This window comes from Mesorhizobium subarcticum (assembly GCF_055456085.1).
The window spans coordinates 1,077,297-1,186,883 of the sequence record NZ_CM144237.1 but is presented as its reverse complement, the minus strand read 5'-3'; the positions used below and the strand labels follow the sequence as shown (position 1 = coordinate 1,186,883).

The 109,587-nt window shown below is 63.1% G+C and carries 118 protein-coding genes and 1 tRNA gene (2 of these 119 running past the window's edge); 49 read left to right on the top strand and 70 right to left on the bottom strand.

The genetic code is table 11. The annotated features are described in order from the left end of the window. Positions 1–207, bottom strand: the start of a protein-coding gene (bchE, locus tag ACZYHG_RS05560; protein WP_464612900.1) for a magnesium-protoporphyrin IX monomethyl ester anaerobic oxidative cyclase. It extends 1,359 nt beyond the left edge of the window; only the first 207 of its 1,566 coding nucleotides appear in the window; it begins with the start codon at positions 205–207; its stop codon lies off the left edge, out of view. 107 nt (positions 208–314) lie between these two features. Beyond that, positions 315–791, bottom strand: a complete 477-nt coding sequence (locus ACZYHG_RS05555; protein WP_464612899.1) for an Lrp/AsnC family transcriptional regulator — start codon at positions 789–791, stop codon at positions 315–317. A 137-nt stretch (positions 792–928) separates the two neighbouring features. On the opposite strand from ACZYHG_RS05555, the gene phhA reads away from it, so the two are divergent. Further along, positions 929–1,765, top strand: a complete 837-nt coding sequence (gene phhA / locus ACZYHG_RS05550; RefSeq protein ID WP_464612898.1) for a phenylalanine 4-monooxygenase — start codon at positions 929–931, stop codon at positions 1,763–1,765. A 53-nt stretch (positions 1,766–1,818) separates the two neighbouring features. On the opposite strand, the gene ACZYHG_RS05545 is transcribed toward phhA, so the two are convergent. Then, positions 1,819–2,319, bottom strand: a complete 501-nt coding sequence (locus ACZYHG_RS05545) for a MarR family winged helix-turn-helix transcriptional regulator (protein WP_464612897.1) — start codon at positions 2,317–2,319, stop codon at positions 1,819–1,821. Positions 2,320–2,414: 95 nt separating this feature from the next. Here ACZYHG_RS05545 and ACZYHG_RS05540 point away from each other — a divergent pair, with 95 nt between their 5' ends. Further along, positions 2,415–2,582, top strand: a complete 168-nt coding sequence (locus tag ACZYHG_RS05540) for a hypothetical protein (RefSeq protein WP_202596400.1) — start codon at positions 2,415–2,417, stop codon at positions 2,580–2,582. Between the two features lie 72 nt (positions 2,583–2,654). Here ACZYHG_RS05540 and ACZYHG_RS05535 read toward each other — a convergent pair whose 3' ends face one another. The 3 genes from ACZYHG_RS05535 to ACZYHG_RS05525 all read right to left on the bottom strand — a co-directional run bounded on the left by ACZYHG_RS05535 (position 2,655) and on the right by ACZYHG_RS05525 (position 5,267). Further along, complete coding sequence (locus ACZYHG_RS05535; RefSeq protein ID WP_464612896.1) at positions 2,655–4,094, bottom strand: GMC oxidoreductase; 1,440 nt, start codon at positions 4,092–4,094, stop codon at positions 2,655–2,657. Next, the gene (locus tag ACZYHG_RS05530) at positions 4,091–4,282 is read right to left on the bottom strand and encodes a hypothetical protein (protein WP_027032357.1); all 192 of its coding nucleotides are present in this window, start codon (positions 4,280–4,282) and stop codon (positions 4,091–4,093) included. Before ACZYHG_RS05530 ends, ACZYHG_RS05535 begins: the two co-directional genes overlap by 4 nt. Positions 4,283–4,505: 223 nt before the next feature. Next, positions 4,506–5,267, bottom strand: coding sequence for a GGDEF domain-containing protein (locus ACZYHG_RS05525; protein WP_464614626.1), 762 nt, complete (start codon positions 5,265–5,267; stop codon positions 4,506–4,508). A 162-nt stretch (positions 5,268–5,429) separates the two neighbouring features. On the opposite strand from ACZYHG_RS05525, the gene ACZYHG_RS05520 reads away from it, so the two are divergent. Continuing rightward, entirely contained in the window at positions 5,430–6,143 is a 714-nt protein-coding gene (locus ACZYHG_RS05520; protein ID WP_464612895.1) for a pyrimidine 5'-nucleotidase, read from the top strand. Positions 6,144–6,259: 116 nt separating this feature from the next. On the opposite strand, the gene ACZYHG_RS05515 is transcribed toward ACZYHG_RS05520, so the two are convergent. Further along, positions 6,260–7,105 carry an LOG family protein gene (locus ACZYHG_RS05515; protein WP_013528481.1) on the bottom strand — a complete coding sequence of 282 codons (846 nt, stop codon included), beginning with the start codon at positions 7,103–7,105 and terminating at the stop codon, positions 6,260–6,262. A gap of 226 nt (positions 7,106–7,331) precedes the next feature. Here ACZYHG_RS05515 and dapD point away from each other — a divergent pair, with 226 nt between their 5' ends. The 4 genes from dapD (at position 7,332) to ACZYHG_RS05495 (ending at position 9,892) form a co-directional block, all read left to right on the top strand. Next, complete coding sequence (gene dapD / locus ACZYHG_RS05510) at positions 7,332–8,186, top strand: 2,3,4,5-tetrahydropyridine-2,6-dicarboxylate N-succinyltransferase (protein ID WP_464612894.1); 855 nt, start codon at positions 7,332–7,334, stop codon at positions 8,184–8,186. Positions 8,187–8,258: 72 nt separating this feature from the next. Next, the gene (locus ACZYHG_RS05505; RefSeq protein WP_464612893.1) at positions 8,259–8,621 is read left to right on the top strand and encodes a DUF805 domain-containing protein; all 363 of its coding nucleotides are present in this window, start codon (positions 8,259–8,261) and stop codon (positions 8,619–8,621) included. Then, positions 8,614–8,991, top strand: a complete 378-nt coding sequence (locus ACZYHG_RS05500) for a DUF805 domain-containing protein (protein WP_464612892.1) — start codon at positions 8,614–8,616, stop codon at positions 8,989–8,991. Before ACZYHG_RS05505 ends, ACZYHG_RS05500 begins: the two co-directional genes overlap by 8 nt. A 127-nt stretch (positions 8,992–9,118) precedes the next feature. Next, complete coding sequence (locus tag ACZYHG_RS05495; protein ID WP_464612891.1) at positions 9,119–9,892, top strand: hypothetical protein; 774 nt, start codon at positions 9,119–9,121, stop codon at positions 9,890–9,892. Here the strand turns inward: ACZYHG_RS05495 and ACZYHG_RS05490 are convergent. Beyond that, positions 9,795–10,832, bottom strand: coding sequence for a 2-dehydropantoate 2-reductase (locus ACZYHG_RS05490; protein ID WP_464612890.1), 1,038 nt, complete (start codon positions 10,830–10,832; stop codon positions 9,795–9,797). The two genes, ACZYHG_RS05495 and ACZYHG_RS05490, sit on opposite strands and share 98 nt — an antisense overlap. A 127-nt stretch (positions 10,833–10,959) precedes the next feature. On the opposite strand from ACZYHG_RS05490, the gene dapE reads away from it, so the two are divergent. Together dapE and ACZYHG_RS05480 are read left to right on the top strand one after the other, a co-directional pair. Then, positions 10,960–12,153 (top strand): succinyl-diaminopimelate desuccinylase, encoded by a 1,194-nt coding sequence (gene dapE / locus ACZYHG_RS05485; RefSeq protein ID WP_464612889.1) that lies wholly within the window; start codon positions 10,960–10,962, stop codon positions 12,151–12,153. A 5-nt stretch (positions 12,154–12,158) separates the two neighbouring features. Next, positions 12,159–12,791, top strand: coding sequence for a transporter (locus ACZYHG_RS05480; protein WP_464614625.1), 633 nt, complete (start codon positions 12,159–12,161; stop codon positions 12,789–12,791). A 9-nt stretch (positions 12,792–12,800) separates the two neighbouring features. Here ACZYHG_RS05480 and truA read toward each other — a convergent pair whose 3' ends face one another. From truA to def, 6 genes are all read right to left on the bottom strand, one after another. Next, the gene (gene truA, locus ACZYHG_RS05475; RefSeq protein ID WP_464612888.1) at positions 12,801–13,550 is read right to left on the bottom strand and encodes a tRNA pseudouridine(38-40) synthase TruA; all 750 of its coding nucleotides are present in this window, start codon (positions 13,548–13,550) and stop codon (positions 12,801–12,803) included. A 121-nt stretch (positions 13,551–13,671) separates the two neighbouring features. Further along, positions 13,672–14,178: a GNAT family N-acetyltransferase gene (locus tag ACZYHG_RS05470; RefSeq protein ID WP_027032370.1), complete on the bottom strand. Its 507-nt coding sequence runs from the start codon at positions 14,176–14,178 to the stop codon at positions 13,672–13,674. After that, a complete protein-coding gene (gene fmt / locus ACZYHG_RS05465; protein WP_464612887.1) occupies positions 14,175–15,128 on the bottom strand; it encodes a methionyl-tRNA formyltransferase in 954 nt (317 codons plus the stop codon). Before fmt ends, ACZYHG_RS05470 begins: the two co-directional genes overlap by 4 nt. Before the next feature lie 45 nt (positions 15,129–15,173). Further along, positions 15,174–15,599: a PIN domain-containing protein gene (locus ACZYHG_RS05460; protein WP_464612886.1), complete on the bottom strand. Its 426-nt coding sequence runs from the start codon at positions 15,597–15,599 to the stop codon at positions 15,174–15,176. Beyond that, entirely contained in the window at positions 15,596–15,883 is a 288-nt protein-coding gene (locus ACZYHG_RS05455; RefSeq protein WP_464612885.1) for a plasmid stabilization protein, read from the bottom strand. Before ACZYHG_RS05455 ends, ACZYHG_RS05460 begins: the two co-directional genes overlap by 4 nt. A 104-nt stretch (positions 15,884–15,987) precedes the next feature. Further along, positions 15,988–16,518 (bottom strand): peptide deformylase, encoded by a 531-nt coding sequence (gene def / locus ACZYHG_RS05450; RefSeq protein ID WP_464612884.1) that lies wholly within the window; start codon positions 16,516–16,518, stop codon positions 15,988–15,990. A 103-nt stretch (positions 16,519–16,621) separates the two neighbouring features. Here def and ACZYHG_RS05445 point away from each other — a divergent pair, with 103 nt between their 5' ends. Beyond that, entirely contained in the window at positions 16,622–17,896 is a 1,275-nt protein-coding gene (locus ACZYHG_RS05445) for a DNA recombination protein RmuC (protein ID WP_464612883.1), read from the top strand. Positions 17,897–17,911: 15 nt separating this feature from the next. Here the strand turns inward: ACZYHG_RS05445 and ACZYHG_RS05440 are convergent, their stop codons facing one another. The 4 genes from ACZYHG_RS05440 to ACZYHG_RS05425 all read right to left on the bottom strand — a co-directional run bounded on the left by ACZYHG_RS05440 (position 17,912) and on the right by ACZYHG_RS05425 (position 21,167). Then, positions 17,912–18,724: a class I SAM-dependent methyltransferase gene (locus tag ACZYHG_RS05440; protein ID WP_464612882.1), complete on the bottom strand. Its 813-nt coding sequence runs from the start codon at positions 18,722–18,724 to the stop codon at positions 17,912–17,914. 76 nt (positions 18,725–18,800) lie between these two features. Next, complete coding sequence (locus ACZYHG_RS05435) at positions 18,801–19,205, bottom strand: GFA family protein (RefSeq protein ID WP_464612881.1); 405 nt, start codon at positions 19,203–19,205, stop codon at positions 18,801–18,803. A gap of 77 nt (positions 19,206–19,282) precedes the next feature. Then, positions 19,283–20,236, bottom strand: coding sequence for a cation diffusion facilitator family transporter (locus tag ACZYHG_RS05430; protein ID WP_464612880.1), 954 nt, complete (start codon positions 20,234–20,236; stop codon positions 19,283–19,285). A gap of 121 nt (positions 20,237–20,357) precedes the next feature. Next, positions 20,358–21,167 (bottom strand): transglutaminase-like domain-containing protein, encoded by an 810-nt coding sequence (locus ACZYHG_RS05425; RefSeq protein ID WP_464612879.1) that lies wholly within the window; start codon positions 21,165–21,167, stop codon positions 20,358–20,360. A 211-nt stretch (positions 21,168–21,378) separates the two neighbouring features. Between ACZYHG_RS05425 and ACZYHG_RS05420 the strand changes: the two genes are divergently transcribed. Then, positions 21,379–21,504, top strand: a complete 126-nt coding sequence (locus tag ACZYHG_RS05420) for a hypothetical protein (RefSeq protein WP_081294138.1) — start codon at positions 21,379–21,381, stop codon at positions 21,502–21,504. A 200-nt stretch (positions 21,505–21,704) separates the two neighbouring features. Further along, entirely contained in the window at positions 21,705–22,019 is a 315-nt protein-coding gene (gene sugE / locus ACZYHG_RS05415) for a quaternary ammonium compound efflux SMR transporter SugE (protein WP_064990686.1), read from the top strand. Between the two features lie 156 nt (positions 22,020–22,175). On the opposite strand, the gene ACZYHG_RS05410 is transcribed toward sugE, so the two are convergent. Continuing rightward, positions 22,176–22,604, bottom strand: a complete 429-nt coding sequence (locus ACZYHG_RS05410) for a DUF6481 family protein (protein ID WP_027052925.1) — start codon at positions 22,602–22,604, stop codon at positions 22,176–22,178. A 310-nt stretch (positions 22,605–22,914) separates the two neighbouring features. On the opposite strand from ACZYHG_RS05410, the gene ACZYHG_RS05405 reads away from it, so the two are divergent. From ACZYHG_RS05405 to ACZYHG_RS05385, 5 genes are all read left to right on the top strand, one after another. Then, positions 22,915–23,976, top strand: coding sequence for an LLM class flavin-dependent oxidoreductase (locus ACZYHG_RS05405; RefSeq protein ID WP_464612878.1), 1,062 nt, complete (start codon positions 22,915–22,917; stop codon positions 23,974–23,976). 121 nt (positions 23,977–24,097) lie between these two features. After that, positions 24,098–25,267, top strand: a complete 1,170-nt coding sequence (locus ACZYHG_RS05400; RefSeq protein ID WP_464612877.1) for an AI-2E family transporter — start codon at positions 24,098–24,100, stop codon at positions 25,265–25,267. A gap of 72 nt (positions 25,268–25,339) precedes the next feature. Further along, complete coding sequence (locus tag ACZYHG_RS05395; RefSeq protein ID WP_464612876.1) at positions 25,340–26,176, top strand: arylamine N-acetyltransferase family protein; 837 nt, start codon at positions 25,340–25,342, stop codon at positions 26,174–26,176. Next, entirely contained in the window at positions 26,173–27,174 is a 1,002-nt protein-coding gene (locus ACZYHG_RS05390; RefSeq protein ID WP_464612875.1) for an LLM class flavin-dependent oxidoreductase, read from the top strand. The genes ACZYHG_RS05395 and ACZYHG_RS05390 overlap by 4 nt, the downstream gene beginning before the upstream one ends. 83 nt (positions 27,175–27,257) lie before the next feature. Next, positions 27,258–28,052, top strand: coding sequence for an inositol monophosphatase family protein (locus ACZYHG_RS05385; RefSeq protein ID WP_464612874.1), 795 nt, complete (start codon positions 27,258–27,260; stop codon positions 28,050–28,052). Between the two features lie 33 nt (positions 28,053–28,085). Here ACZYHG_RS05385 and ACZYHG_RS05380 read toward each other — a convergent pair whose 3' ends face one another. The 6 genes from ACZYHG_RS05380 to ACZYHG_RS05355 are packed head-to-tail and all read right to left on the bottom strand — an operon-like array spanning position 28,086 to position 35,237. Continuing rightward, positions 28,086–28,547, bottom strand: coding sequence for a MarR family winged helix-turn-helix transcriptional regulator (locus ACZYHG_RS05380; RefSeq protein WP_027032387.1), 462 nt, complete (start codon positions 28,545–28,547; stop codon positions 28,086–28,088). Then, a complete protein-coding gene (locus ACZYHG_RS05375) occupies positions 28,544–29,128 on the bottom strand; it encodes an amino acid synthesis family protein (RefSeq protein ID WP_115141479.1) in 585 nt (194 codons plus the stop codon). Before ACZYHG_RS05375 ends, ACZYHG_RS05380 begins: the two co-directional genes overlap by 4 nt. Further along, on the bottom strand, positions 29,121–30,005 hold the full coding sequence (locus ACZYHG_RS05370; protein WP_464612873.1) for a UPF0280 family protein: 885 nt from the start codon (positions 30,003–30,005) through the stop codon (positions 29,121–29,123). The genes ACZYHG_RS05375 and ACZYHG_RS05370 overlap by 8 nt, the downstream gene beginning before the upstream one ends. Then, the gene (locus ACZYHG_RS05365; RefSeq protein WP_464612872.1) at positions 30,005–31,546 is read right to left on the bottom strand and encodes a 6-hydroxynicotinate reductase; all 1,542 of its coding nucleotides are present in this window, start codon (positions 31,544–31,546) and stop codon (positions 30,005–30,007) included. Before ACZYHG_RS05365 ends, ACZYHG_RS05370 begins: the two co-directional genes overlap by 1 nt. Next, complete coding sequence (locus ACZYHG_RS05360) at positions 31,543–34,377, bottom strand: molybdopterin-dependent oxidoreductase (RefSeq protein ID WP_464612871.1); 2,835 nt, start codon at positions 34,375–34,377, stop codon at positions 31,543–31,545. Before ACZYHG_RS05360 ends, ACZYHG_RS05365 begins: the two co-directional genes overlap by 4 nt. Next, on the bottom strand, positions 34,374–35,237 hold the full coding sequence (locus ACZYHG_RS05355) for an FAD binding domain-containing protein (RefSeq protein ID WP_464612870.1): 864 nt from the start codon (positions 35,235–35,237) through the stop codon (positions 34,374–34,376). Before ACZYHG_RS05355 ends, ACZYHG_RS05360 begins: the two co-directional genes overlap by 4 nt. Positions 35,238–35,530: 293 nt before the next feature. Between ACZYHG_RS05355 and pncA the strand changes: the two genes are divergently transcribed. Beyond that, positions 35,531–36,145: a bifunctional nicotinamidase/pyrazinamidase gene (gene pncA, locus ACZYHG_RS05350; RefSeq protein ID WP_464612869.1), complete on the top strand. Its 615-nt coding sequence runs from the start codon at positions 35,531–35,533 to the stop codon at positions 36,143–36,145. A gap of 48 nt (positions 36,146–36,193) precedes the next feature. Then, positions 36,194–37,603: a sodium:proton antiporter gene (locus tag ACZYHG_RS05345; RefSeq protein WP_464612868.1), complete on the top strand. Its 1,410-nt coding sequence runs from the start codon at positions 36,194–36,196 to the stop codon at positions 37,601–37,603. On the opposite strand, the gene ACZYHG_RS05340 is transcribed toward ACZYHG_RS05345, so the two are convergent. From ACZYHG_RS05340 to gcvA (ACZYHG_RS05305), 8 genes are all read right to left on the bottom strand, one after another. Next, positions 37,604–38,341: an ABC transporter ATP-binding protein gene (locus ACZYHG_RS05340; protein ID WP_464612867.1), complete on the bottom strand. Its 738-nt coding sequence runs from the start codon at positions 38,339–38,341 to the stop codon at positions 37,604–37,606. Continuing rightward, entirely contained in the window at positions 38,338–39,063 is a 726-nt protein-coding gene (locus ACZYHG_RS05335) for an ABC transporter ATP-binding protein (RefSeq protein WP_464612866.1), read from the bottom strand. Before ACZYHG_RS05335 ends, ACZYHG_RS05340 begins: the two co-directional genes overlap by 4 nt. Next, the gene (locus tag ACZYHG_RS05330) at positions 39,060–40,022 is read right to left on the bottom strand and encodes a branched-chain amino acid ABC transporter permease (RefSeq protein WP_464612865.1); all 963 of its coding nucleotides are present in this window, start codon (positions 40,020–40,022) and stop codon (positions 39,060–39,062) included. The genes ACZYHG_RS05335 and ACZYHG_RS05330 overlap by 4 nt, the downstream gene beginning before the upstream one ends. After that, positions 40,019–40,900 carry a branched-chain amino acid ABC transporter permease gene (locus ACZYHG_RS05325; RefSeq protein ID WP_464612864.1) on the bottom strand — a complete coding sequence of 294 codons (882 nt, stop codon included), beginning with the start codon at positions 40,898–40,900 and terminating at the stop codon, positions 40,019–40,021. Before ACZYHG_RS05325 ends, ACZYHG_RS05330 begins: the two co-directional genes overlap by 4 nt. A gap of 214 nt (positions 40,901–41,114) precedes the next feature. Beyond that, positions 41,115–42,419, bottom strand: a complete 1,305-nt coding sequence (locus ACZYHG_RS05320) for an ABC transporter substrate-binding protein (protein ID WP_464612863.1) — start codon at positions 42,417–42,419, stop codon at positions 41,115–41,117. 164 nt (positions 42,420–42,583) lie between these two features. Next, entirely contained in the window at positions 42,584–44,020 is a 1,437-nt protein-coding gene (locus tag ACZYHG_RS05315; RefSeq protein ID WP_464612862.1) for a hypothetical protein, read from the bottom strand. 196 nt (positions 44,021–44,216) lie between these two features. Beyond that, positions 44,217–45,521 carry a nicotinate phosphoribosyltransferase gene (pncB, locus tag ACZYHG_RS05310; RefSeq protein WP_464612861.1) on the bottom strand — a complete coding sequence of 435 codons (1,305 nt, stop codon included), beginning with the start codon at positions 45,519–45,521 and terminating at the stop codon, positions 44,217–44,219. A gap of 116 nt (positions 45,522–45,637) precedes the next feature. Further along, positions 45,638–46,612, bottom strand: a complete 975-nt coding sequence (gene gcvA / locus ACZYHG_RS05305; RefSeq protein ID WP_464612860.1) for a transcriptional regulator GcvA — start codon at positions 46,610–46,612, stop codon at positions 45,638–45,640. A gap of 208 nt (positions 46,613–46,820) precedes the next feature. Here gcvA (ACZYHG_RS05305) and speB point away from each other — a divergent pair, with 208 nt between their 5' ends. The 6 genes from speB (at position 46,821) to ACZYHG_RS05275 (ending at position 51,530) form a co-directional block, all read left to right on the top strand. Next, on the top strand, positions 46,821–47,882 hold the full coding sequence (gene speB / locus ACZYHG_RS05300) for an agmatinase (protein WP_464612859.1): 1,062 nt from the start codon (positions 46,821–46,823) through the stop codon (positions 47,880–47,882). A gap of 82 nt (positions 47,883–47,964) precedes the next feature. Beyond that, a complete protein-coding gene (locus tag ACZYHG_RS05295; protein WP_464612858.1) occupies positions 47,965–48,774 on the top strand; it encodes a transporter substrate-binding domain-containing protein in 810 nt (269 codons plus the stop codon). Between the two features lie 6 nt (positions 48,775–48,780). Next, positions 48,781–49,437: an amino acid ABC transporter permease gene (locus ACZYHG_RS05290; RefSeq protein ID WP_464612857.1), complete on the top strand. Its 657-nt coding sequence runs from the start codon at positions 48,781–48,783 to the stop codon at positions 49,435–49,437. After that, the gene (locus tag ACZYHG_RS05285) at positions 49,434–50,081 is read left to right on the top strand and encodes an amino acid ABC transporter permease (protein WP_464612856.1); all 648 of its coding nucleotides are present in this window, start codon (positions 49,434–49,436) and stop codon (positions 50,079–50,081) included. The genes ACZYHG_RS05290 and ACZYHG_RS05285 overlap by 4 nt, the downstream gene beginning before the upstream one ends. Before the next feature lie 83 nt (positions 50,082–50,164). Further along, entirely contained in the window at positions 50,165–51,028 is an 864-nt protein-coding gene (locus ACZYHG_RS05280; RefSeq protein WP_464612855.1) for a dienelactone hydrolase family protein, read from the top strand. Positions 51,029–51,152: 124 nt separating this feature from the next. Beyond that, positions 51,153–51,530: a c-type cytochrome gene (locus ACZYHG_RS05275; RefSeq protein WP_464612854.1), complete on the top strand. Its 378-nt coding sequence runs from the start codon at positions 51,153–51,155 to the stop codon at positions 51,528–51,530. Positions 51,531–51,552: 22 nt separating this feature from the next. Here the strand turns inward: ACZYHG_RS05275 and ACZYHG_RS05270 are convergent, their stop codons facing one another. Further along, complete coding sequence (locus ACZYHG_RS05270) at positions 51,553–52,956, bottom strand: MATE family efflux transporter (RefSeq protein WP_464612853.1); 1,404 nt, start codon at positions 52,954–52,956, stop codon at positions 51,553–51,555. Positions 52,957–53,207: 251 nt separating this feature from the next. On the opposite strand from ACZYHG_RS05270, the gene ACZYHG_RS05265 reads away from it, so the two are divergent. From ACZYHG_RS05265 to ACZYHG_RS05240, 6 genes are all read left to right on the top strand, one after another. Further along, positions 53,208–54,125 carry a helix-turn-helix domain-containing protein gene (locus ACZYHG_RS05265; RefSeq protein ID WP_464612852.1) on the top strand — a complete coding sequence of 306 codons (918 nt, stop codon included), beginning with the start codon at positions 53,208–53,210 and terminating at the stop codon, positions 54,123–54,125. Positions 54,126–54,365: 240 nt separating this feature from the next. After that, entirely contained in the window at positions 54,366–55,637 is a 1,272-nt protein-coding gene (locus tag ACZYHG_RS05260) for an ABC transporter substrate-binding protein (protein WP_464612851.1), read from the top strand. A 108-nt stretch (positions 55,638–55,745) separates the two neighbouring features. Next, positions 55,746–56,612: a carbohydrate ABC transporter permease gene (locus tag ACZYHG_RS05255; protein WP_464612850.1), complete on the top strand. Its 867-nt coding sequence runs from the start codon at positions 55,746–55,748 to the stop codon at positions 56,610–56,612. Positions 56,613–56,623: 11 nt separating this feature from the next. Further along, positions 56,624–57,436: a carbohydrate ABC transporter permease gene (locus ACZYHG_RS05250; protein ID WP_464612849.1), complete on the top strand. Its 813-nt coding sequence runs from the start codon at positions 56,624–56,626 to the stop codon at positions 57,434–57,436. Positions 57,437–57,451: 15 nt separating this feature from the next. Continuing rightward, the gene (locus ACZYHG_RS05245; protein WP_464612848.1) at positions 57,452–58,498 is read left to right on the top strand and encodes an NAD(P)-dependent alcohol dehydrogenase; all 1,047 of its coding nucleotides are present in this window, start codon (positions 57,452–57,454) and stop codon (positions 58,496–58,498) included. Between the two features lie 2 nt (positions 58,499–58,500). Beyond that, entirely contained in the window at positions 58,501–59,589 is a 1,089-nt protein-coding gene (locus ACZYHG_RS05240) for an ABC transporter ATP-binding protein (RefSeq protein WP_464612847.1), read from the top strand. Positions 59,590–59,603: 14 nt separating this feature from the next. On the opposite strand, the gene ACZYHG_RS05235 is transcribed toward ACZYHG_RS05240, so the two are convergent. The 9 genes from ACZYHG_RS05235 to gcvA (ACZYHG_RS05195) form a co-directional block, all read right to left on the bottom strand. Continuing rightward, complete coding sequence (locus ACZYHG_RS05235; RefSeq protein WP_464612846.1) at positions 59,604–61,190, bottom strand: FGGY-family carbohydrate kinase; 1,587 nt, start codon at positions 61,188–61,190, stop codon at positions 59,604–59,606. Then, positions 61,187–61,870, bottom strand: coding sequence for an HAD-IA family hydrolase (locus tag ACZYHG_RS05230; protein ID WP_464612845.1), 684 nt, complete (start codon positions 61,868–61,870; stop codon positions 61,187–61,189). Before ACZYHG_RS05230 ends, ACZYHG_RS05235 begins: the two co-directional genes overlap by 4 nt. 15 nt (positions 61,871–61,885) lie before the next feature. Beyond that, on the bottom strand, positions 61,886–63,364 hold the full coding sequence (locus ACZYHG_RS05225; protein ID WP_464612844.1) for a mannitol dehydrogenase family protein: 1,479 nt from the start codon (positions 63,362–63,364) through the stop codon (positions 61,886–61,888). Between the two features lie 163 nt (positions 63,365–63,527). Then, positions 63,528–64,301, bottom strand: a complete 774-nt coding sequence (locus ACZYHG_RS05220) for an L-iditol 2-dehydrogenase (protein ID WP_464614624.1) — start codon at positions 64,299–64,301, stop codon at positions 63,528–63,530. Then, the gene (locus ACZYHG_RS05215) at positions 64,295–65,299 is read right to left on the bottom strand and encodes an ABC transporter ATP-binding protein (protein WP_027060671.1); all 1,005 of its coding nucleotides are present in this window, start codon (positions 65,297–65,299) and stop codon (positions 64,295–64,297) included. Before ACZYHG_RS05215 ends, ACZYHG_RS05220 begins: the two co-directional genes overlap by 7 nt. 46 nt (positions 65,300–65,345) lie before the next feature. After that, a complete protein-coding gene (locus tag ACZYHG_RS05210) occupies positions 65,346–66,170 on the bottom strand; it encodes a carbohydrate ABC transporter permease (RefSeq protein WP_464612843.1) in 825 nt (274 codons plus the stop codon). Between the two features lie 11 nt (positions 66,171–66,181). Further along, positions 66,182–67,054 (bottom strand): carbohydrate ABC transporter permease, encoded by an 873-nt coding sequence (locus ACZYHG_RS05205; protein ID WP_464612842.1) that lies wholly within the window; start codon positions 67,052–67,054, stop codon positions 66,182–66,184. A gap of 143 nt (positions 67,055–67,197) precedes the next feature. Continuing rightward, positions 67,198–68,508, bottom strand: a complete 1,311-nt coding sequence (locus tag ACZYHG_RS05200; RefSeq protein WP_464612841.1) for an ABC transporter substrate-binding protein — start codon at positions 68,506–68,508, stop codon at positions 67,198–67,200. Between the two features lie 222 nt (positions 68,509–68,730). Continuing rightward, positions 68,731–69,636 carry a transcriptional regulator GcvA gene (gene gcvA / locus ACZYHG_RS05195; RefSeq protein ID WP_464612840.1) on the bottom strand — a complete coding sequence of 302 codons (906 nt, stop codon included), beginning with the start codon at positions 69,634–69,636 and terminating at the stop codon, positions 68,731–68,733. A 110-nt stretch (positions 69,637–69,746) separates the two neighbouring features. Between gcvA (ACZYHG_RS05195) and ACZYHG_RS05190 the strand changes: the two genes are divergently transcribed. Next, on the top strand, positions 69,747–69,932 hold the full coding sequence (locus ACZYHG_RS05190; RefSeq protein WP_464614623.1) for a hypothetical protein: 186 nt from the start codon (positions 69,747–69,749) through the stop codon (positions 69,930–69,932). A gap of 45 nt (positions 69,933–69,977) precedes the next feature. On the opposite strand, the gene ACZYHG_RS05185 is transcribed toward ACZYHG_RS05190, so the two are convergent. Further along, positions 69,978–70,937 carry a sugar-binding transcriptional regulator gene (locus ACZYHG_RS05185; protein WP_027032426.1) on the bottom strand — a complete coding sequence of 320 codons (960 nt, stop codon included), beginning with the start codon at positions 70,935–70,937 and terminating at the stop codon, positions 69,978–69,980. A gap of 244 nt (positions 70,938–71,181) precedes the next feature. Between ACZYHG_RS05185 and ACZYHG_RS05180 the strand changes: the two genes are divergently transcribed. Further along, positions 71,182–71,814: an HAD family hydrolase gene (locus ACZYHG_RS05180; protein ID WP_464612839.1), complete on the top strand. Its 633-nt coding sequence runs from the start codon at positions 71,182–71,184 to the stop codon at positions 71,812–71,814. On the opposite strand, the gene ACZYHG_RS05175 is transcribed toward ACZYHG_RS05180, so the two are convergent. The 8 genes from ACZYHG_RS05175 to ureC all read right to left on the bottom strand — a co-directional run bounded on the left by ACZYHG_RS05175 (position 71,811) and on the right by ureC (position 78,019). After that, complete coding sequence (locus tag ACZYHG_RS05175) at positions 71,811–72,578, bottom strand: class II aldolase and adducin N-terminal domain-containing protein (RefSeq protein WP_464612838.1); 768 nt, start codon at positions 72,576–72,578, stop codon at positions 71,811–71,813. The genes ACZYHG_RS05180 and ACZYHG_RS05175 overlap by 4 nt on opposite strands. Positions 72,579–72,656: 78 nt before the next feature. Next, a complete protein-coding gene (ureG, locus tag ACZYHG_RS05170; RefSeq protein ID WP_464612837.1) occupies positions 72,657–73,298 on the bottom strand; it encodes an urease accessory protein UreG in 642 nt (213 codons plus the stop codon). Then, on the bottom strand, positions 73,295–73,735 hold the full coding sequence (locus tag ACZYHG_RS05165; protein ID WP_027032430.1) for a DUF3995 domain-containing protein: 441 nt from the start codon (positions 73,733–73,735) through the stop codon (positions 73,295–73,297). The genes ureG and ACZYHG_RS05165 overlap by 4 nt, the downstream gene beginning before the upstream one ends. Further along, positions 73,732–74,403 (bottom strand): urease accessory protein UreF, encoded by a 672-nt coding sequence (locus ACZYHG_RS05160; protein ID WP_464612836.1) that lies wholly within the window; start codon positions 74,401–74,403, stop codon positions 73,732–73,734. The genes ACZYHG_RS05165 and ACZYHG_RS05160 overlap by 4 nt, the downstream gene beginning before the upstream one ends. Then, positions 74,396–74,977, bottom strand: a complete 582-nt coding sequence (ureE, locus tag ACZYHG_RS05155; protein ID WP_464612835.1) for an urease accessory protein UreE — start codon at positions 74,975–74,977, stop codon at positions 74,396–74,398. Before ureE ends, ACZYHG_RS05160 begins: the two co-directional genes overlap by 8 nt. After that, complete coding sequence (locus ACZYHG_RS05150; RefSeq protein WP_464612834.1) at positions 74,974–75,579, bottom strand: glutathione S-transferase family protein; 606 nt, start codon at positions 75,577–75,579, stop codon at positions 74,974–74,976. The genes ureE and ACZYHG_RS05150 overlap by 4 nt, the downstream gene beginning before the upstream one ends. Positions 75,580–75,623: 44 nt before the next feature. Continuing rightward, positions 75,624–76,217 (bottom strand): hypothetical protein, encoded by a 594-nt coding sequence (locus tag ACZYHG_RS05145; protein WP_464612833.1) that lies wholly within the window; start codon positions 76,215–76,217, stop codon positions 75,624–75,626. A gap of 89 nt (positions 76,218–76,306) precedes the next feature. Further along, a complete protein-coding gene (gene ureC, locus ACZYHG_RS05140) occupies positions 76,307–78,019 on the bottom strand; it encodes an urease subunit alpha (RefSeq protein WP_464612832.1) in 1,713 nt (570 codons plus the stop codon). 167 nt (positions 78,020–78,186) lie between these two features. Here ureC and ACZYHG_RS05135 point away from each other — a divergent pair, with 167 nt between their 5' ends. Together ACZYHG_RS05135 and ACZYHG_RS05130 are read left to right on the top strand one after the other, a co-directional pair. Next, on the top strand, positions 78,187–78,558 hold the full coding sequence (locus tag ACZYHG_RS05135) for a hypothetical protein (RefSeq protein ID WP_464612831.1): 372 nt from the start codon (positions 78,187–78,189) through the stop codon (positions 78,556–78,558). A 111-nt stretch (positions 78,559–78,669) separates the two neighbouring features. Next, positions 78,670–79,158, top strand: coding sequence for a hypothetical protein (locus tag ACZYHG_RS05130; RefSeq protein ID WP_464612830.1), 489 nt, complete (start codon positions 78,670–78,672; stop codon positions 79,156–79,158). A gap of 20 nt (positions 79,159–79,178) precedes the next feature. Here ACZYHG_RS05130 and ACZYHG_RS05125 read toward each other — a convergent pair whose 3' ends face one another. From ACZYHG_RS05125 to ACZYHG_RS05105, 5 genes are read right to left on the bottom strand one after another with little or no spacing between them, the layout of a single operon-like run. Then, on the bottom strand, positions 79,179–79,484 hold the full coding sequence (locus ACZYHG_RS05125; RefSeq protein ID WP_027032439.1) for an urease subunit beta: 306 nt from the start codon (positions 79,482–79,484) through the stop codon (positions 79,179–79,181). 6 nt (positions 79,485–79,490) lie between these two features. Beyond that, positions 79,491–80,078 (bottom strand): HupE/UreJ family protein, encoded by a 588-nt coding sequence (locus ACZYHG_RS05120; RefSeq protein ID WP_464612829.1) that lies wholly within the window; start codon positions 80,076–80,078, stop codon positions 79,491–79,493. A gap of 34 nt (positions 80,079–80,112) precedes the next feature. Beyond that, positions 80,113–80,367, bottom strand: a complete 255-nt coding sequence (locus ACZYHG_RS05115; protein WP_464612828.1) for a DUF1272 domain-containing protein — start codon at positions 80,365–80,367, stop codon at positions 80,113–80,115. 10 nt (positions 80,368–80,377) lie between these two features. Then, a complete protein-coding gene (locus tag ACZYHG_RS05110; protein ID WP_023693076.1) occupies positions 80,378–80,680 on the bottom strand; it encodes an urease subunit gamma in 303 nt (100 codons plus the stop codon). A 13-nt stretch (positions 80,681–80,693) separates the two neighbouring features. Then, positions 80,694–81,536 carry an urease accessory protein UreD gene (locus ACZYHG_RS05105; RefSeq protein ID WP_464612827.1) on the bottom strand — a complete coding sequence of 281 codons (843 nt, stop codon included), beginning with the start codon at positions 81,534–81,536 and terminating at the stop codon, positions 80,694–80,696. Between the two features lie 200 nt (positions 81,537–81,736). Between ACZYHG_RS05105 and ACZYHG_RS05100 the strand changes: the two genes are divergently transcribed. From ACZYHG_RS05100 to ACZYHG_RS05090, 3 genes are all read left to right on the top strand, one after another. Then, complete coding sequence (locus ACZYHG_RS05100; protein ID WP_027032443.1) at positions 81,737–81,991, top strand: acyl carrier protein; 255 nt, start codon at positions 81,737–81,739, stop codon at positions 81,989–81,991. A gap of 5 nt (positions 81,992–81,996) precedes the next feature. After that, positions 81,997–83,205, top strand: a complete 1,209-nt coding sequence (locus tag ACZYHG_RS05095; protein ID WP_464612826.1) for a beta-ketoacyl-[acyl-carrier-protein] synthase family protein — start codon at positions 81,997–81,999, stop codon at positions 83,203–83,205. Positions 83,206–83,376: 171 nt separating this feature from the next. Then, the gene (locus ACZYHG_RS05090; RefSeq protein ID WP_464612825.1) at positions 83,377–84,081 is read left to right on the top strand and encodes a glutathione S-transferase family protein; all 705 of its coding nucleotides are present in this window, start codon (positions 83,377–83,379) and stop codon (positions 84,079–84,081) included. A gap of 38 nt (positions 84,082–84,119) precedes the next feature. Here ACZYHG_RS05090 and ACZYHG_RS05085 read toward each other — a convergent pair whose 3' ends face one another. The 3 genes from ACZYHG_RS05085 to ACZYHG_RS05075 all read right to left on the bottom strand — a co-directional run bounded on the left by ACZYHG_RS05085 (position 84,120) and on the right by ACZYHG_RS05075 (position 86,325). Further along, the gene (locus tag ACZYHG_RS05085; protein WP_464612824.1) at positions 84,120–84,434 is read right to left on the bottom strand and encodes a hypothetical protein; all 315 of its coding nucleotides are present in this window, start codon (positions 84,432–84,434) and stop codon (positions 84,120–84,122) included. Between the two features lie 93 nt (positions 84,435–84,527). Beyond that, positions 84,528–85,139: a nucleoside triphosphate hydrolase gene (locus ACZYHG_RS05080; protein WP_464612823.1), complete on the bottom strand. Its 612-nt coding sequence runs from the start codon at positions 85,137–85,139 to the stop codon at positions 84,528–84,530. A gap of 91 nt (positions 85,140–85,230) precedes the next feature. Next, a complete protein-coding gene (locus ACZYHG_RS05075) occupies positions 85,231–86,325 on the bottom strand; it encodes a hypothetical protein (protein WP_464612822.1) in 1,095 nt (364 codons plus the stop codon). A gap of 298 nt (positions 86,326–86,623) precedes the next feature. Between ACZYHG_RS05075 and ACZYHG_RS05070 the strand changes: the two genes are divergently transcribed. Together ACZYHG_RS05070 and ACZYHG_RS05065 are read left to right on the top strand one after the other, a co-directional pair. Beyond that, complete coding sequence (locus tag ACZYHG_RS05070; protein ID WP_464612821.1) at positions 86,624–87,517, top strand: D-alanyl-D-alanine carboxypeptidase family protein; 894 nt, start codon at positions 86,624–86,626, stop codon at positions 87,515–87,517. A gap of 261 nt (positions 87,518–87,778) precedes the next feature. Beyond that, entirely contained in the window at positions 87,779–88,705 is a 927-nt protein-coding gene (locus ACZYHG_RS05065) for a DUF1003 domain-containing protein (protein WP_464612820.1), read from the top strand. Between the two features lie 6 nt (positions 88,706–88,711). On the opposite strand, the gene ACZYHG_RS05060 is transcribed toward ACZYHG_RS05065, so the two are convergent. Then, positions 88,712–91,903 carry a type I restriction endonuclease subunit R gene (locus ACZYHG_RS05060; protein ID WP_464612819.1) on the bottom strand — a complete coding sequence of 1,064 codons (3,192 nt, stop codon included), beginning with the start codon at positions 91,901–91,903 and terminating at the stop codon, positions 88,712–88,714. A gap of 157 nt (positions 91,904–92,060) precedes the next feature. Between ACZYHG_RS05060 and ACZYHG_RS05055 the strand changes: the two genes are divergently transcribed. Next, positions 92,061–92,137: transfer RNA gene (locus tag ACZYHG_RS05055), tRNA-Arg, on the top strand. A gap of 36 nt (positions 92,138–92,173) precedes the next feature. Here ACZYHG_RS05055 and ACZYHG_RS05050 read toward each other — a convergent pair. Next, complete coding sequence (locus ACZYHG_RS05050) at positions 92,174–92,770, bottom strand: hypothetical protein (protein ID WP_464612818.1); 597 nt, start codon at positions 92,768–92,770, stop codon at positions 92,174–92,176. 232 nt (positions 92,771–93,002) lie between these two features. On the opposite strand from ACZYHG_RS05050, the gene ACZYHG_RS05045 reads away from it, so the two are divergent. Next, positions 93,003–94,349: an MFS transporter gene (locus tag ACZYHG_RS05045; protein ID WP_464614622.1), complete on the top strand. Its 1,347-nt coding sequence runs from the start codon at positions 93,003–93,005 to the stop codon at positions 94,347–94,349. Positions 94,350–94,408: 59 nt separating this feature from the next. Here ACZYHG_RS05045 and ACZYHG_RS05040 read toward each other — a convergent pair whose 3' ends face one another. Together ACZYHG_RS05040 and ACZYHG_RS05035 are read right to left on the bottom strand one after the other, a co-directional pair. Further along, entirely contained in the window at positions 94,409–94,714 is a 306-nt protein-coding gene (locus tag ACZYHG_RS05040) for an alkylphosphonate utilization protein (protein ID WP_464612817.1), read from the bottom strand. A gap of 168 nt (positions 94,715–94,882) precedes the next feature. Beyond that, positions 94,883–96,004, bottom strand: a complete 1,122-nt coding sequence (locus ACZYHG_RS05035) for a LacI family DNA-binding transcriptional regulator (protein ID WP_464612816.1) — start codon at positions 96,002–96,004, stop codon at positions 94,883–94,885. Between the two features lie 611 nt (positions 96,005–96,615). On the opposite strand from ACZYHG_RS05035, the gene ACZYHG_RS05030 reads away from it, so the two are divergent. From ACZYHG_RS05030 to ACZYHG_RS05005, 6 genes are all read left to right on the top strand, one after another. Then, positions 96,616–97,578: a sugar-binding protein gene (locus ACZYHG_RS05030; protein ID WP_464612815.1), complete on the top strand. Its 963-nt coding sequence runs from the start codon at positions 96,616–96,618 to the stop codon at positions 97,576–97,578. A gap of 174 nt (positions 97,579–97,752) precedes the next feature. Then, the gene (locus tag ACZYHG_RS05025) at positions 97,753–99,291 is read left to right on the top strand and encodes a sugar ABC transporter ATP-binding protein (RefSeq protein WP_464614621.1); all 1,539 of its coding nucleotides are present in this window, start codon (positions 97,753–97,755) and stop codon (positions 99,289–99,291) included. A gap of 60 nt (positions 99,292–99,351) precedes the next feature. After that, on the top strand, positions 99,352–100,347 hold the full coding sequence (locus ACZYHG_RS05020) for an ABC transporter permease (RefSeq protein WP_464612814.1): 996 nt from the start codon (positions 99,352–99,354) through the stop codon (positions 100,345–100,347). A gap of 84 nt (positions 100,348–100,431) precedes the next feature. Beyond that, the gene (locus ACZYHG_RS05015; protein ID WP_464612813.1) at positions 100,432–101,211 is read left to right on the top strand and encodes an SDR family NAD(P)-dependent oxidoreductase; all 780 of its coding nucleotides are present in this window, start codon (positions 100,432–100,434) and stop codon (positions 101,209–101,211) included. Positions 101,212–101,219: 8 nt separating this feature from the next. Next, the gene (locus ACZYHG_RS05010; RefSeq protein WP_464612812.1) at positions 101,220–101,804 is read left to right on the top strand and encodes an SDR family oxidoreductase; all 585 of its coding nucleotides are present in this window, start codon (positions 101,220–101,222) and stop codon (positions 101,802–101,804) included. Next, on the top strand, positions 101,788–102,681 hold the full coding sequence (locus tag ACZYHG_RS05005; protein WP_464612811.1) for an aldose 1-epimerase: 894 nt from the start codon (positions 101,788–101,790) through the stop codon (positions 102,679–102,681). The genes ACZYHG_RS05010 and ACZYHG_RS05005 overlap by 17 nt, the downstream gene beginning before the upstream one ends. Here ACZYHG_RS05005 and ACZYHG_RS05000 read toward each other — a convergent pair. From ACZYHG_RS05000 to ACZYHG_RS04985, 4 genes are read right to left on the bottom strand one after another with little or no spacing between them, the layout of a single operon-like run. After that, positions 102,678–103,439 (bottom strand): SDR family NAD(P)-dependent oxidoreductase, encoded by a 762-nt coding sequence (locus tag ACZYHG_RS05000; protein ID WP_464612810.1) that lies wholly within the window; start codon positions 103,437–103,439, stop codon positions 102,678–102,680. The two genes, ACZYHG_RS05005 and ACZYHG_RS05000, sit on opposite strands and share 4 nt — an antisense overlap. Next, positions 103,436–104,998 carry a sugar ABC transporter ATP-binding protein gene (locus tag ACZYHG_RS04995; RefSeq protein ID WP_464612809.1) on the bottom strand — a complete coding sequence of 521 codons (1,563 nt, stop codon included), beginning with the start codon at positions 104,996–104,998 and terminating at the stop codon, positions 103,436–103,438. Before ACZYHG_RS04995 ends, ACZYHG_RS05000 begins: the two co-directional genes overlap by 4 nt. Positions 104,999–105,052: 54 nt before the next feature. Further along, complete coding sequence (locus tag ACZYHG_RS04990; protein WP_464612808.1) at positions 105,053–106,027, bottom strand: sugar ABC transporter substrate-binding protein; 975 nt, start codon at positions 106,025–106,027, stop codon at positions 105,053–105,055. 59 nt (positions 106,028–106,086) lie between these two features. Continuing rightward, positions 106,087–107,097, bottom strand: coding sequence for an ABC transporter permease (locus tag ACZYHG_RS04985; protein WP_464612807.1), 1,011 nt, complete (start codon positions 107,095–107,097; stop codon positions 106,087–106,089). 208 nt (positions 107,098–107,305) lie between these two features. Here ACZYHG_RS04985 and ACZYHG_RS04980 point away from each other — a divergent pair, with 208 nt between their 5' ends. Further along, on the top strand, positions 107,306–108,367 hold the full coding sequence (locus ACZYHG_RS04980; protein WP_464612806.1) for a LacI family DNA-binding transcriptional regulator: 1,062 nt from the start codon (positions 107,306–107,308) through the stop codon (positions 108,365–108,367). Here the strand turns inward: ACZYHG_RS04980 and ACZYHG_RS04975 are convergent, their stop codons facing one another. Both ACZYHG_RS04975 and ACZYHG_RS04970 read right to left on the bottom strand, forming a co-directional pair. Continuing rightward, positions 108,368–109,537, bottom strand: a complete 1,170-nt coding sequence (locus ACZYHG_RS04975) for a mandelate racemase/muconate lactonizing enzyme family protein (protein WP_464612805.1) — start codon at positions 109,535–109,537, stop codon at positions 108,368–108,370. An 8-nt stretch (positions 109,538–109,545) separates the two neighbouring features. Next, positions 109,546–109,587: the 3' end of a transketolase family protein gene (locus ACZYHG_RS04970; RefSeq protein WP_464612804.1), read on the bottom strand. Its footprint extends 948 nt past the window's final position; the window shows 42 of its 990 coding nt (coding positions 949–990); its start codon lies beyond the right edge, outside the window; it ends in the stop codon at positions 109,546–109,548.

Genomic DNA, 109,587 nt, shown 5'->3' with positions numbered 1-109,587 from the left:
CAGGACGAAGTCGGGAACGTCATACAATGCATCGCGCACCACGATCTCGAGCGGCATCGGCCCGAATTCGGCATCGACGAGCCGCACATCGTGGCCGGCATCGATCAGCGGGCCGCCGATCGCCAGCAGGCCGAGCGGCGGCAGGTGGTCGTCCGGCACGCGGCTGCCGATGGCGGTGTGCGGCGGATTGATGAGCACGATTTTCATGGCGGACCTCCTGGAGAGATGGTCCGCTTATGCTGGCCGGCGATGTGGACGCCCGATTGGCCTGTTTCAGCAGTTTGCGTGCAGCTTTTCCGCAGGGATGATGCGCGTTACTTCCTGAGATGCGCGAGCGGCACGTGGCCGGGTCCCTTGATGTTCTGCAGCACCAGCTGCGTGTGGACGTCGCGCACGCCGTCGAGCCGCATCAGCCGGTGCATGACGAAGGCGTTGAGCTCGTCGACCGACGGCACCATGACATGCAGCAGGAAGTCATGGTCGCCGGTCATCGTCCAGCACGACGACACCTCGTCCATGCGCTGGACGGCGGCAATGAAGCTTTCGGGCGAACCGTCGCTGTGGCTGACCAGGCGCACCTGGATAAACACCTCGACCATCAGGCCGACGGCACGGCGGCTGATCACCGCGGCAAATCCCTTAATGATGCCTGCATCCTGCAGCGCCTCGAAGCGCCGCGCGCACGGTGTCGTCGACAGGCCGATCTCCTGCGCCAGTTCGGAGACGGGCTTGCGGCCATCGCTTTGCAGCATATCGAGCATCTTGATCTCGAAATCGTCGAACTGAGGCATTTTCACTCCTCCAATGCGAATTGTGAGTGAATGTTATCTCGAATATTGCCGGCGAGCCATCATCAAAACCGATTTGCCTCGGCAAGTCCGGCTAGTCTTTGGTCAGGTCAGCATTGATGATTTGCGAGGAGAAAACCATGACGACGATGAGTGTTGCCGAATATGCCCGCGACTGCGCGGCGCAAGGCTTGCGCGGCGACTATTCGGTTTGCCGTTCCGATTTCACCGTGGCGCAGGGTTATGACTACAGCGCCGAGGAACAGGCAGTGTGGCGTACGCTATGCGATCGCCAGACCAAACTGACGCGCAAGCTCGCCCATCATTCCTATCTCGACGGTGTCGAGAAGCTCGGTCTGCTCGACCGCATCCCGGATTTCGAGGGTGTCAGCGCCAAGCTGCGCAAGCTGACCGGCTGGGAGATCGTCGCTGTGCCGGGCCTTATCCCCGCTGCACCTTTCTTCGATCATCTCGCCAACCGCCGCTTCCCGGTCACCAACTGGCTGCGCACCAGGCAGGAGCTCGACTACATCGTCGAACCGGACATGTTCCATGATTTCTTCGGCCACGTGCCGGTGCTGTCGCAGCCGGTGTTCGCCGACTTCATGCAGATGTATGGCAAGAAGGCCGGCGACATCATTGCGCTCGGCGGTGACGAGATGATCACCCGGCTCTACTGGTACACAGCCGAATACGGCCTGATGCAGGAGGCCGCTCAGCCGCTGAAGGCCTTTGGCGCCGGCCTGATGTCGTCCTTCACCGAATTGCAGTTTGCTGTCGACAGCAAGGATGCGCACCATGTCCCCTTCGACCTGGAAATGGTGATGCAAACCGGCTACGAGATCGACAAGTTCCAGCGCGCCTATTTCGTGCTGCCGTCATTCGACGCCTTGCGTGACGCCTTCCAGACCGCCGATTTCGCGGCGATCGTCGCCCGCCGCAAGGGCCAGCCAGCGCTCGACCCGGCGACGGTCTAGTTTTCTGAAAAGCGGTTCCCGTCTACGCCTGTGGGCGGCAACCATCGACATCGCTATCGCCGCCCAGGGGCGTCAGTCCCCTCGGCCTTCAGCCGCGCCAGCTGGTCGCGCTGCAGGTGGAGCGCGGCATTGACGAAGCGCGATATGGTGGCGAGTTCGGCGTCGCTGAAGGTGGCGATCACCTTTTGCCCTTCCTGCGCGATGGCGCCGTAATAGCGCGCCGACAGCTCCCGCGTCGCCTGTGTCGCCTCGATCACCACCTTGCGCCTGTCCTCCAGACTGCGCGTGCGGGTCAGCAGGCCGCGTGCTTCCAGCCGGTCGATCAGCGCCGTCACCGCGGCCGGTGTCAGCCCGGTCGCGGTTGCGATCGCGCCCGCCGATTGCGGGCCGCCATAGAGCAGCCCGATGCAATGGCGCTCGGCCATGTTCAGCCCAAGCCTCATACCCACCGCTTCGTCATAGGCCTGGGTCGCGTCCTGCCATTGCATGATGGCGAGGCCGATCGCGGCCGTCATTTCGTCGCGATTTCCGCTTGACGAATTTATTTCGACCATCTAACTATCAATCCGTCTAACATTTAGACTATCGCAGCAATATGCGGCTGGGACGTCGACAAGGCAAGAGCCTGCCGCCCGACAAGGAGTGAAAAATGAGCTTGATTCAACAGCGTGCACCCCTCTCGCACGAGGAAGAATTCAAATACGCCAAGCTGGCGATGGAATGGTACGGTTGGGGATCGCCGATCGGCCTTGGCATCCTGCTCGTGTCGCTGGCCGCCGCGGCCGTGCTGGTGCGCATCGCCATCTACGGCTTTTGAGCATGACGGGATTCCGCCGGCGCCATCTTTGGCGCCGGGGGATGCTTCAACATCGTGTTTTGCAGAGGTCCCTCAGACGGCGACAACCTTGCTCAGATGTTCGCCCAGCCGGCAGGCCAGCGCGGTGATCGTCGTCGTCGGGTTGGCCTGACCAGAGGTGCAAAACACGGAGGAGCCGCCGACATAGAGATTGTCCATGCCATGCACCTTGCAGTTGGCGTCGACCACGCTCTTGGTGACATCGGTACCCATGCGCGTGCCGCCCATATGATGATGACCCGCCGTCTCGTCATTCGTCGGATAGTCGCCGCCATTGCTGATCCAGTCGGCGATGCGCACCCGACCGAGATTCTTCTCGATCAGCGTCGTGCCGAACAGCCTGAGCCCTTCAAGAAGGGTACGATGCTCCAGTTCCGATTTCTTCCAGTGCAGCTCGATGCGCGGCACCCCGGCGTGGTCGACGTCGGTCTTCGACAGCTCGATCTGGTTGGAGGCCTGTGGTGCCTGTTCCCAGGCGACATAAAGCTGGGCCGCGCAGCGCAGGTTCTGGCTGAGCTTGGAGGACATCCACTCGGCCATGTCAGGCGCCGTGCAGGCGAGATCGGCGATGAGGCTCTTGACGCCCGGATACGGCGTCTCGATCAGCCGGATGCCGAAATTCATGATCTGCAGCCGCTCCATCGCCGCGAGCGTCGGCGAGAAGAAGGCCTCGTTGACGGCATCGACCTCGAACTCGCTGTAGTTCGCCAGGATGGCGTTGCCGCCCTCGAAGGTCGGGTGTTCCATCCAGTAGCGGCCAAGCGCCGCCGCATTGGGCACGACACCGCCATTGGACCGCTGGTTCGACCACAAAAGCAGGCGCGAATTCTCCAGCCCACCGGTGCAGGTGATGAAGTAGTCGGCGCTGAAGGAGCCGGCATCCTGGCCGTTCGACCAGAGCTTGGCGCCGGTCACGCGTTTGCCGTCGCCGGCGAGCTCGGTGGCATAGGTGTTGAGCACGACGGCGATGTTCGGGCTCTTGTCGAGTTCGTCGGCGAATTTTTCGGCAAAGCGCACCGCCGGGCTCTTGATCAGCTGCACCCAGCGTATGTCGTCCGAGACCGGAACATCCGGCCGGAATTCGGGAAGGTCGAGGATGTCGCGCACCTCAGGCAGATAGGGCTCGATGTCGGCACGGCGGATCGGCCAGCCCGTATCCGGTGCCCAGGCCTTTGGCTCGAAATCCTGTTTGTCGAGCACGCGGCACCAGCCGGCCCAGTGGTTGGAGCTGCCGCCCATGAAGCGGAGCCGGGTGATGTCGAGATCGAAATAGAAATCGCCGACCGTGGTGCCACGGTAGAAATCCTGCGACTCGTCGCTGAACTCGCGCGAGCCGGCCTCCAGCACCACGACCGGGATGCCGGCGGCACCGAGCTTGCGGGCGATGGTGGTGCCGGCCGGGCCGGAACCTAGGATGCAGACCCTGGGTTTGAAGTTGGCGGCGCGAAACGCCTCGTAGCTGTCGAAGATCATGCCAGGTCACTCCGCTTGAGGATCCAGCCATTGACCTCGACGATCTCATTCGGATCGACCTGGGATGGACCGGCCCCTGATGGAGACGCGTTGGCTTCAGGCAGCTTGCGGAACAAGGACAGGGCAGGCAGTGCGATCAGCGCCTGCACGATCATGCGGCGCGGCATTTTTTTGATGAAGAAACTCATGATTGGTCTCTCGATGGGGGCCTCGACGATGCATGACGTTTCTCTGAACGGGACATGCACCGGGAAAGAAGCCGATTTCGTGCCAGACCTGGCCATGAAGCCGTTTCAAACCGGTTACTGGCGCGGCTCAGTACAAACACAGTTAGAATTCTCTTAACGGCAGCCGCAGGGCACGAGTCTCGGTTTCGCGCTTTCGGCCGGCCCGCAGTCGCCCGCCGGGAGTTTATGCGGCGGCCGAGATATCCGTGCCCAGGATCGACAGATTGCGGCCCGCATGCTTGGCTTGGTAGAGGCGCCGGTCGGCGGCACGCATCAGCTCGGAGACGTTGGCCTCCTCGCCGCACACGGTGCCGCCGATGCTGACGGTTAGCGGAATCGTCCGTTCGTCGACTGGCCGGAACCGGATCAGCTCGACTTCGCGGCGGATGCGCTCGGCGACCCGCTTGGCCTCCTTCTCGGTGGCGCCAATCAGAAACGCGCCGAACTCCTCGCCGCCGATGCGGCCCAGTACGTCGCCGCCGCGCACCCCGCGCTCGATGGCACTGGCGATCAACAGCAGCGCGTCGTCACCGGTCAGGTGGCCGAAACTGTCATTGATCCGCTTGAAATGATCGGCGTCGATGATCAGCAGCGCACCGCGGTCGGACTTGCGCCGGGAGCCATCCAGCGCCGCAAAGAAACTCTCCCGGTTGAGCATGCCCGTCATGTCGTCTCGGCTGGCCTTCTCCGCCAGGCGGCGGTGGGCGGCGGCGAGCTGGGCGTGCGCGCGGGCAAGTTCGCGATGCGCGTTCTTCAGCCTGTCGCTCTGCCAGAAGGTGCTGGCGCAAGCCACCCATGCGAGCACCAGCGGGCAGACGGTTGAGGTCAGCCAGATGGTTCGGTTGACCGGGAACCCCATGGCCGGAACAATGATCAGCGTCAGCAGGAGAGAGGTGGCGACGGAGGCGAAAGCGATGGCGGCGGATTTCAGAATAACGCTGTTCATCGCGAGCTCCCCACAGGACTGTCTCTGTGCCAGCAAGCCCTGAAGGCCACCTTTCCCGGATGGCTAAAATTTGAATCGTGAGGCCATTTCCGCTACCCTTGGCGCGTGGAAGTTGTGGATAAAGTCTCTTTCGGAATTTCCGTTTCATGCCATAAGGACGGCATGACCACGCTGCCTGATCCCGCCCGCTTCGCCCATGTCACCGACTGGGTGTTCGACCTCGACAACACGCTCTACCCGCACCATTCGAATCTGTTCTCGCAGATCGACGTCAAGATGACCGCCTATGTCGGGGAACTGCTGGCGCTGCCGCGCGAGGAGGCGCGCAAGCTGCAGAAGGAGCTTTATCGCGAATACGGCACGACGCTGAACGGGCTGATGACGCGCCATGGCATCGACCCCGACGACTTTCTCGAGAAGGTCCATGACATCGACTATTCCTGGCTGGTGCCCGATCCCGTCCTCGGCACCGCCATCCGCCAGCTTCCCGGCCGCAAGTTCATCTTCACCAATGGCGACCGCAAGCACGCCGAGCGCACCGCGCGCCAGCTTGGCATCCTCGATCATTTCGACGACATCTTCGATATCGTCGCCGCCGGCCTCAATCCCAAGCCCGCGCGCCAGACCTACGAGAAGTTCGCCGAACTGCACACCGTCACAGGCCACAATGCGGTGATGTTCGAGGATCTCGCCCGCAACCTGGAAGTGCCGAAGTCGCTGGGCATGACCACCGTGCTCGTCGTGCCACGCAATTTCGAGCCGACCTTTGCCGAAATCTGGGAGCGCGATCCCGCGCAGGAAGATGACGTCGACTACGTCACCGACGATCTCGCCGGGTTTCTGACAGGGATAGTCGCGGGGGGAGGAAGGCAGTAGGGCAGTAGGGCAGTAGGGCAGTAGGGCAGTAGGGCAGTAGGGCAGTAGAAGAAGGAGGCGTTCTCGGCCTCTGATTTTCAAATCTATTTCCCGTACTGCCTTACTGCCCTATTCCCTTATTCCCCTAATTTGTAGAAGCGGCTGATGATGCCCCAGGCTTCGTCGGCGGTGTCGACGAAATCGATGATGTCCTGGTCGCCGGGGCTGATCGTGCCTTGCTCGGCGAGGAAGTCGAGATCGATCGCCCGTTTCCAGAACGATTTGCCAAACAGGATCACCGGCACGCGCTCCATGCGTCCGGTCTGGATCAGCGTCAGCGTCTCGAAGAACTCGTCCATCGTGCCGAAGCCGCCGGGAAACACCGCCACCGCCTTGGCGCGCATGACGAAATGCATCTTGCGGATGGCGAAATAGTGGAAGTTGAAGCACAGCTCCGGCGTCACGTAGATGTTCGGCGCTTGCTCGTGCGGCAAAACGATGTTGAGGCCGATCGACGGGGCTCCGACATCGTCGGCGCCGCGATTTCCGGCTTCCATAACGCCGGGCCCGCCACCGGTCACCACGACATATTCGCGGTAGTATGATGTGGCCGACTGCTGCGAGCACAGGCGGGCGAATTTGCGCGCCTCCTCGTAATATTTGCTGTTTTCCTCGAGGTTCTTCTTCTGCGTCTCGTTCTTCGCCGCCCAGGCTTCGCCGCCCGGTTCCGGCAGACGCGCGCCGCCAAACAGGATCACCGTCGAACGGATGCCGCGCTCGGCCAGGATCATCTCCGGCTTCAGCAGTTCTAGCTGCAGCCTGACTGCGCGCAATTCGCGCCGCGTCATGAAATCAGGATCGTTCCACGCCAGCCGGTAGGTCTCGGCCCGCGTCTGCGGCGTGTCCGGCACGCTTTTCGACCGCTCCAGATCCTCGTCCGAATGCGGCAGCGGCGTCCACCCCGCCTTTTCCATAGGAGTCATATGTCTTACCCGTCCGATTCTTTCACTTGCGCCGTCCCATGACGCACCCGCGATTGACCCTCACCAAGGCTTCACTTAAGCAAGTTCCGCAAAAGTGTCCTGCGGTTTTGCGACAAGAACCTGCTCCAAGCAAAGACCTAGGCAGACGAAGCATGCCTTGGGTCCGCGCGACTTTGGAAACAGGTTAAGGCGTTGCCCCTTAACAGCTTGGTAATGGAGCGAATTCATGTCGAAGCCCGATCTGGCGAGCCTCGAAAGGACCATCGAGAAGGCCTTCGAGGAGCGCGACACGATTTCGACCGCGACCCGCGGCGAGACACGCGACGCCATCCAGTCGGCGCTCGACCTGCTCGACCACGGCACCGTCCGCGTCGCCGAGCGTCAGGCCGACGGCAAGTGGCATGTCAACCAGTGGCTGAAGAAGGCGGTGCTGCTCTCCTTCCGGCTGAACCCGATGGAGATCATCAAGGGCGGCCCGGGCGAGGCCGTGTGGTGGGACAAGGTGCCGTCCAAGTTCGACGGCTGGGGCGCCGTCGATTTCGAGAAGGCGGGCTTTCGCGCCGTGCCGTCGTCGATCGTGCGCCGCTCCGCCTATGTCGCGCCGGGTGCGGTGCTGATGCCGTCCTTCGTCAATGTCGGCGCCTATGTCGATACCGGCACCATGGTCGACACCTGGGCTTCGGTCGGCTCCTGCGCCCAGATCGGCAAGAATGTGCATCTGTCGGGCGGCGTCGGCATTGGCGGCGTGCTGGAGCCGATGCAGGCCGGCCCCACCATCATCGAGGACAATTGCTTCATCGGCGCGCGTTCGGAAGTGGTCGAGGGCTGCATCGTGCGTGAAGGCTCGGTACTCGGCATGGGCGTCTTCATCGGCCAGTCGACCAAGATCGTCGACCGCGCCACCGGCGAGGTCTTCTATGGAGAAGTGCCGCCCAATTCAGTCGTCGTCGCCGGCTCGATGCCGGGCAAGGCTTTTCCAAACAACGAGCCGGGTCCCGGCCTCTACTGCGCCGTCATCGTCAAGCGGGTCGACGCTAAGACCCGGTCGAAGACCTCGATCAACGAATTGCTGCGCGATTGATCTTTCCGCCAAGCAGGCGCACCTTCCGCCGGCGCGACAATGGGTCGCGTTGGTTCAAAGTGGAGGGGTGACATGGACTGGAAATATCTTCTGACGAGCTTCGATGGCCGCATCAACCGTGCCAAATTCTGGGCTGGCATCGGCGTATTCATCGTTATAGGCATTGTTGGCTTCATTCTCGACTCGATCCTTGGCACGCGTATCACCACCGGCAGTGGTGCCCAGATCGGCATCATCGGCATCGTCTTGGCGCTGGCATCGATCTATTTCGCGATTGCGCTCTATGCCAAACGCTGGCACGACCGCAACAAGTCGGGCTGGTGGACGCTGATCGGCCTGGTACCCATCATTGGCGGCATCTGGCTGCTGGTCGAGCTCGGCATTCTCCAAGGCACCAGCGGTGCCAATCAATACGGACCGGACCCGCTTGCCTGACAAATCAGATTTCACCTGGCTTTTCTTCAGGACATCGGGCCGCGTTAACCGCGCGGCCTATGTTCTGGGCGTACTGCTCGTGACCATCATCCAGGCATTTCCGATCTATCACTTCAAGCTGGTGCCAGAAGGCAGCCCTGAAAGCGCGGTGTGGTGGTTCATTTCTGCCGTCGTTATCATGGCCTCACTCTGGCCACTTCTTGTGCTTGCCGGGAAGCGGCTGCACGACCTCGACAAGCCGGGCATTGCCGCGCTGATCCTGTTCGTGCCCGTGGTCTCGATCGTTGCCTTCCTTGTATTGTGCCTGTTTCCAGGGCAGCCTGGGCCCAATCGCTATGGCCGGCGTACCAACGAGCCGGCACAACCCTAGAGCCGGATGATTTCAGGTCGAATCGACCTGAAATCTGAATCCGCCTCTAAACCGAAGAGATAGAGCATGATGTCGTCCGAAAACCGCGTCACACTTTTCGGCATCATGCTCTGAGGACCGATCGGACATGCGCTACCGCACGCTTGATCCGAAACTGATCATCGACACCGCCGAACGGCTGCAGAGCCGCGTCTCCGAGCGTTTTCCCAATGCCGGACTGCGCGGCGTAGCCAGCGAGCTGGTGTCGCTGTCGCGCGATCTGGCCAAGGCCGCTCAGGCGCTCGAAGCGCCGATCTGGTGGCTGCGCGGCCTAATCATCGCCGCCTTCGTCGCCGGTGTGCTGGTGTTCGTGTTTGTTGGCACGATCCTGCCTCTCGACCGCATCTCTGGAAACGACGATGCCCTGCAATCGGTGCAAGGCATCGAGGCATCGATCAACACCGTCATTCTCGCCGTGCTCGGCCTGCTCGCGCTGATCCGCACCGAGGAGCGCATCAAGCGCAAGCAGGTCTTTCGCCAGCTGCACGGCCTGCGCTCGCTGATCCATGTCATCGATATGCACCAGCTGACCAAGGATCCCGCGACGCTTTCCGCCAACTTCAGGCCAACGGCGAACTCACCGGCGCGCATCACCAATGCGGCGGATTTGGCGCGCTACCTCGACTATTGTTCCGAAATGCTGTCGATCACCGGCAAGATCGCCGCACTCTTCGCGCAGTCGGTCAATGACGACGTCGTCATCGACGGCGTCAACGATATCGAGAATCTGAGCTCGAACCTATCGCGAAAAATCTGGCAGAAGATCACGCTGATCGAGAGCCACCCGGCGGCGCTACCTGTTCCGGCGCCAGGCCCGGCGAGCCAAGCCGCGCCGCTTCCGCGACGCGCACCAAAGCGGTAACGCGCTTCAGCAGCGGCGCCGGCGTACCCGTTCTTTCGGCGAGGCCGAGCACTGCCCCTTGCAGCTCGCCGATCTCCGTCGGCCGGCCGCGTTGCAAATCGTCCCACATCGACGAGCGTGCCTCAGGGTCGATCGCCAGCATGCGCCGCGCCAACAGCCTGAACAGCCAGTCCGGCAGCCGGAGCACCTTGGGCAACAGTCCGGGTCGCAAACCGGCGATCCGTGCCGGCTCGATGCCGGAGGCTTTCATGGCCCGCAGCGCCTCGTCGATCTGGCCGGCCAGGATCAGCCGCCAGCGGCGATCGGCAAGTTCGGTTGCCAGCGGCAGGCCGGAAAGCGCCACCAGCGCGTTGTTCAAATTCATCAGCAGCTTGCCCCACAGCACCGCCTTCATGTCGGCATGGGCCTCGACCGCGAACCCTTCGACGGCGAGAAGCCGGACCAGGCCGGCGTCGCCGTCCTCGATCATCACCTTGCCGTCGCTGGCGCGGTGGACGCGCAGCGGCAGCTCGCCGTCGGGCGACTGCACCACATTGAACGGCACCATGCCGGCCAGCACCGTTCGCGGGCCAAGTCCGGCGCGCAGCCGGTAGGCATTGTCGACGCCGTTCTGCAGGCTGACCACCACGGCGTCGGGGCGGGCATGCGCCTTGATAAGCGCGGCCATCTCCTGCGTCGCGCCGCTCTTTACCGTCACCAGGATCACGTCCGCGTCAGGCAAGGCGGCGGCCGGATCGCTGGTGATCCTGAGCGCATCCGATTGGATTGAGCGGTCGCGACCTTCGAGGTCGGTGATACGCAATCCGCCCTGCAATGCCGCTTCGATTCGCGGCCGCACCAGCAGGCTAACCCGGCGCCCGGCGAGCATCAGGCAGCCGCTGGCATAGCAGCCGATGCTGCCGGCACCGGCGATCACGATCGTCCTGTCCGCTTCCGCCATCCCGTCCCTCCGCATCGGCCGAAACTATACGACATGAAAACCATAATGTCGGCGCCATCGCAGGCCATTGAACTGGCCCTTATGTCAGGCCGTGACAGGCCCTCAGCTTTCGACTATCGCTTTTGCCATGACGCTGCCGACCGATCCCGCCGCAAATCTCGCCACTCTCATTCGTTGCGCCTCGGTGACACCAGCCGAAGGCGGCGCGCTTGGCGCCCTGGAAACGATGCTGAAACCGCTCGGCTTTCTGGTCGACAGGCCGGTGTTCTCGGAAGATGGCACGCCCGACATCGAGAATCTCTATGCAAGGCGGTCCGGCAACGGCCCGCATCTGATGTTTGCCGGCCATACCGACGTGGTGCCGGTCGGCGACGAAGCCGCGTGGACGCATCCGCCTTTCGCCGCCGAGATCGCCAATGGCGAGATGTATGGCCGTGGCGCCGTCGACATGAAGGGCGGCATTGCCTGTTTCATCGCCGCCGTGGCGCGCCATGTCGAGAACAATGGCGGCCCCAAGGGCTCGGTCTCGCTGCTGATCACCGGCGACGAGGAAGGGCCTGCCATCAACGGCACCGTCAAGCTGCTCGAATGGGCCGCGTCCCGGGGCGAGAAATGGGATGCTTCGATCGTTGGGGAACCGACCAATCCGGACGCGCTCGGCGACATGATCAAGATCGGCCGTCGCGGCTCGATGTCCGGTTCAATCACCGTCAATGGCCGTCAGGGCCATGCCGCCTATCCCTTGCTTGCCGACAATCCGGTGCGCGGGCTGATGAGTCTGGTCGACGCCTTGCTGCATCCCGTCTTTGACAAGGGCACGAAGGATTTCCAGCCGACCAATCTGGAGGTGACCTCCATCGATGTAGGCAACCCGGCCACCAACGTGATTCCGGCCAAGGCGACAGCCACCTTCAACATCCGCTTCAACGACACCTGGACCGCCGAGACCGTCCAGGCCGAAATCCACAACCGGCTTGACCAGGCAGCCAAGCGCAAGAAGTATAGGCCGGGCAAGAAAACGCCGGTCGATTACGACCTCGTCTGGCGCGACCGGCCAAGCCACGTCTTCCTGACCCGCGACGACAAGCTTGTCGACACGCTTGCCGGTTCGATCAAGGCGGCGGTCGGCAAGGAGCCGACATTGTCGACGTCCGGCGGCACGTCGGATGCGCGTTTCATCAAGGATTATTGCCCGGTGGTCGAGTTCGGCCTGGTTGGCAAGACCATGCATATGGTCGACGAGCGCGTCGCCATCGCCGATCTCGAAACGCTGACGCGGATCTATCAGCGCTTCATCGAAGACTGGTTCGGACAGGGCTGATGAGCATGCTTACGGCGGACGAGACCCAAGCTTCGCTGACCGGCGCCTGGCGGCTGATGCTCGGCAAGACCGACGGATTGCGCCTGCTCGACCTGTCAGCCGACGGGTTCTGGAATTCCTTTTTCGCCATCATTGTTGCGGCACCGGCGCTGATCGTCGGCTGGGTCGGGATCGCCAACGAGATCGGCGATCCCGACGCCTTCGCCGGCCGCTTCAGCATGCTGATGCGCCTGGCGACGGTCGATATCGGCTCCTGGGTGCTGCCGCTGGTCGCGCTCGCTTTGGTCGCGCGGCGCGCCGGCATCGGTGGCCGCTTCGTCCACTATGTCGTGGCCAGCAACTGGGCTTCGGCCATCACTGCCTGGCTGATGCTGCCCTCGGCGCTGATCAGGCTCTTCCTGTCATCCGCGAGCCAGGTCTCGAGCCTTGTGTCGCTGTTGCTGTTTGCGCTGTCGATGGTGCTGACCTGGCGCATGACCAACGCCACGATCGGCAAGGGCGCGGCGGTTGGCACCGCCGTTTTCGTCGGCATGTTCATCGCTTCGCTGCTGGTGCTGTTCGGGCTGCAGGCGCTGCTTGGCATTACCGTGCCGGACGATGTTGGGGCTCAGAGCCTTTCCGGGCTCTATTCCGGATAGAGCCGAGCTCTATTCCGGGTAATCGACACCAATGAGGAAAAGCCCGTCGGGCGGCGCCACCTGGCCGCAAGCGGCGCGGTCTTGCGCCTCGAGTGCTGCCTTGAGATCGGCAGTGGTCCAGCCGCCATCGCCCACCCGCTTCAGCGAGCCGACCATCGAGCGGACCTGATTGTGCAGAAACGAACGCGCCGAAGCCTTGACCTCGATCAAGTCACCGTGCCGGCTCACATCGAGCCGCTCCAGTGTCCGCACCGGGCTGTTGGCTTGGCATTGGGTCGAGCGGAAGGTGGTGAAGTCGTGCCGGCCCAGCAGGACTTTCGCCGCTTCGTGCATGGCGTCGGCGTCGAGCCGCTTCGGCACCCACCACACCTTGCCCTTCTCCAGGGCCGCGGGCGCGCGCCGGTTGAGAATGCGATAGAGATAATGGCGCCCGGTGGCCGAGAAGCGGGCGTCGAAATCGTCTGGGACAACGCCGGCCTTCAGGATGGCAACATGCGCGCCGGCCGCCTGCAGATGCGCGTTGATGGCATCGCGCACCTTGTCACCAGGCCAAGCCTTGGCGAGGTCAACGTGCGCCACCTGGGCGGTGGCATGCACGCCGGCATCGGTGCGGCCGGCGGCGCGCATCCGCACCGCCTCGCCGCTGAATTTTTCGATCGCCTGCTCGATCGCCTGCTGCACCGAAGGCTGGTCGGCCTGATGCTGCCAGCCGGCGAAAAGGCTGCCGTCATATTCGATGTCGAGGCGAAAACGCGGCATTTGCGGCTATAGCTCTCGCCTCGAGCAATTCCAGGAAAAGTATGAAGCGGTTTTCCGTTCGGAATTGCGTTAAACCAAAGAGGTAGAGCAGGCCACCGTTTCCACGAAACGGGGGGCTGCTCTACGCGGCGAGAGCGGTGAAGGCAGATGCGTAGACCAGCTTTCCGGCCTCGGGGGCATCGCCCCAGGTCAGTGCCTGCAGCGCCTCGCCCTGGTATTCGCTCTCGAACTTTTCGGCCCGTGCATGGCTGTAGCCGAAACGGCCATAATAGGCCGGGTCGCCCAGCACCACGGCCAGCGTCTCGCCGGCATCCCTGAGGCGAATATGCGCCTCACGGATCAGCGCGCCGCCAATGCCGCTGCCATGGAACGAGGGTTCCACCGCCAGCGGCGCCAGCGCCACGGCCGCAAAGCTCTTGCCGCCATTCTGGACGAACAGCCGCGAAAACAGGATATGGCCGACGACCTGGCCGTCTTCTTCCGCCACCAGCTCGGCAATCGCGTCGCCGCCGGTCACCAGCGCATCGACCAGCCCGGCCTCCGCCTGCTGGCCGAAAGCGTGTTCCTCGACGAGGCGAATGGCCTCGCGATCCCGCGGCGTTGCCGCGCGTATCGACATCATGCTCATGAGAACTTCATTCCTTTTACGATCTTGGCTCCGCGCAGGAATTCCGACGCGGCGGCGGGCTTTCCGCCCGCACGTTGAACTTCGACCAGTCTGACCGCGCCTGCCCCGCAGGCGACCGTCAGCCGGTCATCGAGAATTCCTCCCGACTCGCCCAAATCTTCCGAAAGCGACAGGCCTTCAGACAGCGTCGAGCGAAGCAGTTTCAGCCGTTCCATGCGGCCGCCAATGTCAATCTCGGACCAGGCGCCGGGAAAGGGCGACAGGCCACGAAGGTGGTTGTGGACCTCGGCCGCAGGCCGCGTCCAGTCCACACGCGTCTCGGATTTATCGATTTTTCTGGCATAAGTCACCCCTTCCGCCGCTTGCGCGGTAAATGTCAGGGTGTTCCTTTCCAGTCGCGCCAGCGCTTCCACCATCAGGGCAGCACCGACGCTCATCAACCGATCATGCAGATCGCCGGCTGTCATATCGGGTTCGATGGCGCATTTTTCAAGCAATCCCACCGGTCCGGTGTCCAAGCCCTCTTCCATGCGCATCACCATCATGCCGGTTTCCAGGTCGCCCGCCATGATGGCGCGCTGGATGGGAGCGGCACCGCGCCAGCGCGGCAAGAGCGATGCATGGCCGTTGATGCAGCCAAGCCCGGGTGCGTCGAGAATTGCCTTCGGCAGCAGCAAACCATAGGCGACGACCACGGCGACATCGGCCCGCAAGGCACGAAAAGCGGCCTGCTCGGCCTCGCCCTTGAGCGATGTCGGCGTCCGCACCTCGATGCCCAGCCGCTCCGCCCCGCCCTGTACCGGCGACGGCGTCACCTCAAGCCCGCGCCGGCCGGCAGCGCGTGGCGGCTGTGTGTAGACAGCGGCAATCTCATGTCCCGCTTCGGCAATGGCGCGCAACGTCGGCGCCGAAAACTCCGGCGTGCCCATGAAGATGACGCGAAGGGGCATTCTTCTTCCGATATCCTGTCTTCTGCTTGCCCGCCGTGAGCCGGCTTATTCCCCAGCTTCAAACGGGTTTACGAGCTTCAGGTCAAGCCCGTCGAAGTCGCGGACATTACGCGTCGCAAGCGTTGCATCGTGAGCGAGGCAGATTGCGGCGATCATACCATCGGAAAGACTGATCGGGCGCCCAATCCTTTCCCGTGCTGCACGCAGCTTGCCGGCAAGTCGAGGGATCAAACCGGAAAATTCCACGATACGACCCGCAAACTGCTGCGAAACCAGCTGATCGAGCGCACGAACATAGCGGTCCGATCCTGTCTTGTTCAAAAACCGTTCGGCACCGAAAGACTGCTCCATGATGACCGGCCCGCACATATAGAGTGCGAGGAGATCCTGTTTGCGGAACCAGTCGGAGACATTCGAGTCGGGCGCGGGTTTGCTGGCTTCGGAAACAACATTGGTATCGAGGACGATCACTCGAAATCCTCGGCTGGGCGGCCGAAGTCGCGTTTCCTGCCAGCTTCGATTTCGTCCATGATCTCCGAAAATTCATCGCCAATCGCATTCTCAGCCACAAATGCCGAGCGAATCGCGTCCCATGCTGAAAGACCCGGCTCCGGCTTTGGCTCCTTTTCCGCGACCATGCCTTTACGCAAAAGATCGATCGCCTTGCCTGACAGGCTTTGGCCGCCCTTACGCGCCGCTTGTTCGATTTCGCGCTTCAAGGGTTCGGGAATATCTCTGATCAACATGTCGCCCATGGGCACCTCCAACGATTGATATCAATGATATCAAAAACTGTGCCCATGCTCAACGAAATTCGATAATTGGCAAAGGGACAAGGCGAAATGAACATCGCGAGCTGCTATCCCACCAGCTTGCCCGGTGCCCTGTCCTTGGCGAGCTTCTTGAATTTCTTGACCACCATGTCGCGCTTCAGCTTCGAGATGTGGTCGATGAACAGCACGCCGTTGAGATGGTCGATCTCATGCTGCAGGCAGGTCGCCATGAGGCCCTCGGCCTCCATCTCCTGCAGCTTGCCGTCGCGGTCGAGGTATTTCACCCGAACGGAAGCTGGACGTTCGACCTCGGCGTAATAATCCGGGATCGACAGGCAGCCTTCCTCATAGACCGAGCGCGCTTCGGCGCTGCTGAGGACCTCAGGGTTGATGAAGACATGCGGCGCCGGCGTCTCGTCTTCCTTGGCGAGGTCGATCACCAGCATGCGCAATGGCTCGCCGATCTGGATTGCCGCCAGCCCGATGCCCGGCGCGTCATACATGGTCGCCAGCATGTCGTCGGCTAATGCGCGCAATGGCGCGTCGACGCGCTCCACCGGCTTGGAAAGCTGGCGCAGGATGGGATCGGGAAGGATGATGAGCGGCTTGATCGGCATGGCGTTCCACCTAAGACCTCCGGCGAAAAGCGTCAACCGGGGCATCTCAGCCGTGTTCTTGTTTTGATCTGTGCGATCAGGCCGAATCGGCTATGCTGTCCACATGAATGACCTGAGCACCATCCTTTCGGAGCCTGTGGCACGGCTTGGCGCCACCACGATCACGCTCGGCCATGCCCTGGCCTTCGGTGCATTGTTGTTTCTCGGCCTGTTCGTGGCGCTGGTCATCGCGCTGTGGCGGTCGGCCAAGGCGCGTGCGGTTGCTGCCGCGGAGGCAGCCGACCATGCCCGCGATGCCGAAGCGCGGATGGCCGGCATATTGCAAAGCCAGGCCGAGATGCAGGGTCGCATGGGCGCCATCGCCGAAGTGTTCGGGGCGCGCCAGGCGGAGCTGACGCAGTCCATCGGCCAGCGGCTCGACGCCATGACCGGCCGGCTCGGCCAGACCATGACCGAGCAGACCAAATCCACGCATGAGAGCCTGGCCAAACTGCAGGAGCGGCTGGCGATCATCGATGTCGCGCAAGGCAACATCCAGTCGCTCGCCGGCCAGGTCGTGCAGTTGCAGGCGATCCTCTCCAACAAACAGACGCGCGGTGCCTTCGGCCAGTCGCGCATGGAGGCGATTGTCGCCGACGGCCTGCCGATGGGCGCATACGAATTCCAGGCGACCCTGTCGAATGGCAGCCGGCCCGATTGCCTGGTGAAGATGCCGAACGGCGCGCCGTCGCTGGCCATCGATGCCAAATTTCCACTGGAAGCCTGGAACGCCATCCGCGCCGCCGATGGCGCCGACCTGCAGAAGGTCGCGTCGCAAGCATTCCGACGCGACATCGAGATCCATGTCCGCGACATTTCGGAAAAATACCTGATCCAGGGCGAGACGCAGGACACCGCCTTCATGTTTGTGCCGTCGGAATCGGTGTTCGCCGAGATCCACGAGAATTTCGAGGCGATCGTCCACAAGGCGCATCGCGCCCGCGTGGTCATCGTCTCGCCGTCGCTGCTGATGCTGTCGATCCAGGTCATCCAGGCGATCCTCAAGGATGCCCGCATGCGCGAACAGGCGCATCTGATCCAGGGCGAGGTGATAAGGCTGATGGAGGATGTCGCGCGCGTCGACGAGCGCGTGCGCAAGCTGCAGGTCCATTTCGGCCAGTCGGCCAAGGACATCGACGATATCCTTGTCTCGACATCGAAGGTAACCAAGCGCGGCCAGAAGATAGAGGCGCTGGAGTTCGGTGTACAGGCCGAGGGCGAAGCCAGCCCCGACGCTGCATCACGGGCGCCCGCGGCGAAGATCGACACAGGCGGCGCCCGCGTCGCCGATTCGAAGACAGGGCAGCTCAGGCTGAGGGTCGTCGAAGGCGACGACTGAACGGATATTTTCCGCCTAGGCCACAGCCACGATGACGTGTGCCTGAATCTTGGCGGCAACCTCGCCGCTGCCATGCCTGGCCGCAATCGCGGCTGCGGCATAGTCCGTTGCAGCGTCCAGTTTCCCCGGATCCCTGGCCTCGATTTCGGTGCGAAGAACAGTTCCCTGGCAATAGGCAACGGCCGGGATGCGCGGGGACGATGCGCGGCTTTGTTCGGCCCTCGTCTCGATCGTCACACTGGAGAAACCAGCCTCCTCAAGGTCTCCACGGATCAATGCCGTGTCGTGGTAGCCATGCGGCGTGCGGGCCAGAAAACGCGGCGGATCGTTCGGAAAAATCCTGGCCAGGGCATTCGTCACATCGTCGGCAAAGACATTCTCCTCGATGCGATCCCAGACGTTGAACAAAAAATGTCCGCCGGGCTTCAGGACCCGCTTTGCCTCGCGGTAGGCCGAGGGGCGGCTGGGGAAGAACATCGCGCCGAACTGGCAGCAAACGAGATCGAAGGCCGCATCCTCAAATGGCAGCGCCATGGCGTCGGCCTGGCGCCATTGGATGCGACTGTCGGGCGCCTGTTGCGAGGCGGCATAGTCAAGCATTGGCTGGTTGAGGTCGGTCACGACATAACTGGCGCCTGGGGACAGTTTTGGCGCCAGTGCGCGGGTGACGACTCCGGTGCCCGCGGCGACTTCCAGGACGGCGCTGGGCGCAAGGGACGCTGCTCGCTGTGCAAGGTCCGTGGCGAACGGCTCGAAAATCAGCGGCACCATATAGCGGTCGTAGTTTTCCGGAATCGAGCCGGCAAAAAGCTTGTCCGTTTCCAACATGGCTGTCCCCGCCCTTGATGGCGAGCGAGGCTAGCACATAATCGCTTGTCTTGGGCGGCTTTCCACCCGAGAGGTGCTACTGCTCCTCCACGGTCGCCATGCCTTCGAATTCCGGAAGCCAGTGCAGAGCCGACCTGTGCCACTTCTGTTGTCTTGGGGTCAAATCCTGGCGTTGCCGCGCAGTGCCTACCCTAATCCCATAGATTTTCGGGCCATCGCCGACCGACGTTGCGTAAAGATGTGAACCGCAGTCGGCACAGAAGGCCTGAACGCGCTTGGCGCCGCTCGCTACGGTTTTGATGTAGATTTTCGGCGTCCCCCGGGTGATCCGGTAATGGTTCTCAGGCGCTGGAACCGTCAGACGGAAGGCCGTCCCGGTCAGTTGCTGGCAGTCCGTGCAGTGGCAGATAGAGGTCTTTTCCGGATCGACCTCCGCTTCATATGTGATGGCGCCGCAATGGCATCCGCCGTCGATTTTCATTTTCGCTCCTCCAAAATCCATCGACCGATCTTAGCGGGGCCGCGCGGCAGGGCAACGGCGCAGCGATGGTCCAGCGGCTAGTTGGACGCGGCCTCGATCAGCTTGCGACGCTGTTCCCAAGTGCCTGACGTCTGCGGTTTGACGAACAGCCGCGTGATCTCCGGCATCTCTTTCTTCAGCAGCGCCTCAAGGCGCTCGACGCAGGCCTCGACCTCCGGCGCCGTCAGGTGATCCTCGAACTCGATGCTGAGCCCGGCAACGATCTCTTGCGGTCCCATGTGAACGGTCAGGACGCCGTTCGCCCGTTGCACCGCCGGATCTTGCTGGGCGATCGCCAACACTTTTTTCTGCACTTCGGGAGAGGCCGGCTCGCCGATAAGCAGCCCCTTGCTTTCACGAGCGAGAAAGATTGCTGTCGCGCCGAGGATGAGCGCAATGCCGATCGAAGCCGCGCCGTCGAGCTCCGGCATCTCCAGCAGCTCCGCCGCCAATATGCCGGCAAAGGCGACGATCAGGCCAAGTAGCGCCGCGCTGTCCTCGAACAGCACGGTATAGACGCTCGGGTCCTTGCTCGATTGCACGGCTTGCAGCCAGCCTTGCTTGCCTTTTTGCTGGCGAAATTCCTTCAGCGCCACCAGCCAGGAGCTGCCTTCGAACAGGAACGACAGGCCGAGAACGATATAATTCACCTTGACGTTGGCGACAGGCTCCGGCGCCATGATGTGGATAATGCCCTCGTAGAACGACACACCGGCGCCCAGCGCGAAGACGAGCAAGGCGACAATCAAACTCCAGAAATAGAGCTCGCGGCCGTGGCCAAGCGGATGCGTGCGGTCGGCGGGGCGCGCGGCTCGATGCATGCCGTAGAGCAACAACCCGCCATTGCCGGTATCGACCAGCGAGTGGACGCCTTCCGACAGCATCGCCGAGCTGCCGGTGAAGAAGGCCGCGGCGAACTTGGTGACCGCGATGGCCAGATTGCCGGCCAGCGCCGCGTAGATGACCGTTTTCGAGCCGCCATGCCCGGCCATGCGTCCTTGTCCTCTTCAGGATGCCCATTGTAGCCGCCCAGCGGCTGAAGCTCCACAGGCAGCACAACGCGCGAACCGTCCGGTCGTTCAGACCTTTGAGAACTTGCGGCGGGAACGCTTTCTATTCGACGATCTCGTCGGTCCATACTTTGAAGCCGGCAAGCGTGCCCGGTCCGAAAATATGGGTCAGTGGCACATCCGCCGCGTCGCGTCCGGAGGCGATCAGGATGCGGCCGATGCGAGGCGAGTTGTTGCGGGGGTCGAAGACATGCCAGCGGCCGCCGAGATAGACTTCCATCCAGGCGGCGAAATCCATGCTCGACCATGGCTTCGGCAGGCCGATATCGCTGATGTAGCCGGTGCAGTAACGCGTCGGGATGTTGAGCGCCCGGCAGAAGGTGACGGCGAGATGCGCGAAGTCGCGGCACACGCCGCTCTGCTCGCGGTAGGTTTCCGCTGCAGTACGCGTCGGCCGCGCATTGCCATAGCTGAAGACGATATGGTTGTGGACGAAATCGCAAACCGCCTGCACGCGCGGTATGCCGAGCGGTGTATGGCCGAACAGCCGCCACGCCTCGCTGGCCAGAAGGTCGCTCTCGCAAAACCGGCTGGGCAGCAGGAACAGCAGCGTCTCCGCCGGCAGGTCGCGCACCTCGTGCTGCCAGGCCATCAGGTCGCCCATCTCGAATGTGCCGGGCGCGCGGATCACCGCATCGGTGCCGAAGGTGAACCGGCCGGGCGGCGCAACGAAGCGGTTGCACCAATTGCCGAAACTGTCGCGGTAGCTTTCGATCGGCACCGGCGGGTTGGAGGTCAAAAAATCCGGGCGCTCAAGGTCGGAGGCGCGGGAATAGTGGACATTGAGCATCGCAATGAGCGGCGTTTCCTGCGGAAAGTCGAAGCTCATCTCGCAGCCAATGTGGATCCGCATTGTCGTCCTGACCGCCTGCCTGACGATCACCCGGCGAAAGCACGGATCGATGCTGCAGTGCGAGAATGACAATGGCACGGACCGCCATGGTTTACGAGCAAATTAGAAATCGGTTGAAAGCGGCCGACCGGCAGTCGTGACAGAAGCTGCCCTCTTGCGGCAAAGCGTTTCTCTTGTTTCACTTCACTCCCCGCAACTGGAGGAACGAATCATGGCTAAAGGTGCGATGAAGGCAGGCAAGGAAGCTCGCAAGCCGAAGAAGGATGCCAAGAAGCCGGCAGCCGCTCCCGCCCTGAAGGCGCCGCCGGTCAAGGCGATGCGCATCAAAGAGAAGTAGGCCTCGGCAAACGCGGCGAAATCCCACCGGCGGCGTCAGGCAATGCCGCCGGGTTGATCGGGCGTTTGGACAAGCCTATACCTCTGGCGCGGGGACGACCTCGCACCTCCGAAAATTCGGTCGGGACGACCCGCCCATCATTGATCAAGCATCCCGGATCGGATTGTGTTCCGGCCCGATGCTGGATGGAGCGTTTTCCGATGTCCTGGATTCTTCTGTTTTTCGCAGGCCTGTTCGAAATCGGCTGGGCGATCGGCCTCAAATACACTGACGGTTTCTCGAAACTGGTACCAACGGTGCTGACCGTCGCGTCCATGATCGTCAGCCTTACCTTGCTTGGCCTGGCGCTGAAGGCGCTTCCCGTCGGCACCGCCTATGCGGTGTGGACCGGCATCGGCACCGTCGGCACGGCGCTGCTCGGCATCTGGTTGCTCGGCGAGCCCGCCACCGCGATCAGGCTGGCCTGTATCGCGCTGATCGTCTGCGGCATCATGGGGCTGAAGTTCGCGGCCTGATGCGTCCAAACGCACACCCTCGGGATTGGCCCGAGGATGTGCGCCGCTGGGACGATCCGCCTCGGAGAAGCTCAAGGCTTTGTTTTCATGCAAACGCGTTCAGGGCCGCTGCAAGGCGACCCTGATTCCAAATTTCGAAGCTTGGCCGAAAAGGCCTTAGCGGGCGGAGAAGCCTGGGGGCGTTCTGCCGGTGCGCTGCTTGCGCGCCGCATAGCGTGCGTCGCGTTTTGCTTTGCGCTCGGCTTCGTCGGCCAGCAAGCGAGCAATGCGCTCGGTCTCTTCGGCTTCCTTGATCTTCGCTTCAGCCTGTGCTGCCTCTTCGGCTGCAATACGCGCCGCTTCGGCCGCGGCCTCGCGCTCGGCCTTCTCGACCGCCTCGCGTGCCAGCTTTTCCTGCTTCAGCCTTGCCTTCTCGGCCTCACGAATTTCGCGGGCTTCGAGGATTGCCTTGCGTTCGGCCTGTCGCGCCAGCACTGCGGGATCGTCTGCCGCCGGCTTCGACTTGAAGCGCTCCAGAAGCGCCTTCTTTGCCTCGTTCGCGGCATTGCGCCGCTCGAAAATGTCTTTTTCCCTGTAGATAGCCAAGTCCACTTCCCTGAAGTCAATTCGCGACGCTTACATACGCGCGAATACCGAGAGTTCAAGCGCCAAAACGGTATGCCAGCCATGAAATTCCGCGATGTTGCAGCCGGGAGACGCCTTTTCCCTGCAAAACGACCTGCACTGTTCACCGTCCACGCCTCTGGCGGCGAGGCAGGTCGCTCGCTACGTCAGCGGTTCACCTTTTCCGTGAACCGCTCTTTTCTTGCTTTGACGCAATTCCGGACGGAAAACCGTTTCACACTTTTCCTGGAATTGCTTCTAGCCGCAAAACCCAACACCTGGATGACATCACATGGAACTCGGTCTTTACACTTTTGCCGACGTCAGCCCGCAGCCTGGCCCCGGCGCCATCGGCCCGCATGAGCGGCTGCGCAACCTGATCGAGGAGGTCGAACTGGCCGACCAGGTCGGTCTCGACGTCTTCGGTCTCGGCGAACATCACCGGCCTGACTATGCCGCCTCAGCGCCGGTTGTGGCCCTGGCGGCCGCTGCCGAGCGCTCGAAACGCATCAAGCTGACCAGCGCGGTCACCGTGCTTTCCTCCGACGATCCGGTGCGCGTCTTCCAGCAGTTTGCCACGCTCGATCTTCTGTCGGGCGGCCGCGCCGAGATCATGGCCGGGCGCGGTTCGTTCATCGAATCCTTCCCGTTGTTCGGCTACAATCTGGAGGACTATGACGAGCTGTTCGCCGAAAAGCTCGATCTGCTGCTGGCCATCCGAGACAGCGTCAAGGTCACATGGTCCGGCAATCTGCGCGCACCGATCAACGATCGCGGTGTCTATCCCCGGCCGCTCCAGGACAGGTTGCCGATCTGGATCGCCATTGGCGGAACGCCCCAGTCGGCCGCCCGCGCGGGCGCGCTCGGCCTGCCGCTGGCGCTCGCCATCATTGGCGGCGAGCCGGCCCGCTTCGCGCCGTTGTTCGATGTCTACCGCGAGGCCGCGAAGCGCGCCGAGGCTGACCCGTCGGGCCTCGCCACCAGCATCAACGTGCATGGCTTCATTGCCGAGACGACCGAACAGGCGGCGGACGACTTTTACGGTCCGCAGGCGGAAGTGATGAACCGCATCGGCCGTGAGCGCGGCTGGGGTCCGACATCGCGGGCGCATTTCGACCAGTCGCGTGGTCCGAGTGGCGCCCTGTTCGTCGGCAATCCCGAGCAGGTGGCGGAAAAGATCGTCGCCCAGCACAGGATTTTCAACAATGACCGCTTCTTGCTGCAGATGGCGATCGGCACCATGCCGCACGCCAAGATCATGAAGGCGATCGAACTCTACGGCACTCGGGTGGCGCCGATCGTGCGCAAGGAAACGGCGAAATCCGCGCCTGCGATGGCAGTGCCCGTCGCCTGAGCCAGATGAGCCAATGGCTGGCCTGCTGACGCGGGCCTGCCGGCTAACGGAACCTTGAAGCCACGCCGGCGTTTTTGGTCGACGGATCGCACCAATTGCGGTGCGCCGTTGAGGGACCGTGATGAAAGCCGAACCCGCCGCTTTGGGCGCAGGTGCTGCAGAGGCTGAAGACGTGCGCGTCGCGGCTCGCACGGATACCCATCTCATGCGCTCATTGCTCATCGGCATCTTCATTTTCATGACCATCTACGCGCTTTATTTCGCCCGCGCCTTCTTCATGCCGGTCATCCTGGCTTTCCTGCTGGCCCTGACATTGACGCCGATCGTGCGGCTGCTCCGCAAGCGCGGCATTCCCGAAGTGATCTCGGCGACTCTTCTGGTTCTGCTCTCGATCTGCATGTTTGCCAGCGCAGGCTACCTGCTCAGCGGTCCGGTGATCGACCTCATCAACAACACGTCATCGATCGGCCAGCAGCTCACCGAGCGCTTGGCGCAACTGCAGCGTCCGCTCGAAAAGATCATGCAGGTCTCGCATCAGATCGAGCAATTGACCGAGACCACGCAGGAGCCCGGCGTGCAGAAGGTGGCGGTTGCCCAGTCCGGCATCCTGTCGTCCGCCGCCAGCAACATCCTGTCGGCGGGAACGAGCCTCACCATCATCTTCGTGCTTTCATTGTTCCTGCTCGCTTCGGGCACGATGTTCTACGAAAAGATCATCCAGTCCTTCGCCAGCCTCAGTGAGAAGAAGCGGGCGCTGCGTGTCGTTTTTGATGTCGAGCGTGAAATCTCACACTATTTGCTCACCGTCACCATCATCAATGCCGGTCTGGGCACCGTCATCGGCCTTGGCCTGTGGGCGCTCGGCATGCCCAACCCGCTGGTCTGGGGCGTGGCCGCGGCACTCCTCAACTTCCTGCCCTATGTCGGCGCGCTGCTGACCCTGGTGCTGGTCACGGTCATGGCCTTGATCAGCTTCGATACCATTTCCTACGCGCTCCTGGCGCCGGCCTTCGTGCTGTTGTGCGACATCGTCGAAGGCCAGTTCGTGACGCCGATGGTGGTCGGCAGGCGCCTGGAGATCAACGCCGTGGCGATCTTCATCGCCATCGCCTTCTGGTCGTGGCTGTGGGGCTTCGTCGGCGCCCTGATGGCGGTGCCGCTTCTGGTCGTCATCAAGGTGTTCTGCGATCATTTCGACGGGCTCAGCCATGTCGGCAATTTCCTCGCCGCGCAGCAAACCGCCGTGGCAGAGGAGGAGTCGACGGACGAGAACAGCAAGGCCGCCGCCTAGAAGGTGGACGCTGTTTGCGGCGGCGGGATCGAATGCCTATATCCGGCCGATCAACGCCCGGTACCTTCCGCAATGAGCGACATTCCTTCCTTCGATCTCGACGCCTATCTCGCTCGCATCGGTTACGCCGGTCCTCGGGACGCATCGCTGGACACGCTGAAGGCGCTGCATTTCCTGCATCCGCAGGCAATCCCGTTCGAAAACATTGATCCGTTCCTTGGCAACCCAGTTAGACTCGACCTCGCCGCGCTGCAGGACAAGATCGTCCTTGGCAGGCGCGGCGGCTATTGCTTCGAGCACAACCTCCTCTTCATGCATGCGCTGAGGGCGCTTGGTTTTGAGGTCAGCGGCCTCGCCGCGCGTGTGCTCTGGGGTCAGAGCGAGGACGCCATCACCGCGCGCAGCCACATGCTGCTGCGCATAGAGCTTGATGGCCGGACCTATATCGCCGATGTCGGCTTCGGCGGCCTGACCCTGACCGCACCACTGTTGCTGGACTCCGGTGCGGAACAAAAAACCCCGCACGAAACGTTCCGGCTTGTCGAGGTCGACGATCATTTCCGCCTGCAGGCTGCCATCGGCGGCGACTGGCGCTCGCTCTACCGCTTCGATCTGCAGCCGCAATTTGAGGTCGACTATTCCGTCACTAGCTACTTCCTGTCGACCAACCCGATATCGCATTTCCTGACGACTGTTGTGGCGGCGCGCGCAGCGCCCGACCGGCGTTACGCTTTGCGCGGCAATCGCCTGTCGATCCATCACATTGGTGGCCGTACCGAGCAGACAGAGATAGCCACCGCCGCCGAACTTGCCGACACGCTGCAGGGCCAGCTCGGCATCATCATTCCCGACCGCACGGCTTTTCAGTCCAAGGTGCGTGAGAAGAAGATCGTGGAGACCAACGCATGACCGAATTGTCCGTTCTCGACCTGTCGCCGATCGTCGAAGGCAGCGATGCCTCGCAGTCGCTGGCCAACTCGCTCGATCTCGCCCGCCATGCCGAGCGCCTGGGCTACAAGCGCTACTGGCTGGCCGAGCATCACAACATGCCGGGCATTGCGAGCGCCGCCACATCCGTGGTCATCGCCCATGTCGCCGGCGGCACCAAAACCATTCGCGTCGGCGCCGGCGGCATCATGCTGCCCAACCATGCGCCGCTGGTCATTGCCGAGCAATTCGGCACGCTGGCTGCCTTGTTTCCCGGCCGCATCGATCTCGGCCTTGGCAGGGCGCCCGGCACCGACATGAACACCGCGCGCGCCTTGCGCCGCAACCTTGAGGCCGGCGCCGACAATTTTCCGCAGGATGTCGTCGAGCTGATGGGCTATTTCCTGCCGGCCGAGGAAGGCCAGCGCTTGCGCGCCGTGCCCGGCGAGGGCCAGACCGTGCCGATCTGGATTCTCGGCTCCAGCCTCTATGGCGCGCAGCTCGCCGCCATGCTCGGCCTGCCCTACGCCTTCGCCTCGCATTTCGCACCGGCAGAGCTCGATCAAGCGCTGGATATTTACCGCTCGCGCTTCCAGCCGTCGGAACAGCTCGACAGACCGCATGTCATGCTCGGCCTCAATGTTTTCGCCGCGCCCACCGATGCCGAGGCGCGCCTGCTGTTCACCTCGCTGCAGCAGGCCTTCGTCAATTTGCGCACCGGCCGCCCAGGAAGACTGCCGCCGCCCGTCGAGAACTATGATCGGGATCTCGACCCGATGGCCAAGACCATGCTCGGCCAGGCATTGTCCTGCGCCGTCGTCGGCTCTCCCGAAACGGTCCGCCATGGCATCGATGCCTTCGTGCGCCGCACTGGCGCCGACGAACTGATGGTCACCGCACAGATCTTTGATCATGCTTCCCGGGTGCGCTCGTTCGAGATCCTGGCCGACGCGCACAAATCGCTGTCGCAGGCAGCCTGACGTTTTGTGTCTCGCGGGGTCCTTTTGCCGGTAGCGATGCTCTGCTAAGTGCGGAGCCTCCAGAGGCAAGAGCGAGCTTTCCCGTGACACATGATCTTGACGCCCGCACGCAGTTTGCCATCGATCTGGCGCGGCGGGCAGGCGAGCTTGGCCTCAAATATTTCCGCGACCTCGACAGCCTGACCATCGAGAGCAAGGGCCATCAGGACCTGGTCTCGCAAGCCGACCGCGAGGTTGAACTGTTCATCCGCGCGGCCATCGCCGCTGATTATCCGCAAGATGGCATCGTCGGCGAGGAGCATGCCTCGGTCGCGGGCGCGACCGGCTATGTCTGGGTCATCGATCCCATCGACGGCACCGCCAATTTCGTGCGCGGCATTCCGGCCTGGTGCGTGGTGATCGCTTGCGCCAGGGATGGGGAGACGGTCGTCGGCGTCATCCACGAACCGTCGACGGGCGAGACGTTTCACGGCAGGCTCGGCGGCGGCGCCTTCGTCAACGGCAGGTCGATCAGGACAAGTGCGGCGACCAGCCTGGAAGAGGGCTCGGTGGGGACCGGATTCTCGAACCGGGCCGAGGCCGACAATATCGCCGTGCTGATCAAGAAGATCCTGGCCGAAGGCGGCGTCTTCTTCCGCAACGCCTCCGGCGCCCTGATGCTGGCCTATGTGGCCTCGGGCCGGCTGCTTGGCTATGTGGAAGAACACATGAACGCCTGGGACTGCTTGGCCGGCATGCTGCTGATCGAGGAGGCCGGTGGCACCGTTCTGAAGGCAGATCCGAAGACGGTGCTGCAGAGCGGCACACAGGTCATCTCAGGCGGCAAGGGCGTCTTTTCGAAGCTGCAAGATCTTTGCTCAGGGGTGTTCAAGCCCTGACCACGATCTCAAGCAACAGAAATCCGGCAGGCCTCAAGCCAGCTTGGCCAGCAGCTTCGTGAAGGTGGCGATCTCCTTGCTCGAGAGCGGCGCCAGTGTTTCCCTGGTGATCTCGTGGGCAAGCGGGATCAGCCGTTCGATGGCGTCGCGGCCTTCGGCGGTGAGGTTGACCAGCAGCCGCCTTTTGTCGACCTCATGTTTGGAGAGCTCGACCAAGCCGCGCGCCTTCAGCCTGTCGATGACGCCCTTCACGGTCGCCGCATCCATGGCGATCAGGGTGCCGAGCTGGTTTTGCGAGGTCTCGCCGACATCGCGCAACTTGGCCAGCGCCGCGAATTGCGGCGGCGTCAAATCGCCGATATGCGCGGCGAAAATAGAGACATGGCGCTGGTGCGCTTTGCGCAGGATGAAGCCGACCTGCTCCTGCAGGAGGTAATCGTGGTCCTCAGGCTCTTCGGCCTCGACCAGTTTGAGCAGATTGTCCTCGCCGCTCACCGCAGCCCGTCCCAGGCCTTGATGCCGTCGGCCGCAAGACCACCCATGCGGTTGTGGATGCGCGGCCCGCAGGTCATGGCCAGACAGAAAAGAATCTCGTCGGGGCGCGGGCCGTCGCTGATGCCGACTTCCATGGCGTCGAAATGGCTGCGCACATAGGCCGCGTTGATATGGCCGAGCGGCACGTCGAGCTTCGAGCCGAACGCGCCGACCTTCTTGGCCGACGGCACGATCGCCTTGGCGTCGCCGAGCCGTTCGCGCATGGCGTACCCGCCCGGCACATGCCAGAGCGCGCCATGCTCCAGTTCGCCCGCAATGCCGACGATGGCGCCCTTGCCGTAGCCGTCGATCTGCTTGACGTCGCCGCCCAGCGCGGCGATCAGTCTGTCGGAAAGCAGCAGGCCGAGCGGCTTCAGATCGTCCATGGCACTTTGCAAATCCTCGACATAGCGCCCGGCGAACGGGTTCTTGACCACGGCCATGGCAGCGGCACGCCGGCGCGGCACGTCCGCGACCGGCCCGCCCTCATGAAAGATCTCTTCGCTCAGCACGGCGATCTTGCGGATCGGGAACTCAGGCATGGGCAATTTCCTCCCTAGGATTCTTGTTGGGCGCGGCAAGTGCAACCGAGCCACTGATGCGGGCCTCACCGCCGAGAAACAGCGCCGATGCGGCAATCAGGCCGCGCCGGCGAAAATCTTCGGCGACGGCAAGGCCATTGTCCAGCGCCCGCGCCACTTCGCCAAATGCAAGCGTGCCGACGGCTTGTGTCACCAGGCGCGGGCCGAGATCGCTGTCGGGCGACAATTCCTGTGCGGGAATGCGCTTGATGGCGGGACTGCCGGGCAGGTCTACCGCGTTGGCAATCAGCGTCGCCGCCGCATCCGCCTCGGCGCCAGTCCGCGCCAGCACGGTGACGGCGTCGGCAATGCCAAGCGAGAAGGAGCGGCCGCGCCAACCGCTGGTGGCGACGCCGCCAACGCCGTCTTCCGCACGGATCGTGATCCGGTCGGCCATGCCGTTGCCGGTTCCGGCGACCGCCAGGCCCATCGACCGGCCCTTGCCGATATGGAGAGCGGTGTCGCCACCATTGTTGACATAGGCCCGGTCGAGTTTGCGGCCGGCGAGCAGGGCTGCGAGCATTTCGTCGGCTACCGATCCGGCAACGGCGGCCATCGGTGTTATGAAGCATTCCGCCAGGGGCATGACGGCTGCCTCCATGCGGCGTGCCGTCGAGCCCTCAAAGGTGCGTGGCGCCAGGAAGAATGCCGGCAGCCGCAATTCGGGAAGCTCCTTGACCAACTCGACCAGGATCGTCTGGAAGCGCGCGATGGCCTGGGCGTAGGCAGCACGACACTCATCCGCCTCGCCAAAGGCCTCGACGATCAGGTCGATCGGCCCGTGGTTGAGATGCAGCCGCTTGCCGTCCTGCAGCCAATGCGCCTGGGGGCCGTCCATCACCCGGCCCCATTCGAGCCGTTACGGCGTAACTGTGCCAGCGGCGGCCACGGATTTTGGGCCGCGGCACCCGAGCCACGGCGCGGATTGAGATATTCGCCACCCTTGGCGACGATGTCATCGACGCTTCGAATCTCAGCCTCGTAACCGCCGAGCCTGATATAGTCGTCGCGACGCAAGGTGAATTCGATCGGCGCCACCAGCGCCGGGGTCGGCACATAGCCGAAGGCGCCTTCAGGGACCCGTGTGACATCGACCATCAGCGTGATGCCGCCGCCCGGCCAGACATAGACCGGCGCGCCGCCGACCGTCACATAAGTCTTCAGGCCTTGCACCGAGCGGGTGAGATTGACCGGATTTTCGGTGACGCCGGCGCGCAGCGAACCACCGGCGCCGCCGATGAACAGCACGGTGCACAGTGCCGGCTCGCAATTATCCTCGATCAGATTGACCGACTTCTGCAACCGCTCCGGAAACGGTTTCTCGACCGGCTTCAGATGATCATCGAGTTCGTAGTAGGCGAATTGCTCACCAGTCGTCGAAACCATCAGCAGCGACAGGCCGGGGCGAGCGCCCTTCTTGGCGTTCCATTCGCCGAGGATCGACAGCGGGTCGGATATGCTGGTGCCACCCCAGCCGAGGCCGGGCTCGGAGACCTTGAAATAGCGGCCCGGCGTCGACCGGCGGCCGATGATTTTTATCCCGGTATCCTGCCAGCCCAGAACTTTGCCGGCCTGATGCTCGGAGACGACGCCGGTGATGTGGTCGTCGACGACCACCACCTCGTCGACCAGGCCGCGCCATTGCGTGGCGAACATGCCGATGGTGGCGGAGCCGCAACCGACGCGCATGCGGTGCTCCTGCTTGCCGTCGATGACAGGTGGTTTGCCGGCTTCGACGATGATGGTGGCGCCGCCGTCGATGGCCAGTTCCACCGGCTTGCGGTTGCACAGATTGAGCAGCGCGTCGCAAGTCGCGCGGCCTTCCGACTTGGAGCCGCCGGTCAGATGATGCACACCGCCCAGCGACAGCATCTGCGAGCCATACTCGCCGGTCGTAACATGGCCGATCGCTTCGCCTTGGGAGCGGACGATCGCCGTTTCGGGCCCGAGATGACGGTCGGTGTCGATCTTCACCTTGACGCCGCAGTACGAAAAAATGCCTTCGGTGACCACGGTGACGAGATCGACGCCCTCGACCTCCTGGCTGACGATGAACGGGGCCGGCTTGTAGTCGGGATAGGTGGTGCCGGCGCCTATCGCCGTGACGAAGCGGCGCCCGGTGTTGACCAGTTCGCCGTCCCAAGCCTCGCCCTCTGCGACAAAGGGCACCATGGCGGCGCCGGTCTCGGCCGCGTGGTCGAGAATGGTCAGCGGATCCATGCGCACGATCCTTCCGCCGGTATTGCCGTAGCGGTCACAGGCGCCGGTGCGGCCATCGGCGATGTAGCACATCACCGGGCAGGCATCGCAGCGGATCTTCTCCGCCACCAGCTTCTCGCCAGGGTCATGGGTCTCAAAACGCTCGGCAAGCTCGCTCATGCGCGTGCCTCCTTTTCGCGGATCCCATCTTTTTCCCGAATGCCAGCGCGGATACGGGTCGGTGTCGCCGGAACCTTGGTGACCAGCACGCCTGTGGCATGGCGGATGGCATTGAGGATTGCCGGCGCCGTCGGGATCAGCACATGCTCGCCTAGCCCCTTGGCGCCGAACGGCCCTTCCGGGTCGGGCACCTCGATCAGGATGGTCTCGATCGGCGGCACGTCGCCGATCGTTGGGATGAGATAGTCGTGCAAATTCTCGGTGCGGCCTGGAATATACTCTTCCATCAGCGCCATGCCGATGCCTTGCGCGATGCCGCCCTCGATCTGGCCTTCGACCAGCAGCGGGTTGATCGCCTTGCCAACATCATGCGCGGCGGTGATTTTCAGCAGTTTCACCGTGCCAAGCTTGAGATCGACCTCCAGCTCGGCGATCTGCGCGCCGTAACCGTAGACGGCATAGGGCTTGCCCTGGCCCTTGGCATCGAGCGGCAGCGTCGGCGGATCGTAGGTTTCCTCGGCGCGGAAGACGAAGCCGTCCGCATCCACATCGAGCGCGGCGAGATCGATACGGCGGGTAGCCTCGCCCTCGCGGATGACGATTGCCAAACCGTCCAATTGCAGGGATGCCTTTTCCGAGACGTTGGCAAAGCGCAGTATCTTTTCGCGCAAGGCCCGCCCGGCCTTTTCGGCCGCCTTGCCGGTGACAAAGGTTTGGCGCGACGCCGAGGTCTTGCCGGCATCGGGACTTATCGCCGTGTCGGCACTCTTCAGCCGGAATCTTTCCAGCGGCAGGCCAAGCGCGTCGGCGCAGATCTGGGTGATGACGGTGTTGGAGCCCTGGCCGATATCGACAGCGCCCTGGTGCAGGATGACCTCACCCGACGGCGAGATGCCGACCCGGATCGTCGACGGATTGGGCAGCGAGGTGTTGCCGCAGCCATACCAGCAGGACGCGATGCCGACGCCGCGTTTTCTATTTATATTAGATATATTGAATATATCGGCGTCGGCCGTTGCGCGGGCCCAATGCGACCGCAGGGAGTCGAGGCATTCGAAGATACCGACACCGGATTCCAGTCTCTGCCCGGTAACCGTTTCGGAGCCATTCCGAAGGCAGTTCTTCAGGCGAAAATCGAGCCTGTCGATGCCAAGCTTCCCGGCCAGCTCGTCATACAGCGTCTCCTGCATGATCGTGGCCTGCGGCACGCCGAAACCACGGAAGGCACCGGAGATCGGACCATGCGTGTGGATGGCGCGGCCCTCGGCACGGTAGTTCGGCGTCGCATAGGGGCCGGAGGCATGCACCGGCACGCGGTTCGCCACGGTCGGCCCCCAGCTGGCATAGGCGCCGGTGTTGAAATCGCCTGAAAAGACCATGCCGGTGACGAGGCCGTCAGCATCGGCGCCGATAGTCGCCTTCATTTCGGAGGGATGGCGCTTGGTGGTCGACATCATCGATTCGTTACGGGTGTAGGCGAGTGCGGCCGGCCGCCCGGTCTTCAGTGCCACAAGGCCGATCAGCGGCTGCAGCGAGACGTCGAGCTTGGAGCCGAAGCCGCCGCCTGTGGCGGTCGGCACGATGCGCACCTTGTCGACAGCAAGGCCGAGCACTTTCGCCGTCTCGTCGCGGTCCATATAAGGCGCTTGCGTGCAGGCGACGACGACCAGCGTATCGCCATCGAAATAGGCATAGCCGGCTTCCGGTTCGATATAGGCATGCTCGACATAGGAGGTGTCGATGGCGCCAGACACTGTAAAAGCAGCATCCGCAAGCGCTGCCTCGGGGTTGCCGCGCTCGACAAAGCCCTTGGTCAAAAGATTGGCGGGGCGGTTCTCATGGATCAAAGCGGCGTCGGCAGCCTGAGCTTCGGCAGGCTGGAGAAAATGCGGCAACTCGCTCCAGCGGATCGGGAAATCCGATAGGTCTAGATCAAGGATGGCTTCGCGCTCGCCGGCGACCAGTGCAACCGCTTCGCCACGCAGCCGGGCAAATCCCTCCGCCAGCGCCGGCTGGTCCGCGAATGGGCCAATGACGCCGAAACAGTTCTTTCCCGGAATATCGGCCGCCGTGAAGACGCCAGCGATGCCTTGATGCCTCTTTGCCCAGTCATCTAGGTCGCCGAAGGCAAAGCTGGCATGATAGTGCGGCGAGCGGACCACCAGCACGGACAAGGCATCGGCGGGGAAGGAATCGCCACCGAACTTTTCGCCGCCGGTCACCTTCGGCATGCCATCGAGCCTGACAGGTGACGCGCCAACGGCGTGGCCGGACTGAGGCAGGCAGAAATCCAGACTTGCTGACTGGAGGGATGCATCCATGACCGCAGCGATGATCTTCCGATAGCCGGTGCAGCGGCAGAGAATACCACCCAGCGCGTCCTGCACCTCGATCTCGGTCGGGCTCGGTTTCTTGTCCAGCAGCGCAGTCGCCGCGACCAGCAGCGCCGGCGTGCAGATGCCGCATTGCGCCGCGCCATGGGCCAGGAAGGAGTCTTGCAGCGCCGACAGCCGGTCATTGGCGAGCCCCTCCACGGTCGTCACCGATGCGCCGGCGGCGGAAGCTGCGGACATCAGGCAGGCGCAGACGGGATCGCCATCGACCAGCACTGTGCAGGCGCCGCAATCGCCGGCGTCGCAGCCGACCTTGGTGCCGGTCAGCCGCAACTCATCGCGCAGCACCAGGGACAGCCGGCGCAGTGGCGGCACATTGACGGAAACGGCATCGCCATTGACCTCGAAAGCGATATCCGCGCGCTCAAGGCCGATGCCTCGCCGAACAGCACCAAGATCAGGCAGTGTTTCACCGACTTCAGGCCAGACCCGGTTCATGCCGCCACCATTCCGTGATCGCTTGTCTGTCCGCAGGCCTGCAACACGGCGCGGGCAACGATCTCGCGCACCGCATCGAGCCGGTACTCGGCGCTGCCGCGTACATCGGCGATCGGCGACAGCTCGGCCATCGGCGCGGACTGGACCGCATCGGCGAGCCCGTGATCGGCCGGCAATCCGCGCAGTGCTGTCTCGACGGCGGCAAGCCGCTTGGCGACAGCCGAGCAGGAACCAACGGCAACGGCAGCATCCGCGACAATGCCGTTCTCGACGGCCAGGCGCGCCGCCACCATGGCAATGGAAATGACGAGATAGCGCCGCGCGCCCAGCTTGACGAAGGCCGATGTGCCGGCGACAGCAAGCTTAGGCACGCGGATAGCCGTCACCATTTCGCCGGGCTGCAGGGCCGTGCGGCGGTTGCCGAGAATGAATTCCGGCAAGGGTAGATAACGCGTTGCCGCTGCCGAACGCAGTTCGACCTCGGCATCAAGCGTGAGCAGGCTCGGCACGCCGTCGGCGGCCGGTGAGGCGTTGCAGACATTGCCGGCAACGGAAGCAACGTTCTGGATCTGCGGCGAACCAACCTCGCGCGCGGCCTGTTGCAGCGCGTCGAAGGCTGGCGGCAAGGGATAGCGGATGATGTCGGTCCAGGTCGTGCGCGCACCGATGACAAAGTGGTCGTCCGTCTCTGCAATGCCGCGCAGCGCCGCCAGGCCGTTGATATCAAGGACATTGTCGCGGAGGGGCTTGGTGCCTTGCGCCGGATAGAAATCGGTGCCGCCGGCGAGGATACGCCAGGCGCCCTCGCCAAGCAGCGCGAGCGCTTCATCGACCGTGGTGGGTTTCGCGTAACGGATCACGCTTTGCCTTCCCAGATAGGGCCTTCCCCGAAATTGGCCCACCCAGGGCGCCTACCCTGGGATTGTCTTGCCGGTTTGCACCCGGAAACTCATTCGTATGCAAATGATATCAAGCCGGCAGAAATTGTCAAAGCCAGAGTTTGGACCATCATCCTTGCGGGGATACATGCAACGAGATTGTTACGTCTTCGCAGGTTGACGCGGGCGGCCATCTGGTCAAGTTTCTGCCTCCGGTCGCGTCAGCGGCATCTTTCTACTGGAGCCCGAGCCCACACAGAGAAGAAGGAGGCCCAATGGCCGACCAAGCGCTTGTTGTCATCGACCTGCAGAACGACTTTTGCCCGGGCGGTGCGTTGGCCGTGACCGGCGGCGACGAGATCGTGCCGCTGGTCAATGATATGATCCGCCACGCCGACCATGTCGTGCTGACGCAGGACTGGCACCCCGCCGGCCATTCCAGCTTCGCCTCCAGCCATCCCGGCGCGCAACCCTTCTCGACGATCGAGATGCCCTACGGCCAGCAGACGCTGTGGCCGGACCATTGCATTCAGGGCAGTCTTGGCTCGGATTTCCACTCCGGCCTTGCCTGGACGAAGGCCGAACTTGTCATCCGCAAGGGATTTCGCCCCGACATCGACAGCTATTCGGCCTTCTTCGAGAACGACCGCACGACGCCCACGGGCCTCGCCGGCTATCTCAGGGAGCGCGGCATCGACACGCTGACCCTGGTCGGCCTGGCGACCGATTTTTGTGTCGGCTTTTCGGCGCTGGACGCGGTCAGCCATGGGTTCAAGACCACGGTTCGGCTCGACGCCTGCCGCGCCATCGATCTCAACGGCTCGCTCGAGACGATGCTGCAGCGCATGCGCGACGCCGGTGTGACGCTTGAAGACCAGTTGTCGGACTGAACAGGCGTGGGGGCTGCGAGAGGGTTTTCGCCGGTTGCGATGAGGGTGATGGCGGGCGCTGCAATCGCCGCGACCATGCTGCTTCCAGCACACGCTTTTGCCGCCGAGGAACACGGCCTACCCGGCGCCACCATGTCGCTATGGTGGGCACTGCCCTTTGCCGGCCTGCTACTGTCGATCGCCACTGGTCCGCTGCTGTTCCACCATGTCTGGGAGCATCATTACGGCAAGATCGCAGCGTTCTGGGCAGCGCTGGTGATCGTACCGCTGGCACTGGCCTTCGGCATCCCTTCGGCGACCGAAGCGGTGCTGCATGCGCTGCTCACCGAATACATGTCCTTCATCATCCTTTTGTTTGCGCTCTACACGATTTCGGGCGGCATCCTGGTGGCCGGCAACATCCACGGCACGCCGCTGGTCAATGCCGGGTTGCTGCTGGCCGGCGCGCTGCTCGCGTCGGTCATCGGCACCACCGGCGCCTCGATGATCCTGATCCGGCCGGTCCTTCGCGCCAACGACAACAGGCCGCTCAACGCCCATGTTGTCATCTTCTTCATCTTCCTGGTTTCCAACATTGGCGGCTCCCTGACGCCGCTGGGCGACCCGCCGCTGTTCGTCGGTTTCCTGCGCGGCGTCGATTTCTTCTGGACCACCACCAATCTCTACCGGGAGACGCTGTTCGTCGGCCTCGTCGTGCTGGCGGTGTTCCTGGTCATCGACATCATCCTGCACCGACGCGAAAACGGCGCGCCGAAAATCAAGGATCCGACGCCGGATACGAAGGTGCGCCTGCGCGGCCTGGCCAATCTTCCACTGCTCGCCGGCGTCATCGGCGCCATCCTGCTGTCGGCGGCCTGGAAGCCGGGCGTGAGCTTTTCCGTGTTCGGGGTCGGCCTGGAACTGCAGAACCTGGTGCGCGACGCCATCATCCTGGTGCTGGCCTTGCTGTCGCTTCCCCTGTCCTACAAGAGCCACCGCGAAGCCAACGGCTTCAACTGGGGGCCGATCGCGGAGGTGGCGAAATTGTTCGCCGGCATCTTCATCTGCATCGTGCCGGTCATCGCCATACTCCGGGCAAGCCATGAAGGGGCCCTGGCGCCGGTGGTGTCCCTTGTCAGCTCTCCCTCGGGTCAGCCCAACGACCTCGCCTATTTCTGGCTGACCGGCGCGTTGTCGTCCTTCCTCGACAACGCGCCAACCTATCTTGTGTTTTTCGAGCTCGCCGGCGGCGATGCCCATCATCTGATGACCGAGTTCGCCTCGACGCTGGCCGCGATCTCGGCGGGCGCCGTGTTCATGGGCGCCAACACCTATATCGGCAATGCGCCCAACTTCATGGTCTATGCCATCGCCAGGCATCGCGGCGTCAAGATGCCAGGCTTCTTCGGCTACATGCTCTGGTCCGGGCTGGTGCTGATCCCGACATTTCTGGTCGCGGGCTTTGTGTTTTTCGGCTGATCAACCGACACCGACATAGCGCCTGACGGCCGATGGATCGGCGCGCAATTCCTCGACGTCGACCGTCTCGCGGTTGCGACCGTTCTCGATGAACGACACCCGGTCGGCGACCGATAGCACTGCGTCCACCCGTTGCTCGACCAAAATGGTCGAGACACCCATGTCGCGCAGCGTCGACACCGTCTCGCGGATTTTTGCGATCATCGACGGCATCAGTCCTTCGGTGGGCTCGTCAAGCAGCAGCACCTGCGGTTCGAGGCAGAGCGCACGCGCCATCGCCAGCATCTGCTGCTCCCCGCCCGACAAGGTGCCGGAGCGCTGCCTCAGCCGCTGGCGCAGCAAGGGGAAGAGGTCGAGCACCTTTTCCCGCACCGCCTTGCCCTTGCCTCGCGCCATCAGCCCGACCTCGATATTTTCGGCCACCGTCATCTCGGCAAACAGCCGTCTTCCCTGAGGCACATAGGCGACGCCTGCCTTTGGCACCTCATGCGCCGGCAGGCCGGTCAATTCCTGGCCGGCGAGTCTGATCGAGCCGGCACGCGCCGGGACAAGACCCATGATGGCTTTCAGCGTCGTCGTCTTGCCGGCGCCGTTGCGGCCGAACAGGCACAGGACCTCGCCCTGGTTCAGCACGAGGTCGAGGCGATAGAGCACCTGGACCTCGCCATAGAAGCAGTCCAGTCCCGCGATCACCAGGGCTTCCGTCTTGCTCTTTTCCGCCTTGTTCGCTTCAATCATGGGGCGGTTCCCAGATAGGCTTCCTGCACCGCCGCGTTTTCGCGGATTGCCTCGGGCGTGCCTTCCGCCAGGATCTTGCCGGCGTTGAAGACGGTGATGCGGTCGGCAAGCTGCATGACGACAGGCATGTTGTGTTCGATCAGCAGCACGGTGGCGTCCGTGGCGATCTCACGCACCAGCGCGATGAAATTGTCGATCTCGCTGTCGGCCAGCCCTTGCGTCGGCTCGTCGAGGATAAGCAAGCGTGGCTTCAGCGCCAGGCCCATCGCCACCTCCAGAAGGCGCTGGTGGCCATAGGACAATTGCCCGGCCGGCATATGGGCGCGGTCGGCCAGGCCGGTACGTTCGAGCGCTGTCATGACGCCGGCCTTGACCGCGTCTTTCGAGCGACCATCGCTCAGCGTGCGCTGCACCGGCAGTGCGACATTGTCGTAAGCGCTGAGATTGGCGAAGACGCTGGTGATCTGGAACGTATAGGCGATGCCTTGGCGCACCCTGATATAGGCCGGCAGGCTGGTGATGTCGGCGCCATCGAAGACGATGGCTCCAGAAGAGGGCTGGATGCGGCCGCTGACCAGGCTGACGAAGGTGGTCTTCCCCGCCCCGTTGGGTCCGATAACTGCGCGGATCTCTCCGGGCATCAAGGTGAAGTCGACACTATCGACGGCGCGCAGGCCGCCGAAACTGCGCGACAGGCCCTTGGTGGTCAAAAGCGGCATCATGGCAGCCATCCGAGCCAGCGCTGGCGGATGGTGCCCAGAATGCCCTTGGGAAAGAACAGCACCAAAAGGATGAGCGCGATGCCGACGATCAGCAGATAGGCTGATGTGTAGCCGCTGGTGATGTCGATGACATAATACATGAAGACCGTGCCGATCAGCGGCCCGAGCGTCGTTGCGGCACCCCCGAGCAGGACCCACAGCAGCGGCAGGATCGAATATTGCACCGAAGCGAAGCTAGATCCGACATAGCCGAACAGCAGCGCATAGGCGGCCCCCGAGGCAGCACAGATGGTGCCGGAGACGACGACGGCTATGAGCTTGTTGGAGAAGGTGTCGTAGCCCAGCATCTTCGTCCGCTCCTCATTCTCGCGGATGGCGACCAGTGCGCGGCCGTATCGGGAACGGACAATGGCCAGCGTGATCAGCAGAACGATTGAAAACAACGCCAGCGCGCTCATGTAGCGCACAGTCGGGTTGGTCAGGTCGAGCGATGTCGCACCGAAAGTGAGAACCCGCGCCGGTTGTGGCACGACCATGCCTTGATCGCCCCCGGTCCACGACGCGAAGTAGAGGATCAGCAGGGAAAACACCTGCGCGAACATCATGGTGACGATCATGAAGGCCACGCCCGTGGTGCGCAGTGCCAGGAGACCGATCACCAGCGCCAGCACCGCGCCGCAGGCAATCCCACTGACGAAGGCCAGCGGCACGCCCCAGCCGAGCTGGATGACTGCAAGGCCGGCGCCATAAAGCCCAGCGCCGAAGAACATGGCATGGCCAAGGCTGAGCAGGCCTACATAGCCGAACAGCATGTTGTAGCCCATGGCGAAGACCGCCAGCACCATGATGCGGGCGAGCAAGCCGTGATAGTAGTCCGGCAGCAGGAAGCTCAGGACGAAGAGTAGGGCGATGACGCCGAGATGCAGCGCATAGGCCTTTGCCGGCGAAGCTTCGCTCATCGCGATGCCGTCCCGAACAGGCCCTGTGGCCGGAACACCAGCACCATAGCGACCAGCAGCGTGGCGATGATCTTGGCCAAGGTCGGCGAGAAGAACATCGAGACAATGCCATCGGACATGCCGATCAGCACGGCGGCGACGACGGTGCCGCGCAGGGAGCCCAGACCGCCAATGATGACGACGATGAAGGAGAGCAGCAGCGGATCCTGCCCCATCAGATAATGCGCCTGGCTGATCGGCACGATCAGCACCGCGGCGATCGCCGCCAGCATGGCGCCAAGCGCGAAGACGCCGCCATAGACGCGGCCGACCGGGATACCAAAGGCTTGCGCCGTCTCGCTGTCATACTGGGTGGCGCGCATAATGAGGCCGATCCTGGTGCGCGTCAGCACCAGCCAGGTCGCGATCAAGATGAGCGCGGAAGCCGCGATGATCGATAATTTGTAGCCGGAATAGCCGAACCACGGCAAAAGGATGCGATAGCTGAACGGCGGCTCGACGGGCCGCGCCTCCGGACCATAGAAGGTCAGCGCCAGCTGCTGGATGATGTAGAGCATGCCGATCGTGGCAACGATGGTGGCTTCCGGATTGTAGTTGAGCCGGCGCAGCACCAACCGTTCCGCGACCAGCGCAATGGCGCCGACGATCAAGGGCGCGATCACCAGTGCCGCCAGGAAGCCGAGCGCCGGATGGCCACCGATCGCCGTGGTGATCGCCCAGGCGAGCACGGCGCCCAGCATCAAGAACTCGCCATGCGCGACATTGACGACGCGCATGACGCCGAACACCAGCGAGAGGCCGAGCGCGGTCAGCGCCAGCACGGCCGAGGTGACGAGGCCTTCGAGGGCGGCGAGGAGGAGGTGGGGTCCAAAGTGCATGGGCTAGGCACCGAGGGATGCACGAGGCACCCCCCTCTGCCCTGCCGGGCATCTCCCCCTCAAGGGGGGAGATTGGCTGACTTCGCGGTTTTCGCCAATCCCCGCCGTAGCAAGAGCGGGCGAAGCATTGAAACTGCCGATCTCCCCCCTTGAGGGGGAGATGTCCGGCAGGACAGAGGGGGGTGCCTTGGCGCTCACGCTGACTTGAATGAGCCTAAAGCGCCTGCGTCGTGTAATCCCCTTCGGCCTCGTAAAGCCCGTCCTCGATCTTTGTCTTGTGGACGACCTTCAGCTTGCCGCCCTCGACCTTGGAGATGTTCTGGATGCCGAAGCACTGGTGGATCTTGCCGTTGAAGGTTTTGGCGCCTTGCGGATGCTCCGGGCCTTCGGCGAAGGCGGTCAGCGCTTCGGTCGCCTCGACCAGCTTGGCGCGGTCTTCCGGCCCCTTGTAGCCGGCATCTTCCATCGCCTTCTTGACGACATAGAGTGTCTCCCAGCAGCCGAACATGTGCGCGGCGGTGGAGACATCCTTGGGGTCGCCGACAGCCGCGCCATTGTCGTCGATGCCGACGGCGGCGCGATAGGCCTTTTGCGCCTCGGAATCATCGGCTTGCGCGTAGCGTGGCGAACCTTCCCAGAAATGGCTGCCGTCCAAAAATTCCAGGCCCGGGCTGTTGATGTCGGTGGCTTCGAGCGAATCGATGAAGCCGAACAGCTGTGGCCGGTTGGAGCCGTAGAACTCGCCGAGTTCCTTGACGAAGGTGAGCACGGCCGGGCCGACCATGACGTGGTAGATCACCTCCGTCTCGGGCGGGATCTGCGGGAAATATTTGGTGAAGGACGATTCCGTCGGCGGGATGGCGATCTGGGCGATGACCTCGGCGCCTTGTACCTTCAGTGCCGGCGGCAGGTAGTCGCGGTGGTCGTAGCCGAAGGCGAAATCGGGGAAGATCTGCGTCACCTTCTTGCCGGCATTGGCCGCGATCCACGGCGCCATCGACTGGATCTGGCTCTTCACATCGGTGATGCCGGGCTGGAAGACGTAGCGATTGAGCTTGGTCGAGGCGACGTGGTGGCCTTCGCTGACGACGAAATAGGGCATCTTGTTTTCGCCCGCGGCCGGCGCCGAGCCGATGACGACATGCGAGAACAGCGTGCCGAAGACAATGTCGGTCTTGTGCTGGGTGGCGAACTTGCCGACCACTTCCGCGCCTCGGCCGGGATCGGTGCCGTCATCCTCGATGATGACCTCGACCTGACGGCCATTGATGCCGCCGGCGGCGTTGATCGCCTTGACCGCGGCGGCGGTGGTCTTCTCGTACCAGCGGCCATAGGCGGCACCGATGCCGGTGCGGTGCGACTGGAAGCCGATCTTGATTGGCGCTGAGCTCTGCGCCTGGGAATAGCGGACGAAGCCTGGCGCGACAGCAAGGCCGGCGCCCGCGGCCAGACCCTTCAGCGCCGTGCGGCGGGTGAGGCTGGTTTTGCTGAGATCGAAAAACCCATTCTTGTCAGTCACGGCAGTTCCCCTGTTTTTGAGTTTTGACCAATGGCTGTAGCGGAGTTGACCACTCCTCGCAGAGGGCCAAAATCGCATGTGTACAAACTAAATCACCAAAGTCGGGACACGGCAATGCCGGTTCCCCATGGGAATGCCGGTTTATTTTTCCAGCACAAAAGGGCTCAGCCGACTGTCGGCGTGGCGAGCAGCCAGAGGCCGAAGACCGTGTAGGCAATCATCAGCAGCGTGAGTGGCAACTGGCTGAGCGCGGCACGGGCCGGTTGAGGATGCAGGCGCCAGGCAAAGCCGTGGGCGACGAGGACGGCGAGCACGTGGCCAAGGATGATGGCTCCGGCCTGGATGTTCCACAGCCACCAGGCAGACTCCGCGCCGGCGACGATGCCGGCCTCGACCTGCATGTCGGCGGTGCCGAACAGGTTCCAGCCCAGCGCGAACGGGTCGGACAGGGAGGCAAGCGCATACTGCCCGTCGACGAGCAGCGCCGTCAGATAGTGCGCGACATGGTAAGCGAGCGCGATCGGCACGATCGACCAGACCAGAAGGCCGGCTGCCCGGGCGAGCGGCTGATCGCTGCCGGCCAGGCGCTGGCCAAGCCAAACGGCGACAAGGAACACTCCTGCAAGCAGCACGAACGTCAAAACGAGCCCGAACGTGCCGCTGCCGATCACTGCGGTGCGGCCCGGGAATTCGAGCGGATTGACGCCGAACAGGCCCAGCCAGAAGAAGGTTTTCGACAGGCCATCGAAGGACACCGAGGACAAGGCCAATAGGAGAAAGGCGATGCCGCTGGGCGGCAATGGTTCCGCCGCCAGCAGCTTGGCGCCCGGCCAGCATAGTGCAAGGCGGCCTCTCTCGTCGCGTTCGACCGGCGCGAAACGCGCCACCATCAAGAAGAAGACCGTCAGGAACTCGCCGCCGCGGCTCCACTGGGGATAGCCGAACACCAGCATGGCGAGGAAGGTGATCAGCCAGTAGAGGGCGGCGGCGAAGGCGAGCCGTGCCGGATCGTCGGGTGCCGGATCGATCAGCTCGAACCAGGCAAAAGCAAAAAACAGGATGACCGCCGGCCAGCAGCCGACCCATACGGGGAGGCGCCGTGCTCCTTTGTCGCCTGCGCTGAACAGGCGCGAGGCGAGCCGCCACGGCCCGTACCATGGGTTGAGCCAGGACCATAGGTCGCCGAAGACGCCTTGCAACAGTGTGAGGCCGGCCCACAGCAGTGTCCAGATCACCAGCGGCAGCGGGTTGGAAAGCGGGTCGCGGCTGCCGAACAGGCCGGCGGCAATGAGAATTGCAAAGCCGGCAAAGGATACCAGGCTGATGACCGTGCGGAAGCTGTCGCCAAAGGCGAAAAGCGGCAGGCGTCGGCGCCAGAAATGGTCAAGGGAAGCCGCAGGCAGTAGCGCCAGCACGAGGAAGCTGACGGCCACGGCGAACGCGCCGCCGATCAGGTAGTAGCCGGTCGGGAGGAGCAGGACGTGGCCGCGGTCGGAAGCATGAGCGAAGGCGGGGGTGGGGAGGGGGGCCAACGATGCAATGCCGAAAGCTAACCGGTGGAGACGGCACTCTACGGTGCCCCCCTCTGTCCTGCCGGACATCTCCCCCTCAAGGGGGGAGATCATGCTGTCATTTTCGCCTTCGCCAATCTCCAGTGTCGCAAGGGAAGCGCCGGCAGAGAAACTGCCAATCTCCCCCCTTGAGGGGGAGATGTCCGGCAGGACAGAGGGGGGCGCCAAGGAACTCAGCCTATCCAACTTTGCTGTCTCGTATGGCGATGCCGGTAGCCCGCCACTCTTAGACCTTGACCAGTTGCTCCACGCGGTCCTTCTGGCCGAAAATCCTGATATACCGTTCGATCTCTTCCGGATCCCCCGTCGCCTTGGCGGGGTTGTCGGAGAGCTTCACCGCCGGCCTGCCATTGGCCTCGGTGACCTTGCAGACCAGCGATATGGCGTCGAGACTGTTGGTTTCGATCGGCGCGCAGCCTTCGAAATCATTGGTCAGATTGGTGCCCCAGCCGAACGACATGCGCACCTTGCCCTTGAAGTGGCGGTAGGTCTCCTCGATCGTCTCGACCTCGAGCCCGTCGGAGAAGATCAGCAGCTTCTGCCTGGGGTCCTTGCCCTTCTCGCGCCACCAGTCGATGATTTTTTCGCCGCCTTCGATGGGCGGTGCACTGTCGGGACGGAAACCGGTCCAGTTGGCCACCCAGTCCGGCGCATCGCGCAGGAAGGAGGCGGTGCCGAAAGCGTCGGGCAGCACGATCAAAAGGTTGCCGCCATAATAGCGCTGCCAGTCCTGAAGCACCTTGTAGGGCGACTGTTTCAGCTCCTTCTCCGAATTGGCAAGTGCCGCGAACACCATCGGCAGTTCATGCGCGTTGGTGCCGAGCGCTTCGAGGTCGTTGTCCATGGCCAGCAGCACATTGGAGGTGCCGGTGAAGGCTTCGCCAATGCCTTCCTTGAGAGACTCGACGCACCAGCGCTGCCACAGGAAGGAGTGGCGCCTGCGGGTACCGAAGTCGGAAATGCGGATGCCGGGCAGCGCCTTCAGCCGCTCGGTCTTCGCCCACATCTTGGCCTTGGCGCGGGCATAGAGCACATCGAGCGCGAAGGGCCCGAAGGCCCGCATGGCCGCCCGCGAGCGCAATTCGTTGATGATGGCGAGTGCGGGAATCTCCCACAGCGTGGTGTACATCCAGGGGCCGCTGAAGGTCAGCTCATACTGGCCGTCGCGCTTGGACAGCTCGTAGTCAGGCAGCCGGAAGCCTTCCAGCCAGGCCAGGAATTCTGGCTCGAAGATCTGCTTGCGGCCGTAGAAATTGTTACCGCCCAGCCAGATCATCTCCTTCTTGGAGAAGCGCAAGGTACGGGCATGGTCAAGCTGTTCGCGCAATTCGCCTTCGTCGATCTCGTCGGCAAGACGCACCGAAGTGGTGCGGTTGATCAGCGAGAAGGTGGTTTCGACCTTAGGGTACATGCCCCAGATCATCTGCAGCATCAAAAGCTTGTAGAAATCCGTGTCGAGCAAACTGCGCACGATCGGGTCGAGCTTCCAGGTGTGGTTGTAGACGCGCCGCGCAATATCGGTCTTTGCCATATCTCGATGCCGCCTTCGCTGCTCGCTCCCCGCAAATGCCTCTTAGCATTGAATTTTTGAAAGCGCCTCCCGCTTTGCGGGCTGGCCCGACAAAAAGGAACCACTCCAGTCCAGCGTCAAGAAGCCGCCTTGGCGCCGATGACCCTGAGTTGCGGACGCTTGCGGCGGCTGATGATGCGGCCAGCGACCGGAGCGTCGGCGCGGCCGTCATCCCCGGCCTTCTCGGCAAACAGCCAGTCGATGAACACCTGCACGATCGGCGTGGTCCGCATTTCGTTGCGGCAGACGATATAGAATTCATCGACCGCCGGCACCGACAGGCTGAACGGCGCGACCAGCATGCCCCTGGCCAGCAACGCGCTTGCCGTCACGGAGTCACCCAGCGCCACGCCATGGCCGTGCACGGCGGCCTCGGTCGCCATGCGGGCGTCACCCAGATAATGGCGCCGGCCGCGCTCGAGATCCAGTGCATCGGCGGTCGCCAGCCAGGTGTGCCATTCGCGGCCGTCATCGCCATGCAGGAAGACATGGTCGGCGAGATCCCTGATGCTGCGGATCGGCCGGTTGTTGATCAAGGTCGGGCTGACCACGGGAAACAGTTCGAGGCCCGACCATTTCCGCATCCAGCAATCGGCCCAGCTGCCATTGCCATAGTGCACGCAGACATCGATATGCGGCGCGCGGATATCCCTGGGATCGTTGGAGGGGATGAGGGTCAGCTGGATGTCGGGATATTGCGCGGTGAAACTGCCGAGCCTCGGCGTCATCCACAAAAGCAGCAATGCCGGCACGCAGGACACCGAAAGCGCACCGCTGCTTGCCGGCCGTGTCAGCCGCTGCGTGGCGGCGGCGATGCCATCGAAGGCGGTCGACACCGCCGGCAACAGCTCCGCGCCATGCGGCGTCAGTTTGACCCGCTGGCCGACACGCTCGAACAGCTTGACCCCGAGCGATTGCTCCAGTGCCTTGATCTGGTGGCTGATGGCGCCATGCGTGACATTCAGCTCACCCGCGGCCTTGGTCAGCGAGCCATGGCGCGCCGTAGCCTCGAAGGCGCGCAGTGGGTTCAGGGGTGGCAGGCGCTTGGCCATGGTGCTCCACTTCTTTGTGAGATTTTCTCACAGAAAACACCCTAACAATATCAATTGATTTTTCAATGCGGCTGCCGGACACTTCAGCCCGGAACAAGCATCAAGACGTGAAATCTGCAGGCAGCCAGCGGGACAGCGACCCGGCCGGATGACGGTCGGTTCGTCTAGGCCATCGATGGCAAGGCCGCGTTAATCGAGGAGGACGACTATGGGTTACGATCGCGGCAAGCTCGACGCGTTGCGTCGCAAGTATGGCGAGAGCCATGGCGGCGAGATGTTCGACCCGAAGTTCCGCAAGGTCGCCGACAAGATCTTCTCCAAGAGCGGCACGAGACTCGCGCCCTATTCCGGCATCCCGACCTTCCTCGCCGCGCCCTACCGCGAAATCGCGGCTGAGAATCCCGATTTCGGAGACCTCCAGGTGGCCATCATCGGCGTGCCGATGGACCTCGGCGTCACCAACCGGCCGGGCTCGCGCTTTGGACCACGGGCGCTGCGCGCCATCGAGCGCATCGGCCCCTACAACCATGTGCTGGAATGCGCGCCGACGCATGAGCTTCGGGTCGCCGATATCGGCGACACGCCGTTCCGCAGCCGCTACCGGCTGGAAATCAGCCATGAGGATATCGAGCGCCGCACCAACCAGATCGTCGATGCCGGCGTCATCCCGTTGTCGGTCGGCGGCGACCATTCGATCAGCCACCCGATCCTGAAGGCCGTCGGCAAGAAGGCGCCGGTCGGCCTCATCCACATCGACGCCCATTGCGACACCAGCGGCCTGTTCGACATGACCAAGTTCCACCACGGCGGGCCGTTCCGCAACGCGGTGCTCGACGGCGTGCTCGACCCGACGCGCACCATCCAGATCGGCATCCGTGGTTCGGCCGAATATCTTTGGGAGTTCACCTACGAGTCAGGGATGACCGTGGTCCATGCCGAGGAGGTGACCGGTCTCGGCATCCCCGCCATCATCGAAAAGGCGCGCAAGATCGTTGGCGATGGCCCGACCTACATCTCGTTCGACATAGACAGCGTCGACCCGGCCTTTGCCCCCGGCACCGGCACGCCGGAAGTCGGCGGTCTGACCACGCGCGAAGTGCTCGAACTGCTGCGCGGCCTCAAAGGGCTCAACATCGTCGGCGGCGACGTCGTCGAGGTGGCGCCGCAATATGACGCCACCACCAACACGGCCCATGCCGCGGCACAGGTGCTGTTCGAAATCCTGAGCCTGATGGTGTTCAGCCCGGCAATCACAGGCAAGGGAGCCTGACATTCAAAGTAGCAAAGGCGGCCGCCGTGCTGGAGCCGGCGGCGGCCTCAAACAATCAAAAGCTTCCAGAAGGGGAATACCAATGACGATCCACTCGACACTCAGATCCTCCATCGCCGCTGTCCTGGTGCTGGGCGCCACTGGCTTAGGCTTCGCCACACAGGCCGCCAACGCCGACGCGCTGGCTGATATCACCAAAGCCGGCACCATCAATGTCGGCGTCTTCGCCGACTTTCCGCCCTTCTCCTCGGCCAGCGCCGATATGAGCCTCAAGGGCTATGACATGGACGTCGCGCAGTATATCGCCGACACGCTCAAGGTGAAGCTGAACCCGGTCGCCGTCACCGGCCAGAACCGCATCCCGTATCTGAACGACCATCGCGTCGACATATTGATGAGCGTCGGCTACTCGAAGGAGCGCGAGCAGGTCATCGACTTCGCTGCCGCCTACGCGCCTTACTACATCGCAGTGATCGGACCGGCGGCAATGACGGTCAAGGGCAAGGAAGACCTTGCCGACAAATCGATCGCCGTCAATCGCGGCACGCTCGAGGACACCTCGCTCACCGAGGCCGCGCCCGCTTCGGCCGACATCAAGCGCTTCGACAACTACAATTCGGTGATCCAGGCCTTCATCTCCGGCCAGACCCAGCTGATGGTCGTCGGCAACGATGTCGGCGCCCAGGTGCTGGCCAAGCAGGATGCGCTGAAGCCGGAGCAGAAATTCCAGCTTCTGACCTCGCCTTCGCATATCGGTCTCAACAAGAACGAGGATGCTCTCAAGAAGGCGGTCAACGATGCCGTCGCCAAAATGCTGGCCGACGGCAAGCTGGATGAAAGCTCCAAAGCCTGGCTGAAGACGCCGCTCAACCCCGACAACCTCAAGGATTGAGTTTCCGTGGCTTTTGCCTGGCTCCCGGGTGCCTTGGGCGATATCGCGCACGGCGCGGCCACGACGGTCCTGCTGATCGTCGTGACAACGCTGGCGGGAACGCTGCTCAGCATCCTCGGCGCCGCGGGGCGGCGAAACGGCCCTGTGCTGCTCAAGCGGGCCATCGCCATCTATGTCGAGGTGATGCGCAACACGCCGTTTCTGGTGCAGCTGTTCTTCATCTTCTTCGGCCTGCCCAGCCTCGGCATCAGGCTCGATCCGATCCTGGCCGCCATGCTGGCGATGACGCTCAACATGGCGGCCTATACGGTCGAGATCGTCGGCGCCGGGCTCGACGCGGTGCCCCCGGGGCAGACGGAAGCAGCCCTTGCTCTTGGGCTGCGGCCACGGCAGGTGTTCATCAAGATCGTGCTGCCGCAGGCGCTGAAGATCATCTATCCGGCGCTGACCAGCCAGATCGTCATCATGATGCTGGAGTCCGCCGTGGTCTCGCAGATCGCGGTACGCGAACTGACCTACGAGGCCGACATGCTGCAGGCGCGCACCTTCCGCTCCTTCGAGACCTATTTCGTCGTGACGCTGGTCTACCTCGCTTTGTCGATGGCCTTGCGCCGGCTTCTGGTCACCGGCGGACGCCGCGCGCTCGGAGCTGGCGTGTCATGATCGAGTTCACGCTCTGGGACATCGTTCGCAATCTTCTGCTGGCCGCCCGCTGGACGGTGCTGTTGTCGCTGGCCGCCTTCGTCGGCGGTGCGGTGGTCGGAATGGCGGTACTGTTTTTCAGGATATCCAAGAATAAATGGAGCCGGCGCGTTGCCTCCGGCTACATCGCCCTGTTCCAGGGAACGCCGTTGCTGATGCAGCTGTTCCTGATGTTCTTCGGCCTGCCAATGCTGGGCCTGCGCATCGAGCCATGGACGGCCGCCGTACTCGGCCTCACCTTCTTCGCCAGCGCCTATCTCGCCGAGATCTGGCGCTCAGGCGTCGACGCCTTGCCGCGTGGCCAATGGGACGCCGGCGCCAGCCTCGGCCTGCACTATCTTCAGGAATTGAGGCTGATCATCCTGCCGCAGGCGTTCTCGATCACCCGCGCGCCGACGGTCGGCTTCCTGGTGCAGCTCATCAAATCGACGGCGCTGACCTCGATCATCGGCTTCGAGGAGCTGGTGCGCACCTCCAACGCCATCAACAACGCCACCTTTGAACCGTTCAAGGTCTATGGGCTGGTGGCGCTGATCTTCTTCGTCATGTGCTTCCCGCTGACGCAATATGCGCGTTCGCTGGAGAGACGAGCGGCTGCCCGCTAAGCCACGCAACCGTGATTTGTGGTTGGCTGGCATGCGCGTCACTGTGAGCGTCACGGCTTTTCGACGAAGAGGGCGGTTTGCCGATGCAGGCGAAATATCGTGTCGCTCTTGCGGTCCTGTTCGCCCTTTGGACAGGCCAGCCGGTTTTAGCAGCTGATCAGACCCCCCACAGCATCAGCATCCCGGCCGACGGCAAGAACGAGCCGGCGACGCTGGACGCAGTGCTGTTCAAGCCGCAAGGGCAGGGGCCGTTTCCGGCTGTTGTGGCCATGCATGGCTGCAGTGGCCTGTGGAGCAGCAAGGACGGAACCAAGCTCAGCCCGCGCCATGCCGATTGGGGCCAGCGCCTGGCGGCTCTCGGCTATGTCGTGATCTTTCCGGACAGCTACGGGTCCCGCGACCTTGGACCGCAATGCAAGAACGGCGACCGGGAGGTCGAACCGTATCGCGAGCGGGTGGAGGATGCCAACGCCGCCCGCCGCTATCTGCAGACGCTGCCCTATGTGAAGCCCGATGCCATCGCCTTGCTTGGCTGGTCGAATGGCGGCTCAACCGTGCTTTACACGGTCCGTCCGAAGGACACGCCGAAGCCGGATTCGCCGGACTTTCGCGCCGCGGTCGCGTTCTACCCGGGTTGCACTGCCCTGGCCGACAAGGGCGATTGGGCGACGCGTATGCCGCTGCTGATTGTGATGGGCGAAGCGGATGACTGGACACCGGCCAAGCCGTGCAAAACGCTGGCTGCCGCCAACCCCGATGGCGTGAAGCTCATCCTCTACCCCGGCGCCTATCATGATTTCGACAATGAGGCGCAGAAGCTTCACGAACTGCATGGGCTGGCCTTCACCGCCAATGACGACGGTGTTGCGCATGCAGGCCTCAATCCGGCCGCTCGTGCGGCGGCGCTCAAGGACGTGCCCGATTTCCTGGCTGTGTTGAAGCAGTAGGCGGTGCACTTGACGGATTAAATATGAGGGTTTATCACGTTATATAACGTGATAAACCCTCATATTTAAGGTCGACACTATGGCTTTGTCTTCTCTCTTTGCCCGCAGTTTCGCGTTTGGAGCCTTGCTGCTCACAATCGCTTCACCAGCATTGACCGTTGCGCGGGCGGCATCTGCCGCCGCGTCCAAGGGAGATGCTGCCAGCGGGCGTGGGTATTTCGAGGAGCGTTGCACGAGCTGTCACTCGATCACACAGAACCGCTTCGGCCCTCGCCTTGGCGATGTCTACGGCAGACGCGTAGGGTCCGTTGCCGGCTTTCAAAACAGCCAGGCTTTGCGCCAGGGGCAATTCATCTGGTCGGAAAAGCTGCTCGACTGGTGGCTGTCCGGACCCGGTCGGTTGCTGCCCGGGACGCGGATGGGCATCTCGATAGGCGATCCGCAGATCCGCGCGGATATCATCGCCTATCTCAGATCCCATCCGTCCGGGCAGTATGAATGAAGTGCGAGCGGTATTTCCCGCGTCAATGCCCGAACGCCAGTGACGGCGCGATCCGGTCGCGCCGCAGCCAGCGCGCCAAGAGCAACGCCGCCACCACGGCCAGTCCTGTCGACAGGCCCATCCAGATGCCGACGCCGTGGAAGCCGAAATGGAAGGCGAGCAGCACGCCGAGCGGCAGGCCGACGCCCCAATAGCCGATCGCGGCATAGATCATCGGCACCTTGGTGTCGTGCAGGCCGCGCAGCATGCCGGCGGCAACCGCTTGCGCACCGTCGAACACCTGGAACAGGGCGGCAAAGGCCAGGAACGACACGGCAAGCGCGATCACCCTGGCGTTGGCCGGGTTGGTCATATCGATGAAGGCGCTGATCAACAGATGCGGCCACAGGATCATCACCAGCCCCATCAGCGCCATGAACGAGACGCCGATAACAAAGGCCGTCCAGCCGGCACGCGACACACCTTCCGGATTGCCGGCGCCATGCGCGAGACCGACGCGCACGGTCACCGCCTGGTTGAGGCCAAGCGGCACCATGAAGGAGATCGAGGCGATCTGGATGGCGATCGCGTGCGCGGCCAGCGAAGCCGCATCGATCAGGCCCATTAGCAGCGCTGCCGCGTTGAAAATCGTCACCTCGAAAGCAAGGATGCCGGCAATCGGCAGTCCGAGCCGCAGCAGCCCCTTGAAGCGCGGCCAGTCGGACCGCCAGAAGCGGCCGAACAAGCGATAGCGCCGGAATTTCTTCTCCCGCATCACCACAACGGCCATGCCGACAAACATCAGCATGCTGGACAGCGAGGTCGCCAGACCCGAGCCGGCGATACCCATTGCCGGAAATCCGAGATTGCCGAACATGAACACCCAGTTGAAGAGCACGTTGCAGGCGACCGCGACGAAGACGATGATCAACGCCCAGCCCGGCCGCTCCAGCGCGGAGATGAACGATCGCAGCACGATATAGCCATAGAAAGGCAGCACCGCCCATTCGAGCCAGCGCAGATAGATGCCGGCCTGGTGCGCCAATGCCGGTTCCTGGCCCATCGCCAACAAAATAGCCTCGCCGTGCCAGAGCACGAGCCAGATCGGGATCGAGATCAAGATTGCCAGCCACAGGCCCTGGCGCACGGTGCGGCGCAGGTCGCGCACCGAATGACGGCGACGGCCGAGTTCGGTGGCGATCATCGGTGACGTTGCCAGCATCAGGCCGAGGCCGAAGATCAGCGGCATGAAATAGAGGTTGGCATCCAACGCACCGCTGGCCAGCGTATCCGCCCCAAGCCGCCCCATCATCATGACGTCGGTGGCCGTCATCGCGGTCTGGCCGAGATTGGTCAGCACCATCGGCCAGGCCAGCGCCAGCGTCGCCCTGATTTCCTGACGCCAAAGGTTTTCCGGCGCGCGAGCGCCGGCTTCGATCGCAGACATTGTTCCGCTCTTTCCAGATACGGCACGTCGGCAAAGCGCCGGAAGCCGCGTATCAAACGGCAAAACCTTCGGTTTCGCGGCGTTTGCGTCAGCTTTTGGACGAAACGCGACATGAAGGCAAGGGAGGAGGAGCGGGCACCGATTGAGCCAGCGTCATTCCAGAGGTGCCACTGGGTCGTTCCCTTGCCGGGCGCGGACTGTTACGGATTGCCTTGGAGACTGGCAGCCAGCGAACCCGCCGGGAGGAATGGATGGCGTTCAGACAGCGAAAAAACACGGCCGCGATCCCGCGCACCGCACCAGCCTTCGAACATATCGTCACCGAAGCCAGTGACAGCTTTCTGTGGCGGCTCGACGACTACCCCTGGGAGCGCAATGTCTGGAATTTCCATCCAGAATACGAAATCCATCTGCTCCGGAAATCCTCTGGCGTGGTGCTGGTCGGCGATCATATCGGCGAGTTCGGGCCGGGCTACCTGACCATCGTCGGCGGCGGGCTGCCGCATGATTGGGTCACCGCGGTGCAGCCAGGAGAGCTGATCGAAGGCCGTGACATCGTCCTGCAGTTCGATGCGCAGAGGCTTCGCGGCTCGGCGGGCCTGTTGCCGGAATTGCGCGAACTGGAGCCGTTCCTCGGGCGCTCGCTGCGCGGCATGGTTTTTCACGGCGACACAGCGCTGGAAGGCGCCGCGCTGATGCAGCGGATGGGGGCGGTGCATGGGCTTGCCCGCCTCTGCCTGTTTCTCGAACTGGTCGACCTCCTGGCCAAGACCGACGAATACGAGCTCTTGTCGTCGCCGGACTTTTCGCCGCTTCTCGACGCCGCCTCGCTCGATATCATCCAGCGCACGCTGACCTATCTGTTTCAGCATTTCGCCGAGGATCTGAAGCTACCCGAGATGGCCGAACTCGCTGGCATGAGCGAGAGCACGTTCTCGCGCTTCTTCCAGAAGAACACCGGTAACTCCTTCAGCGACCACCTCGCCAAGCTCCGGCTCTGGCAGGCCTGCAAGCTGCTGGCGGACACGGATATTCCGATCACCGAGATCTGTTTCCAGGTCGGCTACATGAACATCTCGAACTTCAACCGCGCCTTCATGCGCAAGCATAAGATGACGCCGTCGTCCTATCGCCGACTGTCGCGGCAGCGGCTGACATTGCGCGCATAAGTGCACCCTGAAGTTCCCATCTCGGCGTCGATCGATACTCAGGTGACAAGCATCGCAAGCGGGCGCCGGTTTTTGCGCCGCACAATGCATAAAAGTACAGGTCTGCTGCAACGGGGCTTCTAGCATGACCCGTCGCAACTGCTCATTTTGGCGATGGGTGGCATGTCACTCGGGCGATGGTGAGGATCGCAGACCCGAGGACTTCCGCTTCCCGCGAGTGTTCCTGGAGGAGAAAAATCAATGAAACCAATTCGGCTCGCTGCAGGCTTGGGCGCAGCTTTCATGCTTTCCGCTACCGTATCCACCATCGCGTTGGCACAGGCGCCGGTCTGCTCCGCGCCGGTCAAGGTGCTGGCGCAACCGCGCGATGGCCTGACGCTTCTGGAGGACTCCAAGGCCGAGTTCCAGAAGCTCTCCGGCGCCAGCTTCCAGATCGACTATCTCAACGAGAACGACCGCCGGGCCAAATCACGCGCCGATGCGTCCACCGTCGGCAATTACAACGTCTACTATGTCGATGAAGCCAACGTTGCCCTGTTTGCCTCATCGAAATGGATCGTACCGCTGGCCGATTATTACCCGGCAGACTATGACTATGCCGACTTCGATCCCGGCCGCCAGAAGGTCGCGACCTATGACGGCAAGGTCTGGTTCGCGCCGCTGACCGGCGGCGGCGATCTGATGGTCTACCGCAAGGACGTGCTCGAGGCCGCCGGCATCCAGCCGCCCAAGACGCTCGACGAACTGATCGCCGACGTGCCGAAGCTGACCAATCCCGACAAGGGCATGTACGGCATCGCGCTGCGCGGCGCACGCGGTTCGGGCGCCAATGTCTGGCGCTGGATGCCCTTCTTCAAGGCCTATGGTGGCCAGTGGTTCGACGGCGACAAGCCGGCTTTTAATTCGGACGCAGCCGTCAAGGCGACCGAGACCTATCTGAAGCTGTTCAAGGATTCGGCACCCGGCACGCAGACCGGCAGCTGGGATGAATCGACCGGCGCCTTCCTGTCAGGCCAGGTCGCGATCCTCGTCGAATCGACACCGTTGTCGGGCATGGCGGTCGATCCGAAGACCTCGCAGGTGGTCGGCAAGATCGGCTTCCTGCCGCCGCCCTCGCCGCTTCCCGGTGGTGGCTACGGCCATGGCCTTGCCATCGCGGCGAAAGCCAATGCCGACGACGCTTCGAAGAAATGCGCCGGCCTGTTCATCGCCTGGGCAACGTCGAAGGAGAACGAGAAGCGCCGGCTCGACGCCCACCAGTTCGGTGAGCTGAACCGCACCAGCATCCTGTCCAGCAAGGAATTCGCCGACATCTACGGCGCCGACCTCGGCCAGGCGCTCGCCGAAACCGGCAAGGTCACGGCGGTCAACTTCTGGCAGGATCCACGCTGGCCGGATCTCGGTGACCGCTGGGGCATTATCCTCGAAGAGCTGATTGCCGGCACGCGCACCGACATCAAAGGCAGCCTCAACGAGCTTGATGCCTATGCCAACCAACTGGTGAAGAAATAAGCCATCCTCCCCTGCGGCGCGCGGTCCACGGCATTCGATTGATGCCGGGACCTGTGCGCCGCGGGTCTCCCTTTTTCGCCGCTGCCAGACACAGCTGGGGATAGACAGATGCCGCGACGCTCTTCCTTGCCGGTCACCTTTATTGCGCCGACGCTCATCATCCTGCTGGTGCTGTCGATGGTGCCGACGCTGTATGCGATCATCATCGCCCTGCAGAACCGCGAGCTGAGTTCAACAGCCTACTCCTATGTCTGGTTCTCGAACTTTTACGACCTGTTCTTCGATCGCCGCTTCCTCAACGCTGTCTGGGTGTCGGTGAAGTGGGAGTTCGTCACGGTCATCGCCACGATGGTCGTGGCCATTGGCTTTGGCGTGCTGATGTTCGAGGCCGCCTCGCCGCGCATGCGAAACGTCTACTGCTTGCTGTTCATCATTCCGGTGCTGTTGCCGCGTGTCTCGGCGGCCTTCGTCTGGAAATTTGCCTACCATCCGCTCTACGGCATCGCCACCTATCCCTACAGGCTGATCACCGGCGGGCTGATCTTCGACCCGTTGTCCAAGCCGTCGACGGCGCTGTTCGCCGTTGCATCGGTCGATGTCTGGCAATGGGGTCTGTTCTTCGCCGTCATCGTGCTGAAGCTCTTGGAAACGCTGCCGCCGCAGCCGATCGAGGCGGCTCGGCTCGACCATGCCAAACGCTGGCAGATCCACGCCTATGTGACCTTGCCGATGCTGAAGGCGCCATTGGTCAGCCTGATGTTCGTCAAGATGATCGAATCGCTGCGCTCCTTCGACCTGATCTATGTGATGACGCGCGGCGGACCGGGCGTGGCTACCGAAACGCTCGACATGTACGCCTTCTCGCAAGGCTTCATTGAGTCCGGCAAGGTGTCATACGCCTCGGCCATGGCGGTGCTGATGATGATCGCCACCGTCATCACCTTCACCATGCTGTGGAAGCGGGTGCAGGCATGAGACTGTATCCCATGAGACCGGGCCTCCTCATCGGCAGGACCATCCTGGCATTTGCCGGCTTCATGGCCGTGTTTCCGCTCGCCTGGACAGCGCTCAATTCGCTGAAGAACAATGTCGACATCATCACTCGCGTGCCACGCCTGGTGTTCACGCCGACACTGGCCAACATCAGCTATATCGTCGGCCGCGACAGCGTCATGACCGGCCTCTACAACTCGGTCATCGCCTGCGGCGTCGCGGTGCTGATCGGTGTCGTGCTTGGCCTGCCTGCCGCCTACTCGGTGGCGCGCTATCCCAACCGCTGGGCCGGCGACATCCAGTTCTTCGTGCTGTCGCTGCGCTTCCTGCCGCCGGTGGCGGTGGCCATCCCGCTGATGGTGATCTGGCTGCAGCTCGGGCTCTATGACACGCTGGCGGCGCTGATCGTTACCTACTCGCTGCTCACCATCTCGGTGATCATGTGGCTGGCTATTCCCGCCTTCCAAGCCGTGCCGAAGGAAATCGAGGAGGCTGCCTTCGTCGATGGCTATGGCGCCTATTCGGTGTTCTGGCGGATCGCGCTTCCGGTGGCGGCACGCTCGCTGATCGGGGCGGTCGCCTTCAGCTTCGTGCTGGTCTGGAACGAGTTCCTGATCGCGCTGATGCTGTCCAGTTCCAATGCCAAGACCTTGCCGATCGTCGCCTCGGAACTCTCCCAGCAAGGCATGAACGTGCCGTGGGGCATCCTGAATGCTTCGGTCGTGCTGCTGTCGCTGCCGCCGCTGCTTTTCCTCGGCGTGCTCAGCGGCTTCCTGAATTCCGTTTTCCGGCAAAACAAGACTTGATGTGAGGACGACCCGATGCGGGCTTTGGTGCTTGAGAAAAAAGGCGAACTGTCGCTGCGCGAGATCGCGTTGCCGCTCGATGTCGGGCCGGACGACGTCAAGATCGCCATCCACACTGTCGGCGTCTGCGGCAGCGACGTGCACTATTACACCCATGGCGCCATCGGCAGCTACGTCGTGCGCGCGCCGATGGTGCTCGGTCACGAGGCCGCGGGAACGGTGGTCGAGACCGGCGCCAATGTCGAGACGTTCAAGGTCGGTGACCGCGTCTGCATGGAGCCGGGCGTGCCCAACCTGTCGTCGCGCGCGACAAAACTCGGCATCTACAATGTCGACCCTGATGTCACCTTCTGGGCGACGCCGCCGGTGCATGGCGTGCTTGCGCCCTATGCCGTGCACCCCGCCGCCTTCACCTACAAACTACCCGACAATGTCTCCTTTGCCGAAGGCGCGATGGTCGAACCCTTCGCCATCGGCATGCAGGCGGCAAGCCGGGCCCGCATCGTTCCGGGTGATGTCGCCGTCGTCGTCGGCTGTGGCCCGATCGGCATCATGATCGCGCTAGCCGCCCTTGCCGGGGGCTGCTCGAAAGTGCTGATTTCCGATTTCTCCGCGCCCAAGCTGAAGATTGCCGCGCAATATGCCGGCATCGTGCCGGTCAATATCGGCGAGCAGTCGCTGGCCGATGCGGTCGCCGCCGCGACCGACAATTGGGGTGCCGACATCGTTTTCGAGGCCAGCGGCAGCCCGAAGGCCTTCGCCGATCTGTTCGATGTCGTGCGGCCGGGCGGCGCGGTCGTGCTGGTCGGGTTGCCGGTCGAACCTGTGGCCCTGAACGTGCCGGCGGCGATCTCGAAGGAGGTGCGCATCGAGACGGTTTTTCGCTATGCCAACATTTTCGACCGCGCCCTGCAGTTGATCGCTTCCGGCAAGGTCGACCTCAAGCCGCTGATCACCGGCACCTATGATTTCTCCGACAGCATCAAGGCATTCGAACGGGCCGCCGAAGGCAAGCCGGAGGACGTCAAGCTGCAGATCCTGCTGACCGGCGAGAAGGGCTGAGCATGTCCGCGATCGTTTGCTCCCATGTCGATAAGGCCTATGGCGCCACCACGGTCATCCGCGACCTCAACCTCTCGATCGAAGAGCACGAATTCGTCGTCTTCCTCGGTCCCTCCGGCTGCGGCAAGTCGACCTTGCTGCGCATGCTGGCGGGGCTGGAGGACATCAGCGGCGGCGAGGTCTCGATTGGCGGCAAGGTGGTCAACGACCTCGACCCGGGCGACCGCGGCATCGCCATGGTGTTCCAGAACTACGCGCTTTATCCGCACATGACGATCTTCGACAACATCGCCTTTGGGCTGAGGCGGCAGAAGGTGCCGAAGGCCGAGATCCAGCAGCGCGTCGAGGCAGTCTCGAAGACGCTGGGTCTCGATCCCTATCTCGGCCGCAAGCCCACCGAGCTGTCCGGCGGCCAGCAGCAGCGCGTCGCCATCGCACGCGCCATGATCAAGACACCAAAAGTGTTCCTGTTCGACGAGCCGCTGTCCAATCTCGATGCCAAGCTGCGCAACCACATGCGCATCGAGATCGCCCGGCTGCACCAGTCGCTGAACACGACCACCGTCTATGTCACCCATGACCAGCTCGAGGCGATGACGCTCGCCGACCGCATCGTGCTGCTGCGCGACGGCAGGATCGAGCAGATCGGCTCGCCGGCGGAAATCTACGAGCGGCCGGCCAATCTGTTCGTCGCCGGGTTCATTGGGACGCCGAACATGAATTTCCTCGACGTGGCCGTCGCGCGTAACGGAAGCTGCTGGACCCTGAACAGTGCCGGCGCGGCCTTTTCCATCGAAGGCTCCCGCTTCGATCTGCAAGGCGTCGATAGGGCGGTGCTTGGGATCAGGCCTCCGGACCTCAAGATAGCGAGCCCCGGCGGTTCCGAAAATCTGCTGGCAGGCACGGCCGATCTCATCGAATTCCACGGTAACGATGCGCTGGTGACGTTCGCCCTTGGTGGCAAGGAAATCAGCGCTCTGGTTTCCAGCCGCGCGTGCCCCGTCATCCGCAGCGATGTCCGCTACACGTTCGACGAATCGAACATGCATCTGTTCGATGCCAAGTCCGGCCTATCCTTGTTGACACGGTAAGGCGCGTTCTCGCTCTACCGGATTGCGTCGAGCGCCTGTCGCTGCCGGTGCATTTCGAGGAAAATACGGTAATCGCGGTCAAAGCGGGCGCCGGCGGCCGGGTTGGCGGCGCGGGTCTTGCCGCCTTGCTGCATGGCAAGGCAGGCGGCGTTTAGGTCGGGGAACAGGCCGGCAGCGGTAGCGGCCACCATGCCGGTGCCAAGCAGCACCGCCTCGTCGGCCAAGGGTTCGACCACCGTGCAGCCGGTGGCATCGGCATAGAGCTCCATCAGCAGCGGGTTCTTGGTGTGGCCCCCGGTGACGTGCAGCGTGTCGATCAGGTAACCATTCTCGTTCAGCGCCTCCAGCACATGGCGCACACCGAGCGCGATCCCGACGGCTGTGCGCCAATAGAGCTTGCACAGGCTGTCGAAGGAGGAATCCAGCGTCAGCCCGCTGACCACGCCGACGGCATGCGGATCGGCGAGCGGCGACCGGTTGCCGTGGAAATCCGGCAGCACATGCAAGCGTGCGGCGAGGTTTTCGCCTTCAGTGGCGCGCAGTTCGGCGACACGCCCGGCGATCTTGGCATGCATGGCGGCGTCGGGCTCGCCGCCGGCGCCATGCCAGCGGATGATGTGGTCGAGCAGCGCCCCGGTGGCTGACTGGCCGCCTTCCGATAGCCACAGCTTCGGCAGTGCCGCGCCATAATAAGGTCCCCAGACACCGGCGAAAGGCTGCGGGTCGGGCGACATCGCCATGACACAGCTCGACGTGCCGGCGATCAGCGCCAGGTGCCGGCCGATATCCCGTTCGTCGCCTGCAAAGCCGCCAAGCACACCAAGTGCGCCGGCATAGGCGTCGATGACGCCTGCTCCGACCCGGCATTTTTCGGTCAGGCCAAGCTCCGCCGCCGCTTGCGGTGTCAACTGGCCGATATCGGCGCCAACCGGGCTTGCCCTTTCAGGCAGGTTGCCGTGCTCAAAGAGATCGTCGAGGCCGACGATTTCAAAGAAATCGCGTTGCCAGGCGCTTTCCTCATGCGCCAGATAGGTCCATTTGGCGGTCAGCGTGCATTGCGAGCGGGCGAGAGAGCCGGTCGCCTGCCAGGTCAGGAAATCGGTCAGGTCAAATAGGTAGCCGGCTTCATTCCACGTCTTGCGCAGATGGCGCTTGAGCCACATCAGCTTCGGCGTCGCCATTTCCGGTGACATGACGCCGCCGATATAATTGAGCACCTCGTGGCTGCTCGCCGTGCATTCGTCGGCCTCTGCAATGGCGCGGTGGTCGAGCCAGACGATGGTGTCCCAGCGCTTGTCGCCCGTGGTCGAAACGCTGAGTTGTTCGCCTCGCCGGTCGCGCACCACCAGCGAACAGGTGGCATCAAACGAGATGCCGACAATATCTTGGGCCGCAACGCCGGCTTTTTCGCGGGCGGCACGTACTGCGATGCAGACCGCCGACCAGATATCGCGCGAATCATGCTCGGCGTGATCGGGCTTTGGCTGGTTCATGGCGATCGGCCGTTCTGCGCGGCCAAGCAACGTGCCACGGGCGTCGAGAATGCCCGCGCGAGCGCTCCCGGTGCCGACATCGACCGCGCAAACAAACTGTTTCGTCAAGATGCTCTAACTCTCGCTCCCAGGCCTGCAATCAGATCGGGCAATTGCAGCATGTCAGCGAATATAAAGTCAGGTTCGTTCGACGCAAGCCGCGCTTTCAAAGCGGGGTTGCCGGCATGTGCGCCGCCGGTGAAGGCAAAGACGCGCATACCGGCCGCGCGCGCGGCCGCGACACCGGCCGGACTGTCCTCGATGACGAGGCATTTGCGCGGGTGGGCCCGCATGCTGGCGGCGGCGTGGAGGAAAAGGTCGGGCGCCGGCTTTCCCTTGGCGACCATCGCGGCGCTGAACAGATGCGGCTCCATCAGCCCGAGCAGGCCGGTGACGTCGAGCGCGTAACGGATGCGTTCCAGCGTGCCGGAGGAGGCGACGCAGAACGGCAGGCCAAGCCCAGGCAACATCTCCTTGACGCCGGGGATCGGCTTCAGCTCCTCACGGAACTTTCGCATGAGGTCGACGCGCATCGCGGTCAGGTGCTGATCGGTGATCTCCAGGCCGAAATCGCGGCCGAGGATCTCGCGCACGCTTTTCATGCTCTTGCCGAGGAAATGCTCGTAGGCGGCGTCCTCGCTGACGCTGCCGCCGGCAAGCTTGATCATGCCGAGCAGCGCCGAGACGGAGAGCGCCTCGCTGTCGACCAGCACGCCATCGCAGTCGAAGATGACCAGTTCAGGCGTCATGGCGTCGGATGGCTCTCAGAGCTTGCCGGCGATGTAGCGCGTCAGCGTGGCGCGGGCGCCATTGGCCCACAGCACGTTGAGCGCATGGCCGAAGGCCTCGACAAACGCCGTGGCGCGGCCGACATCGCCATAGATGTCTTCCATCGCCAGCCATGCGGCTGGCGCGTCCTTTGCCGCCTTTGCCGTCGCCTGCAGCCGGTCCCAGCTCGGGTCGTTGGGTTCGATGACGGCGCCGCTGTCTGATGTGCCGAAGCAGTAGCGGCACCAGAGCGCGGATTCCAGCGCCAGTCCGGCGACGCCTTTTCCCGCCTTCAGGCGGTCGGCGATGGTCGGGATGATGAATTTCGGCTGGCGGTTGGAGCCGTCGAGGCAGAGCCGGCGGATAGTGTCGCCGATCTTGGGATTGGAGAAGCGCTTCTCGATGAGCTGGTAATAGTCCTCCAGCACCGTGTCCGGCACCGGCGGCACGGTCGGGATGATCTCGTCGTGCTCGAGCTTGTCGAGAAAGCCGCGCACCAGCGGCTCCTGCATCGCCTCATGGACGAAATGGATGTCCATCAGCCCGGCCGGATAGGCGATGGTGGCGTGGCCGCCATTGAGAATGCGGATCTTCATCAATTCGTAAGGCGCGACGTCCTTGACGAACTGAACGCCGACCTTTTCCAGCGGTGGGCGACCATCAGTGAAACGGTCTTCCAGCACCCACTGCCGGAAAGGCTCGCAGAACACCGGCCAGGCGTCCTCGACGCCAAAATCCTTGGCCAGGATGCCGCGTTCGCGGTCTGTGGTGGCCGGCGTGATGCGATCGACCATGCCGTTGGGAAAGGCGACATTGTCGCTGACCCAGTCGGCCAGATCCTGGTCGATCAGGCGGGCCAGCCCGATGACCCCATCCGACGTGACATGGCCGTTGTGGGGGATGTTGTCGCAGGACATGACGGTGAACGGCACGGTGCCTTCATCGCGCCGGCGCACCAGCCCTGCCAGGATGATGCCGAACACGGTCTTTGGCATGGCGCCCGCTCGCGCGTCGGCGACAATATCGGGGTGGGTCGGGTTGAACACGCCCGAGGCCGGGTCGATGAAATAGCCGCCTTCGGTGATGGTCAGCGACACGATCTTGATCGCCGGATCGGCAAGTCGTTCGATTGTGCCGGCCGCATCGCCCGGCATCAGGAAGTCGATCATCGCGCCGGTGACGCGGGCGCTCATATGGCCTTCATCCTGCTCGACGACCGTGGTCAGCCAGTCCTGCTCCTCGAGCTTGCCGCGGCCGATTTTCTCGCCTTCGAAGACGCCGGCACCGACCAGTGCCCAGTCATGGCCGACACCCGAATTGAACAGATCGTCGAGATAGACGGCCTGATGCGAGCGATGGAAATTGCCGACACCGAAATGCACGATGCCGGCCTTGAGCTTCGAGCGGTCGTATTTTGGACCGGCGACATTGGCGGGCAGCTTGGAGAGATTGGAAGACGAGAGTTTCACGGTCATCTGTTTACCCTTTGGCCTGATTTCGGCCTGCGTTATTCCCCTCTCCCGTGTTCACGGGAAGAAGGTCAGGGATGCCACGCCGACCGGGGTCGATGCGGCCTTTCACTTTGATGTGTCGGCCTCTGCGCCTCGCGGAGGAACGAGGAACAGAGGCCGTCCCCCCTCAACTCATCCACTGGCCGCCGTCGACATTGTAGGTCTGGGCGACGATGTATTCGGCGTCAGCGCTGGCCAGGAAGACAGCCATGCCGGCGAGGTCCTCCGGTTTGCCCATCCGGCCGTAAGGCACGCCCTCTCCAACCAGTCTCTTCTTCTCGCCCTTTGGCCGGTTCTCGTACTTGGCGAACAGCGAATCGACCTCGTCCCACATATCGCTGTCGACGACGCCGGGTGCGATACCGTTGACGTTGATGTGGTGCTTGATCAGGTCGAGCCCCGCCGACTGGGTCAGCGAAATTACCGCGGCCTTTGTGGCGCAGTACACAGCCACCAGCGGCTCACCACGCCGTCCGGCCTGGCTTGCCACGTTGATGATCTTGCCGCCCTTGCCCCGCGCGATCATCGAGCGGGCGGCAGCCTGCAGCATGAACAGCGTGCCGGCGACATTGACGGAGAACAGTTTTTCGTAACTTGCCCGCGAGATATCGACGATCGGCGCCAAGTCGAACAGAGCAGCGTTGTTGATCAATATGTCGAGGCCACCAGCCTTGGCTTCCACCGCCTTGACGGCTGCGTCGATCGACTCCTGGTCCGTGACATCGAGCTTCACGGCATAGGCTTTGCCGCCGATCTCACCAGCCGTCTTTTTCGCGGCCTCAAGGTTGATATCGGCAATCGCCACCGTAGCACCTTCGCCGACATAGGCTTCGGCGAAGGCCCGGCCGATGCCACGGGCGGAGCCCGTGATCAGCGCCGATTTGCCGGCCAGTCTCACGATGCCAGCGCCTTTCCGTCAGGTCCGAAGCGGTGCATTTTGGCCTTGTCGGGCGTCAGATAAATGGTGTCGCCGTGGTGAACCGCCAGTTCGCCGTCGGCACGCACCGTCAGCGGACCGACACCATCGGCCTGGACATGCAAGAAGGTGTCGGAGCCAAGATGTTCGGCAACGCCCACAGTGGCTTTCCATTCGCCTGCCGTGGTCGAGATTTCCATATGTTCGGGACGAATGCCGATGGTCTTGGCATTGTATTTGGCGGCGGGCGCGCCTTCGATCAGGTTCATCTTCGGCGAGCCGATGAAGCCGGCGACGAACAGGTTCTTCGGTGTCTTGTAGAGTTCCATCGGCGAGCCGACCTGCTCGATATTGCCGGCATTCAGGACGACGATCTTGTCGGCCATGGTCATGGCTTCGACCTGGTCGTGGGTGACGTAGATCATGGTCGTCTTGAGCTGGTGGTGCAGCTCGCTGATTTCCAGCCGCATGGTGCCGCGCAGTGCGGCGTCGAGGTTGGACAGCGGTTCGTCGAACAGGAAGGCGGTCGGCTGGCGCACGATGGCGCGGCCGATGGCGACGCGCTGGCGCTGCCCGCCGGAAAGCTGGCCGGGCCGGCGTTCGAGATAGTTGGTGAGGTTCAGCACCCGTGCAGCGTCTCCCACCTTCTTGTCGATGGTCGCCTTGTCTTCGCCAGCCATCTTCAGTGGGAAGCCGATGTTCTTGGCCACCGTCATGTGCGGATAAAGTGCGTAGGACTGGAACACCATGGCGAGCTTGCGCTTGGCCGGCGCTTCGCCGGTGACATCACGCCCGTCGATGTTGATGGTGCCGCCGCTGGTGTCCTCCAGCCCGGCGATCAGCCGCAGCAGCGTGGACTTGCCGCAACCCGACGGGCCGACGAAGACGACGAACTCGCCATTCTCGATCACCAGATCGAGGCCGGGGATGATGGACGTCGATCCAAAGGACTTGGAGACGTTCTTGAGCGTGATATTTCCCATGGTTTCCTCCCCGAGGGGTTATTGTCCGTCGTTCTTACGCGTCACGTTACTTGACGGCACCAAATGTCAGGCCGCGCACCAGCTGCTTCTGGCTGAACCAGCCCATGATCAGGATCGGTGCGATCGCCAGTGTCGAGGCCGCCGAGAGCTTGGCCCAGAACAGGCCTTGCGGACTGGAGAAGGAGCTGATGAAGGCGGTGAGTGGCGCGGCTTCCGTGGTCGTCAGACGGATCGTCCAGAACGCCTCGTTCCATGCCAGGATGATGTTGAGCAACATGGTCGAGGCGATGCCCGGCACCGCCATGGGTGTCAGCACATAGATGATCTCGTTCCACAACGAAGCGCCGTCCATGCGCGCCGCTTCCAGAATCTCGCCCGGGATTTCGCGGAAATAGGTGTAGAGCATCCACACCACGATCGGCAGGTTGATCAGCATCAGCATGACCATCAGGCCGATGCGGCTGTCCAGCAGTCCGAGGTTGCGGAAGATCAGGTAGATCGGGAACAGCACGGCGACCGCGGGCATCATCTTGGTGGACAGCATCCACATCAAAATGTCCTTGGTCCGCTTGGTCGGCGAGAAGGCCATCGACCATGCCGCCGGAATGGCGACCAGCAAGGCCAGGATGGTCGAGCCGACCGAGAGCAGCACCGAGTTCAGGAAGAATTTGAAATAGCCACTCTGCGCCTGAACCTCGGTATAGCTTTCGAATGTTCCCGATGGGATCAGATTGAAGCCCTGGATGGCTTCCTGCTCCGACTTGAATGAGGTGATGATCGTATAGAGGATCGGAAAGAAGATCAGCAGGGCGACGATCCAGGCCGCAATTGTCGCGATCGTCTTGTGCCGGTTGGTGACTGCACGTGCCATCGTATCCTCCCTTACTTGTCGAGGTTCTTGCCGACGGCGCGCATGGCGAAGAAGGCAACGATGTTGGCGAGAATGACAGCGATGATGCCGCCGGCGGATGCCTGGCCGATTTTGAACTCCAGCAAGGCCTTCTGGTAGACGAGGAAGGGCAGGTTGGTGGACGCGTAGCCGGGGCCGCCATTGGTGGTGACGAGGATCTCGGCATAGACCGACAGCAGGAAGATCGTCTGGATCAGGATGACGACGGTAATGGCGCGCGACATGTGCGGCAGCGTCAGATGGATGAAGCGGCTGACGAAGCCGGCGCCGTCCATTTCGGCGGCTTCCTTCTGTTCACCGTCGAGCGACTGCAGCGCGGTCAGCAGGATCAACGTCGCGAAGGGCAACCATTGCCAGGCGACGATGATGATAATGGCCATCATCGGATGCTGCCCGAACCAGTCGATCGGCTGGGCCCCGAAGAACCGCGCTATATCGGCGAACACGCCATATTGCGGGTGCATGATCATGTTCTTCCACACCAATGCGGCCACCGGCGGCATGACGAAGAACGGTGAGATGACGAGGATGCGGACAATGCCTTGTCCCCACATCGGCTGGTCAATCAGCAGTGCCAGCAGGATGCCGCCGATCACCGTGATCAACAGCACGCTGACCACCAGCGTGAGCGTGTTGAGGATCGACTGCAGGAAGGCCGGATTGGAATAGAACAGCGCGTAGTTGGAGAAGCCAACAAAGCCGTCGCGGATCGGGTTGAGCGGGTTGTACTGCTGGAAGGAGAACCACAGGGTGAGCGCGAGCGGAACGACCATCCAGACCAGCAGCAGCACCACGGATGGCGCCATCATGAAACGGGCAAGCGAACGGGTCTGCTGAGTAGCCATGATGGTCACCCTCCCAAGGTCAGCCAGGTTTTCAGAATTGTGCCAGAATTTTCCCGATTTTGAAAAGTGGCCGCCCGAACTGGGTTTCGGGCGGCCCTTTGCCGGTCATGATAGGCGACCGGCATTCGGCACCGGGAGGAGCCTTACTTGATATAGCCGCCTTCGGTCATTGCCGCGGTGGCGGCGTCCTGGGCCTGCTTCAAGGCGTCGTCGACACTCGACTGGCCGGCAAGAGCCGCCGAGAAGAGCTGGCCGACGGTGGTGCCAAGGCCCTGGAACTCAGGGATAGCGACGAACTGCACGCCGACATAGGGCACCGGCTTGACGGTCGGATGCGTCGGGTCGGCTGCGTTGATGGAGTCCAGCGTCATTTTGGCGAACGGAGCCGCCTTCTGGTACTCGGCATTGGCATAAAGCGAGGAGCGCGTGCCCGGAGGAACGTTGGCCCAGCCTTCCTTCGAAGCAACCAGTTCAGCATAGTGCTTGCTGGTCGCCCACGAGACGAACTTCTCGGCAGCGTCAGCCTTCTGCGTACCGGCCGGAATGGCCAGTGACCATGCCCAGAGCCAGTTGCCACGCTTGCCCAGGCCATTGTCCGGTGCCAGCGCATAACCGACCTTGTCGGCGACGGTCGAGTTCTTCGGGTCCGAAACGAAGGAGGCAGCGACGGTGGCGTCGATCCACATCCCGCATTTGCCCTGCTGGAACAGCGCCAGGTTTTCGTTGAAGCCGTTGGAGGAAGCACCTTCCGGACCGTCGGCCTTCATCATGTCGACATAGAACTGCAGCGTCTTCTTCCATTCCGGCTGATCGAACTGCGGCTTCCAGTTCTCATCGAACCAACGGGCACCGAAGGAGTTCGACATGGCGGTCAGGAAGGCCATGTTCTCGCCCCAGCCGGCCTTGCCGCGCAGGCACACGCCGTTCACGCCATTGGCGCGGTCGGTCATCTTGTCGGCGGCCTGGCGGATGAAGTCCCAGGTCGGCGCGTCGGGCATCTTCAACCCGGCCTTGTCCATCAGGTCCTTGCGGTACATGACGAAGGAGCTTTCGCCGTAGAAGGGCGCGGCATAGAGCTTGCCGTCGACCGAAAGGCCGCCGGCGATGGCGGGGATGATGTCCTTGGCGTCGTAATCGTCGCCGAGCTTGTCGAGCGGCAACAGCCAGCTCTGCTTGGCCCAGATCGGAACCTCGTAGGTGCCGATGGTCATCACGTCATACTGGCCACCCTTGGTGGCGATGTCGGTGGTGACGCGCTCGCGCAGCACGTTTTCTTCAAGCGTCACCCAGTTGAGCTGGATGTCGGGGTTCGCCTTGGTGAAGTCTTCGGTCAGCTTCTGCATGCGGACCATGTCGCCATTGTTGACGGTGGCGATGGTGATGGATTCGGCATGTGCGGCAAAAGCAAGAGCGCTGGCCGACAACAAGCCCAGGGTGAGCGTGCGCAGTTTCATCAAATTCCTCCCATGAACCAAGATGAGCATTTGCCTTGGCTATGAGCAATTACTCACTTGCTGTGAATTATGTCAAGCCGGATTCGATGCTGCAGCGCAGCACTCGGCGATGCTGATGGGCAGTGGCGTGTGTGGAGATTTGCGAAGACGAGCTTCGCCCTCGCCGGATTTCACCGACGACGGCGGAGACTTGCGAAATTGGCGCCTTGAGGGGGCTGCCTGTCAGCAAGCGATCTCGGCCAGCAGCCAGTCGCGGAAGGCGCGGATCTTCGGCACGTTGCGGCGCGCCTGGGGATAGACCAGCCAATAGGCATGGCCATCATCGCCGACCAGGTCGAAAGGCTGGATCAGGCGGCCGTCGGCGAGTTCGGCCTTGAACAGAGCCCTGGTCAGGATTGCCACGCCATGACCGGCAATCGCGGCATTGGCCTCATAGGCCTGCGCGCCCATGCTGCTGCCGGGCCGTCTGGCAAGATCGTGCGAGTGCACGCCGGCGGCCGAAAACCACTCCGTCCACCAGATGTCGCCCGGATCGAGGATCGGCAGGCGCAACAGATCGGCCGGTTCGTTGACGCCGCCAATGCTCGCCGCGAGCGTGGGACTCAGCATCGGCGTGAAATCGGCATCGAGCAGCTTGTGCGCCTCCAGGCCCGGCCATTTGCCACCGCCCGAGCGGATGGCGATATCGGTATCCTCACGCGAGAAATCGGTCAGCCGGCTCGATGTCTCCAGCCGCACGGCAAGTGCGGGATGCGCGATCTGGAACGAGCCCAGGCGGTGCGCCAGCCAGTTCGAGGCGAAGGTCAGCACGGTGGTGACGCAAAGCAATCCGTCTGCCCCAGCGCGCGCTGCGGCGTAGGCTTGGCCAAGAATGGCAAAAGCCTCGCTGACGGCGGGCGCGAGGCGCTGTCCGGCTTCGGTCAACTCGATCTGCCGCGGTCGGCGCAGGAACAGCGGTGAACCGACGCGCTCTTCCAGCACCTTGATCTGATAGCTGACCGCAGCCTGTGTCATGCCGAGTTCCACGGCGGCCTTGGTGAAGGAAAGGTGCCGCGCCACCGCGTCGAAGACCTTGATCGCCTGCAGCGGCGGGAGCTGGGAAACCTGTCGCGAGCTGAGATCAGGCATAAGGCCTCCTTATGGGCCATGATCGACGTTCGATTGGCAAAGGCGGCCGCCGACACCGACATTCAGCGTCAACCATTCACTCGGGTTCAGGATAGCGGAGGTTGACGATCATGACCATGGCGCAGCAAAAATGCACTCCCACCCCGGATCATCGCTGGATTTCGTGGCTGGCGGACGGATTTGGCTGGTTCACAGCCAAAAGACGCGCGCATCTCGACATCAGGGACCTGTCGCCGCATCTGCAACGCGACATCGGTTTTCTCGATGGCAACGACCCTTTCGGACCACACAGATAGCGTGGCCCGGTTTATCGCAATCAATCCCCAACTGACGGCGGCCGGTTACAGGCCCGTCAGCAGTGCGGCGGCGGTCCGTTCATCGGTAATGAGGCCGTTGATCAGCCGCCGGTTGGCAGCCGCCAAAATGCCCGGCAGTTTGCGTTCGCCCATGGCCAGCGCGATGACCAGCGACTTTTCACGCGACGGCAGCGAAGCCGACGACACCCGGTCGTTGGTGATGCCCTCGATCATGCGGCCGTCCCTGTCGAACACCCAGCCGACGATCTCGGCGACGCCGCCGGCCTTCTGCAAGGCCTTCAACTCGCTTTCGGAAATGAAGCCATCCTCGTAGAGCGGCGCCTTGGGACCGAGATCGCCAATGCCGATGAAGGTGACGTCGGCCTCCGCGGCGAGCGCCAGCGTCGGCTGGATCATCGGCTGGTTGAGCAGCATCTCGCGCTCCTCCGGCGACGAGGCGATGACCGGCAGCGGCATCGGGAAGGACCGCGCCTTCACCCTGTCGGCCATGGTGAAGATGACGTTGTAGAAGGCGGCCGAGCCGTCGGGCGAGATGTTGCCGGTCAAGGACACCACCTTGTGCTGCGGGCATTCCATCGGCGGCAACTGTTCGATCGCCGCCTTCAGCGTGCGCCCGGTGCCGATGCCCATGACGATCGGCGTCGGTGACCGCAGCCGCCGCTCGATCTCGGCGGCGGCGGCCTCGGCGATGCCGATGGTCGTCGACGACGACGTCGGGTCGCTCGGCACCACTTCGACAAGGTCGAGCGCGAAGCGCGACTTCAATCGTGCCGCAAGGTCCAGGCAGTTGGCGATCGGATGATCGACGCGAACCTTGATCAAGCCTTCCGACACCGCCAGCGACACCAGCCGCTGCGCCGTCTGCCGCGAAATGCCGAGCGTGGCGGCGATCTGGTCCTGTGTGTTGCCGGCAACATAATAGAGCCAGCCGGCGCGCGCCGCGTCGTCCAGCCTGTTTGAGCCGCCATCCTGCCGGGTACTCACGTCCTGCCTCCCGAAACCGCCGATCATTGGACGGTCCGCCCTTACTTTCGCAGGGAATGCCTTGCTGCGCAATTGTCAATCTCAAGGGCAAATGCTTGCACGCGCGCAGCTGAGGTGGTTCCGCCGGCAATGTCTGGCCGGAGAAAGCGGGGCAATTTCGGTTGCGATTGCAGCCATGTTCTGAAGTCTCGATGGTTTATCTCCCGGCGCAAACCCTTTAAGGGGATCGAAAAAGGAGCGTTGCATGACACCGAAGGCGGTTTTCTGGGACATGGACGGCACGCTGGTCGACAGCGAGCCATTGCACGAGGCAGCTTTGATAGCGGCGATGCGCAATGTCGGTCTCAAGCCACCCGCCGACCTGCATGAGCGCGTTCTCGGCGTCGCCGCCTGGCCGGTCTACGAGATGATGCGCGACGAATTCGGCCTGGATCTGCCGTTCGACGACTGGATCATGCGCAAATACGAGCACTATCTACCGCTGGTCGAAGGCTTGAAGCCGCGCCCCGGCGCCATCGAGGTCTTCAACGAACTGCGCGCAAAGGGCGTGCAGCAAGCGGTGGTCTCCAATTCGGACCGCATGATCGTCGACGCCAATCTGCGCATGGTCGGCCTGACCTATCCCGGCATGAAGACGATCAGCCGCAATGACGTCCGTGACGGCAAGCCGCACGCCGAACCGTTCCTGCGCGCCGCCTATCTGGCCGATGTCGATCCGGCGTATGCGGTGGCGGTCGACGACAGCTGGCCGGGCGCCCTGGCGGGGCTGGCGGCGGGCATGAAGACGATCTTCTGGCCGGAAGCGCCCATGGAAGGACCGCCCGGCGCCATTGTCATCAACAGCGCTGAGGAACTGCGCCGGGAAGTCGGGCTTTAATTGCGGTAGAACGGTTCCTGCTCGTCGAGGATCGCTTTCAGCTCGCTGAGATGGCGATCGGCCTGACCGGGATAATTGTCTGTCTCTGTCGCCGTCTTCTCGGCGATCGCGTCGGACAGGGTGCGCAGCGGCTGGCCGGTCCACAGCGCCTTGATGTAGGTCTCTGCGGCGCGCTCGAAATAGAACATGCGGTTGAAGGCATCGGCGACTGTGTCGCCGATCACCAGCACGCCGTGATTGCCCATCACCATCACCTTGACCTTGGGATCGGTGAGGAGCTGCGAGCAGCGCTCGCCCTCCTCCTCGAAGGCCAGCCCGCCATAATGGGCGTCGACGACATGGCGGTTGAAGAACATCGCCGAATTCTGGTCGATCGGCGGCAGAGTCGAATCAGCAAGCGAGGCCAGCACGGTGGCGTGGATCGAATGGACATGCATGACGCAGCGCGCATGCGGCACGTTGCGATGGATGGCGCCGTGCAGGCCCCACGCCGTCGGGTCCGGCGCGTTGGGGCCGGAGAGCGTATCGGGATCGTTGGCGTCGATCAGCAACAGGTCGCTCGCCTTGATGCGCGAAAAATGCACCTGGTTGGGGTTCATCAGGAACTGCGTGCCGTCCTCGTTGACGGCCAGCGAGAAATGGTTGGCCACCGCCTCGTGCATGTTGAGCCGTGCCGTCCAGCGGAAGGCACAGGCAAGATCGACGCGCTCCTCATAGAAGGGCAGGTTGGTCAGCGGCTCTTTCTGCAGGCGGGCAATGCTCATCTCGAAATCTCCAGTTTAGCCAAGAATGACGCGACCAACGTCTGCTCGCAACCGGTTTCGATTGGTGCAGGCTGTCCGTCAGGCGGCAGTGCTGGCGGCAGTGACGGCCCTTAGCCCGCCATGCTCGACGATGAAGTCGATCACCTCCTGCAGCCCCTTGCCGCGCGACAGGTCGGTAAAGCCGAACGGCCGCTTGCCGCGCATGCGGCCGGCGTCGCTCTCCATAACGTCCAGGTTGACGTTCACATAGGGCGCCAGATCGCTCTTGTTGATGACCAGGAAATCGGAGCGGGTGATCGCCGGCCCACCCTTGCGCGGAATCTCCTCGCCCTGGCAGACCGAGATTACGTAAAGCGTCAGGTCAGCAAGGTCCGGCGAGAAGGTGGCGGCGAGATTGTCGCCGCCGGATTCGATGAAGATGATGTCGAGATCGGGGAATTTCTTGTTCATATCGGCGATCGCCTGGAGATTGATCGAGGCGTCCTCGCGAATGGCGGTGTGCGGGCAGCCGCCGGTCTCGACCCCCATGATGCGATCCTCCGGCAACGCCTGCAGCCGGGCCAGCATCATGGCGTCTTCCTTGGTGTAGATGTCGTTGGTGACGACCGCGATCGAGAATTCATCGCGCAGCGCCTTGCAGAGTTTCTCGGTGAGCGTCGTCTTGCCGGAGCCGACAGGGCCACCAATGCCGATGCGAAGAGGGCCGTTAGCTTGGGTCATGTCGGGAACTCCATGATGGCAAGGGTAGCGAAGCCGAGCCCGATCAACAGGCAGAGCGGCGAATAATATCTGACATCGAGCCGGGCGAAAGGCTGCTCGGGCGCCAGCCGCCGCCACCATGGCGTGAAGCCGGCAATGCCGCGTCCGAGGAACACCAGCCCGATGAGCAGCGAAGTGGCGGCGAGGCCCTCTTTTGGGAAGGGCGAAGCAAAGAAGCCGATGAGCGCCAGCGGCCAGAGCGTCGCCAGGCCAAGACAGGCGGCAACGGCGAAACTGGCGAAGGGCGTCGGCATTTCATCGACGCCACGAAAACCGACAACGGCGCGGGCGCAGGAGGCGCCATCCGTACCCGGCCAGATGCCGCCAATGCCCCAATAGACATGCAGCGCGGTGATCAGCAGCAACACCAGGGAGAGGGCAAAGGCGAGGGCGATCATGAGCGGAACAATCGCGAATACTGGGTTTCGTGCTTCATCGCCATGACGTCAGAGATGAAGGCGCAGCCACCGAGATCATCCAATGTCGAGTGCGCGGCGCGCGCAGCGGTCGACAGCGCCAGCGGCTCGAAGCCGGCGAGCAACGTGGTGGCCTCGCGCTGGCCAACGACGCTGAGCCGGATCGCCGCCTGGACGAGATTGGAGAAAAAGGCCTGCAGGAAGGCGGACAGCGCGTCCTGTAGGGCGATACCGTTGCCGCCGGCAATGGCGCCGACAGCGATGCAATAGGCACATTCGGCCGGCAAGCGCTCCAGCATCGGATTGGGCCAGGCGGCGGCCGCCTTGATGAAGGCAGCACCTTGCAGCATGGTCTCGGTGTGGCGCTCGCGCGAGCCGGCGAGCGCCTCGGCCAGTGAGGATATTTCGTCGAGATCGCCGCCTTCGCGGGCGCGGCGCCAGCTTTCGGCGAACAACACAGCATCGTTCCAGCCCGAACCCATCTCGACCAGCGTTTCCAACCAGCTGGCCAGACTCCCGGCATCGGTTACCAACCCGTCATGCACCGCGCGCTCCAGACCATGGCTGTAGGCAAAGCCGCCGACGGGGAAGGCCGGCGACAGCCACGCCATCAGCCGCAAGAGCGCTATGGTCGAAGGCTGCTCAGTCATGGTCGTGGTGATGACCGGTATGGGAATGGCTGTGCGCGTGAGAATGCGATTCGCCATGCGCGTGCGAATGCGCCTCCGCGTGGCTGTGGGCATGGCCGTGATCATGCCCGCTGGAATAGGCGCCGCGCACCGGCTTGAACGGTTCGGAGACCTCGCGCACGGTGGCGCCAAGCCCCTCCAGCATCGCCTTGATGACATGGTCGCGCAAGATAACGATGCGGTCCGCCTCGATGCCCGCCGCCAGATGACGGTTGCCGATATGCCAGGCAAGCTCGGTCAGATGCACGCCGTCGCGGGCACGGATGTCATAGACCTCTTCCGGCGCGGCAAGGATCTCGACATGACGGCCATCCTCCAGCACCAGCCGGTCGCCGTCGTTCAAGGCAACGGGTTCGGGCAGGTCGACCAGCACCTTGCTGCCGTCGGCAAGTTCGATGGCGCGGCGGCGCAGGTGCCGCTCATCATGGGCAAGAACAGCACGGCCGGATGGCGCGGTGTTTCCGGCCTCGCCGGTGGGCAGCACCGAGACGGCGCGCGGGAATTTGGTGAAGTCGGTGTTGAGGTTGAGTTTCATTTCATGGCTCCGCCATTGGCTTGCGCCCGCGCGCGGGCAGGCCGCGAAAGCACGCGGTCGAAATAGGCGTTGACGCGGTCGGACTCGATCGGGAATTTTCCGGCGCGGGCCCAGTTGCCCATGTCGCCAAGCAGCACATCGACGGCGGAAAACCGTTCGCCGAGCGCAAACGGCTTGTCGCCAAGCCGGCGGTCCAGCGCCTTAAGCTCCGAGACGAAGTCATAGGTCGCCGCGGGGCCGACATCGACCCGCACTTCCTTCGGCAGCAGGAAGCGGTGGCGCAATTTGTTCCACAGCGGTGCCTCGAACTCGCTCTGGGCAAAATGCATCCAGGAATCCATCTCGGCCCGGCCGGCGACGCCGGGATTGGCGCCCATCCCCTTGTCGGCGTGCTTGTCGGCCAGATAGACGCAGATCGCCGCCGAATCCGTCACCGTCAGCTCGCCGTCGATGAGGATCGGCACCTTGCCCGACGGGTTCAGCGCATAGGCCTCCGGCGAGCGCAGCTTGACCTCGACGAATTCATAGGGCTGCCCGAGTTCCTCGAGCATCCAGAGGACGCGGCTGACCCGGGATCCGCGCGATCCGATGGCCTTGTACATGGTAAAATCCTGCCTTTCCCTAGACTCTAGACCATCCACTATCGTCATACGATGGTGTCGAAGAGCCGCAGGATGAACGATACCTGATAGATCAGCGTGCCGGCGACAAAGGCAATGTGAAAGCGGCGATCGCGCACCAGGATGGCGGCAATGCACAGTGCCACGAAGACCGGTGTGCGGAACAGATATTCATTGCCGTAGCGGGCGAAATGCTCCGGGCCTTTCAGCAGCGTGTCGACGACATCGAGCAGATAGGTCGTCGCCAGCAGGCCGAAGAACCAGCCCCGGCGAGAATAGAAGAAATCCTCGTAGCTGGTGTAGTCGAGCATCGAATCCGGAAACAGCAGCGCGCAAAGCAGGAACAGCGTGATCGCGTAGAAGATCAGGAACAGGTATTTGCCGAAGGTCCAGACCTCTATGGTGTAGAGACCGAACTCCCACCACCAGAAATGCACCAGCAGCAACAGCATGGAGGCGACCCAGGCGAGGTGCACGGGATAAAGCCGGTATTGGCCGGGATGCTGGACGATGCGCGCCACCCCCGACAGCAGGCGGGCGACACCCAGCCCGATCACCATGCCCATGACGATGCGGATATGTGGGAAAATGTCGTGGGGAGAGGCTAGTTCGGTGGCCATGCCGCATCACAATAAGGTTTCTGTTCGGCCGCATATTGCGGCCTATGCATGTCAGCCGCAACGGATTTTGGCCGGCCGACCGGCCAGCCTCAAAACAGAAAATACCGCTGCGCCATCGGCAGCACCGTCGCCGGCTCGCAGGTCAAAAGTTCTCCGTCGGCGCGCACCTCATAGGTCTCGGGATCGACCTCGACATGCGGCGTGGCGTCGTTGAGCACCATCGAGTGCTTGCCGATGCCGCCGCGGGTGTTTTCGACGGCGACGAACTGTTTGTCGACGCCAAGCCGACCATGCAGGCCCGACTCTAGCGCTGCCTTCGAAACGAAAGTCACCGACGAGTTGGTCCGGGCCTTGCCATAGGCGCCGAACATGGGCCGGTAGTGCATCGGCTGCGGCGTCGGGATCGAGGCGTTGGGATCGCCCATCGGGGCAGCGGCTATCATGCCGCCAATCAGCACCATGTCTGGCTTGACACCAAAGAAGGCCGGGTTCCACAAAACGAGATCGGCGCGTTTGCCGACCGCGATCGAGCCGATGTCTTTCGACAGTCCATGCGCGATGGCCGGATTAATGGTGTATTTGGCGATGTAGCGGCGGACGCGGAAATTGTCGTTGTTGCCGGTTTCCTGCGGCAGCGAACCGCGCTGGCGCTTCATCTTGTCGGCGGTCTGCCAGGTGCGGATCGCCACTTCGCCGACGCGGCCCATCGCCTGGCTGTCGGACGAGATGATGGAGAAGGCGCCGATGTCGTGCAGGATATCCTCGGCAGCGATCGTCTCCTTGCGGATGCGGCTCTCGGCAAAGGCGATGTCCTCCGGGATCGATGGCGACAGATGATGGCAGACCATCAGCATGTCCAAATGCTCGGCCAGCGTGTTGACTGTATAGGGCCGGGTCGGGTTGGTCGAGGACGGGATGACATTGGGCAGGCCACAGACCTTGATGATGTCAGGCGCATGGCCGCCGCCGGCGCCCTCGGTGTGGAAGGCGTGGATGGTGCGGCCCTTGATCGCCGCGACGGTGTTTTCGACAAAGCCGGATTCGTTGAGCGTATCGGTATGGATCATCACCTGGACGTCGTACTCGTCCGCGACCGACAGGCAGCAGTCGATGGCCGCTGGTGTCGTGCCCCAATCCTCGTGCAGCTTCAGCGAACAGGCGCCGGCCAATACCATTTCTTCCAGTGCCGCCGGCAGCGAGGCATTGCCCTTGCCCGACAGGCCGATATTCATCGGAAAGGCGTCGAAGGACTGGATCATGCGCGCCGTGTGCCATGGCCCCGGCGTGCAGGTCGTCGCCAGCGTGCCATGCGCCGGGCCGGTGCCGCCGCCCAGCATGGTGGTGATGCCGCTCATCAGCGCTTCCTCGATCTGCTGCGGGCAGATGAAGTGGATATGCGCATCGAAGCCGCCTGCAGTCAGGATCTTGCCCTCGCCGGCGATGATCTCGGTGCCGGGGCCGATGATGATGGTGACACCGTCCTGCGTATCGGGATTGCCGGCCTTGCCTATAGCCGCGATGCGGCCATCCCTGAGTCCGATGTCGGCCTTGAAGATGCCTGCGGACGCATCGACCACCAGCGCGTTGGTGATGACGGTGTCGACCGCGCCCTGGGCCCTGGACACCTGGCTCTGGCCCATGCCGTCGCGGATGACCTTGCCGCCGCCGAATTTTACTTCTTCACCGTAAATGGTGAGGTCCTTTTCCACCTCGATGAACAGTTCGGTGTCGGCCAGCCTGACCTTGTCACCGACGGTCGGGCCATACATCTGGGCGTAGGCGGCGCGGGTAATTCTGGCCATCAGCGATTGCTCCCGAAATGCGATTTGTCTGAAATCTGCCCGCACATTGTTGCCATCCAATGGTCATTCAATGACCCGCTGGCCGACACCTTCTGATCCCATTTGGCGGTTGAGGTTGGGAGGTCACCCCAAAACACCCGTTTGCCAAATCGATGGAAGGAAGATCCATGCGCAAAACGATAGTTCTTGCAGCCGCCGCCAGCCTCATGCTTGCTGGTGCCGCCAGTGCCCAGCAGCAACCCACGCCGCAGCCCGCTCCAGCCCCAACCGCGCCTGCCCCCGCCGCTCCCAAGGCACCGGCGATCCAGAGCGTCAACATCGTCGACATCAAGGAGCTGCCGCCAGCCACGCAGACCGAGGTCAATCAGATTGTCGCCCAGCGCGGCGACGCCGGTCTGCAGAAGCTGCGCAGTTCGATCGACGCCACGCCCGAGGTGAAGTCCGCGATGGACGCCAAGGGGGTGACCTCGGCGCAGGTGATCGCGGCCAGCATGGAGCCCAATGGCGCGTTGACCCTGATCACCAAGAAGGCGAGTTGACGACGCGGCTTGGCGGGCCGGTATCCGGCCTGCCGACCGCATTGGACGGGGAACCTTGGCAAGGCGGGAGACGTTTTGCTTCCTGACGGAAACAGATCCCGAAAGCGAATCATGGCCGTTCAAGCGTTGCCCACCCCCCGATGGCTGCCCGTGCTCGCGGTAACCGGGTTTTTGGCCGCAACTCTGCCCTTTGCTGACGCGCAGGGCCTGGAAAACCCTGAAACCGTCAACCGGATCGTTGGATCGCAGGTCAATCAGGAAGTGGCCAGGACCACCGCTGAAATCGGAAAAGTCAGTTCGGCGATCGACCGCACGCGGGAAAACATCAGCGCGGTGCGCAAGACGTCCAAGCTCGACAAGGTCGATATCGTGTTCCTGACCGACGCGGCGCGCAGCGAAGGCGGCCCGCCGCCGGCCATCGAGAACAAGGTCCGGCAGCATAAGTACGACGTCGCCGAACTGCGCAAGGAGATCGAGGCGAACGCTTTGCTGTTCAATGCCATCGATTCGCGGCGCGTGCTGGCGCAGGACGTCCTCGCCGTCGAGTTCGACGATCCTGGAAAGATCGTCATCTATGCGGCTGCCAAGCCCTCCAGATGACTTAAGCGCGCCGCTACACGTCACAGCTTGCCCATGATCTTCTGCTGGAACCCGTAAACCTCGCGTTTTCCCCCGAGCGGTACCAGCGTGACGTCGCGTTCCTGCCCCGGTTCGAAGCGCATGGCGGTGCCGGCGGCGATGTCGAGGCGCATGCCGCGGGCCTGTTCGCGGTCGAATTTCAACCCCTCATTGGTCTCGTAGAAATGGTAGTGGCTGCCGACCTGAACTGGCCGATCGCCACTGTTGGCAACTTTCAGGGTGACGGTCGCCAGACCCTTATTGAGCTCGATGTCGCCTTGGACGGGGATGATTTCGCCGGGGATCATTGGACCTCACACAACGCCGAAAGCGAGGCTGACGCCGATCGCCGCGCAGGCCGCGCCCGCGACGCGGGCCAGACCACGGAACCTCAAGCCAAGACCAAGCCCGGCGGCGATGCCGACGGCATGGAGGAGCGCCGTGGCGACGGCCAAGCCCGCCATATACTCGAGCCCGCCGGCATTTTCCGGCACTTCGGTGCCATGGGCGTGCCCGTGAAACAGCGCGAACAGGCCGATAATGGCAACACCGGTTGAGACGGGCAAATCGACCGCCAGCGCCACCAGCAGGCCGAGCGCCACGACGGAGGCCAGTATGCCCGGCTCGACGAAAGGCACCGGCACATGGGCCATGCCAAGGGCCGCGCCGCCCAGCATGACGCCGACAAAGGCGGCCGGCCACGCCCAGATCGCCCTGCCTCCCTTCAGTGCCGCCCACAGCCCGACGGCGATCATCACCGTCAAGTGATCAAGGCCGGAGAGCGGGTGCACGAAGCCGGCCATGAAGGACGACGTCGTGCCGATGCCGACATGGGCGTAGGCGGGCATTGCCGCGGCCAGAAACAGGATCGCCGAGAGTGACAGTCGTTTGGCAGGGATCATTTCTATTTGCCTTCCGTTTCCAGTGTCGGGGTGTTCACGCCGCCTTGCGAGGGCCGCAGCCCCCGGCCTTGAGGACGCGCCTGGTCGAAGCCGGATATTTTTCCAGCTTTCCCGCCGGGCGGATCGGCCGGGCCGAAAAATTGCCACCGCAATTGGGGCAAACGCCCTTGAGTACGTGTTCCGCACAATCGGCGCAGAAGGTGCATTCGAAGGTGCAGATCAATGCGTCCGTCGCCGCCGGCGGCAGGTCCTTGTCGCAGCACTCGCAGTTTGGGCGCAGCTCGAGCATTTCCCTCTCCTCACCTGATGGGCTCGTGCACGGTCACCAGTTTGGTGCCGTCAGGGAAGGTGGCTTCCACCTGCACGTCATGGATCATCTCGGCGATGCCTTCCATCACCTGCGCGCGGGTGACGACATGGGCGCCGGCCTCCATTAGTTCGGCGACCGGGCGGCCATCGCGGGCGCCCTCGACGACGAAATCGGTGATCAGCGCGATCGCTTCCGGATGGTTCAGCTTGACGCCGCGCTCCAGCCGCTTGCGCGCCACGATCGCCGCCATGGCGATCAGCAGCTTGTCTTTTTCCCTTGGCGTCAGGTTCATGCGGGTTCCCGAATCACAGTGACCATAATTTGGGCAGCCCCGCCGTTCCATTGAGCAACCCGACAAGCGGAACCAGCCGCTGGCGCAGTTGGTAGCTGTCCTCGGCATAAAGCCTCGCAAGAAGCTTGCCAGATGCCTTCACGCTCCAGGCGCTGGCGTCGCCCTGGTCGCCGACGATCTCCCGGACCGGATCGAGCAAAGCCTCGGCCCGCGTCGACACCAGCAGCAGCGTTGCCACTGCGATTGCGCCGCCGGCAGCCGCCGGGCGGGCGAGGGTTGCGGCGATATCAGGTCCGATTCGGAAATCCTCGGCATGGATGAGAGAACCGCTTTGGCGAACACGCCAGCGGTCGCGAAAACTGCCTTGCGCGGCGCGTTCACCCATGGCCAGGCGGCCGAAGACGGTCGCCTCCAGCACCAGCGCCTCTGCCCCTGCGGCAAGCTCGACATCCAATGTGCGGGCAAAGGCAGCCCGGTCGAAGACGATGGTTTCCTGCGGCAGCCAGGCGATACGGCCGTTTTCGCCGACAGTCAGCTTTATCCGCACTTCGGCATGATCGGATGCGGCGCGATAAACCTTCTCGCAGGCCTGGGTCGTTATAGCAGCCGAGGCATCGGCGCCGATATCCACCTCCCATGCGAGGCGGTCGCCGCCGGTCAGTCCGCCGGCGGTGTTGATCAGAACCGCCTCCAGCGGATCGGCCGAAACGGCCGGCAGCCTTATCTTGGCGGAGCCATCCTGATAGAGGCGCTGCAACCGCGTGCGGCCGTCGGCGCTGGCGCAGCCCAGCTGTGCCAGACCCGCGGCGCGCTGGGCCGGCTGGCCCGAAAACTCGGTATATTCGATCGTATCCACGCCGTCAGGTTAAGCACTGCGGCGGTTTTGTCGATATATAGCTTGTTGCTTGATGGCGTTTCCGTTTCTATAGAGGGAGCCACCTTGGTGCGGTCATGCGATGCTTGGCGGGGGTGTAAGGCGACGGTCGCGGCCTGATATCGAGGACAAGAAGGCGCTGTTCAGTTGGCGTCGGAAACGAAAAGTGGGGAAGAGACGGAATGGCTGACCAACTGGCAACGGATATAATCGAGAAGATCAAGGCTCACGCCGAGCCGGGCGGTGAGGAAATCACCGCGAGCACCGAATTGACGTCGCTGGGCATCCATTCACTGGAATTGACCGAGATCATCTTCGATCTTGAGGAGCAGTACGGCATCGAGATCGAGATGAACACGGTCGATGCCTGGAGCAATCTGAAGAATGTCGGCGACATGGTCGAGGCCGTTCGCGCTTTGATCGCGAAAAAAGCCTGAACTGAATGCTGAAGCGCGTCGTCATCACCGGCATGGGCGGAATTTGCGGGCTCGGAAACAACGCGCCCGCGATCTGGAACGAGATGCGTGCCGGTCGCTCGGCCATTGGCCAGATCAGCAGTCCGCAACTGCATGATCTGAAGGTCAAGGTCGGCGCTGAGATCAAGACGCTGCCCGACCATGGCATCGCCCACAAGCAGACGGTGTCGATGGACCGCTTCAGCCTTCTGGCGGTCATCGCTGCGCGAGAAGCCCTGCAGCAATCCGGCCTGGTTCCCGATGAAACCACCACCTATCGGATGGGCGCCGTCGTTGGCGTCGGCGTCTGCGGCTGGGAAGCGATCGAGGAGAGCTATCGCGCCATTCTGATCGAAGGCAAGAACCGCGCCGGCATCTTTACCGTTCCGAAGGTGATGCCCAGTGCGGCCTCGGGCCAGGTCAGCATGAATCTCGGCCTGCGCGGTCCGGTTTTCGGCGTCACCTCCGCTTGCTCCTCATCCAACCATGCCATTGCTTCGGCCGTCGACCAGATCAGGCTCGGCCGCGCCGACGTCATGGTCGCCGGCGGCACCGATGCGCCGCTTGTCTGGGGTATCCTGAAGGGCTGGGAGGCGTTGCGGGTGCTGGCGCCGGACACATGTCGGCCGTTTTCAGCCGATCGCCAGGGCCTGTCGCTAGGTGAAGGCGCCGGCATGGCGGTGCTGGAAACCTATGAGCACGCAATGGCACGCGGCGCCACCATTCTCGCCGAAGTCGCGGGCGCCGGCCTGTCGGCGGACGCGTCCGACATTGTCGCACCCACGATTGAGGGACCGACGGCAGCCATGCGTGCCTGCCTGGCCGATGCCGGGCTCAATCCCGAGGATGTCGACTATCTCAATGCGCATGGCACCGGCACCAGGGCCAACGACCAGATCGAGACGGCGGCGATCAAGCGCGTCTTCGGCGACCACGCCTATAAACTGTCGGTGTCGTCGACCAAATCGATGCATGCCCACTGCCTTGGCGCATCCGGTGCGCTGGAGATGATCGCTTGCGTCAATGCGATCCGTGAAGGCATCGTGCCGCCGACCGCGAACTATCGCGAGCCCGATCCCGATTGCGATCTCGACGTGACGCCCAACGTCGCGCGTGAGCGCAAGGTGCGCGCCGCAATCAGCAACGGTTTCGCCTTCGGTGGCACCAACGCGGTGCTGGCCTTCAAGGCGGTCTAATACCCGTGGTCACCACGGCCGGGCGGCCACCACCGCCACTCCGGTTCCGTTGACTGTCCGCGCACGGCGAAACCTTTGCCGCCATATTGATCACGCCGGGCCGCGGCCCTAATCCTTGGGAGCCCCGCCAATCCGGCGCTTTTGGGCGCCAGTCCCATTCAGGAGTTTTCCATGGCCGACCTGTCCGCCTTCCCGATCGCAACCCGCTGGCCAGCCAAACATCCGGATCAGATCCAGCTCTATTCGGCGCCGACGCCCAACGGCGTGAAGATCTCCATCGCCCTGGAAGAGATCGGCCTGCCCTACGAGCCGCATTACGTCAACATCGGCAAGGATGAAAGCTGGACGCCGGAATTCCTGTCGCTCAACCCCAATGGCAAGATTCCGGCGATCATCGATCCCAACGGCCCGGACGGCAAGCCGATCGGCCTGTTCGAATCCGGCGCCATCCTGCTCTATCTCGCCGAAAAGACCGGCCTGCTTCTGCCGGCGGATGCGGTGCGGCGCTACGAGACCATCCAGTGGGTGTTCTTCCAGATGGCCGCGGTCGGGCCGATGTTCGGCCAGCTCGGCTTCTTCCACAAATTCGCTGGCCGCGAGATCGCCGACAAGCGCCCGCTGGAGCGTTACCGCGATGAATCGCGGCGGCTGCTCGGTGTGCTCGACGTCAGGCTGAAGGGCCGCAAATGGATCATGGGCAACGACTACACCATCGCCGACATCTCGCTGCTCGGCTGGGTGCGCAACCTGATCGGCTTCTATGAAGCAGGCGAGATCGTCGGCTTCAAGGATTTCGCAAATGTCGGAGCATGGCTTGAGCGCGGCCTTGCACGACCGGCGGTGCAGAAGGGCCTGATCATTCCGGCAAGAACGTAATTTACCTGCAGGACGATTGGTGGCGATGCAGGCCTTTACTACTTCGCCTTGGCCTTCGCCTTCGACCCACCCCTGCCGATTACGGAAGCAGCAAGCGAAACGGCGCCGCGCGCGGTTGCGACCACAGCGCCGGCGGCAATATTCGCCGCCGTGCGGACGGCACCGGGTTTCGCCGGCACCGACTTACGCGAGCTGGCAGCCTTCGCGGCCGGAGCGACTTTTCTAGGGGCCGCCTTGCCAAAAGCGCCCTTGGCGTCCTTCGAGCGTTCCGCAATCGCCGGACCGGCGCCAGCCTTCGCCTGCGTTGCCTTCGCAGGCGTCGTCTTGGCCGGTTTTTTTGCCTTGGTTGCCATCGGAAAATCCCTTACGCCGGACAAATAGGTTCTCCGCCATAACGGCGTGAAACTCTTAAAGTTCCCGTCCAAAAATACCGAAAATTAAGCGTGTTAACCAATGACCAGGTCGGCGGCCCGGCGCCGGCCCAGCACCCGGTCTATGTTGGGCATGTCGTTGGAGGCGATCCAGGCGCGCGCATCCTCGTCGGAACGGCCATGGCCGTGCCAGCGCTCCATCAGCCGGCGTTCGAGTTCATTGCGCGGCACGTCGACGAAGATCGAGAAGTCGAACAAAGGCGCCAGCCGCGACCACGGCTCCTCATCGAGCAGCAGGTAATTGCCTTCGACTAGGATGAACTTGGTCTCGGTGCCGACGATCGCCGCGGCGGCGCGCGACAGTTCCATGCTGCGGTCGAAGACGGGGATCGCGATGTCGGGTTCGCCGGCCCGGATGCGCCTGAGCAGGGTTTCGAAGCCGGCAAAGTCAAAAGTTTCCGGAGCGCCCTTCCTCGCGCGCAGGCCGCGCGCGTTGAGCACGATGTCGTCATAGTGGAAGCCGTCCATCGGCACGACTTCCACCGTCCCTTCGGGCAAAAGGTCATGCAGGCCCGCCGACAGCGTCGACTTTCCCGCCCCCGGTGGCCCCGCGATGGCGACGATGAAGCGCTTGGCCTTGCCGGCGCGCTTGAAGATGCTGGCGGCGAGGTGGGCGATTTCTGACATGGGAACCTCACTTGCCTGAATGATCGGCACGATGCAGCATCTTGGCGGCAGTCGGTGGAAATTTCAAACCCCGCGCTCGCGCAATTCCCGCTCAAGCAGCCGCAGGCTGACCAATGCGCAGGAACGCGCTGTCGAAAGGCACTTGTGATGTCGAGCCATCGGCCGAGAGCCGCATCTGGCCGTCCGCCGTTGTGATCTCACGTGGCGGCGTGCCGCCGGACAGCGCGCCGATGACATGGCGAAACGAGACGCTGCGGCCTTCGCCGAGCGCAAAGGCGGTCGCTACGCCTTCGCGCTTCAGCCAGTTGTCGCCGATCGAGGCGGCATGGCCGACGGCGGCGCGGCCGTCCTCGATGCCAAGCACGCCGAGATGGCGGCCGCTCCACGGCGCGTAGTCGCGCCCGCCATTGCTGAACCACAGCATGGTGATCGGCAACTCGGCCGGGTTCTTCAGCACCAGAACCAGATCATTCTCGGCCTGCCGCGCCAGCGCTGTCCAGCCCGGCCCGCCATGCTCGGCCTCGACCAGCGTGATGAAATCCTCGCGCCGGTCCTCCATGCGGTATTGCGTCAGGTCGAGCGTGCCGCCGCCGGTGGCGGGGAAATGGGTAAGGTCCGTGGACCGCGCCGGATAGGCCAGCATGAAGCGGCCGCGCGCCGGATCCGGCTCCAGCGGCTCGTCCAGCGTCGCGGCGAACCGTTTTGGCGAAAAGGCCATGCTGCCGCCGCCTTTCATTGCCGTCATCGGGTGGTGGGCGACGGAAATCGCGCCGGAGCCGCCGGAAAACACATGTTCCTGGTAGAGGAATGGATGGTCGTCGCGCAGTGAAAAGATCTTGTCGACGCTGGCGCCCATCACCTTGTGGCGCAGCCGGTAGACGGCGCGCCGGCCGCCATCGGTGGCGGCGCTCTCGGTGACATCCCAGGCGCTGTTGGCCGGCCAGCCATGCAGCGGCGCCTCCTCGACATCGCTGCGCGAAAACGGCGCGCACAGGAAATCGCCGGACAGCCGAACCGTGCCTTGCGGTAGGTCTTTAGGCAGCGCCTCGCCTGCATCGACCCAGGGCGCGCGGTGCAGCGGCTTCAGCTGGCGCCCGCCGCTCTCGACAGTCATGTCGGCGATATGGCCGACCGTGAGATCGAGCGAAACCGAAATACCCCTGGCCTTGATCGTGCTGATGGTCATCGCGCTCTCACCGAATCTTGCCGCATGACCCCGAAAATCGGAGTCGATTTTCGGAAAGGATCATGCGCCACTAGCGTTACAGCGTCCTTTGCGCGTCCGAAAGGAGGCGCGGCGCTGTAAAGGCGCAAACAGAACCTGTTTGGCGCGGGTTGCGCAAGCGTGATGTCCGGCATTTCGCATCAGCTTGCGAAGGCTCGACAATCCTTTGTATGACCGCCATTAACCAAATGGACGCATCAATCGCGTTACGTTAGCTTCGCCTTATCTCAGCAACAGCATCGCCAGAACAGACTTGCCCTTGTCCAACCTGCGTCCCTTCCCATTCCTGCACAGACTGTTCGTCGCCCTTGGCCTGTTGCTGATGGTCGCCGGCTGTTCGACCACGACACCACCGGACCAGGTGCTGACTGTTCCCGCGCCGCCGCAGAAATATGCCGCGATCGTCGTCGACGCCAAGACCGGCAAGCAGCTGTTCGAGGTCAATTCGACGGCGCAGCGCTATCCGGCCTCGCTGACCAAGATGATGACGCTCTACCTCCTGTTCGAGGCGATGGATTCGGGCCGCGTCACCAAGGAAACGCAGATTCCTGTCTCCGACCATGCCGCCTCGCAGCCGCCGACCAAGATGCGCTTCCGGCGCGGCGAGAGCATCGACGTCGATTCCGCCATCCGCGCCATCGTCGTCAAATCCGCCAATGACGTTGCCGTGGCGGTCGGCGAGTATCTCGGCGGCTCGGAAGACCAGTTCGCCGCCATGATGACATCCAAGGCGCGCGCGCTCGGCATGACCAGCACCACGTTCCGCAATGCATCCGGCCTGCCCGACGACAGCCAGATGACGACGGCGCGCGACATGGCGGTGCTCGGCATGGCGCTGCACACCCGCTTCCCGCAGCACTTCCACTATTTCTCCGAAAGCGATTTCATGTTCCGCGGCAAGCTCGTGCGCGGCCACAACGACATGCTCGGCCGCGTGCGCGGCGTCGACGGCATCAAGACCGGCTACATCAGGGCCTCCGGCTTCAACATCGTCACCTCCTACAATGCCGACGGCCGCCAGCTGATCGTGGTGGTGATGGGCGCCGACAGTGCCCGCCAGCGCAACGACCATGTCGAAGCCCTGATCCAGCGCAGCCTGTCGCCCACCATGGATGCCACCAAGACCAGGCTGATGTTCGCCGAACAGCAGTAGGTGAGGAGTGGTCCGCACAGCGGACGAAAAGCCAATTGCTTGGCTTTTCGAACGACGAACGCCCTGAGCCTGCGAAGGGCCGTCCCGCCGCCTCGCGCGTCCTGAGGGATCGAGTCCGAAAAACCCGCAGCCGGCTATTGTTATCCTGTTGTCACGCAATCGTTGGGAAGCCATGGCATAGGCTGGCGAAACCGGTGGTAGCTATACCCCGCCACCTCGGCGTATCCTTGAGTAAGCAGCGCCACAGCAGGAGCCAGCACCATGAGCACCGTTCCCAAGGCAGCCGACCAGAAGGCGGCGGACAATGAGAACGACAGCGGCGGCGAATATTTCGAGGCGCCGATCGCGCAGGAGGACCTGCAAGAGGTTTCGGACGAGCATTTCGACACGCCCGAAGTGCCGGATTCCGAACCATCGCTCCCCGGCGCATCGCGGACAAAGCCGAGGAAAAAACCGTCGGCGATCTCAGGCCGCAAATTCCGCAAGCGCGATCTCGTGCGCATCGACACGCTGCGCCCAAGCCTCGCCGACCGCATTCGGTCTGATCATCCGGACCTGCCCAAGGGCGCCCGCGTCAGCCGCGAGGAGCTCGGCCGCTACCGCATGCGCTATATGGAGGAGCTGCTGCAGCAGGAGCACGGCGAATTCTCCGAACTCGACCGCCAGGTGGTGGAATCGATTGCCAGGCAGGACACGATTTCCGAAAACTCGGAGGAGGAGTTCGAGGAGCACCGCACGTTTCCCGACCGCGTCTCCGACAACATGGCGGCCTTCGGCGGCAGCTGGTGGTTCCTGATCTCGTTTGCCAGCGTGCTGCTGGTCTGGATCGCCATCAACCTGTTCGAGGGTTTGAACGGCGCCTTCGATCCCTATCCCTTCATCCTGCTCAACCTCCTGCTCTCCTGCATCGCCGCCATCCAGGCGCCGATCATCATGATGAGCCAGAAGCGCCAGGAGGTGAAAGACCGCCTGCGCTCCTTCAACGAATACCGCGTCAACCTCAAGGCCGAGCTCGAAGTGCGCCATTTGCACGAAAAACTCGACTACCTCATCTCCCGCCAATGGACGCGCCTGGCGGAGATGCAGCAGATGCAGCTCGAGGCCATGCAGGAGCTGGCCGGCGCGAAGAAGACGAAGCGGACGGTGCGTGGGGCGAGGCGACGGACGGTGAAGGGTGAGGCGGGGTAGTAGGGCTTAAGCCACTGCACTATCGCTGATCTCGCGGATTCGGCTGACGAGCCTTGTAACACGGTCTTCGTCGAACACCTGTTCCGGCCCGGTAGGAGCCAAATCGGTAAAGGGCGGTTCATAGAGTAGGCTCGGGTCCATCGTACCTTGGTCTGTCAGGTGCTCGATGATCATGCCGACGAACTCGATCTGCGCTGCGGACGCCGTTCCCGCAGCCAGGAATTCGCCGAAGGCTTCCGAAACAGCTGCACGGTCGAGCCCGACCAATGAACGCACGAAGCGACCGAAGCCATGGCTCGTTTCGCGGGCGCGCTCGATGTCTCCGGCGTCTCCGATGCCGGCATCGAGCAGCATCTTCTCCAGCTCAGCCAGGTCGATGGCGGTCAGTGGCTTGCCCTGCCGTAGCTTGTGCAGGACGAGGTGGTCCTCGTGCTTCCTCAGGAAATGGCGCGCCTTCTGCTTGAACCGGGCGAAGTCCGCCTCGCCGACTTGCGGGAGGTCAACCTCGACCCCCTCGCCAATCTCGTCGGCGAAATCGGAATAGACGACCGCTTTCCGCCCCTTCTCGATATGCTGAACAAGCTCGCGCAGCCTCAGCCGCACCAGTTCCAGCAACGGGACAGTGACACCCTCCCACCAGAGGTCAGTCTGGATTTCCTCGATCAAGGCGGCTTGCTGGGCGATCGCCGGAATACCCGTTTGACCCTCCAATGCCGACGCAATCTCAAGCAGCTGTTTCTTGGACGTAGCGAAGCGTTTGGAGCCTTTCAGCAGGGCGAGCTGAAGCGAGAACATCAACAGATCGAACCGCTTCGCTTCTTCCGTGCCGAATTGCTTCGCTGACGGCAAAGGCGCCACCTCATCGACAAGCTCCTTGCGCTTGTCTTCGTCGATCGCAATCCAGGCTTCCAACTTCTGGTATTTCTCCACCGCGCGACGATGTTGACGTACGAGAAAGTTGTCCGGGTTCAGCCCAGCCACGGTATCGCGGAGAACGCCCACAGCATCGGTCCGGATATCCTCCTCCGAAGGAATACCCGCAGCAGCGTCCGGCACTTTGAAAGGTTTCGCTTCTTCGGCGAGGTCGTCGGGTTTTCCCGTCCTTTCGTCGAGCGCGCGCACCAGATCGAGCCTCGCCGCAAACAGCCGTTCCGACAGCGACTTTGCGGTGCTTGCTTCTTTCAATTCAGGGTTGGCGCCGAAGAATTCGAGATTCTGGCAATAATCGAAGACGCGAAAAAAGTCCTTGTCCTGCCCAGGTCCGAACAGGTCCGGACACAGTCGAGTGCCGCGACCCATCATTTGCCAGAACTTCGTCTTCGACCGCACCTGCTTGAAAAAGACGAGGTTGACCACCTCCGGCACGTCGATACCCGTGTCGAGCATGTCGACCGAGATCGCGATGTGGGGCGCCTTCGTCTTTTTCGAAAAATCGTCGATCAACGTCTGCGCGTAAGATCCGCTCTCATAGGTAATAACCCTTGCAAAATGGCCTGCAAGGTTTGGATAGGCCGCGTTGAACCGCGCCTCGATGAACATCGCATGTGCCTGGTTCTTGGCGAAGATGATCGTCTTGCCTAACCGATCACCACCCTCGACCTTGATGCCGTTGGTCATCAGGTCAGCGATAACGAGGTCGACTGTGTCGGCATTGAAGAGTCGTTTGTTGACCTCAGCGGCATCGACGCTGTCGGGAATCTCTTCCTCTCCCCACTCCAGGATGTCCCACCGGTCTTTCTCCTCGTCGCTCAGATCGTCGTAGCGCAGGCCGGAACGCACGATTTTTAGCGGCACGGAAATCGCCTTGGGTGGAACCAGATGGCCGTCTGCCACCGCCTCGTCGAGCGAATAGGCATCGGTGGGGACGCCGTCCTCGAGATCGAAAAGCGAATAGGTGTTGTGGTCGATCTCGTCCTTGGGCGTCGCCGTGAGCCCGACGAGGAAAGAGTCGAAATATTCGAAGATAGCCCGATAACGCTGGTAGACCGAGCGATGCGCCTCATCGATCACGATCAGGTCGAAATGGCCCGGTCCGAACTTGCGCTTCTCATCAGCCTTGCCATCGATCAGGTTCATCATCGTCGGGTAGGTGGACAGAAAAACGCGGCCCTCGCTGGTCCGTTCGGTAACAAGATTGACCGGGGCAGAGTCCGGCAGATGCGCCTTGAAGGCGCCAGCCGCCTGGTTGACCAGCGCGACACGGTCGGCAAGGAACAGCACGCGCTTCACCCAGCCGGCGCGCATCAACAAATCGACCAACGCGATGACCGTGCGTGTCTTGCCGGAACCGGTCGCCATGACCAGCAGCGCCTTGCGCTCGCCGTCGTCCTCGAAACTCTTGGCAATGGCGCGAATGGCGCGCTGCTGATAGGGCCGCTTGTGGCCAGCGATCTTGGTATCGATGCGGGTCTCGACGAGCTTCTTCCGGCTGGTGCGGCGCTGGACCAACAGCTCTAACTCGTCGCGCTTGTAGAAGCCGCCAACCTGGCGCGGCGGATACCGTAGATCGTCCCAGATCCAATGCTCATAACCGTTCGAGTAGAAAATCACCGGCCGCTGGCCGTAGCGCGCCTCTAATCGGTCGGCATAGAGTTTTGCCTGCTGCTGGCCCTGGCGTGCATCCTTGCGTGTGCGCTTGGCCTCGACCAAGCCCAACGGCTTGCCGTCGGCGCCCCACAGCACATAATCGACGAAGCCTACGCCCTGCTCGTTCGGCATGCCTTCGACGCGGAATTCGATGTCTTCCGGCTTGTCGAGCGCCCAACCGGCTTCGCGCAACAGCAGGTCGATGTAGCGATCGCGAGTCTCAGCCTCGTTGTAGTCATGTGTAGACGGGGTCGCCTCGGCGGCATGCCGGGCCGCCGACACTTCGGCGCGCAGACGCTGCAATTCGGCATCGAGATTCTGCCTATCGGAAAGCAGCTTGGTAAGCTCGCCGTTCTTGGCGTCGAGCTCGGCTTGCTGCGCCTTCAGATGCGCGAAGGCTTTCTTCAGGGTCTCGTCACGGCGCGCCAGCACAGAGGGGTCGAAGGCGAGGCCGTCCGCTGGCTTTGACTTGCGCCCATAAGTACGCGACAGCCAGAAGCAGACGTGGAACAATTCCTTGACCGCGCCGGCGGCATCGCTTGGCCGGATGGTCTTTTCTTCATGCACGGCGCGATTGCGCAGCGTGTTGATGAACTTTGCCTTGGCGAACACAGCCTCGCCGGCCGCGCGGCGAAAGCTCGGTTCATGCAGAAGTGCGGCGCGTCGCGTTACGGCACGAAACTTTGCCCGTTGAAGCCCGCGCCGGCTTCCGCTAAGAAGCCGTGACTTGCCGGTTCACCGGCTGGTTCGTTTTCCGGCCCGCCGGGAAGCACCCGTAGCTCAGCTGGATAGAGCGCTGCCCTCCGAAGGCAGAGGTCACAGGTTCGAATCCTGTCGGGTGCGCCAGACCTTACGCCACAACCACAATACGCAGGCGCCCCCCTACGTCGAAGGCAACCTCGGCTCCTCCACCAAATAAAACCTATCCTTCGGCGAAAAGTCCGTCACCAGAAACGAAAACGACGCGCTCTCTCGCGGGTCGACCTTGCCTTTGCTGAACAGCAGCCGGTCATAGGGTTCGAAGTCGCGTTTGAATTCGGCGAAGCTGTCGGACTTGATCATGTCGTCCTCGCGCTGCGCCTGGTCGAAGGACAGGCCGTCGCCATAGTCGCTCGGCCGGTTCATGATCGCCTGCAGCTCGAAGCCGAATTCGATCCAGGCGTCGCCGCTGTTGTTGCGGGTGACGATTTTCAGCGGCAGGAAGCCGGTCGCGTAGTTGCCCGCCGACCCGAAGGGCTGGATCGGCCTGATGGCGCGGATGGTCAGCGTCACCGGGTCGGCGGTGTCCAGTTCCTCGGTCACCACGATCGGGTCGGCGCGAGTCCCAGCGCCCGTGGCCGAAAGGATCCTGAAGCCGCCGAGTTCGTCAGAGAACGAGTAGGCGCCGGTCTCGAAGATCCCGCCGGCTTGCGCGCGCGGGCAGCTTGCGGCCAGCAAAGCCGCGACTACCTGCACACAGCGCAAGCCTGGACGCGTCATCGCCCGATTATGGACGACAATTGCCCGACCGCATACTGGCCGGCTGCCGCGCGCAAACCCTCACGACAGCCTGGCCGATCGTTTCCCGGCGTCTGGTCGGCCATCCATCATTGCCAATGACCCACACGCTCTCTATTTCGCTCCCATCGATCTTGATGAGGCCCCATTCGGCCTCGTCGACAACAGAACAGGGCCTGCGACGTCGGCTCCGTCGGAGTATGTTCCCGTGTCCATCTCAGCCACCGCAGCGTCCGCAAACGCCGTTCCCGCCAATCCGCGTTCGCGCGTCATCCTGGCGAGCCTGATCGGCACCACCATCGAATTCTACGATTTCTATGTCTACGCCACGGCCGCCGTGCTGGTGTTCCCGCATCTGTTCTTCCCGGCGGGCAATGAGACGACAGCGCTTCTCGCCTCCTTTGCCGTGTTCGGCGCGGCGATGATCGCGCGGCCGCTGGGCGCCATCTTTTTTGGCCATCTGGGCGACAGGCGCGGCCGCAAGATCACGCTGGTCGGCGCGCTGCTCACCATGGGTGTCGCAACGTTCCTGATCGGCCTCTTGCCCACCTATCCGGTGGCCGGCTGGTTTGCGCCGGCGCTGCTGGTCCTGCTGCGGCTAGCGCAGGGCTTCGCGCTTGGCGGCGAATGGAGTGGTGCGGCCCTGGTCGCCACGGAGAACGCGCCCAAGGGCAAGCGCGCGATCTATGGCACGTTTCCACAGCTTGGCGCGCCGATCGGGTTCATCATCGCCAATGGGCTGTTCCTGATCATCGCCGCCGCATTGCCGTCCGACGATCCGTCGCGGCCTTCGCTCGCCTTCCTGGCGTGGGGGTGGCGCATCCCGTTCCTGTTTTCGGTCGTCATGGTCGTCATCGGCCTGTGGGTGCGCCTCAGCCTTGTGGAAAGCGCTGCCTTCGAGAACACGGTCCGCAAGGGCGAGGTCAAGAAGGTGCCGCTGGCGGCCGCGGTGAAGACGCACTGGCGGCAGCTGATCCTCGGCACATTCTACATGCTGGCCACCTACGTGCTGTTCTACCTGATGACGACGTTCTCGCTGAGCTATGGCCGGGCGGCACCCACGGGCGCGGTTCCGGGCCTCGGCTACGACTACACGACCTTCGTGCTGATGATGATCATCGGCGTGGTGTTCTTCGGCATCTTCACCCTGGTTTCCGGCCCGTGGGCGGAGCGTTGGGGACGGCGCAAGACGCTGATCGCGATCACGCTCGGCATCATCGTCTTCGGCTTGCTCTGGGTTCCCATGCTGGCGGCCGGCACCGTCGGTGTCATGGCCTGGCTCATCATCGGCTTCACCCTCATGGGCATGACCTTCGGGCCGATGGGCGCCCTGCTGCCGGAACTGTTCCCGGCCAGCGTCCGCTACACGGGCTCGGGCATCTCCTACAATGTGTCCTCGATCCTTGGCGCCGCCGTCGCGCCGTTCATAGCGGTGGCGCTGTGGCGCATAGGCGGCGGCAGCCCGTTCTGGGTCGGCGTCTATCTCTCGGCGATGGCCGGGCTGACGCTGATCGCCCTGCTGATCGGGCAGGAGACCAGGGATGTCGACATCGATAAATAGCTCTGCCTTGGGGGGGGCGTGCTGACCGCGCGTTCAGCATCGCGGCCAGCCGGTAACGCTCACCGCTTGCGCACGAACTCCGTGCGAAGGACGAGGCCCTTGATCGCCTCATGCCGGCAATCGATTTCATCCGGATTGTCGGTGAGCCGGATCGACTTGATCAGGGTTCCCTGCTTCAGCGTCTGACCGGCGCCCTTCACCTTGAGGTCCTTGATCAGGATCACCGAATCCCCGTCGGCAAGAACATTGCCGGCGGCATCGCGTGGCACAATGCGCCCCGCCTCGGCGGAGGCAGCGATCTCCGAGGCCGGACGCCATTCACCGGTGGCCTCATCGTAAATGTAGTCTTCGTTTTCGTCCGCCATGATCGCCCCTGTCGCTCGAGTCCGACCCTATGCGGCGGTCTGGCGCGAGCCATCTATAGCAGGCGCGGCCTATTCTCAACCGCGACTCCCGGGTCCATGCCGGCAACCGCGGACCGCAGGGGTGCGCCGATGAGCACGCCGGGATCGACGGTCAGCCTTCTCAACCCGTCACGCTGCCTTCACCGCCCGCACGCTCTCCCGTTCCACCAGCGGGCACTCCAGCTTGGTGATGGGATAACGCCCCCGTCCGGGCGGCGAGGGCGCCTCGAGCTGTTCGATCGCCCATTGGCCCATCGCCATATGCGGCAGGATCGAGGTGGTCAGCGGCGGAAACAGATGCCGGGCGATTTCCTCGTCGTCGTAGCCGACCACGGAAATGTCCTGCGGGATGTGCAGGCCGGCCTCCTTCAGCGCCTCGTAGCAGCCGATTGCCGTGCGGTCGTTCTGGCAGAAGATGGCCGTCGGGCGGTCTTTCAGCGCCAACAGCTTCACCGTCGCGGCATAGCCGGCGCTGGCCGACCAGTCACCCTCGACCACGAGCTCCCCATCGAACGGGATGTCGGCGGTGGCAAGCGCGCGGCGGTAGCCCTTCAGCCGGTCCTGTGCCGCCTGCATCCACGGCTCGCCGGTGATGGTGGCGATGCGGCGATGGCCGTGGCTGATCAGATGCCGGGTCGAGCTCTGGCCGCCGGCGATCTCTGAAGGCACCACGGCGGGGAAGGCATAGTCCGCCGTATAGCAGTTAAGCAGGATCACCGGGATGTCGAGGCTGTAGAGGAAGTCGGGCGCCGTGATCTCGCGGGTGAAGATGGTCATGTAGATCAGCGCCGAAATGCCCCGTCTGGTCAGCGCCTGGATGGCGCGTGGCTCCATCACGGCGTCGCCCATGGTCTGCGCCACCAGCAGCACGTTGCCGGCATTCCACGAAGCCTGGCGCGCGCCCTCGATGGCGACCACCGCCTCCGGACTGGTGGCGAGCTGGTCGACGGCAAAGCCGATCACCCCGTCAAGTCCATCAAAGGCCGGACCTTCGAAAGCTGCCCCCTCGAAGGCAGCGACGGGCTTCTGCAGCGCCGAGAAGGCGGGCGCGCTGTAGCCCAGCGCACGGGCGGCCTCGATCACCCGTTCGCGGGTCTGCCGCGACAGCTTTATCCCTGGCGAATTGTTGAGCACGAAGGATACGGTCGCTTGCGAACAGCCGGCGGCCCTGGCGATGTCGGTCATGGTGACCCGCCCCTTGGGCTTCGCCGGCGCCTTGCGGCGCTTCGCGGTCTCGATGGTTTCGCTCATTGCGTTGGTGTCCCCAATACCCGGTCCTGTCTAGCGGCAGCCTGCCGGGTCAACAAGATGGCGCGGCGGCGCCGATTTATAGAAAGCACTGGTCAGTTTATATCTATTAGCAGCGTCGAGGTCCATTGCTCATGCGCTCGGGATATCAGGAAATGCAAGGGTTACCAAGCCGAAGATGCCATGCGGCCAAGGCCTGGGGTCGTCGGCACACCGGCTGCGAGGCCGCAATGCCGTGCCCGGATACGGGTTGGGAACTAATACTGTTTACTAATACAAAAATGCGCTGTAACGTCAATCCGTCGCGTCCGGGTCGTTGGATCCGGGAGTGCTCGTGAATGGTCTGACGGCGAGCGGGTATTGCCTCCGCTAACCTTGTAGCAGATATGTGATATGTCAGACAAATCGGACTATTTACGAAACAGGGATGAGTCTCTAAAGTCCGTGATCGTGGCTGGAACGACGCCATTCTTTCAGTGCCGGGAACCCTTGGGGAGGAGGGGCGTCCAAGCTGCAAACGGCAAATTCAGGTGAGCAAGAAATTCTAGTGAGCCAGAAATTCTAGTGAGCAAGACCGGTCAGCCGAACGGCTGGACCAAAACGGGAGGTTGAACATGAAATCCTTGATACGCAATGCATCCGTAGCCACCGCAGCGCTGCTGCTGGGCCTCACGGCGACGGCAATCGCGCGCGCCGACGACAAGCCGACGCTGGCCTTCGTCGTCAACGGCGCTTCCGATTTCTGGAAAGCGGCCGAAGCCGGCGTCAAGAAGGCGCAAGGCGAACTGCCTGACTACACGCTTGAGCTCAAATATCCCGAGCAGTCCTCGGTCGCCATCCAGCAGCGCCTGATGGACGATCTGGTGACGGCCGGCGTCAAGGGCATCATGGTCTCGGCCGTCGATCCCAAGACCTCGACCGATGGCCTGAACAAGATCGCCTCGCAAACGGCGCTGTTCACCACCGACAGCGATGCCCCGCAGACCAAGCGTGTCGCCTATATCGGCTCGTCCAACGTCGATGCCGGCAAGCAGGCGGCCGACATCGCCAAGAAGGCGATGCCCAATGGCGGCAAGTGCCTCGGCTTCGTCGGCCTGCTCGGCGCCGACAATGCCAAGGAGCGCATCCAGGGCTTCAAGGATGGTCTCGCCGGCACCAAGATCACGCTCGACGACGTGCGTGGCGACGACATCGACCAGGCCCGCGCCAAGAAGAACGTCGAGGACGCGCTGGTCGCCAGCCCCGACGTGACCTGCATGGTCGGCTTCTATTCCTACAACACGCCGCGCATCTATGAAGCGCTGCGCGATGCCGGCAAGCTCGGCTCGATCACGGTCGTCGGCTTCGATGACGATCCGATCACGCTGGGCGGCGTCAAGGAAGGCACCATTGCCGCAACCGTCGTGCAGCAGCCCTTCGAATGGGCCTATCAGGGCATGAAGCTGATGGCCGCCTATCTCAAGGGCGACAAGTCGGGCATTCCGGCCAATGCGCTGATCATCATCCCGACCAAGATCATCGGCAAGGATGACGTCGACGCCTATGCCGCAAATCTGAAGGCGATGTCTGGAAACTAAGACAACAGGCAGTTCAGCCGGCTCAACGTCGCTTGAGCCGGCTGTTCGCATTGACGAAGCCTGCTGGGACCGTCAGTCTGCGGATGTGGTCACAAGCATGATCCCGAAAAGTGGGAACCGGTTTTCGGACAAGATCATGCTCAGAAATTGTCCCGCCAATCGCTGTCAGGCATGATGAATTATTCCGACACATCCATCGCCACCACCACCCCGTTCCTCAGTCTTGAGAACGTGCGCAAGACCTATCCGGGCGTCGTCGCGCTCGATGGTTTTTCCATGGACGTCAGGCCGGGCGAGGTGATCGGCCTCGTCGGCGAGAACGGTGCCGGCAAATCGACCCTGATGAAGATCCTCGGCGGTGTCACCACGCCGGACACCGGCACGATCACGGTTGACGGCACCGCCCACAAGGGGCTGAGCGTCGAAGGCAGCCTCGGATCCGGCATCGCCTTCGTCCACCAGGAACTCAATCTGTTCGAAAATCTCGATGTCGCCGCCAACATTTTCTTCGGCCGCGAACCGCTGCGTGCCGGGCCGCTCAAGCTTGTCGACCGCGCGAAGCTGCGGGAAATGGTGGCGCCGCTGCTGAAGCGTGTCGGTGCCAATTTCACCGCCGACGCGCAGGTTGCCGACCTGTCGCTCGCCCAGCAGCAGATGGTCGAGATCGCCAAGGCGCTGTCGATCAAGGCAAGGCTGGTCATCCTCGACGAACCGACATCGAGCCTGCCGCTCGCGGAAACCGACAAATTGCTCGACGTCATCAAGGCGCTGAAGGCCGACGGCATCAGCGTCATCTTCATCTCGCACCGCCTGCACGAGATCGAGCGCGTCGCCGACCGCGTCGTCGTGCTGCGCGACGGCATGCTGGCCGGCACGCTGCAAAAGCGCGATATCAACCACGACCAGATGGTCAAGCTGATGATCGGCCGCATGCTGAAGGAGCGCGAAAAGGCCTCCGAGGCCGCCCGTGCCCCCGGCGCCGTCGCCCTCGCCGCCAAGGCCATTCGCACGCCAGCCTATCCCAGCCGGCCGGTCTCCCTCGACATCAGGCGCGGCGAAATCCTCGGCCTTGCCGGCCTGGTCGGCTCCGGCCGCACCGAGCTGGCGCGCGTCTTCTTCGGCATCGACGGCAGCCTTGGCGGCACGCTCGAGCTCGATGGCAAGACGCTTGCACTCGGCTCGGCGGCCGATGCCGTTGCGCATGGCATTTTCTTGGTGCCGGAAGACCGCAAGCTGACCGGCATCCTGCTCGACCTCTCGATCGCGCAGAACATTTCGCTGCCCAATCTTCCGGCGCACGCCAAGCGTTCTCTGGTGTCGGCAAACGCGGAGACCGCCACCGCCGAGACGCAGAAGAAAAATCTCGGCATCAAGGCGCCTTCGGTACAGACGCGTACCGGCACGCTGTCGGGCGGCAACCAGCAGAAGGTCGTGCTCGGCAAATGGCTGGCCATGAACCCCAAGGTCATGATCCTCGACGAGCCGACGCGCGGCATCGACATCGGCGCCAAGGCCGAAATCTATGGGCTGATGCGGGCGCTCGCTGACGCCGGCGTCGCCGCGCTGATGATCTCCAGCGACATGGAGGAGGTCATCGGTGTGTCCGACCGCATCGCCGTCATGCATGAGGGCCAGATCTCGGGCATTCTCGACAAGGACCAGTTCAGCCAGGAAAACGTGCTGCTGCTGGCAGTGGGCAAGCAGCCGAAATAATTTTGCGCGAGAGGTCGCAAGACCACGCAACCTGCTCAGGCAGGGACTGGGGAGAAGACGATGACCAAGAAAGATCTCGGCCTGCTGATCCTGATCCTGGTGGTAGGCGCAATCGTCGCCATCATCAATCCGCGCTTCCTGTTACCGATCAATCTCGCCAACACCTCGAACCTGATCGGCCTGTTTGGCATCCTGTCGATCGGCCAGGCCTTCGTCATCATCACCGGTGGCATCGAACTGTCGGTCGGCTCGGTGGTCGCGCTGCTTGGAACGCTGTTCATCGACTTCATCGCCACGCGCGGATTGGGATGGCCGGTCGCCTTCGTGCTCATCCTGATACTCGGCGCCATCATCGGGCTGACGCATGGCTGGCTGATCACACGGCTCAAGCTGCAGCCGTTTGTCGTCACTTTGTGCGGTCTTCTGATCTATCGCGGCGTCGCTCGCTTCTACACCGCCGACGGTACCGCGGGCTTTGCTTTCGGCCAGAATTTTCCGGAGCTGGAATTTCTCACCGCCGGCCGCTCATATGGCGTGCCCAACAGCTTCATCGCGCTGATCGTCATCGCCATCATCATGTGGGTGGTGCTGCACCGTTCGGTGTTCGGCCGCTATCTCTATGCCATTGGCAAGAATGAGGAGGCGGCGAAATATTCGGGCATCCGCACCGGCCGTATCGTCATGGCAGCTTACGTCATCTGCGGCGTGCTGACGGCGCTGTCGGCAATCTATTTCGCCATGTACACGCGCTCGATCTCGCCGGCCAGCCACGGCCAGTTCTACGAGCTTTACGCCATCGCCGCCGCCGTGCTCGGCGGCTTCTCGCTGCGTGGCGGCGAGGGCTCGCTGATCGGCGTCGTGCTGGGCACCGTGCTGCTGCAGGAGTTGCAGAATCTCGTCAACCTGCTCGGCATTCCGTCCTCCCTCAACTTCGCAGTGATGGGCGGCGTCATCCTGATCGGCGTGCTGGTCGACCAGCAATGGGGTGCGTTCCGGGCGCGGCGCCTGATGATCGATGCGGCCCGCAAAAACGTCGTCGATGCGGCGGCGGAATAACGTCACGCCGCGTCGCAATTGCTTGTCGGTCTCTTGAGAATATTATAATAGCATAACCCGAATTGGTTCGGGAGCGGACGGGGCATGCGCTGCGATTTGCGAGGCAAGGTAGCGCTGGTTACCGGGGCGGCAGGAGCGATCGGGAGTTCGATAGCCAGGCGCCTGTCCGACAATGGTGCTGCCGTCATCGTTGCCGATATCAACGGCGAGGGTGCAAGCCAGGTCGCGGCCGGCCTGGGCAATGCCATGGCCTGCGCCACCGACATTCGTGATACCGCTTCGGTCGACAGCACCATCGCCGCGATCATGCAGTGCTACGGCCGCCTCGACATCCTCGTCAACAATGCCGGCGTCAACACGCTGGCGCACCGCGTCACCATCGACGAATTCCCGCCCGAGGAATGGGATCGCATCACCGGCATCGATCTCGACGGCCTCTACATTATGAGCCGTGCCGCGCTGGCCCCGATGCTTGCCGCCGGCAAGGGCGGCCGTATCGTCAACATTGCCTCCGTCGTTGGCCTCGCCGCCATGCGCCTGCAGAGCCCGTTCGTCGCCGCCAAGGCCGGCATCATCCATCTGACACGCTCGATGGCGATCGAACTCGGGGCCAGGGGCATCCTGACCAATGCCATCGCACCGGGCTCGGTGATGACGGCGCTGACGGCCAAGCTGTTTTATGGTGAGGACGGCAAGTTCGCCGGCCGCACCCAGGAATTCCTCGCCCATGTGCCGCTCGGCCGGCCGGCTGAGCCGCAGGAGATCGCCGAGACCGTGCTGTTCCTGGCCTCGCCGGCTGCCAGCTACGTCAACGGCCAAATTCTGGCTGTCGATGGCGGCTGGACAGCGGGATACATGATGTGAGGGAGGCCATGGAAATCGACCTCAATGGCGCCGCTGTGGCGCTGGATGGCGACAGCAACCCGGTCGCCGAAGCAGCGATCACTGCGTTGCTGGCCAATGGCGGCATTCTTGTCGAGGGCTCCGACGCGCGACAAGCCGACATTCTGCTGATGTCCTGCCCGTTGCGACCGGGAAATGTGGCCGGAGATCCGAGATCGCTCTATGCCGATGCGCGCAAGGCCGCGGTGACCATGACCGAGCGCGGCAGCGGACGCATCGTCTTCCTGCTGTCGGCGACCGCCGGCATGCCGATGCGCCGCCATCCCCGCTTTTCCATGGAGAACGCTTCGATTCTTGCAGGCATGCGCACGCTGGCCATGGAGTTCGGCCCCAAGGTGCTGGTCAATGCCGTAGGCGTCGGTGCGGTCGAGGATGAAACCATGGTTTCCGGCGACAAGGCGATGCTCAGCCACACACCGGTCGCCCGAGCCGGCAGCATCGAGGAAGCGGTTGCGGCCGTGCTGTTCTTCTGCGATTCACTCAACACCTACACGACGGGCCAGATGCTGGGCGTCGACGGTGGATGGATGGCAGGCTATGGACGCAATTTCTGAACTGGTCACGCTGAACGCCGGAGCGCTGGAAGTCGGGCTGGTGCCGCACATAGGCGGCAGCGTCAGTTCGCTGCGCTGGCGCGGCATTGATCTCATGCGCCGGCTATCGGACGACGATCGCAAAGCCGGCAATGTGCTTGGCGTCGCCATGTTCCCGATGACGCCCTTCGCCAACCGCATCGCCGGCAACGCCTTCGATTTCGGGGCAAAACGCTGGCGGGTTCAGCCCAACAATCCGCCCGAGAAATTCAACGTCCATGGCAGCGGCTGGCAACATGCCTGGACCGTCACCGAGGCAGGAACCGGTAACGCGACCCTTGCGCTGGATATCGCGGCTGGAGACGAACCCTATTCCTACCGCGCGACGCAGACCTTCGTGGTTTCCGAGGAGAGCCTTAGCGTGACCATGACACTGACCAACACCGGGCCGGTCGCCATGCCGTTCGGCTTTGGCCTGCATCCCTGGTTCGACCGCGATCCGGACGTGACGCTGCAGTTCAAGGCTGGGCGCTTCTACCTCGAAGAGCCCGATGGCCTTTCAGGCGATCCGATAACACTGCCACCCGAACTCGACTTTGCCGGCGCACCACCCTTGCCGGGCGGCTGGCGCAACAATGATTATGGCGGCTGGGGCGGCGAGGCGACCATCCGCTTTCCAGTGCGCGGCGCAGGCCTGCGCATCAAGGCCGATCCAGTCTTCAAGCACCTGATGCTCTATGGCGATCCCACCAAACCATACTTCTGTGTCGAGCCGCAGACCAATGCCTCGGGCGCGTTCAACCGAGGCGGATGGGACGATCCGCAAGAGGGGGTGATCGTGCTCGCCTCGGGTGAAAGCGCCGCCGGTACAGTTTCCTTCATCCCATTCGCGTTTTAAAGCAGCCGCGCTAGCAGCCCACCATCCACTTGCATGGCGCTGCCGGTGACGAAGGACGCGGCGTCCGAGACCAGGAAGCCGATGGCCGTGGCGATCTCGGAGGGGTTGGCGATGCGGGCGATCCGGTTGGGTTCAAAGGACAGGCCTAGCGCTTCCGCACCGCCGGCCGCTTCCAGCCCATCCAGTGTCATGCGGGTGGCGACGGAGCCGACTAGCACGGCGTTGACGCGGATGCGGTCGACGGCATAGTCGAGCGCCATCTGCCGCGACAGGCCGACAACCGCGGCCTTCGTAGCAGCGTAGGCGGGCACGCCCGGGACTGTGGCGTCGGCATGGACGGAGGCGATGTTGACGATAGAGCCGCCCCCGGCCGCTCGCAGCAACGGCAAGGTCGCCCGACAGACGCGGAAAATGGCCGTCAGATTGACGGCGATGGTTTTCTCCCAGTCCTCGTCGGAAATCTCTTCAAGCCGCTTACCGGTTGGATAGATGCCGGCACAGTTGACGACCGCGTCAAGCCCGCCAAGCCTCCTTGTCGCCTCCGCCACTGCTGCCTGCACCTCGACCTCACGCGTGAGGTCGCTCTCGCGGAAGATCAACTGGTTCTCGGCATACCGTCCACGAAGGGTCTTTCCCTCTTCGCCATCCAGCCCGGCGCCGAAGACCCTGGCGCCCTCGGCGGCTAGGTACTCCGCTGTCGCGCGACCGATGCCTGTTGCGGCCCCGGTGACAAAAATACGTTTGCCGGCAAACGTCATGAGGAAGCCTGTGCGGCCATGGCGTGACGTCGCGCCTGCGCTGATGTCACCGAGCGCAGCACGCGATCCTCGCCGCCTTCGCCACGGTTGAATTCATCGACGATGCGGCCATCGGCGACGACGAGGCAACGGTCGCAAAGGCCGATCAGTTCCTCAAGCTCGGAAGCAACGATGAGCAAGGCCACGCCTTTCTCGGCGAGTTCGACGACGAGCCGGTAGATTTCGTGCCGGGTTGCCGCATCGACGCCCTTGGTCGGTTCGTCGAGCAGCAGCACTTTCGGCGCCCGCATCAGCACGCGGGCGAACAGCAGCTTCTGTTGGTTGCCTCCCGACAGATGGGTGACCGCGGCTTGCGGCGACGATGCCTTGATGTTGAGCGCGCGCATGGCGCCGTGGACGGAGCTGCGCTCCAGCCCGCTGCGCACCATGCCGTGCCGCGACAAGGGCGCCAGATTGCCGATGGTGATGTTGGCGCCGACCGGCAGGTTGAACAGCAGGCCGTCGCGCTTGCGGTCCTCGGTCAACAACGCAATGCCGGCCGCGCGGGCGTCGGCCGGCGATTTGACCGCTACGCGTTCCCCATTGACGCGAATTTCGCCCTCGGCCGACACCCGGCCATAGATGCCATGCAGGATCTCACTGCGACCGGAGCCAAGCAACCCTGCCAGCCCGACAATCTCGCCAGCAGCCACGGAGAGACTGATGTCCCTTGCGCCATGAACAGCGCCGCTGTGGCCGGCGACCGTGAGATGGCGAACCTCCAGCGCGGTCGGCGCACCAACGGGCGCGGCGTGTTCTGGAAACAGCCGCTGCAGCCTTTGGCCGGACATGGAGAAGATGAAGGTCTCGGCATCAAAATCCTCGCGCGCGATGCGCACCGCCACCTGCCCGTCACGCAGCACGGTGGCACGGTCGCAGATGGCGAGCACTTCGGGCAAGCGGTGGGTGATGTAGATCATGGCCACGCCTTGCGCCTTCAGGCGGCGCAGCACGCTGAACAGGGCATCGACCTCGGTTCCGGAAAGCGAGGCAGTTGGCTCGTCCAGCATCAGGACGCGCGGTCTGGTGACGATGGCACGCGCGATCATCACCAGATGGCGCTGCGCCGAGGTCAGCGACGCGACATAGGTCCTGGGATTGATGTCGATGCCGAGGTCGGCAAAGATCTCGCCGGCGCGCTGCTCGAGTTTTCGTTGGTATACCAGCATGCCGGCGCCCAGCCCGGTGCGGCCGGCGAAGACATTCTCGGCGACCGAAAGCTGTTCGAGCACCTCGATTTCCTGCGGCACGTAGCCGACACCGCTCGACCGCGCATCGGCCGGGGAGGCGAAACTGACGTCCTGGCCGTCGAGTTGGATCGTGCCGCTGTAGGAGCCGGCCGGATGCACGCCGTTGAGGATCTTGACCAGCGTCGACTTGCCGGCGCCGTTCTGGCCCAGCAAAGCGTGGATCTCGCCCGGGATCACATCGAAATCCACGCCGCGCAATGCCTGCACACCGCCAAAACTCTTGACGATTCCGGTTGCTGAGAACAGCGGCTCTTGGGTGGTTTCGGACACGATGATTCCCCGGAAGGGCGCCGGGCCCGCGAGGCGCGGACCCGGCGGCAGACGTTACTGACCGGCGCCGTCGAGCATCTTGTAATAGGGGGCGAGATCGGCGGCGGTTATCACCTTGGCCGGCAACGGATTGCTGTAGGGCACGGTCTTGCCCTGGGCGAGATCGCCCAGCAATTCGGCAACCTTGGCGCTCTCCTCGTAGAGAGGCTGTGCGACAATGCCGTAGGCGGCGCCCGATTTCACCAAGTCGAGGTTCTGCCTGATGTAATCCATGCCGATGATGACGACGTCGCGTCCGGCCTTGCGGGCGGCGCCCGACCAGGTCTGAATGCTGTTGCCGGTGGTGCCGAAGGCGGCGGTCACATCAGGATTGCCTTGCAGGATCGCCACTGCTTTGGCTTCCGCCGCCGAAGGCTCGAAACCTTCCATCTGTGTGTCGAGCACCTTGATGCCGGGATACTTCGCCGCAATGGTCTTGCGGAAGGCGTCCGACATGGCGTTTTCGGTGTCGTTGGAGGCGCCTTGTGTCAGCGCCACGGTGCCCTTGCCGCCGAGCTTGTCGCCGATGGCGATTGCCGCATTGGCGCCGACCTCGGCGATGTTTTCGCCGGTCGCCGCCTTCAAACCCTTGACGGTGCCTTCGGGCGGCAGGACATGCCAGGTGACGATCGGGAAGCCTTCTTTGGCGAGCTTGGTGATGTAGGAAAAGATTGCCGGATCGACCCCATAGACACCGATGGCGTCATATTTGGTGCGGGCAAGCGCGGCTTCGGCCAGCGGCAGCGTCGCGGGTATGTCCCAGTTGGTCGCACTCGGGTCGCCGACGACTTCGCAGGTGTAGCCGAGCTCCTTGCATTTGTTGAGGAAGCCAGCCTGCATCAGCCGGTGCACGGGATGATCTTTCATGGCCTGCACCCAGAGCAGGTGAATGTCGGCTGCCTTGGCAAGACCAACCGAGCCCAGCGATGTTGCAACCACCGCCGCCGCCAACGCGGCGCGGATCAGCCGCTTTTTCAAATGGATTTTCATGCCTTACCTCCCTTGGTTCGCCGGCTTTTGCCGGCGCAATATCACTGTTCTCTCGCTAGTCAGGCCCCGGCGATGAAGTAGCGGCGGCGCACGATGTCGAGGCCGACGGCCATCACCATGATCACGCCGACCGCGATCTGCTGCCAGTTGGAGTTGACGCCGATGACGACGAGGCCGCTCTGCACGATTTTCAGCAAAAGGATGCCGACGACACCGCCGGCCACCGTGCCGGCGCCTCCGAACAGGCTGACGCCGCCGACCACGACACCGGCGATGACGGTCAGTTCCCAGCCGCTGCCGATCGAGGTGCCGCCGCTGCCGAGGTCGGCCATGACGAACATGCCGGCGATTGCCGACAGCGCACCGACGGTGATGAAGGCGCCGATCTTGTAGGCATTGGTGTTGATGCCGACGAGATGCGCCACTTCCTTGTTGCCGCCGGTGGCATACATGTTGCGCCCGAGCACGGTGCGCCGCAGCACGAAGTCGGCAACCACGGCCGCGACGATGAAGAAGGCAAAGCTCCAGCCGAGACCGAAGACGAGATCGGTGCCGCCAATATCATTGATCGCATCCGGCAGTGGGTAGACCGGATAACCGCCGGTCACCACCTGGATCAGGCCCTGGCCGATGAACAGCATGCCGAGCGTCTGGATGAAGGCGGGAATGCCGAGCCTGACGACGATCAGTCCGTTGAGGAGGCCGATCAGGGCGCCGACGCCGATGCCGCCGAGAATGGCGATCGAGACCGGCAAGGCGGCTGCGGTCATCAGCTTGCCGGCGACCACGGCGGACAGCCCGGCCACCGAGCCGACGGACAGGTCGAATTCCCCCGCAACCAGCAGAATGGTCTGGCCGATGGCGATGATGCCGACAAACGACACGACGTTGAGAATGGCGCGGATATTGCGCTCCGACAGGAAGGCCGGCTCAAGCAGCCAGAAGAAGGCGACCAGCAAGGCCATCGCCGCCAGCACGCCGACTTCGCCAACGGCGATGAAGCCGATCAATCGCCGCCGGAACGATTGCGCGTCCCGCGGCGGCGAGCTCACCTCGGCCGCGCTGTTCATCCTGACCTCCCTGGCGGCACCTGTTGCCGGCTCTTGCAGCCGGCGCCAAGCACCCGCGCCGATCCTGGCGCGCTCCTCGCAGCCATTAAGATTATAATATTATAACTTGTCAACGGAGAAATTTCTGACCCCGCGATGGACGGGCCGGTTGCTGGAAACTGTCCGCCACAACCGCTATGAAGTGCGACGTGATCGGCAGGATATTGCTTTGCTGGATCGCGCTCTCTTGGAGCAGGGTGATGATCGACAAGCCGCCGGCGGGCGAGAAAAGCCGCAACGCCTCGGCGTCCGCGAGATCGCCAAGCGCGTCGGCGTCGCGCCGATGACAGTGTCGCGCGCGCTGTCCAATCCCGACATGGTCTCGCCGGAGACGCGCGCCAAGGTGCTCGAGGCCATCGAGCAGGCTGGGTTCGTGCCGAACCGGCTGGCGTCGAGCATGCGCGGCAATGGCCGCATGATCGGCACGGTGGTGCCGCCGCTGATCAATTCGGGCATCGCCGAACAAGTGCAGGGCATGTCGGACGAGTGCCATGAGAGCGGCTATTCGATGCTGCTGGTGCAGGGTGAGTTCACGCAGGAAGCCGAGGAGAAATCGATCCGCAACCTGCTCGGCTGGCGACCGGTCGGCATGATCCTGCAAAGTTTCGTGCAAAGCGAGACGGCGCGAGCGCTTCTGAAGAGCAGCGGCGCGCCGGTGGTCGAAATTTCCGAAATCAAGGGTCGCAAGCCGATCGACATGGTGGTCGGCGTCTCCAACTTCGAGACCGCCTACGCCATGACCATGCATCTGGCCGCCAAGGGCTACAAGCGCATCGGCTTCGTCTCGACGCCGATCCATGGCAATGACCGCTTGCAACAGCGCCGCACCGGCTATCATGCCGCGCTGACCGAACTCGGCATCAAGAACCATGCCGACATGGAGGTCGAGGTGCCGATCACCGCGCAGGGCGGCGCCGAGGCGCTGGTGACGCTGACCTCGAGGCACAGGGATATCGACGCCATCTTCTTTTCCAGCGATACGCTGGCGGTCGGCGCCGTGCAGGAATGCCACCGTCGACGCTGGGCAGTGCCGGGCAAAATCGCGATTGCCGGCTATGGCGACATCGACCTCGCCGCGCAGCTCTATCCGCCGCTGACCACGGTAAAGGTCAATCGCTACGAGATGGGCCGCCGTGCGGTGCGGCAATTGCTGGCGAGGCTCGGCGGCAACACCAAGGTGCCGACCATCACCAGTCTTGGCTTCGAAATCGTTGACCGCGAAAGCGCGTGATCAGGGCTTCTGCTCACGCCGCCCGAGCCGCTTTTCCCATCCCTCGGCATGGACGTTGAGATAGGCATTTGGATCGTAGGGGTGATCCTTGATCGCATCGATGTTGAGATCGATGCCGAGCCCTGGCGCGTCCGGCAGTGACAGATGGCCGTTGTCCGGATTGACGGTCGGGTGCCAGGTCACCAGCTCGCGCGTCCACGGATCGTTGAAGGCGTCGAAATGCTCCTGGATGAGGAAGTTCGGCACCGCGGCCGCCAGCTGCAGGCACACCGCCGTCGCCACCGGCCCGCCGCTCTGGTGCGGCGCGATGTGGCTGCCATGGGCGAGCGCCAGATTGGCTACCTGCATCGATGGTCCGATACCGCCGAGCGACATCGGCTCGGGCTGGAAGATGTTGACGCCGCCGCCAGCGGCCAACGTGTAGAACTGGCCGACCGTGTCGTACATCTCGCCGGTCGCCACCGGGATCGGCGAACGGTGCGCCACCTCGTGCACCGTTTCCTGCCGGTCGCGCGAGGTCGGCTCCTCCCACCAGTAGATGTCGAGGTCGGCGAATTTCTGCGCCGCCTGCAGCGCTGCGATCTCGGTGAAGCGGGCGTGCACGTCGATCAGGATCAGCGTTTCCCTGGGCAGGTCGTCACGCAACTTTCGGCAGATCGCGTAGGACAGGTCCAGTTCCTCGCGCGAGATAAAACCTTGCGCGGTGCCAAACGGGTCGAGCTTGAACGCCTTAAAGCCTTTGGCCAGCACAGCCTTCGCGGCCTCCAGAAAGGCTTCCGGCGTGCGCTCGGTTCGGTACCAGCCATTGGCGTAGCCGAGCACACTGTCGCGCACCTGGCCGCCGAGCAACTGATGGATCGGCACGCCGAGGCTTTTGCCCAGAATGTCCCAACAGGCGACCTCGATTGCCGCGATCACCGTGCGGTGGATATGGCCGCCATCGAGCGAAACACTGTCCAGCATGCGCTTGGCCAGCGCGTTGATGCGGCGCGGGTCCTGACCGATGGCGAGGTGCTTGAGTTCATGCACGCCGGCTTCGGTGGTCTTGATGAAGCCGTTCAGCGTGCCTTCGCCGATGCCGTGAATGCCGCTGTCCGTATGCACTTTGACGAACAGCCAGTTCTTCCAGCCGGCGCCGACGGCAAAGGTCTCGATCTCGGTGATCTTCATACGGAACCCTAACTCAGCGCAGCGATGGTCGCGATGACGGCCTCGGTCGT

Bases quoted from the DNA above. Each gene is read 5' to 3' on its own strand.
- ACZYHG_RS05555 (WP_464612899.1), bottom strand. From the start codon at position 791: ATGCCTCAGTTCGACGATTTCGAGATCAAGATGCTCGATATGCTGCAA.
- phhA (WP_464612898.1), top strand. From the start codon at position 929: ATGACGACGATGAGTGTTGCCGAATATGCCCGCGACTGCGCGGCGCAA.
- ACZYHG_RS05545 (WP_464612897.1), bottom strand. From the start codon at position 2,319: ATGGTCGAAATAAATTCGTCAAGCGGAAATCGCGACGAAATGACGGCC.
- ACZYHG_RS05540 (WP_202596400.1), top strand. From the start codon at position 2,415: ATGAGCTTGATTCAACAGCGTGCACCCCTCTCGCACGAGGAAGAATTC.
- ACZYHG_RS05535 (WP_464612896.1), bottom strand. From the start codon at position 4,094: ATGATCTTCGACAGCTACGAGGCGTTTCGCGCCGCCAACTTCAAACCC.
- ACZYHG_RS05530 (WP_027032357.1), bottom strand. From the start codon at position 4,282: ATGAGTTTCTTCATCAAAAAAATGCCGCGCCGCATGATCGTGCAGGCG.
- ACZYHG_RS05525 (WP_464614626.1), bottom strand. From the start codon at position 5,267: ATGAACAGCGTTATTCTGAAATCCGCCGCCATCGCTTTCGCCTCCGTC.
- ACZYHG_RS05520 (WP_464612895.1), top strand. From the start codon at position 5,430: ATGACCACGCTGCCTGATCCCGCCCGCTTCGCCCATGTCACCGACTGG.
- ACZYHG_RS05515 (WP_013528481.1), bottom strand. From the start codon at position 7,105: ATGACTCCTATGGAAAAGGCGGGGTGGACGCCGCTGCCGCATTCGGAC.
- dapD (WP_464612894.1), top strand. From the start codon at position 7,332: ATGTCGAAGCCCGATCTGGCGAGCCTCGAAAGGACCATCGAGAAGGCC.
- ACZYHG_RS05505 (WP_464612893.1), top strand. From the start codon at position 8,259: ATGGACTGGAAATATCTTCTGACGAGCTTCGATGGCCGCATCAACCGT.
- ACZYHG_RS05495 (WP_464612891.1), top strand. From the start codon at position 9,119: ATGCGCTACCGCACGCTTGATCCGAAACTGATCATCGACACCGCCGAA.
- ACZYHG_RS05490 (WP_464612890.1), bottom strand. From the start codon at position 10,832: ATGGCGGAAGCGGACAGGACGATCGTGATCGCCGGTGCCGGCAGCATC.
- dapE (WP_464612889.1), top strand. From the start codon at position 10,960: ATGACGCTGCCGACCGATCCCGCCGCAAATCTCGCCACTCTCATTCGT.
- ACZYHG_RS05480 (WP_464614625.1), top strand. From the start codon at position 12,159: ATGCTTACGGCGGACGAGACCCAAGCTTCGCTGACCGGCGCCTGGCGG.
- truA (WP_464612888.1), bottom strand. From the start codon at position 13,550: ATGCCGCGTTTTCGCCTCGACATCGAATATGACGGCAGCCTTTTCGCC.
- ACZYHG_RS05470 (WP_027032370.1), bottom strand. From the start codon at position 14,178: ATGAGCATGATGTCGATACGCGCGGCAACGCCGCGGGATCGCGAGGCC.
- fmt (WP_464612887.1), bottom strand. From the start codon at position 15,128: ATGCCCCTTCGCGTCATCTTCATGGGCACGCCGGAGTTTTCGGCGCCG.
- ACZYHG_RS05455 (WP_464612885.1), bottom strand. From the start codon at position 15,883: ATGGGCGACATGTTGATCAGAGATATTCCCGAACCCTTGAAGCGCGAA.
- def (WP_464612884.1), bottom strand. From the start codon at position 16,518: ATGCCGATCAAGCCGCTCATCATCCTTCCCGATCCCATCCTGCGCCAG.
- ACZYHG_RS05445 (WP_464612883.1), top strand. From the start codon at position 16,622: ATGAATGACCTGAGCACCATCCTTTCGGAGCCTGTGGCACGGCTTGGC.
- ACZYHG_RS05440 (WP_464612882.1), bottom strand. From the start codon at position 18,724: ATGTTGGAAACGGACAAGCTTTTTGCCGGCTCGATTCCGGAAAACTAC.
- ACZYHG_RS05435 (WP_464612881.1), bottom strand. From the start codon at position 19,205: ATGAAAATCGACGGCGGATGCCATTGCGGCGCCATCACATATGAAGCG.
- ACZYHG_RS05430 (WP_464612880.1), bottom strand. From the start codon at position 20,236: ATGGCCGGGCATGGCGGCTCGAAAACGGTCATCTACGCGGCGCTGGCC.
- ACZYHG_RS05425 (WP_464612879.1), bottom strand. From the start codon at position 21,167: ATGCGGATCCACATTGGCTGCGAGATGAGCTTCGACTTTCCGCAGGAA.
- ACZYHG_RS05420 (WP_081294138.1), top strand. From the start codon at position 21,379: ATGGCTAAAGGTGCGATGAAGGCAGGCAAGGAAGCTCGCAAGCCGAAG.
- sugE (WP_064990686.1), top strand. From the start codon at position 21,705: ATGTCCTGGATTCTTCTGTTTTTCGCAGGCCTGTTCGAAATCGGCTGG.
- ACZYHG_RS05405 (WP_464612878.1), top strand. From the start codon at position 22,915: ATGGAACTCGGTCTTTACACTTTTGCCGACGTCAGCCCGCAGCCTGGC.
- ACZYHG_RS05400 (WP_464612877.1), top strand. From the start codon at position 24,098: ATGAAAGCCGAACCCGCCGCTTTGGGCGCAGGTGCTGCAGAGGCTGAA.
- ACZYHG_RS05395 (WP_464612876.1), top strand. From the start codon at position 25,340: ATGAGCGACATTCCTTCCTTCGATCTCGACGCCTATCTCGCTCGCATC.
- ACZYHG_RS05390 (WP_464612875.1), top strand. From the start codon at position 26,173: ATGACCGAATTGTCCGTTCTCGACCTGTCGCCGATCGTCGAAGGCAGC.
- ACZYHG_RS05375 (WP_115141479.1), bottom strand. From the start codon at position 29,128: ATGCCTGAGTTCCCGATCCGCAAGATCGCCGTGCTGAGCGAAGAGATC.
- ACZYHG_RS05370 (WP_464612873.1), bottom strand. From the start codon at position 30,005: ATGGACGGCCCCCAGGCGCATTGGCTGCAGGACGGCAAGCGGCTGCAT.
- ACZYHG_RS05365 (WP_464612872.1), bottom strand. From the start codon at position 31,546: ATGAGCGAGCTTGCCGAGCGTTTTGAGACCCATGACCCTGGCGAGAAG.
- ACZYHG_RS05360 (WP_464612871.1), bottom strand. From the start codon at position 34,377: ATGAACCGGGTCTGGCCTGAAGTCGGTGAAACACTGCCTGATCTTGGT.
- pncA (WP_464612869.1), top strand. From the start codon at position 35,531: ATGGCCGACCAAGCGCTTGTTGTCATCGACCTGCAGAACGACTTTTGC.
- ACZYHG_RS05345 (WP_464612868.1), top strand. From the start codon at position 36,194: ATGGCGGGCGCTGCAATCGCCGCGACCATGCTGCTTCCAGCACACGCT.
- ACZYHG_RS05340 (WP_464612867.1), bottom strand. From the start codon at position 38,341: ATGATTGAAGCGAACAAGGCGGAAAAGAGCAAGACGGAAGCCCTGGTG.
- ACZYHG_RS05335 (WP_464612866.1), bottom strand. From the start codon at position 39,063: ATGATGCCGCTTTTGACCACCAAGGGCCTGTCGCGCAGTTTCGGCGGC.
- ACZYHG_RS05330 (WP_464612865.1), bottom strand. From the start codon at position 40,022: ATGAGCGAAGCTTCGCCGGCAAAGGCCTATGCGCTGCATCTCGGCGTC.
- ACZYHG_RS05325 (WP_464612864.1), bottom strand. From the start codon at position 40,900: ATGCACTTTGGACCCCACCTCCTCCTCGCCGCCCTCGAAGGCCTCGTC.
- ACZYHG_RS05315 (WP_464612862.1), bottom strand. From the start codon at position 44,020: ATGTCCGGCAGGACAGAGGGGGGCACCGTAGAGTGCCGTCTCCACCGG.
- pncB (WP_464612861.1), bottom strand. From the start codon at position 45,521: ATGGCAAAGACCGATATTGCGCGGCGCGTCTACAACCACACCTGGAAG.
- gcvA (WP_464612860.1), bottom strand. From the start codon at position 46,612: ATGGCCAAGCGCCTGCCACCCCTGAACCCACTGCGCGCCTTCGAGGCT.
- speB (WP_464612859.1), top strand. From the start codon at position 46,821: ATGGGTTACGATCGCGGCAAGCTCGACGCGTTGCGTCGCAAGTATGGC.
- ACZYHG_RS05295 (WP_464612858.1), top strand. From the start codon at position 47,965: ATGACGATCCACTCGACACTCAGATCCTCCATCGCCGCTGTCCTGGTG.
- ACZYHG_RS05285 (WP_464612856.1), top strand. From the start codon at position 49,434: ATGATCGAGTTCACGCTCTGGGACATCGTTCGCAATCTTCTGCTGGCC.
- ACZYHG_RS05280 (WP_464612855.1), top strand. From the start codon at position 50,165: ATGCAGGCGAAATATCGTGTCGCTCTTGCGGTCCTGTTCGCCCTTTGG.
- ACZYHG_RS05270 (WP_464612853.1), bottom strand. From the start codon at position 52,956: ATGTCTGCGATCGAAGCCGGCGCTCGCGCGCCGGAAAACCTTTGGCGT.
- ACZYHG_RS05265 (WP_464612852.1), top strand. From the start codon at position 53,208: ATGGCGTTCAGACAGCGAAAAAACACGGCCGCGATCCCGCGCACCGCA.
- ACZYHG_RS05260 (WP_464612851.1), top strand. From the start codon at position 54,366: ATGAAACCAATTCGGCTCGCTGCAGGCTTGGGCGCAGCTTTCATGCTT.
- ACZYHG_RS05255 (WP_464612850.1), top strand. From the start codon at position 55,746: ATGCCGCGACGCTCTTCCTTGCCGGTCACCTTTATTGCGCCGACGCTC.
- ACZYHG_RS05250 (WP_464612849.1), top strand. From the start codon at position 56,624: ATGAGACCGGGCCTCCTCATCGGCAGGACCATCCTGGCATTTGCCGGC.
- ACZYHG_RS05245 (WP_464612848.1), top strand. From the start codon at position 57,452: ATGCGGGCTTTGGTGCTTGAGAAAAAAGGCGAACTGTCGCTGCGCGAG.
- ACZYHG_RS05240 (WP_464612847.1), top strand. From the start codon at position 58,501: ATGTCCGCGATCGTTTGCTCCCATGTCGATAAGGCCTATGGCGCCACC.
- ACZYHG_RS05230 (WP_464612845.1), bottom strand. From the start codon at position 61,870: ATGACGCCTGAACTGGTCATCTTCGACTGCGATGGCGTGCTGGTCGAC.
- ACZYHG_RS05225 (WP_464612844.1), bottom strand. From the start codon at position 63,364: ATGACCGTGAAACTCTCGTCTTCCAATCTCTCCAAGCTGCCCGCCAAT.
- ACZYHG_RS05215 (WP_027060671.1), bottom strand. From the start codon at position 65,299: ATGGGAAATATCACGCTCAAGAACGTCTCCAAGTCCTTTGGATCGACG.
- ACZYHG_RS05210 (WP_464612843.1), bottom strand. From the start codon at position 66,170: ATGGCACGTGCAGTCACCAACCGGCACAAGACGATCGCGACAATTGCG.
- ACZYHG_RS05205 (WP_464612842.1), bottom strand. From the start codon at position 67,054: ATGGCTACTCAGCAGACCCGTTCGCTTGCCCGTTTCATGATGGCGCCA.
- ACZYHG_RS05200 (WP_464612841.1), bottom strand. From the start codon at position 68,508: ATGAAACTGCGCACGCTCACCCTGGGCTTGTTGTCGGCCAGCGCTCTT.
- gcvA (WP_464612840.1), bottom strand. From the start codon at position 69,636: ATGCCTGATCTCAGCTCGCGACAGGTTTCCCAGCTCCCGCCGCTGCAG.
- ACZYHG_RS05190 (WP_464614623.1), top strand. From the start codon at position 69,747: ATGACCATGGCGCAGCAAAAATGCACTCCCACCCCGGATCATCGCTGG.
- ACZYHG_RS05180 (WP_464612839.1), top strand. From the start codon at position 71,182: ATGACACCGAAGGCGGTTTTCTGGGACATGGACGGCACGCTGGTCGAC.
- ACZYHG_RS05175 (WP_464612838.1), bottom strand. From the start codon at position 72,578: ATGAGCATTGCCCGCCTGCAGAAAGAGCCGCTGACCAACCTGCCCTTC.
- ureG (WP_464612837.1), bottom strand. From the start codon at position 73,298: ATGACCCAAGCTAACGGCCCTCTTCGCATCGGCATTGGTGGCCCTGTC.
- ACZYHG_RS05165 (WP_027032430.1), bottom strand. From the start codon at position 73,735: ATGATCGCCCTCGCCTTTGCCCTCTCCCTGGTGTTGCTGCTGATCACC.
- ACZYHG_RS05160 (WP_464612836.1), bottom strand. From the start codon at position 74,403: ATGACTGAGCAGCCTTCGACCATAGCGCTCTTGCGGCTGATGGCGTGG.
- ureE (WP_464612835.1), bottom strand. From the start codon at position 74,977: ATGAAACTCAACCTCAACACCGACTTCACCAAATTCCCGCGCGCCGTC.
- ACZYHG_RS05150 (WP_464612834.1), bottom strand. From the start codon at position 75,579: ATGTACAAGGCCATCGGATCGCGCGGATCCCGGGTCAGCCGCGTCCTC.
- ACZYHG_RS05145 (WP_464612833.1), bottom strand. From the start codon at position 76,217: ATGGCCACCGAACTAGCCTCTCCCCACGACATTTTCCCACATATCCGC.
- ureC (WP_464612832.1), bottom strand. From the start codon at position 78,019: ATGGCCAGAATTACCCGCGCCGCCTACGCCCAGATGTATGGCCCGACC.
- ACZYHG_RS05135 (WP_464612831.1), top strand. From the start codon at position 78,187: ATGCGCAAAACGATAGTTCTTGCAGCCGCCGCCAGCCTCATGCTTGCT.
- ACZYHG_RS05130 (WP_464612830.1), top strand. From the start codon at position 78,670: ATGGCCGTTCAAGCGTTGCCCACCCCCCGATGGCTGCCCGTGCTCGCG.
- ACZYHG_RS05125 (WP_027032439.1), bottom strand. From the start codon at position 79,484: ATGATCCCCGGCGAAATCATCCCCGTCCAAGGCGACATCGAGCTCAAT.
- ACZYHG_RS05120 (WP_464612829.1), bottom strand. From the start codon at position 80,078: ATGATCCCTGCCAAACGACTGTCACTCTCGGCGATCCTGTTTCTGGCC.
- ACZYHG_RS05115 (WP_464612828.1), bottom strand. From the start codon at position 80,367: ATGCTCGAGCTGCGCCCAAACTGCGAGTGCTGCGACAAGGACCTGCCG.
- ACZYHG_RS05110 (WP_023693076.1), bottom strand. From the start codon at position 80,680: ATGAACCTGACGCCAAGGGAAAAAGACAAGCTGCTGATCGCCATGGCG.
- ACZYHG_RS05100 (WP_027032443.1), top strand. From the start codon at position 81,737: ATGGCTGACCAACTGGCAACGGATATAATCGAGAAGATCAAGGCTCAC.
- ACZYHG_RS05095 (WP_464612826.1), top strand. From the start codon at position 81,997: ATGCTGAAGCGCGTCGTCATCACCGGCATGGGCGGAATTTGCGGGCTC.
- ACZYHG_RS05090 (WP_464612825.1), top strand. From the start codon at position 83,377: ATGGCCGACCTGTCCGCCTTCCCGATCGCAACCCGCTGGCCAGCCAAA.
- ACZYHG_RS05085 (WP_464612824.1), bottom strand. From the start codon at position 84,434: ATGGCAACCAAGGCAAAAAAACCGGCCAAGACGACGCCTGCGAAGGCA.
- ACZYHG_RS05080 (WP_464612823.1), bottom strand. From the start codon at position 85,139: ATGTCAGAAATCGCCCACCTCGCCGCCAGCATCTTCAAGCGCGCCGGC.
- ACZYHG_RS05075 (WP_464612822.1), bottom strand. From the start codon at position 86,325: ATGACCATCAGCACGATCAAGGCCAGGGGTATTTCGGTTTCGCTCGAT.
- ACZYHG_RS05065 (WP_464612820.1), top strand. From the start codon at position 87,779: ATGAGCACCGTTCCCAAGGCAGCCGACCAGAAGGCGGCGGACAATGAG.
- ACZYHG_RS05050 (WP_464612818.1), bottom strand. From the start codon at position 92,770: ATGACGCGTCCAGGCTTGCGCTGTGTGCAGGTAGTCGCGGCTTTGCTG.
- ACZYHG_RS05040 (WP_464612817.1), bottom strand. From the start codon at position 94,714: ATGGCGGACGAAAACGAAGACTACATTTACGATGAGGCCACCGGTGAA.
- ACZYHG_RS05035 (WP_464612816.1), bottom strand. From the start codon at position 96,004: ATGAGCGAAACCATCGAGACCGCGAAGCGCCGCAAGGCGCCGGCGAAG.
- ACZYHG_RS05030 (WP_464612815.1), top strand. From the start codon at position 96,616: ATGAAATCCTTGATACGCAATGCATCCGTAGCCACCGCAGCGCTGCTG.
- ACZYHG_RS05025 (WP_464614621.1), top strand. From the start codon at position 97,753: ATGAATTATTCCGACACATCCATCGCCACCACCACCCCGTTCCTCAGT.
- ACZYHG_RS05020 (WP_464612814.1), top strand. From the start codon at position 99,352: ATGACCAAGAAAGATCTCGGCCTGCTGATCCTGATCCTGGTGGTAGGC.
- ACZYHG_RS05015 (WP_464612813.1), top strand. From the start codon at position 100,432: ATGCGCTGCGATTTGCGAGGCAAGGTAGCGCTGGTTACCGGGGCGGCA.
- ACZYHG_RS05010 (WP_464612812.1), top strand. From the start codon at position 101,220: ATGGAAATCGACCTCAATGGCGCCGCTGTGGCGCTGGATGGCGACAGC.
- ACZYHG_RS05005 (WP_464612811.1), top strand. From the start codon at position 101,788: ATGGACGCAATTTCTGAACTGGTCACGCTGAACGCCGGAGCGCTGGAA.
- ACZYHG_RS05000 (WP_464612810.1), bottom strand. From the start codon at position 103,439: ATGACGTTTGCCGGCAAACGTATTTTTGTCACCGGGGCCGCAACAGGC.
- ACZYHG_RS04990 (WP_464612808.1), bottom strand. From the start codon at position 106,027: ATGAAAATCCATTTGAAAAAGCGGCTGATCCGCGCCGCGTTGGCGGCG.
- ACZYHG_RS04985 (WP_464612807.1), bottom strand. From the start codon at position 107,097: ATGAACAGCGCGGCCGAGGTGAGCTCGCCGCCGCGGGACGCGCAATCG.
- ACZYHG_RS04975 (WP_464612805.1), bottom strand. From the start codon at position 109,537: ATGAAGATCACCGAGATCGAGACCTTTGCCGTCGGCGCCGGCTGGAAG.